General features: G+C 33.1%; 99 protein-coding genes, 3 tRNA genes, 1 other RNA gene and 2 pseudogenes. 49 read left to right on the top strand and 56 right to left on the bottom strand.

The window, feature by feature from the left end; all coding sequences use genetic code 11:
• Positions 1-6: 6 nt before the first annotated feature.
• The 6 genes from ACM55F_RS02230 to ACM55F_RS02255 form a co-directional block, all read right to left on the bottom strand.
• Entirely contained in the window at positions 7-3,003 is a 2,997-nt protein-coding gene (locus ACM55F_RS02230) for a glycoside hydrolase family 3 N-terminal domain-containing protein (RefSeq protein ID WP_416852082.1), read from the bottom strand.
• 13 nt (positions 3,004-3,016) lie between these two features.
• A complete protein-coding gene (locus ACM55F_RS02235) occupies positions 3,017-3,499 on the bottom strand; it encodes an ABC transporter ATPase (protein WP_091168477.1) in 483 nt (160 codons plus the stop codon).
• A 66-nt stretch (positions 3,500-3,565) separates the two neighbouring features.
• Entirely contained in the window at positions 3,566-4,357 is a 792-nt protein-coding gene (locus tag ACM55F_RS02240) for a (Fe-S)-binding protein (RefSeq protein ID WP_416852083.1), read from the bottom strand.
• A gap of 105 nt (positions 4,358-4,462) precedes the next feature.
• On the bottom strand, positions 4,463-5,794 hold the full coding sequence (locus ACM55F_RS02245) for a 4Fe-4S dicluster domain-containing protein (RefSeq protein ID WP_416852084.1): 1,332 nt from the start codon (positions 5,792-5,794) through the stop codon (positions 4,463-4,465).
• Between the two features lie 13 nt (positions 5,795-5,807).
• A complete protein-coding gene (locus ACM55F_RS02250) occupies positions 5,808-6,764 on the bottom strand; it encodes an MlaD family protein (RefSeq protein ID WP_416852085.1) in 957 nt (318 codons plus the stop codon).
• Positions 6,765-6,814: 50 nt separating this feature from the next.
• Positions 6,815-7,981 carry an N-acetylmuramoyl-L-alanine amidase family protein gene (locus ACM55F_RS02255; RefSeq protein ID WP_416852086.1) on the bottom strand — a complete coding sequence of 389 codons (1,167 nt, stop codon included), beginning with the start codon at positions 7,979-7,981 and terminating at the stop codon, positions 6,815-6,817.
• Positions 7,982-8,064: 83 nt separating this feature from the next.
• On the opposite strand from ACM55F_RS02255, the gene ACM55F_RS02260 reads away from it, so the two are divergent.
• Together ACM55F_RS02260 and ACM55F_RS02265 are read left to right on the top strand one after the other, a co-directional pair.
• Positions 8,065-10,812: a putative LPS assembly protein LptD gene (locus ACM55F_RS02260; protein WP_416852087.1), complete on the top strand. Its 2,748-nt coding sequence runs from the start codon at positions 8,065-8,067 to the stop codon at positions 10,810-10,812.
• A 102-nt stretch (positions 10,813-10,914) separates the two neighbouring features.
• Positions 10,915-11,295 carry a RidA family protein gene (locus ACM55F_RS02265; RefSeq protein ID WP_416852088.1) on the top strand — a complete coding sequence of 127 codons (381 nt, stop codon included), beginning with the start codon at positions 10,915-10,917 and terminating at the stop codon, positions 11,293-11,295.
• On the opposite strand, the gene ACM55F_RS02270 is transcribed toward ACM55F_RS02265, so the two are convergent.
• The 5 genes from ACM55F_RS02270 to ACM55F_RS02290 all read right to left on the bottom strand — a co-directional run bounded on the left by ACM55F_RS02270 (position 11,276) and on the right by ACM55F_RS02290 (position 19,513).
• Positions 11,276-11,650, bottom strand: coding sequence for a methylglyoxal synthase (locus ACM55F_RS02270; RefSeq protein WP_416852089.1), 375 nt, complete (start codon positions 11,648-11,650; stop codon positions 11,276-11,278). The two genes, ACM55F_RS02265 and ACM55F_RS02270, sit on opposite strands and share 20 nt — an antisense overlap.
• 5 nt (positions 11,651-11,655) lie before the next feature.
• A complete protein-coding gene (locus ACM55F_RS02275; protein WP_416852090.1) occupies positions 11,656-12,507 on the bottom strand; it encodes an N-acetylglucosamine kinase in 852 nt (283 codons plus the stop codon).
• A gap of 144 nt (positions 12,508-12,651) precedes the next feature.
• Complete coding sequence (gene gap / locus ACM55F_RS02280) at positions 12,652-13,656, bottom strand: type I glyceraldehyde-3-phosphate dehydrogenase (RefSeq protein WP_416852091.1); 1,005 nt, start codon at positions 13,654-13,656, stop codon at positions 12,652-12,654.
• Positions 13,657-13,730: 74 nt separating this feature from the next.
• Entirely contained in the window at positions 13,731-14,717 is a 987-nt protein-coding gene (gene pfkA / locus ACM55F_RS02285) for a 6-phosphofructokinase (RefSeq protein ID WP_416852092.1), read from the bottom strand.
• A 368-nt stretch (positions 14,718-15,085) separates the two neighbouring features.
• Positions 15,086-19,513, bottom strand: a complete 4,428-nt coding sequence (locus tag ACM55F_RS02290; RefSeq protein ID WP_416852414.1) for a translocation/assembly module TamB domain-containing protein — start codon at positions 19,511-19,513, stop codon at positions 15,086-15,088.
• A 212-nt stretch (positions 19,514-19,725) separates the two neighbouring features.
• Here ACM55F_RS02290 and tsaD point away from each other — a divergent pair, with 212 nt between their 5' ends.
• From tsaD to ACM55F_RS02335, 9 genes are all read left to right on the top strand, one after another.
• Positions 19,726-20,748, top strand: a complete 1,023-nt coding sequence (gene tsaD, locus ACM55F_RS02295) for a tRNA (adenosine(37)-N6)-threonylcarbamoyltransferase complex transferase subunit TsaD (RefSeq protein WP_416852093.1) — start codon at positions 19,726-19,728, stop codon at positions 20,746-20,748.
• A gap of 3 nt (positions 20,749-20,751) precedes the next feature.
• A complete protein-coding gene (locus tag ACM55F_RS02300) occupies positions 20,752-21,459 on the top strand; it encodes a 16S rRNA (uracil(1498)-N(3))-methyltransferase (protein WP_416852094.1) in 708 nt (235 codons plus the stop codon).
• A 26-nt stretch (positions 21,460-21,485) separates the two neighbouring features.
• Entirely contained in the window at positions 21,486-22,124 is a 639-nt protein-coding gene (locus ACM55F_RS02305) for a DUF4159 domain-containing protein (RefSeq protein WP_416852095.1), read from the top strand.
• Positions 22,125-22,351: 227 nt separating this feature from the next.
• Positions 22,352-22,630, top strand: a complete 279-nt coding sequence (locus tag ACM55F_RS02310) for a TrmH family RNA methyltransferase (protein WP_416852415.1) — start codon at positions 22,352-22,354, stop codon at positions 22,628-22,630.
• 155 nt (positions 22,631-22,785) lie between these two features.
• A complete protein-coding gene (locus ACM55F_RS02315; protein WP_416852096.1) occupies positions 22,786-23,736 on the top strand; it encodes a zinc metalloprotease in 951 nt (316 codons plus the stop codon).
• 217 nt (positions 23,737-23,953) lie between these two features.
• Positions 23,954-24,904 (top strand): zinc metalloprotease, encoded by a 951-nt coding sequence (locus ACM55F_RS02320; protein WP_416852097.1) that lies wholly within the window; start codon positions 23,954-23,956, stop codon positions 24,902-24,904.
• Between the two features lie 74 nt (positions 24,905-24,978).
• Positions 24,979-26,070 carry an AI-2E family transporter gene (locus tag ACM55F_RS02325; protein WP_416852098.1) on the top strand — a complete coding sequence of 364 codons (1,092 nt, stop codon included), beginning with the start codon at positions 24,979-24,981 and terminating at the stop codon, positions 26,068-26,070.
• Positions 26,071-26,072: 2 nt separating this feature from the next.
• Entirely contained in the window at positions 26,073-27,254 is a 1,182-nt protein-coding gene (locus ACM55F_RS02330) for a class I SAM-dependent methyltransferase (RefSeq protein ID WP_416852099.1), read from the top strand.
• 2 nt (positions 27,255-27,256) lie between these two features.
• Positions 27,257-27,826, top strand: coding sequence for a hypothetical protein (locus tag ACM55F_RS02335; protein ID WP_416852100.1), 570 nt, complete (start codon positions 27,257-27,259; stop codon positions 27,824-27,826).
• On the opposite strand, the gene ACM55F_RS02340 is transcribed toward ACM55F_RS02335, so the two are convergent.
• From ACM55F_RS02340 to ACM55F_RS02370, 7 genes and pseudogenes are all read right to left on the bottom strand, one after another.
• The gene (locus ACM55F_RS02340) at positions 27,823-28,482 is read right to left on the bottom strand and encodes a M15 family metallopeptidase (RefSeq protein ID WP_416852101.1); all 660 of its coding nucleotides are present in this window, start codon (positions 28,480-28,482) and stop codon (positions 27,823-27,825) included. The two genes, ACM55F_RS02335 and ACM55F_RS02340, sit on opposite strands and share 4 nt — an antisense overlap.
• A 305-nt stretch (positions 28,483-28,787) precedes the next feature.
• Positions 28,788-29,627 carry an MBL fold metallo-hydrolase gene (locus tag ACM55F_RS02345; protein WP_416852102.1) on the bottom strand — a complete coding sequence of 280 codons (840 nt, stop codon included), beginning with the start codon at positions 29,625-29,627 and terminating at the stop codon, positions 28,788-28,790.
• 206 nt (positions 29,628-29,833) lie between these two features.
• The gene (locus ACM55F_RS02350; RefSeq protein WP_416852103.1) at positions 29,834-30,970 is read right to left on the bottom strand and encodes an LLM class flavin-dependent oxidoreductase; all 1,137 of its coding nucleotides are present in this window, start codon (positions 30,968-30,970) and stop codon (positions 29,834-29,836) included.
• Between the two features lie 241 nt (positions 30,971-31,211).
• Entirely contained in the window at positions 31,212-32,084 is an 873-nt protein-coding gene (locus ACM55F_RS02355) for an AraC family transcriptional regulator (protein WP_416852104.1), read from the bottom strand.
• Between the two features lie 243 nt (positions 32,085-32,327).
• Positions 32,328-32,449, bottom strand: a pseudogene (locus ACM55F_RS02360) (rod shape-determining protein); the annotation flags it as partial.
• Between the two features lie 108 nt (positions 32,450-32,557).
• Complete coding sequence (locus tag ACM55F_RS02365; RefSeq protein WP_416852105.1) at positions 32,558-32,947, bottom strand: nuclear transport factor 2 family protein; 390 nt, start codon at positions 32,945-32,947, stop codon at positions 32,558-32,560.
• Positions 32,948-33,043: 96 nt separating this feature from the next.
• Complete coding sequence (locus ACM55F_RS02370; RefSeq protein WP_416852106.1) at positions 33,044-33,421, bottom strand: nuclear transport factor 2 family protein; 378 nt, start codon at positions 33,419-33,421, stop codon at positions 33,044-33,046.
• 113 nt (positions 33,422-33,534) lie between these two features.
• Between ACM55F_RS02370 and ACM55F_RS02375 the strand changes: the two genes are divergently transcribed.
• A complete protein-coding gene (locus ACM55F_RS02375) occupies positions 33,535-33,867 on the top strand; it encodes a winged helix-turn-helix transcriptional regulator (protein WP_416852107.1) in 333 nt (110 codons plus the stop codon).
• A 254-nt stretch (positions 33,868-34,121) separates the two neighbouring features.
• On the opposite strand, the gene ACM55F_RS02380 is transcribed toward ACM55F_RS02375, so the two are convergent.
• The 3 genes from ACM55F_RS02380 to ACM55F_RS02390 form a co-directional block, all read right to left on the bottom strand.
• Positions 34,122-34,195, bottom strand: a tRNA-Arg gene (locus tag ACM55F_RS02380).
• Positions 34,196-34,217: 22 nt separating this feature from the next.
• A tRNA-Pro gene (locus ACM55F_RS02385) sits at positions 34,218-34,292 on the bottom strand.
• 18 nt (positions 34,293-34,310) lie between these two features.
• A tRNA-Ser gene (locus tag ACM55F_RS02390) sits at positions 34,311-34,394 on the bottom strand.
• A gap of 229 nt (positions 34,395-34,623) precedes the next feature.
• Here ACM55F_RS02390 and ACM55F_RS02395 point away from each other — a divergent pair.
• Together ACM55F_RS02395 and ACM55F_RS02400 are read left to right on the top strand one after the other, a co-directional pair.
• Positions 34,624-35,802, top strand: a complete 1,179-nt coding sequence (locus tag ACM55F_RS02395) for an acetyl-CoA C-acyltransferase (RefSeq protein ID WP_416852108.1) — start codon at positions 34,624-34,626, stop codon at positions 35,800-35,802.
• Between the two features lie 71 nt (positions 35,803-35,873).
• Positions 35,874-36,635 carry a C40 family peptidase gene (locus tag ACM55F_RS02400; RefSeq protein ID WP_416852109.1) on the top strand — a complete coding sequence of 254 codons (762 nt, stop codon included), beginning with the start codon at positions 35,874-35,876 and terminating at the stop codon, positions 36,633-36,635.
• A gap of 56 nt (positions 36,636-36,691) precedes the next feature.
• Here ACM55F_RS02400 and ACM55F_RS02405 read toward each other — a convergent pair whose 3' ends face one another.
• Together ACM55F_RS02405 and gyrA are read right to left on the bottom strand one after the other, a co-directional pair.
• Positions 36,692-37,960: a tetratricopeptide repeat protein gene (locus tag ACM55F_RS02405; RefSeq protein WP_416852110.1), complete on the bottom strand. Its 1,269-nt coding sequence runs from the start codon at positions 37,958-37,960 to the stop codon at positions 36,692-36,694.
• Positions 37,961-38,009: 49 nt separating this feature from the next.
• Entirely contained in the window at positions 38,010-40,634 is a 2,625-nt protein-coding gene (gyrA, locus tag ACM55F_RS02410; RefSeq protein WP_416852111.1) for a DNA gyrase subunit A, read from the bottom strand.
• A 256-nt stretch (positions 40,635-40,890) separates the two neighbouring features.
• Between gyrA and ACM55F_RS02415 the strand changes: the two genes are divergently transcribed.
• From ACM55F_RS02415 to ACM55F_RS02450, 8 genes are all read left to right on the top strand, one after another.
• Positions 40,891-43,437 carry an ATP-dependent Clp protease ATP-binding subunit gene (locus ACM55F_RS02415; RefSeq protein WP_416852112.1) on the top strand — a complete coding sequence of 849 codons (2,547 nt, stop codon included), beginning with the start codon at positions 40,891-40,893 and terminating at the stop codon, positions 43,435-43,437.
• 137 nt (positions 43,438-43,574) lie between these two features.
• Positions 43,575-44,945, top strand: coding sequence for a 30S ribosomal protein S6--L-glutamate ligase (gene rimK / locus ACM55F_RS02420; protein ID WP_416837657.1), 1,371 nt, complete (start codon positions 43,575-43,577; stop codon positions 44,943-44,945).
• A 64-nt stretch (positions 44,946-45,009) separates the two neighbouring features.
• Positions 45,010-45,525, top strand: a complete 516-nt coding sequence (locus ACM55F_RS02425) for a DUF421 domain-containing protein (protein WP_416852113.1) — start codon at positions 45,010-45,012, stop codon at positions 45,523-45,525.
• Positions 45,526-45,579: 54 nt separating this feature from the next.
• Entirely contained in the window at positions 45,580-46,176 is a 597-nt protein-coding gene (locus ACM55F_RS02430; protein WP_416852416.1) for a Crp/Fnr family transcriptional regulator, read from the top strand.
• Between the two features lie 89 nt (positions 46,177-46,265).
• Complete coding sequence (locus tag ACM55F_RS02435; protein WP_416852114.1) at positions 46,266-47,144, top strand: pirin family protein; 879 nt, start codon at positions 46,266-46,268, stop codon at positions 47,142-47,144.
• 224 nt (positions 47,145-47,368) lie between these two features.
• A complete protein-coding gene (locus tag ACM55F_RS02440; protein WP_416852115.1) occupies positions 47,369-48,250 on the top strand; it encodes a pirin family protein in 882 nt (293 codons plus the stop codon).
• 5 nt (positions 48,251-48,255) lie between these two features.
• Positions 48,256-48,648: an OsmC family protein gene (locus tag ACM55F_RS02445; RefSeq protein ID WP_416852116.1), complete on the top strand. Its 393-nt coding sequence runs from the start codon at positions 48,256-48,258 to the stop codon at positions 48,646-48,648.
• A 5-nt stretch (positions 48,649-48,653) separates the two neighbouring features.
• Positions 48,654-48,935 carry a GNAT family N-acetyltransferase gene (locus ACM55F_RS02450; protein ID WP_416837652.1) on the top strand — a complete coding sequence of 94 codons (282 nt, stop codon included), beginning with the start codon at positions 48,654-48,656 and terminating at the stop codon, positions 48,933-48,935.
• A gap of 79 nt (positions 48,936-49,014) precedes the next feature.
• Here ACM55F_RS02450 and ACM55F_RS02455 read toward each other — a convergent pair whose 3' ends face one another.
• The 3 genes from ACM55F_RS02455 to hutH are packed head-to-tail and all read right to left on the bottom strand — an operon-like array spanning position 49,015 to position 52,538.
• Positions 49,015-50,298 carry an inorganic phosphate transporter gene (locus tag ACM55F_RS02455; RefSeq protein WP_416852117.1) on the bottom strand — a complete coding sequence of 428 codons (1,284 nt, stop codon included), beginning with the start codon at positions 50,296-50,298 and terminating at the stop codon, positions 49,015-49,017.
• A gap of 31 nt (positions 50,299-50,329) precedes the next feature.
• Positions 50,330-50,974, bottom strand: coding sequence for a DUF47 domain-containing protein (locus ACM55F_RS02460; protein WP_416852118.1), 645 nt, complete (start codon positions 50,972-50,974; stop codon positions 50,330-50,332).
• A 49-nt stretch (positions 50,975-51,023) separates the two neighbouring features.
• Complete coding sequence (hutH, locus tag ACM55F_RS02465; RefSeq protein WP_416852119.1) at positions 51,024-52,538, bottom strand: histidine ammonia-lyase; 1,515 nt, start codon at positions 52,536-52,538, stop codon at positions 51,024-51,026.
• Between the two features lie 653 nt (positions 52,539-53,191).
• On the opposite strand from hutH, the gene thrA reads away from it, so the two are divergent.
• From thrA to thrC, 3 genes are all read left to right on the top strand, one after another.
• Positions 53,192-55,639, top strand: a complete 2,448-nt coding sequence (gene thrA / locus ACM55F_RS02470; protein ID WP_416852120.1) for a bifunctional aspartate kinase/homoserine dehydrogenase I — start codon at positions 53,192-53,194, stop codon at positions 55,637-55,639.
• Between the two features lie 91 nt (positions 55,640-55,730).
• Positions 55,731-56,657, top strand: a complete 927-nt coding sequence (locus ACM55F_RS02475) for a homoserine kinase (protein WP_416852121.1) — start codon at positions 55,731-55,733, stop codon at positions 56,655-56,657.
• A 122-nt stretch (positions 56,658-56,779) separates the two neighbouring features.
• The gene (thrC, locus tag ACM55F_RS02480; RefSeq protein ID WP_416852122.1) at positions 56,780-58,069 is read left to right on the top strand and encodes a threonine synthase; all 1,290 of its coding nucleotides are present in this window, start codon (positions 56,780-56,782) and stop codon (positions 58,067-58,069) included.
• Positions 58,070-58,271: 202 nt separating this feature from the next.
• On the opposite strand, the pseudogene ACM55F_RS02485 reads toward thrC, so the two are convergent.
• Positions 58,272-58,684: pseudogene (locus tag ACM55F_RS02485) on the bottom strand (DUF1348 family protein).
• 707 nt (positions 58,685-59,391) lie between these two features.
• Between ACM55F_RS02485 and ACM55F_RS02490 the strand changes: the two are divergent.
• On the top strand, positions 59,392-59,622 hold the full coding sequence (locus tag ACM55F_RS02490; protein WP_416852123.1) for a hypothetical protein: 231 nt from the start codon (positions 59,392-59,394) through the stop codon (positions 59,620-59,622).
• Positions 59,623-59,955: 333 nt separating this feature from the next.
• Positions 59,956-61,149 carry a hypothetical protein gene (locus ACM55F_RS02495; protein ID WP_416852124.1) on the top strand — a complete coding sequence of 398 codons (1,194 nt, stop codon included), beginning with the start codon at positions 59,956-59,958 and terminating at the stop codon, positions 61,147-61,149.
• Positions 61,150-61,324: 175 nt separating this feature from the next.
• On the opposite strand, the gene ACM55F_RS02500 is transcribed toward ACM55F_RS02495, so the two are convergent.
• Positions 61,325-61,864, bottom strand: a complete 540-nt coding sequence (locus ACM55F_RS02500; RefSeq protein ID WP_416852125.1) for a lipid-binding SYLF domain-containing protein — start codon at positions 61,862-61,864, stop codon at positions 61,325-61,327.
• 220 nt (positions 61,865-62,084) lie between these two features.
• Here ACM55F_RS02500 and ACM55F_RS02505 point away from each other — a divergent pair, with 220 nt between their 5' ends.
• The 3 genes from ACM55F_RS02505 (at position 62,085) to ACM55F_RS02515 (ending at position 64,587) form a co-directional block, all read left to right on the top strand.
• Positions 62,085-62,594, top strand: a complete 510-nt coding sequence (locus ACM55F_RS02505) for a GNAT family N-acetyltransferase (RefSeq protein ID WP_416852126.1) — start codon at positions 62,085-62,087, stop codon at positions 62,592-62,594.
• A 62-nt stretch (positions 62,595-62,656) separates the two neighbouring features.
• Positions 62,657-63,160: an SRPBCC family protein gene (locus tag ACM55F_RS02510; RefSeq protein WP_416852127.1), complete on the top strand. Its 504-nt coding sequence runs from the start codon at positions 62,657-62,659 to the stop codon at positions 63,158-63,160.
• Between the two features lie 236 nt (positions 63,161-63,396).
• Positions 63,397-64,587: a BaiN/RdsA family NAD(P)/FAD-dependent oxidoreductase gene (locus ACM55F_RS02515; protein ID WP_416852128.1), complete on the top strand. Its 1,191-nt coding sequence runs from the start codon at positions 63,397-63,399 to the stop codon at positions 64,585-64,587.
• A gap of 486 nt (positions 64,588-65,073) precedes the next feature.
• Here the strand turns inward: ACM55F_RS02515 and ACM55F_RS02520 are convergent, their stop codons facing one another.
• The 5 genes from ACM55F_RS02520 to nadC form a co-directional block, all read right to left on the bottom strand.
• The gene (locus tag ACM55F_RS02520) at positions 65,074-65,457 is read right to left on the bottom strand and encodes a DUF3037 domain-containing protein (protein WP_416852129.1); all 384 of its coding nucleotides are present in this window, start codon (positions 65,455-65,457) and stop codon (positions 65,074-65,076) included.
• A complete protein-coding gene (locus ACM55F_RS02525; RefSeq protein ID WP_416852130.1) occupies positions 65,435-66,229 on the bottom strand; it encodes a HipA family kinase in 795 nt (264 codons plus the stop codon). Before ACM55F_RS02525 ends, ACM55F_RS02520 begins: the two co-directional genes overlap by 23 nt.
• Before the next feature lie 73 nt (positions 66,230-66,302).
• Positions 66,303-67,160 carry an NAD(P)H-hydrate dehydratase gene (locus tag ACM55F_RS02530; protein ID WP_416852131.1) on the bottom strand — a complete coding sequence of 286 codons (858 nt, stop codon included), beginning with the start codon at positions 67,158-67,160 and terminating at the stop codon, positions 66,303-66,305.
• Positions 67,161-67,503: 343 nt separating this feature from the next.
• Complete coding sequence (locus ACM55F_RS02535) at positions 67,504-68,415, bottom strand: YihY/virulence factor BrkB family protein (RefSeq protein WP_416852132.1); 912 nt, start codon at positions 68,413-68,415, stop codon at positions 67,504-67,506.
• The gene (nadC, locus tag ACM55F_RS02540; RefSeq protein ID WP_416852133.1) at positions 68,412-69,269 is read right to left on the bottom strand and encodes a carboxylating nicotinate-nucleotide diphosphorylase; all 858 of its coding nucleotides are present in this window, start codon (positions 69,267-69,269) and stop codon (positions 68,412-68,414) included. The genes ACM55F_RS02535 and nadC overlap by 4 nt, the downstream gene beginning before the upstream one ends.
• Before the next feature lie 337 nt (positions 69,270-69,606).
• Here nadC and ACM55F_RS02545 point away from each other — a divergent pair, with 337 nt between their 5' ends.
• From ACM55F_RS02545 to ACM55F_RS02560, 4 genes are all read left to right on the top strand, one after another.
• The gene (locus ACM55F_RS02545; protein ID WP_416852134.1) at positions 69,607-70,077 is read left to right on the top strand and encodes a hypothetical protein; all 471 of its coding nucleotides are present in this window, start codon (positions 69,607-69,609) and stop codon (positions 70,075-70,077) included.
• 61 nt (positions 70,078-70,138) lie between these two features.
• Positions 70,139-70,609 (top strand): SRPBCC family protein, encoded by a 471-nt coding sequence (locus tag ACM55F_RS02550; protein ID WP_416852135.1) that lies wholly within the window; start codon positions 70,139-70,141, stop codon positions 70,607-70,609.
• Between the two features lie 154 nt (positions 70,610-70,763).
• Positions 70,764-71,237 carry a 23S rRNA (pseudouridine(1915)-N(3))-methyltransferase RlmH gene (gene rlmH / locus ACM55F_RS02555; RefSeq protein ID WP_416852136.1) on the top strand — a complete coding sequence of 158 codons (474 nt, stop codon included), beginning with the start codon at positions 70,764-70,766 and terminating at the stop codon, positions 71,235-71,237.
• 385 nt (positions 71,238-71,622) lie between these two features.
• A complete protein-coding gene (locus ACM55F_RS02560) occupies positions 71,623-72,117 on the top strand; it encodes a CHRD domain-containing protein (RefSeq protein ID WP_416852137.1) in 495 nt (164 codons plus the stop codon).
• Between the two features lie 162 nt (positions 72,118-72,279).
• Here the strand turns inward: ACM55F_RS02560 and ACM55F_RS02565 are convergent, their stop codons facing one another.
• On the bottom strand, positions 72,280-72,912 hold the full coding sequence (locus ACM55F_RS02565) for a hypothetical protein (RefSeq protein WP_416852138.1): 633 nt from the start codon (positions 72,910-72,912) through the stop codon (positions 72,280-72,282).
• Positions 72,913-72,914: 2 nt separating this feature from the next.
• A complete protein-coding gene (folP, locus tag ACM55F_RS02570; protein WP_416852139.1) occupies positions 72,915-73,739 on the bottom strand; it encodes a dihydropteroate synthase in 825 nt (274 codons plus the stop codon).
• Positions 73,740-73,865: 126 nt separating this feature from the next.
• Here folP and ACM55F_RS02575 point away from each other — a divergent pair, with 126 nt between their 5' ends.
• The 8 genes from ACM55F_RS02575 (at position 73,866) to ACM55F_RS02610 (ending at position 80,534) form a co-directional block, all read left to right on the top strand.
• Positions 73,866-74,408, top strand: a complete 543-nt coding sequence (locus tag ACM55F_RS02575) for a DUF1599 domain-containing protein (protein WP_416852140.1) — start codon at positions 73,866-73,868, stop codon at positions 74,406-74,408.
• A gap of 10 nt (positions 74,409-74,418) precedes the next feature.
• Positions 74,419-75,519 carry a BT_3928 family protein gene (locus ACM55F_RS02580; RefSeq protein ID WP_416852141.1) on the top strand — a complete coding sequence of 367 codons (1,101 nt, stop codon included), beginning with the start codon at positions 74,419-74,421 and terminating at the stop codon, positions 75,517-75,519.
• 378 nt (positions 75,520-75,897) lie between these two features.
• Positions 75,898-76,392 (top strand): TlpA family protein disulfide reductase, encoded by a 495-nt coding sequence (locus ACM55F_RS02585; RefSeq protein ID WP_416852142.1) that lies wholly within the window; start codon positions 75,898-75,900, stop codon positions 76,390-76,392.
• A 53-nt stretch (positions 76,393-76,445) separates the two neighbouring features.
• Positions 76,446-77,198: a triose-phosphate isomerase gene (tpiA, locus tag ACM55F_RS02590; RefSeq protein WP_416852143.1), complete on the top strand. Its 753-nt coding sequence runs from the start codon at positions 76,446-76,448 to the stop codon at positions 77,196-77,198.
• Between the two features lie 105 nt (positions 77,199-77,303).
• Positions 77,304-78,164: a 50S ribosomal protein L11 methyltransferase gene (gene prmA / locus ACM55F_RS02595; protein ID WP_416852144.1), complete on the top strand. Its 861-nt coding sequence runs from the start codon at positions 77,304-77,306 to the stop codon at positions 78,162-78,164.
• Between the two features lie 46 nt (positions 78,165-78,210).
• On the top strand, positions 78,211-78,486 hold the full coding sequence (locus ACM55F_RS02600) for an ATP-dependent Clp protease adaptor ClpS (protein WP_416852145.1): 276 nt from the start codon (positions 78,211-78,213) through the stop codon (positions 78,484-78,486).
• A 95-nt stretch (positions 78,487-78,581) separates the two neighbouring features.
• Positions 78,582-79,847 carry a sterol desaturase family protein gene (locus ACM55F_RS02605; RefSeq protein ID WP_416852146.1) on the top strand — a complete coding sequence of 422 codons (1,266 nt, stop codon included), beginning with the start codon at positions 78,582-78,584 and terminating at the stop codon, positions 79,845-79,847.
• A 15-nt stretch (positions 79,848-79,862) separates the two neighbouring features.
• A complete protein-coding gene (locus tag ACM55F_RS02610) occupies positions 79,863-80,534 on the top strand; it encodes a lysoplasmalogenase (RefSeq protein WP_416852147.1) in 672 nt (223 codons plus the stop codon).
• Positions 80,535-80,578: 44 nt separating this feature from the next.
• On the opposite strand, the gene ACM55F_RS02615 is transcribed toward ACM55F_RS02610, so the two are convergent.
• Complete coding sequence (locus ACM55F_RS02615) at positions 80,579-80,992, bottom strand: DUF6691 family protein (protein WP_416852148.1); 414 nt, start codon at positions 80,990-80,992, stop codon at positions 80,579-80,581.
• Positions 80,993-80,995: 3 nt separating this feature from the next.
• Positions 80,996-81,553, bottom strand: a complete 558-nt coding sequence (locus ACM55F_RS02620) for a YeeE/YedE family protein (protein WP_416852149.1) — start codon at positions 81,551-81,553, stop codon at positions 80,996-80,998.
• Positions 81,554-81,756: 203 nt separating this feature from the next.
• Between ACM55F_RS02620 and ACM55F_RS02625 the strand changes: the two genes are divergently transcribed.
• The 3 genes from ACM55F_RS02625 (at position 81,757) to ACM55F_RS02635 (ending at position 84,580) form a co-directional block, all read left to right on the top strand.
• Positions 81,757-82,209, top strand: coding sequence for a 2-dehydro-3-deoxyphosphooctonate aldolase (locus ACM55F_RS02625; protein WP_416852150.1), 453 nt, complete (start codon positions 81,757-81,759; stop codon positions 82,207-82,209).
• Between the two features lie 200 nt (positions 82,210-82,409).
• The gene (gene kdsA, locus ACM55F_RS02630; protein ID WP_416852151.1) at positions 82,410-83,228 is read left to right on the top strand and encodes a 3-deoxy-8-phosphooctulonate synthase; all 819 of its coding nucleotides are present in this window, start codon (positions 82,410-82,412) and stop codon (positions 83,226-83,228) included.
• 260 nt (positions 83,229-83,488) lie between these two features.
• On the top strand, positions 83,489-84,580 hold the full coding sequence (locus ACM55F_RS02635; RefSeq protein WP_416852152.1) for a PAS domain-containing sensor histidine kinase: 1,092 nt from the start codon (positions 83,489-83,491) through the stop codon (positions 84,578-84,580).
• A gap of 76 nt (positions 84,581-84,656) precedes the next feature.
• On the opposite strand, the gene ACM55F_RS02640 is transcribed toward ACM55F_RS02635, so the two are convergent.
• The 13 genes from ACM55F_RS02640 to ACM55F_RS02700 all read right to left on the bottom strand — a co-directional run bounded on the left by ACM55F_RS02640 (position 84,657) and on the right by ACM55F_RS02700 (position 105,264).
• The gene (locus tag ACM55F_RS02640) at positions 84,657-86,051 is read right to left on the bottom strand and encodes a M28 family peptidase (RefSeq protein ID WP_416852153.1); all 1,395 of its coding nucleotides are present in this window, start codon (positions 86,049-86,051) and stop codon (positions 84,657-84,659) included.
• A 220-nt stretch (positions 86,052-86,271) separates the two neighbouring features.
• The gene (gene bglX, locus ACM55F_RS02645) at positions 86,272-88,572 is read right to left on the bottom strand and encodes a beta-glucosidase BglX (protein WP_416852154.1); all 2,301 of its coding nucleotides are present in this window, start codon (positions 88,570-88,572) and stop codon (positions 86,272-86,274) included.
• A complete protein-coding gene (locus tag ACM55F_RS02650) occupies positions 88,562-88,960 on the bottom strand; it encodes a carboxylesterase family protein (RefSeq protein ID WP_416852155.1) in 399 nt (132 codons plus the stop codon). Before ACM55F_RS02650 ends, bglX begins: the two co-directional genes overlap by 11 nt.
• Positions 88,926-89,276 (bottom strand): hypothetical protein, encoded by a 351-nt coding sequence (locus tag ACM55F_RS02655; RefSeq protein WP_416852156.1) that lies wholly within the window; start codon positions 89,274-89,276, stop codon positions 88,926-88,928. Before ACM55F_RS02655 ends, ACM55F_RS02650 begins: the two co-directional genes overlap by 35 nt.
• A gap of 13 nt (positions 89,277-89,289) precedes the next feature.
• Complete coding sequence (locus ACM55F_RS02660; RefSeq protein ID WP_416852157.1) at positions 89,290-90,675, bottom strand: glucoamylase family protein; 1,386 nt, start codon at positions 90,673-90,675, stop codon at positions 89,290-89,292.
• A 73-nt stretch (positions 90,676-90,748) separates the two neighbouring features.
• Complete coding sequence (locus ACM55F_RS02665) at positions 90,749-91,651, bottom strand: LamG domain-containing protein (protein WP_416852158.1); 903 nt, start codon at positions 91,649-91,651, stop codon at positions 90,749-90,751.
• A gap of 18 nt (positions 91,652-91,669) precedes the next feature.
• Positions 91,670-93,124 (bottom strand): RagB/SusD family nutrient uptake outer membrane protein, encoded by a 1,455-nt coding sequence (locus ACM55F_RS02670; protein ID WP_416852159.1) that lies wholly within the window; start codon positions 93,122-93,124, stop codon positions 91,670-91,672.
• Between the two features lie 4 nt (positions 93,125-93,128).
• A complete protein-coding gene (locus ACM55F_RS02675) occupies positions 93,129-96,122 on the bottom strand; it encodes a SusC/RagA family TonB-linked outer membrane protein (protein WP_416852160.1) in 2,994 nt (997 codons plus the stop codon).
• A gap of 242 nt (positions 96,123-96,364) precedes the next feature.
• A complete protein-coding gene (locus tag ACM55F_RS02680; protein ID WP_416852161.1) occupies positions 96,365-99,115 on the bottom strand; it encodes a helix-turn-helix and ligand-binding sensor domain-containing protein in 2,751 nt (916 codons plus the stop codon).
• A 98-nt stretch (positions 99,116-99,213) separates the two neighbouring features.
• Positions 99,214-100,413, bottom strand: a complete 1,200-nt coding sequence (locus ACM55F_RS02685) for an acetate/propionate family kinase (protein ID WP_416852162.1) — start codon at positions 100,411-100,413, stop codon at positions 99,214-99,216.
• A 199-nt stretch (positions 100,414-100,612) separates the two neighbouring features.
• On the bottom strand, positions 100,613-102,706 hold the full coding sequence (gene pta, locus ACM55F_RS02690) for a phosphate acetyltransferase (RefSeq protein WP_416852163.1): 2,094 nt from the start codon (positions 102,704-102,706) through the stop codon (positions 100,613-100,615).
• A 49-nt stretch (positions 102,707-102,755) separates the two neighbouring features.
• Positions 102,756-103,826: a magnesium/cobalt transporter CorA gene (gene corA, locus ACM55F_RS02695; protein ID WP_416852164.1), complete on the bottom strand. Its 1,071-nt coding sequence runs from the start codon at positions 103,824-103,826 to the stop codon at positions 102,756-102,758.
• A gap of 235 nt (positions 103,827-104,061) precedes the next feature.
• A complete protein-coding gene (locus ACM55F_RS02700) occupies positions 104,062-105,264 on the bottom strand; it encodes an NAD(P)-dependent oxidoreductase (protein ID WP_416852165.1) in 1,203 nt (400 codons plus the stop codon).
• Positions 105,265-105,502: 238 nt separating this feature from the next.
• Between ACM55F_RS02700 and ACM55F_RS02705 the strand changes: the two genes are divergently transcribed.
• Positions 105,503-106,708: a serine hydrolase domain-containing protein gene (locus ACM55F_RS02705; protein ID WP_416852166.1), complete on the top strand. Its 1,206-nt coding sequence runs from the start codon at positions 105,503-105,505 to the stop codon at positions 106,706-106,708.
• 110 nt (positions 106,709-106,818) lie between these two features.
• Positions 106,819-107,215: a transfer-messenger RNA gene (ssrA, locus tag ACM55F_RS02710) on the top strand.
• A 465-nt stretch (positions 107,216-107,680) separates the two neighbouring features.
• Here the strand turns inward: ssrA and ACM55F_RS02715 are convergent.
• The 5 genes from ACM55F_RS02715 to ACM55F_RS02735 form a co-directional block, all read right to left on the bottom strand.
• Positions 107,681-108,604 (bottom strand): HipA domain-containing protein, encoded by a 924-nt coding sequence (locus tag ACM55F_RS02715; RefSeq protein WP_416852167.1) that lies wholly within the window; start codon positions 108,602-108,604, stop codon positions 107,681-107,683.
• Complete coding sequence (locus tag ACM55F_RS02720) at positions 108,597-108,911, bottom strand: HipA N-terminal domain-containing protein (protein ID WP_416852168.1); 315 nt, start codon at positions 108,909-108,911, stop codon at positions 108,597-108,599. The genes ACM55F_RS02715 and ACM55F_RS02720 overlap by 8 nt, the downstream gene beginning before the upstream one ends.
• 2 nt (positions 108,912-108,913) lie before the next feature.
• The gene (locus tag ACM55F_RS02725; protein ID WP_416852169.1) at positions 108,914-109,123 is read right to left on the bottom strand and encodes a helix-turn-helix domain-containing protein; all 210 of its coding nucleotides are present in this window, start codon (positions 109,121-109,123) and stop codon (positions 108,914-108,916) included.
• Positions 109,124-110,352: 1,229 nt separating this feature from the next.
• A complete protein-coding gene (locus ACM55F_RS02730; RefSeq protein ID WP_416852170.1) occupies positions 110,353-112,362 on the bottom strand; it encodes an ATP-binding protein in 2,010 nt (669 codons plus the stop codon).
• 137 nt (positions 112,363-112,499) lie between these two features.
• On the bottom strand, positions 112,500-112,739 hold the full coding sequence (locus ACM55F_RS02735; RefSeq protein WP_416852171.1) for a hypothetical protein: 240 nt from the start codon (positions 112,737-112,739) through the stop codon (positions 112,500-112,502).
• Positions 112,740-112,851: 112 nt separating this feature from the next.
• Here ACM55F_RS02735 and ACM55F_RS02740 point away from each other — a divergent pair, with 112 nt between their 5' ends.
• Positions 112,852-113,526, top strand: a complete 675-nt coding sequence (locus ACM55F_RS02740) for a response regulator (RefSeq protein WP_416852172.1) — start codon at positions 112,852-112,854, stop codon at positions 113,524-113,526.
• A 231-nt stretch (positions 113,527-113,757) separates the two neighbouring features.
• Complete coding sequence (locus tag ACM55F_RS02745; RefSeq protein ID WP_416852173.1) at positions 113,758-113,934, top strand: histone H1; 177 nt, start codon at positions 113,758-113,760, stop codon at positions 113,932-113,934.
• Between the two features lie 200 nt (positions 113,935-114,134).
• Here ACM55F_RS02745 and ACM55F_RS02750 read toward each other — a convergent pair whose 3' ends face one another.
• Positions 114,135-115,301, bottom strand: a complete 1,167-nt coding sequence (locus ACM55F_RS02750; RefSeq protein ID WP_416852174.1) for an acyl-CoA dehydrogenase family protein — start codon at positions 115,299-115,301, stop codon at positions 114,135-114,137.
• Between the last annotated feature and the right edge of the window lie 42 nt (positions 115,302-115,343).

Consider the following 115,343-nt stretch of genomic DNA (forward strand, 5'->3'; position numbering starts at 1 on the left):
GTTAGCTTAGTTTATAATCGCTTCATAAATCACCTTTTGGATATCTTCCCGAATATTTTCTTTGGATAATCTGTTTTCAGCTGCAATTGGAAAAGTTCTGTTGGATAAAAATACATAGACAATTTGCGTTTCGGGATCAGCCCAAGCCATCGTTCCTGTGTAACCAGTATGGCCAAAACTGGTCATCGAAGCACAACCACACGTAGGTCCTTCAGTACCCAATTGTGGTTTATCAAAACCAACGCCTCTCCTATTTCCTGCCGCACAAAAATAACAGGTATTAAAATCTTCAAATGTCTTTTCAGAAAAATACTGCTGATTGCCATAATTCCCTTTTTGCAGATAAAGCTCCATTATTTTAGCCACATCCATTGCATTCGAAAAAACACCTGCGTGACCGGAAACTCCGCCTTCTAAAGCTGATGACAAATCATTAACATATCCTTGTAAAAGCTGATGACGGAAATACGTATCTGTTTCTGTTGGTGGAATTCTGTTTTTATCAAACTTAGCCAATGGATTAAAACTGGAATTATTCATTCCGAGTGAACGATAAAAATTCTCTTGAATTAAAACATCTAGTGTTTTACCCGTTGTTTTTTCTAAATAATCCTTCAAAATCATAAAAGTAAGATCGCTGTATTTGTATTCTTTTTTCAATGAGAGCTTACTATTAACAATCATTTTCATAATGGTGTCACTAAAATTATTTCTTATAAAAAGACTATCTGCCAATCGTTTAGAAAACTGTTCTTCGGATACTTTTCTAAAATAAATTTCCGAAGGAAATTTTGACTTATCCATTGTTGCTTTATAAAATGGAATTCCTGCGGCAAGTCCTGCGTAATGAGACAATAAATCCTTAAAATTAATATTCGCTTTATTGGAATCTTTAAAAATGGGAGACATTGTTCCTAATGTAGTTTCCAGATTTATTTTTTGCTGATCGTATTGCAACATCACATTGGGCAACGTAGCCAGAATTTTTGTCAACGATGCAACATCATAAATATCTGAATCTTGAACTTTAATCGTTTTATCATAAGTATGGTGTCCGAATGATTTTTGATAAATAACTTTTCCTTTTCTGGCTACCAAAACTTGAATTCCAGGCGTCATTCTGCCATTAATCGCTTTATTGGCAATGGCATCAATTTTTGATAAAATTTCAGTATTCATTCCCACATTTTCAGGAGTTGTAAATCCTAAGCGATTTAACTTTTCAGTTGCTAAACCATCATTTATTTTAAAGCTTGTATTGATAGAAACCGGTAATTTTCCTTTGGCTTCAATAGCTCCAAAAATTAGTTCTGCAGAAACTATTTGAGCAATCGCACTGTTTTGATAGGAAACAACCAATCCTTCGAAATCATCAAAATTTGTAATGGGTAATAACGAGTATGGTTTTGCAAAAACATCCAGAATTACATTATTGTTTTTAGCTAAAAAATTGATCTTAAACAATTCATTAGATTTTAAATCATCGTTTCTAAAAGCTACATCTGATTTGTGATATCCAATGATTACAGTTGTAAACGGTTGCAATTTCACTTGTAAACTGTCCAAATTAGCATCTGCAACTACAGTTACTTCAGCGTATTTTTTCAAAGTCGAAACAAAAGCATCATTACTGTCATCTCCTATTTTTACATAGGCTATTTTTTGTTTGTCCAAATTTTTAATTGGTAAAACTGCTGCTGTATTTTTTAGAATAGTAATTGCATTTTCATACAACTCATATTGTAAAGCATCATTTTCGGATGAATTTAAATCGTTGTATAAATTATCTGTTGCAATGGGTTTGAAACTATTCAAGCCGGCTTTGTATTTAAACTTTAGAATTTTCTTTACAGAAAAAGCCAATCGTTCATCAGTAAATAAATTTAGGGAATACGCTAGCTTAAATTTCTCAATAGCAGCGGGAACATCTTCAGGAAATAACAATACATCATTTCCAGCCATAAAAGCTTCAAAGTTGATTTCGCTTGGTAATTTAAAGTTACTTACACTTTTCATATTCAAAGCATCAGTAAAAATAAGCCCTTTGAATCCCAATTCTTTTTGAAGAATATCAGTTACTACATTATAAGAAATCGAAGAAGGATAATTCGGTCTTGATTCTAAACTGGGAACGTTTAAATGCGCCACCATAACAGAAGAAAGTCCTTCATGAAACATTTTTTTATAGGGATAAAACTCAACGTCCGATAATCTTTCTTTAGAAAAATTAATAGTTGGTAAGCCTTTATGAGAATCTGTTTCAGTATCGCCATGACCTGGAAAATGCTTTCCGGTAGAAAAAATTCCTTGACTCTGAACACCTTTCATTAAAGCAATGGCACGTTCAGTAACTTTGAATTTATCTTCGCCAAAAGAGCGAAAACCTATAATAGGATTTCTGGGATTCGTGTTGATATCGAGAACTGGAGCAAAGTTAAATTGCAAACCCAATCGCTTGCTTTGTTCTCCCATTTTAACACCAACTTTCTCCAATAATTTCATGTCTTGGATGGCTCCAAGTGTCATATTCCAAGGATACCGATACGTAGAATCAAGACGCATACTCAATCCCCATTCGGCATCACTACCAATAAACAAAGGGATTTTTGACTTCGATTGAAAACGGTTGGTTAATTTAACTTGACGAACAGGACCGCCTTGAAAGAAAATCAATCCTCCTATTTTGCTTTCCTGTATCAGTTTATCAATAGCGTTGAAGTGTACGGTATCTTTATTAGAATAAGCGGCAACCATAAATAATTGCCCAAATTTTTCCTCTAAAGGCATTGTATTGTAAACACTATCAACCCATTTATTCCCTTCGGAAGATAATTCAAAAAGCGTGGAAGTATTACTTGCAGCTATGCTGTCCAAATTTTCTGTTTTGGACGGAACGTTGGTTACAATTACTTTATTCTTATTAATTTTTGTCCCAACACAACTTGAAGCTACAAAGAAAATTAAGACATAAAATAAAACAATTTTGATGCCTATTTTTCTCATTGAACTGTTTTGTTTAAAAAAAGCGACTATGCCAGCTATCGATGGCCGGAACTTCCCAAGATTCATTATATTCTTCTATATTATTAACTAAATTATTGAAAACTATAGTGTTTTCAGTAACAGCTTTGTCTTTTACCATTTTCTTGAAATCAATCAAAGGCTTGTGGGCAATATGCTCTCCAAGTTTGAAAGTGACATTCATTTTATCCAATAAATCAACAGTATATTTTTGTTCTAAACTTTGAATAAATTCTACAGAAGAATCGATAGAACAACCCGTTGCTGCTTGTACATCCTGATTTACGGCAATAATGATAAATCGGTTGTATTTTAATTGATACGATGATTCTAAACTGGTACCGTGAGCTGCCCAACCTTCAAGAAAGGATTGCAAGGCAATTTCTATTTCAGAAAACTCGGCATCCGAAAATTTTCTGTTTGATTGATAAATCCAGATTTTAGATTCTTCGGGTAAATTTTCAAATGGAACAAACATCTTAATTATGAGTTATGAGTTATGAATTTTGATTTAGAAAATCAAAGTTCGTAATTTTTAATTGATTTATAAATCTTGTGCGTTAGCAATCAATTCCGCAATATCCATTACTTTTACTTCGCCTTCCTTTTCTTTGTTTTTAATACCATCAGTCATCATGGTGTTACAAAAAGGACAACCCGCAGCAATTATTTCTGGTTTTGTTTCTAATGCATCTTCAGTTCTTTCGATATTCACTTCCTTGTTTCCAGGTTCTGCATCTTTAAACATTTGGGCACCACCGGCACCACAACATAAACCGTTGGCTTTGGAACGCTTCATTTCTACTAATTCAGCATCCAATTTAAGAATCAAATCTCTTGGCGCTTCATACACATTATTGGCTCTTCCTAAATAGCAAGGGTCATGAAAAGTAATTCGTTTTCCTTTAAATTGTCCTCCTTCAATGGTTAATCTTCCGTCGTCTAACAACGATTTCAAAAACTCAGTATGATGAACAACTTCATATTTTCCGCCTAATTCCGGATATTCGTTTTTTAGCGTATTAAAACAATGTGGACAAGCAGTAACAATTTTTTTTGCTTCGTATGCATTCAAAACCTCGATATTCATCATGGCTTGCATTTGAAACAAAAACTCATTTCCGGCTCTTTTTGCAGGATCACCAGTACAACTTTCTTCAGTACCTAATACGGCAAAAGAAACATTGGCACGATTTAAAATTCGAACAAATGCCTTCGTTATTTTCTTTGCTCTATCGTCAAAACTTCCAGCACAACCCACCCAAAATAAAACTTCTGGTTGTTTCCCTTGAGCTAACATTTCGGCCATAGTTGGCACTATTAAATTCTCTGACATACTATTTTGTTGATTCGGTTATTCGTTGATTTGATTATTCGAGTAAGCGGAAATTTGTTATTTCATTTTATTAAATAAAACTTAAACAAATAACCAATTAAATAATTATTCATTCTTCCAATTCAATCGATCTTGCTGATTGTATTGCCATGGCGCACCGTTATTCTCTATATTAGTCATCATAGCATTAATTGGCATTGGTGCAGCACTTTGTTCCATTACTAAATAGCGTCTCATATCCATGATAATTGAAAGCGGACTAATATTTACAGGACATTCCTCAACACAAGCATTACAAGATGTACAAGCCCAAAGCTCTTCCGGTGTAATATAATCGTTCAATAATGTTTTGTTATCCGGAATAAAAACACCTTTATTGGCATCAATATTTCTTCCTACTTCTTCCATTCGATCTCTGGTATCCATCATGATTTTACGTGGAGACAATTTTTTCCCTGTTATATTCGCAGGACAAGATGAAGTACAACGACCACATTCAGTACACGTATAAGCATTCAATAACTGAACCCAATTTAAATCCTGAACATCACTGGCTCCAAATTTACCTGGAACCGCATTTTCATCCACTGGAGGTGCTGCAAATGGATCAGCATTAGGATCCATCATTAGTTTTACTTCCTTAGTAACAGACTCTAAATTATCAAATTGTCCTTGAGGATTTAGATTCGCAAAATACGTATTTGGAAACGCCAACAAAATGTGTAGATGCTTAGAAAAATAAAGATAGTTCATGAAAATCAAAATCCCAGTAATATGCAACCACCAGAATATTTCGGAAAGAAGCATCACTAATTCATTAGACATTCCATTAAATAATGGTTCAATAAATTGACTTATTGGAAATGAACCTGCTTTAATAAAATGAGAAAAACCTCCAGGCACATTCTGTAAATGCAAATCAGAAGCATTCATTAATAAAAACAATGTCATTAAAACTACTTCAAAATACAAGATATAATTAGCATCGTTTTTAGGTGCTCCGTTCAAATCTGGATTAGCAAATCGTTTTAGTTTGATGATATTTCTTCTTATCCAAAAAGAAACAACTGCAACTAAAACTAAAAGGGCCAAAATTTCGAAAGAAGCAATCAATACATCATACGTAGTTCCTAAAAAAGCAAAAACACGATGCGTCCCAAAAAGTCCGTCAATAATAATTTCTAGTAATTCTATGTTTATAATTACAAAACCTACATAGACTATAATATGCAATGCTCCAGCAATAGGTCTTTTCACCATTTTAGATTGACCAAGAGCTATCATGGACATATTAGTCCATCTTGCTTTGGAATTATCTGAACGATTTAAATCAGTTCCAAGGTTTATATTTCTAATTATTTTTTTTACGTTAGTATAAAAATAACCAAAACCAATTACCAAAAGAATGGCAAATAAAATATTGTCTAAATAGCTCATAATTGCTAATTTTTTACTTAGGGATAGAATCGTTTACAGGACCAACATAAGGTTTGTTTTTCTTTCCAAACAAAGAAACATTTACATATCTAGTTGGGTAAAGTCTAACATCTTGTAATAATAATTCTAATTCTTTTGTGGAACTTTTAATATTTTGGTAGAAAGCTTCATCGTTCAATAATTTGCCCATAGAGCCTTTCCCAGATTCCAAACCGCTCATAATACCATCGACTCTAGCTAAAGTTGCATTTAGATTTTTAACTGTTTTTCCTAAATCAGCTTTATTCAGCGAATCAGATATTTTAGAAAAATTTCCGGATATTTTATTAAAATTAGTAACAACTCCATTTATTTGAGTTTTGTTAGCATCTAATAAAGTATTAACGCTTAAAGAAGCTTTATGAAATTGTTCGATAGTCTTGCTCAATTCCGCTAATGTAAGCTTTAAATCCTGCTGTCCTTTTTGGTCTAAAACATTATTTAATCCTGAAATTAATTTTTCAGTACTTCCCAATAATTTTTCTAATTTTTCCTGAAGTGGAGCTAATTGATCTCCTACTTTATCTGTCAGTCCTAATTTTACTCCGCCTTGTAATTTTTGACCATCAACAGCTAAGGTTTTATCTTCAAAATTAGGAATAATTGCAATTTGTTTTCCTCCTATAAATCCTGGCTCATAAATAGAAGCCGTACTCGATTTAGAAATTGGAAAATCAGTTTTTAATTGTAATTCAACTAATAAAACACCTGTGTTTTCATCTATTGTAATACTGTTTACTTTACCTATAACCAAACCGTTTAAAGTTACAGGAGCCGATGCAGCTAATCCTTCCACACTTTTATATTCAACATAAAATGTTTTGTAATTGGTAAAAAGGTCTCTTCCTTTCAAAAAACTATAGCCCCAAATGAATAATAAAATAGATGCAATGACTAATATAGCAGTTTTAATTTCTCTCGTTATTTTCAAAATGTAATTTTTTTTGCAAAATTAATGTAAAATATTTTAACTTGTTATTATTATTTAAGTGCTTCTTGGATACTAATTTTTTCTCCATTTTTAAATGCAATTAAAAAAGCCGAATCATATCCTTTTTCTTTTGCTTCCTGTAATTGCTTTTTTGCCTCATCATAATCTGGAGTTTCACCATACATATATTTATAAACTCTGTTATCATATGCTACAGAAATATTTTTCAATCCTTTAAAATTTTTAGGCGCTAATTCAACTTTTCTAACACTGGCAGAAAGTTGCACTTTGAATAAAGCAGAAGAATTGTCTGTGCTTTTAATTGTTTTTTTAACTTCCGAAGAATTTAAATTTACTTTAGGCTTTATCGGTGATGAAGTGTCTTTTATTGGTTTCTCAATAATTTTCTGAGATGGTTTCTCGTCAAAAATCTCTGTTTCTCCATTTCCATAATAATCTCTTTTATAACTTATAATAGCGTCTGCAATTGCTTTAGCTATTTCATTTTGACCTTCCTCAGAATTTAAAGTATTTCCCTCAATAGAATTAGAAATAAATCCCATTTCTATCAATACCCTTGGCATATAAGCTTTGTGAAGTACCATAAAAGGAGCTTGTTTAACTCCACCGCCTCTAATTTTTTTACCTAAATCCGCAAACTCTTCTTCCACTTTACTTGCCAGCGAAATACTATTATCTAAATATTCCTCTTGCATCAAGGTCATTCCAATCATAGTTTCTGGAGAGTTCGGATCAAAACCTTCGTATTTTTGTTTGTAATCTTTTTCCAAAGTAATTACAGAGTTCTCTTTTTTCGCGGCTTCAAGGTTAGAAGCAACTTTATTCATACCCATAACATAAGTTTCGGTGCCATCAGCTGCAGTGTTTCTATTTGCATTACAGTGAATTGACACAAAAATAGTAGCATCTGATCTATTGGCGATATTTGCCCTTTCAATTAAATCAATAAATACGTCCGTTTTTCGGGTATAGGTAACGCTAATTTTAGGAGTAGCCTCCAATATTTTCCCTACTTTTAAAACTACAGCCAGAGCAATATTCTTTTCAACACGACCTTCATATACAGCACCAAAATCATGAGCACCATGTCCCGCATCTAAGGTTACTCTAAATATATTGGATTGACTATAGGTGGTAAAAGGAACTGTCGCGAGAAGGAGAAAAAATATTATTTTAATTTTATATGTGATATGCATAAATCTAAAAGTTAATTTTAATTAAAACACTAAGGTTATAAATTCTTTATTTGATTATTTTTGACAAAAAATTATATGTAAGTTTGACATCTCAAAAAACAGGCCATAATTTTACAAAAATAGCATTTAAACCTTTGCATACAAACTTATTTAATATCGTTTTATTATCAATTTTCCTAACAATAGGATCTGCTAAATTATATTCACAAGATATAATAAAAAAAACAACAGCTATACCCACTAAAGCACAAACAGATACCACCAAAATCGTTACTGGGAATCCTGAAAATTCAATTACAGATTTAAAAATAGAAACAGATTCGATAAAAAAAGACACTGTCAAACCAAAAAAAGCATTTCTTGACGGTAAAGTAAAATATAGGGCTGAAAACTATGCCAAAATTGATCAAAAGAAAAAACTTATTACTTTATATGATAAAGCGGAACTTTATTATCAAGATGTTGAATTAAAATCAGGGATAATCGTCATGGACTATGAAAAGAACGAAGTCTATGCTGGTCGAATAAAAGACTCCACAGGAGCATACACGCAATACCCCAATTTCAAACAAGGTGCCAATGTTGTAGAACCGGATTCCATTCGTTTTAATTTTAAAACTAAAAAAGCCTTGATTTGGAATTCAAGATCAGATCAAGGAGAATTTAAAATAAAAGCAGCTATTACCAAAAAAGAAAACGATTCGGTCTATTTTCTAAAAAAAGCACGGTTCACCACATCAAAAGATGTGGATAATCCAGAATATTATTTTCAAACCAATAAAGTTAAATTTATTCCAGGTAAAAAAGTAGTTACCGGCTTAACCCATATGGTTATTGCTAACGTACCGACTCCAGTGGCTTTGCCTTTTGCTTTTTTTCCAATGAGTAAAGAGACCAGCGTCTCTGGATTGATTTTACCTAGTTACAATGATTCTAATACAAGAGGTTTTTCTTTACAAAATGGAGGTTATTATTTTGCCCTTAGTGATAATTATGATTTAACCGTTTTAGGTGATTATTACACTAACGGAAGTTATGGAATGCGTTTTGAATCTAGTTATGCGGAACGCTATAAATATCGAGGTAATTTGAATGTACGTTTTGAGAATTTAATTACCAGTGAAAGAGGCTATCCTGATTATTCAAAACAAAAAATTTACAATATACAATGGTCTCATTCCAAAGATTCAAAATCGAACCCAAACTCGAGTTTTTCTGCTTCGGTAAATCTTGGAAGCAGTAAATATTTTAAGCAATCTATAAATCAAGCTAATATAGGTTCGAATCTTAATAATACATTAAGCTCATCCATCTCCTACAGCAAAACATTCAATTCAGTGCCACAGGTTAGAATGTCATTGACTGCAACACATTCTCAAAATACACAAACTGAAGAGATCAATATGACTTTACCAACACTGCAAGTAAGTGTGGATAGGTTGTATCCTTTCGTTGGAAAAGATGGCGTTAAAAAAGGGTTCTTTAAAAATATCAATCTACAATATAATTTAAGCGGTAAAAACAGCATTATAACCACTGATTCTTTATTCTTTAAGCCTGAAATGTTTAGGAATGCAAAAACAGGTATTGAACACACTATCCCATTAAGTACAAATTTTAAATTATTTAAATATTTCAGTGCTTCCTCCTCTTTTAATTATAAAGAAGTTTGGTACACAAAAACTATCAATAGAAGCTATGATGATGAGCAAAGCAAAGTAGTCGATAATATTGTAAATGGATTTGATGCTTTTAGAACGTATTCTTTTTCATCAAGTTTAGGAACTACTATATATGGTACATTTAATTTTGGAGCCAATAAAAAAATAAAATCTATTCGACACGTCATGCGACCATCAGTTTCGTATGGTTATACTCCAAGTTTTGAGAAATATTATGACACCTATGCCTCAGATGCAACTGGAACTATGATAAAACAATACTCTCGATTTGAAGGTGGAATTTTTGGAGCTCCAGGTATATCAAACTCAAATAATTTAGGTTTTGATTTAAGCAATACTTTTGAAGCTAAAGTAACTGATAAAGACAGTACTAAGGTTGAACCAAAAAAAATAATGTTATTAAACAACTTAAATCTTTCAACCAGTTATAATCTTAACGCTGACGGGGTAACTTCCCTAGCGTTTTCACCTGTTAGAGTCAGTGGAGGAACACAACTTTTTGCCAACAAAATGAATGTAAATTTTGGTGCCACCTTAGATCCATATGCAATTGATAATTCAGGCACGAGAATTAATGTTTTTAATATCGATAATGGTGGAAGTCTTTTTAGAATGACTAGTGCAAATATGACCTTAAATTATGCCATATCGAGCAAAGAAAAAGACAAAGTCAAGAAAGACAAAAACGTTCAAAGCGAAAGAAATGGTGGTCGGGAAGATGATTTATTCGGAACAAATACAGACTTAAGCGATAATAGAAGAAGCCAATTTGACGAAAGTGAAGAAGAAGGTGAAGATGCCATTTCAGAATTTTTCAGTGCAAAACTGCCATGGGATATGACTTTTGCCTATTCCCTGACTTATGGAAACAACAATAGAGAAAAAAAAATTATAGGGAATTCCATAATGATTTCTGCTAATGCAGATATAACTCCTAAATGGAAAGCAGGTGTATCCACAGGTTATGATTTTGTACAAAAAGGAGTTACATTCACCCAGCTTCGTTTCGAAAGAGATTTATTGAGTTGGAGAATGGATTTCAATTGGACACCGTTTGGAACAAATGCCAACTGGGGATTCTTCATTGGGATAAAATCTGGGGTATTAAGTGACATAAAATTTGACAAACGAAGTAGTACCAATAGGTAATTACATTTAGTTAACCAACCGAGTAAACTAAACATTCTGCACTTCATTCTATTTAACGGAAATAATTTAAGAGGACTAAAACAATTTAATACATCCATTTTTATGAAAAAGATAATTTTTACAGAAAACGCACCTGCTCCAATTGGCCCATACAATCAGGCTGTTCTTAAAGGAAATACGCTTTATACTTCCGGTCAAATTGCAATAAATCCAGCTAACAGAGAATTAGTTACCACTACAATTGAAGCCGAAACAGAACAAGTGATGCAAAACATGAAAGCAGTTTTAGATGCTGCTGGAATGACATTTGAAAACGTAGTAAAAACTACAATATTCATAATGAATATGAATGATTTTGGAAAAATAAATACTATTTATGGTTCTTATTTTAACGAAAAAACCGCTCCAGCTCGTGAAACGGTTCAAGTGGCTTGTTTGCCAAAAAATGTAAATGTAGAAATTTCTATGATTGCAATGCTATAGCATTTAGCAGTAATTGTGCCGTTGCCTCATTTGTAGCCAATGGCACATTATGTACATCACAAACACGAATTAGCATATTAATATCAGCTTCATGAGGATGACTTGATAATGGATCTTTAAAAAAGAAAACCATTTGAGTTTTACCTTCTGCAACTCTGGCTGCAATTTGAGCATCACCTCCCAAAGGACCTGAAAGCATTTTGGTTACTTTGAAACCAGAATTTTCGGCTTTACCTCCAGTTGTTCCTGTTGCAATCAATTTTATTTTTTCCTCTTGTAAAATCACTTTGTTTTTTTCTAAAAACTGAACCAAGTCCGTTTTTTTGCCATCATGCGCAATAATTGCAATCTCCATAAAAATTATTTATTAGCAATATGATACGCAATAAGCCCATCAATTGGTCTTCTTAGTACGTTACCTAATTTTAATTCATATTTATCAAAAGTCTCCTGCAATTCATCTTTCAAATAAAATGCAATAGAACCTACAAAGTGAACAGGTACTTCTTTACAATTATCATATTGTTTAATATAATTTTTGACAAAAGACTTCATCCCTTTGAATATAATTTTTCTACAAAACTCCGTATCTTTATGTTGAATTAAGAACTTAGCAAATGTTGCTAAATAAGCATTTGGATTCGGTTCTTTATATAATTTGCTTTTAACAGAGTCTGGGTCTAAATCGTACTCTTTTTCAAATTCTACTGCCAATTCTTTTGGCATTTTATTGAAATAATACTTTCTGATTAATTCTTTTCCAAAAACATTACCGCTACAATCATCCATAACGATATACCCCAATGATTGTACTTTTTGGTGTAATTCTTTCCCATCAAAATAGCTACAGTTAGATCCGGTTCCTAATATACTAACAATAGCTTTTTCGCCTTTAGGCGTTGTAGCATAAACTGCAGCATAAGTATCCTCCTCAACTACAATAATTGCGTTAGGAAAATAGTTTTGAAAAATTTGTGAAAGTGAAATTTTCATTCTATCGGTTCCACAACCTGCACCATAGAAAAATAAATGAGTGGCCTCTTTTTTATTTTGTAAAATATCAAAACGATCATTCAGACGTTCAATAATTTCATCTCCATCTAGAATTTCTGGATTCAACCCTAATGTTTGTGTTGTAAACAATACTTTTCCATCGTCATCTATCGCAATCCAATCGGCTTTGGTAGAACCACTATCAACTAATAATCTCATTTTTTTTTGGTTTTTTTGGTTTTTTTGTATTTCGTTTTTTTTCTTATTTAAAATGTATGCTGTAAAAAAATTCCATTTTAAAAAAGTAAACAAAAAATAAAATCCCGTTAAATATAATATAACGGGATTTGTAAATATAAAGAATTATTTTAAACCTGCAATATGTACAGATAAATCAATTAATTTGCTAGAATAACCATACTCATTATCATACCAAGAGATGATTTTGAAGAAAGTAGAGTTCAATCCAATTCCAGCATTAGCATCAATGATAGATGTTCTTGAATCAGAAACGAAATCTTGAGAAACAACTAAATCTTCAGTATATCCTAAGATACCTTTCATTGTAGTTTCAGAAGCATTTTTCAATACAGCCATAATTTCTTCGTAAGTAGTTTCTTTTTCAACTTTTACAGTTAAATCAACTACAGAAACATCAGTTGTAGGAACACGCATTGACATACCTGTTAATTTTCCGTTCAATGAAGGAATAACTTTCCCTACTGCTTTAGCAGCACCTGTAGAAGATGGGATGATGTTACATGAAGCAGCACGTCCACCTCTCCAGTCTTTTCTAGAAGGACCATCAGTAGTCATTTGAGTTGAAGTTGTTGCGTGAACTGTAGTCATTAAAGCTTCAACAATTCCAAAGTTATCATTAATAACTTTAGCTAATGGAGCTAAACAGTTAGTAGTACAAGACGCATTAGAAACAACTGTATCGGTTGCTAAAGCTTTATCATGGTTTACTCCCATTACAAACATTGGAGCATCAGCAGAAGGAGCAGAAATAATTACTTTTTTAGCACCACCTTTGATATGCTCGCTTGCAGTTTCAATAGTTGTAAAGAAACCTGTACATTCAGCAACTATATCAACATCAACTTCATTCCATTTTAAATCTGCAGGATTTCTTTCAGCAGTAATACGAATGTTTTTTCCGTTTACAAAAAGCTTTCCGTCAATAACTTCAACAGTTCCATTAAAACGACCGTGAACTGAATCATATTTTAATAAGTAAGCTAAATGATCTACATCTAATAAATCGTTGATAGCTACAACTTCTACATTATCTCTGTTGAAAGATTCTCTGAATACAATTCTTCCAATTCTTCCAAATCCGTTTATTCCTAATTTTACTTTTGACATTTTACTTTAATTTTTGTTTGTATTTATTTAACTTATATAAAGTCTAATTTCCTCACAATAAACTTTAACCACTTCTATGTTGACATTATATCTGAAACTCTTAATAGCTCTCTATCAATTTCCGTTTTACCTTTTATAGCTTGTTCTAATGGTGTCAAGGCAACTTTATCACTTTGTAAGCCAACCATATAATTTGATTTGCCTTCTAATAATGATTCAACCGCTTTCACTCCTAATCTACTAGCCAATACTCTATCGAAACATGATGGTGAACCACCACGTTGCATATGACCAAGAACAGAAACTCTCACATCATATTCAGGTAAATTAGCTTCAACATAATCTTTCAATTCGAATACGTTTTTACCAATTTTATCTCCTTCAGCGATAACAACTATACTGGATGATTTTCCAGAAGCTTTACTTTTTTGCAATGATTCTAACAATCTTTCCAATCCTAAATCCTCTTCTGGAATTAGAATCTCTTCAGCTCCAGCACCAATTCCTGCATTCAAAGCAATATGACCAGCATCTCTTCCCATTACCTCTACAAAGAATAAACGGTTATGAGAACTTGCAGTATCTCTAATTTTATCAATTACATCAACTACCGTATTTAATGCGGTATCATATCCTAAAGTATGGCTTGTACCAAAAATATCATTATCAATAGTACCTGGAATTCCCATAACTGGAAATCCAAATTCAGTATTAAATATCAACCCTCCGGTAAAGGTTCCGTCACCTCCAATTACAACTAAGGCATCAATTCCAGCTTTTACAAGATTTTCATGTGCTTTCTTTCTGCCTTCAGGAGTTCTGAATTCTGTAGAACGAGCCGATTTTAAAATCGTCCCTCCTTTATTTACAATGTTGTTTACACTTCGAGGTCCCATTTCTTTGAAGTCACCTTCAATCATTCCTTGATACCCTCTGTATATACCTATGCATTCTATATTATGATAAGCACATGTTCGAACAACTGAGCGTATTGCTGCATTCATTCCTGGTGAATCTCCACCAGAGGTTAGAACACCAACCTTTTTTATTGTTTTTGGCATTATTTAAGTATTAAAGTGTAAAATTAGCAAACATTCAGCACTTTTAAAGCTGCATTTTTTATAAATTAGCAAAGCACCCTAAATTCAAACGTTTTCGTTAATAAGTTTTTAAAAAACCAAAATAAAACCTATTTTATTTAACAAAATTAAAAAAAAATCAATTATTATTTGATAATTAACAATTAATTAGTCTTTTATTCTCGTATTAGAGATTAGCTTAAAATAACTATAACTATCAAGAAATACACTATTTAGTTAAAGTGTTATCGTAATTGATTCAAGAAAATTACAAATAATCGTAAGTATTTATAAAGCAACACTTATGTATCTTCGTTATAATTTAGACTTTTAAAGCCAGACAAAAGGTATTAATCCTCTTTAGGAATTACAGCTTCCTGATTTGCTTTTTGTTTTTTTGTAGTTGGTTTTTTAGATTTCATAAAATTAATATAATCCGGAGATAAATTAGAATCTTGATCTTCAGCTGCTGATTCCGTCTGAATTTCAAGTTGATGTTTCTTAAATATTTTATTTACTAATTCTTTAAAAGTATCAAAATCTACTTCGTAAGAAACCCCTAAACCTTGTGTATATCCTATTCCCTGCCCTATGTAATTAATATCATTTTCTTTATTAAAAAGACGTAAATTCATTGTTCCATCTTCGTTAACTCTATAAAGCACTTCTAAATCGCCTACAATTGCGGATTCATTTATTCCTCCAAAAGGAACCCCAACTTTACCATTAATTGTAATCCTTTCATTAATTTTTGAGGAAATAGTTGCCACGAATCTTCCATCAGTTTCTCTTCCTATTCTTTTATCTGCAGAAACAAAATTGATTCCTACTTTGAATTTTTCATTATCCGTTTGAATTATCCCCCCTAATAAGCTTGTTGCAGTTTCAAATAAACTTGCCGAAAAATCAGATTGATTTACCCCTTCAGGACTTAAAAAACCACCCGAAGATAATAAATACAATGCCTGAGTTTGCCTAACATCCTTATCATTTAACTTGTATTGAATTTCTGATTTCAAAACATTACTCACTGTTGGGAATTCTATATTAAAATCAGGTTCGGGACTTGTTAAATCACCACGAAGACCTATAATTACTTCGACAGGAACTTTAGTGTTAAAGGAAGAATTTTCTAATAATACTGCAGGATTTGCTATTGTTTTATACACAGCCTCCAAGTTTAATTGTGCTTTCATAGGATTCCCTTCCCAAGAAATTGACCCTCCTTTTTTGACAGCAAACTTTTTATCAATAAGTCCACCGTATTTAAAGTTATACGTTCCTTCATAAGCCTGGAAATCGCCCCACATATTAAACTTACCCAATGTGTTTATCTTAAATAATAAGGAACCAAAACCTTTCCCTTTCATTCCGTGTCCCGTATTCCTATCTAAAATAACTTCCACTTCAGCATCCGGTGTAATATCAAAATCAAACTCTAATTCAAGTCCGCTATAATTTCTGGTACTCTCAAAAATCCCTTTTTCGATATTGTACTTTTCTTTAGCGGTCACAAAATGAATAAATTTATTATCACTTACACTTTCGGCATTATTAATCGGAATTTTAATTGCAGTTCCTTTTTCTGATTTCGCATCAACTTTAATAAATAAAGAGTTCGTTGGACCCTTTATAGTTGCCGTTCCGTCTATAAAAGCGGTACCATAATAAGCAGCATCATCGCTGTCTTTTGTATCTAAAGCTAAAAGTCTTTTCGAATTAATAGTTAAATCTAATTTCCAATCAGAAAAATTATTATGTTCGACACTTCCATTCAAAGTTCCCTTGGTTCCGTATTTTGTATCTGTTAAGGTATTATTTCTAAACAAAAACTTTTCATCAGCCAAATCAATAATTGTTTTATCTTTTAATTCATAATCCGTATTCAAATAAGGAACAGTCAATCCTGCATTGTCTACAAAAAGACGCCCATTGATTTCTGGTTTTTTAAGATTTCCCTGAATTACCGAATTACCGGATACCGATCCCCTAATATTTGATAAAACCTCTCCTCCCAGTGAACTCAACGTCCCCAAATTAAACTTTTCGAATTTTAGTTTTAAATCTAAAATTGTTTCCTTATTTACGATTTCAAAAGTTCCATTGGCATTGAAAGATTCTAAATTTTCATTTTCAATATTAGAATTTATTGTAAATTTCCTGAAGCTTTCATCTCCTTCGATATTAAAATTCAAAATACCTAAATCTGTATTGTTTACATTCAACTGATCAATTACAATGGAAGAAGTTGGCTGATAAACATTTTTATCTTGTTTATAATTTACTTCCCCATTAATATTTCCTTTAAAAACAAATTTGTCGTTATCAGGTGTAATTTTGTTTAGATCAACATCTTTAAAACTCAGTTTTAAATCTTTATAGGAAGAACCGTTTAAGTCGCCCATTAGTGAAATTTCCTGATCTTCGTGGGACAATATGATATTATCAATATTGAAATTTTTAAATTCCTTATCAAAAACAATCTGATTATCAGGTGTTTCTTTTGCATTCAAAAACCATAGATAATCCTTAAACTTAACTTCGGATTTACTAATTCCAACAACGTTTTTATTGGCTGCATTTATGGTGTGATATAAATTTAAATTATAATAATCTTCCCCATTTGTACCTCCTTTAAATTCAGAACGAAAGAATAATGTATCTTTCATAGTTACATTTATCAAGCTAAAATCCCTAATTTTATAATATTTAGTTTTTATGCTATCCAACTCTATATAAGCATTATAAAGTGGATTTTTATTATCGACTGAAATTCTGATATTATCAAAAGTATTATCTGACGCACTAATTTTTGGCGAATTAAAATTGAGCTTAAATTCCTGATTATCCGAGTTTATACTTCCTTTCACAATCGTATTAGACCCTATTGAAATTTCCGGATAAAATATTTCGATGATTTTATTATAAATCGTAAAATCAAACTTCAGAAACTGTCCTTTTTTTACCTTATTTGGTTTGTAATTTGTATAAAGACTCCCCAAAGAATTTGTCACTAAATTTTTCAACTGATTGAATTCATATCTACCCACAATTTCACCCTGAACAATATCGGGAGAATTCACAGTTATTGTTCTAATTCTACTCTGGTCGAAACTGGAAATTACGGTAAAATCATCAAAATTATAAGTTCCCTTTACATTTTGATAAGAGGTTTTATTGATGTAAACATTTCCCTGAAAATTTTCTATAGTATTCCCTGAAGCCTGAACCACAACATCCCCTTTAAAAACAGATACCGAATCTTTTACTAACTTTAATTTAGATAAATCTGCATTTTCAACATTAATATGAAAATCATATCGACTGTCTTTTTTACTTAAATCCAATAAACCATCGAAAGTCATACTCAAATTGGGGTCATTTATAGAAACCTGACCTTTGTAATTAGGCAATTTGAAAGTACCATTTACAACAACATTTGTGTAAGTATAATTTTTATAATCTATTTTTGAAACATCACCTTTAATAGCGGTATCCAAATATTTTTGTTTAAACCCTTTTCCATCAACATCAATATTCAAAGTTACCCTTCCAAGATCTTTTTGTTCGAATAAAGTTCCAATATCAAAATTGTCTAAAATTACATTTCCTATATAAGAAGCCTTGTCAATTACATCTATATTTTGTATTTCTAAGTTAGAAGTCACTTTCCCCAATGCAGTAATCATAGAAAAATCAGCTTGAACTGCAGTAGTGGAAAAACTTGAGGTTCCTGATGCTGAAAATCTACCCAGTTTTTTTAAAGAAGTTGGTAATTTATTTCCTAAAATATTAGGCAGTATGACTATCAAATCCTCGTAACTTGAGGTTAACTTATCAAATTTAGCATACATGGAGAATTTTTGACCTTTTTTGGCAAACAGATTTTTAAAATTGATATTCCCGTTTATTTGTGTCTTCCTGTCATCAACCAATTCTAAATTACTAAATTTTAAATCATTAAGAGTTCCTTTAATACTTGACTTAGTGTAAAAATGTTGGTTTTTACCTAATTCCTTATAAAAATAGCGAATATCATTTGAAGATATGGAAGCCGAATTCAACTTGATATCAAACTGTACTTTATCGGTAAAATCAGAGAAATCTTCAATTTTATAATTTAATACAACAGTCCCATTTAATGTCGATTCCCTTGTTAACAAATCAAGCTTTTCCAGTTTTATATTCTTTTTTGAATAGCTGAATTTTGAGCTTAAATTTTTCACATACAAACCGCGAAAATCTAAAAATGACATCTTGTTTATGTTGGTAGTCACATCCGGGCCGTATATTTGGAAATCACTTACTGAGGCGTTAAGCTTAGTAAAATCAAGATCTTTTGGATTATCCCGATTATCATCTGTCAAAATAAAATGTCCGTCGTAAATTTGCAGCTTATTGGCTTTCAGCAAAAACTTCTTAGCTGATGGTTTGCCTGTTTCAAATGCAATAATAAATTTGTCTAAGTTGGATTCTTTCTCATTTTTATAAGTTCTCAAATTAAAAAGTAATCCATGCAAATCCAAATCATCAAAAATTAAATCGCCATCTAATAATTTTTTTCCTTCTAAAATTGTAGTTTTTATTCTATCGGCAAAAATAAGCGTATCTTTATGATGGTCACTTATTAATACTTTTTTGAATTTTACTCCTCCAAAAACAGATACCGCAACTCCATCTATAGCAATATTGGTTCCAAAATCTTTATTTATGCTACGAACAAAATATTGAGCAATTTTTGTTTGAACATAAGGCGTGGAAAGTGCTATACCAAGCACCAATAAAAGTAAGATAAGTCCAAGTAGAGAACGAAATACTATTTTTTTAAACTTTTTGATACTTATTTATTTGTTTAATTTTTTATAAAAATTTTATTTTGCTTTTGGAAACAACGGCAGCTTTAATAAAAATTCTTTAATTTTGCCCTTTTATGTAAAAAAACATTTTTTACATAGGATTGTCAAATATAATTCAAAATTTGTGCCTTTTTATGCAAAATCCCGAGGTTTTTATTCTTGCTATCGAAAGTTCTTGCGATGATACTGCAGCAGCTGTTTTACAAAAGGACAAAGTATTGTCAAACATAGTAGCTAATCAACTGATTCACAATCAATATGGAGGTGTAGTTCCTGAACTTGCCTCTCGTGCACACCAACAAAATATAGTACCTGTTATTGACGCAGCTCTTCGAAAAGCAAATATACAAAAAGAACAGTTGTCAGCAATTGCTTTTACTCAAGGTCCTGGACTGATGGGTTCCCTTTTAGTAGGAAGTTCATTTGCCAAATCATTAGCTTTAGCTTTGAAAATTCCTTTGATTGCCGTGAATCATATGCATGCCCATATTTTAGCTCATTTTATTCATGAAGAAGGATTTGAAAAGCCTACCTTTCCCTTTTTAGCTTTAACCATAAGTGGCGGACATACCCAGATTGTGAGAGTGAATGATTTTTTTGATCTGGAAATTATAGGAGAAACTACTGATGATGCTGTTGGAGAAGCTTTTGACAAAAGCGCAAAAATACTTGGACTTCCTTATCCAGGTGGACCTTTGATAGATAAATATGCTCAATTAGGGAATCCTAAAGCTTTTGCTTTTACAAAACCAAAAGTTCCTGGATTAGACTTTAGTTTTTCTGGTTTAAAAACTGCTATTTTATATTTTATTCAAAAGAAAAAATTAGAGCATCCAAATTTTGTTGACGAAAACCTAAATGATATTTGTGCCTCTATTCAATACACCATTATTGAGATTCTAATGGATAAGTTGAAATTAGCCGTAAAGGAAACGGGAATAAAGCAAATAGCAATTGGCGGAGGAGTTTCGGCCAATTCAGGAATAAGAAACGCTATGGCGCAAGCCGAAAATAAATATGGATGGAAAACATTTGTTCCTAAATTTGAGTACACCACGGATAATGCTGCAATGATTGGAATTGTAGGTTACCAAAAATTTTTAACCGGAAATTTTGAAACTTCAGCTGTTGTTTCTAAAGCAAGAATACAATTCTAAATTATGCAATTATTTTACAATCCAACTATTAACGATACTACTGAGAACTTTTCTTTTGACAAAGAAGAAAGCAAACACATCATTAAAGTATTACGTAAAAAAGATAGTGATATTTTATATGTTACCAATGGTTTAGGGTATTTATTCAAAACTGAAATCACTTTAGCTTCTGACAATAAATGTACCGTGAAAATCATTTCTTTCGAAAAGTCGGCACCTTCAAAATTCCATTTGCATTTAGCGGTTGCACCGACTAAAATGAATGATCGTTTTGAATGGTTTTTAGAGAAAGCTACTGAAATTGGCATTCATGAAATCACTCCTATTATTTGCGATCGTTCCGAACGAAAAGTGATTAATAACGAAAGATTTGATAAAATTTTATTGACTGCTATGAAGCAATCGAATATATTGTTTCTGCCAAAATTGAACGATGCGATATCTTTCAAAGAGTTTATTAAACAAGAGCGGGAAGGTTTAAATTTTATAGCCCATTGTGAGGAAACCAATAAAAAAACTTTGAAATCAGCATTAGAGGCAAATAAAAATGTTACCCTATTAATTGGACCGGAAGGAGATTTTACAGAAAAAGAAATCGAATTAGCACTTGATAGCAAATATGTTCCGGTTTCTTTAGGCAATACAAGATTACGTACAGAAACTGCCGCCCTTGTTGCGTGTCATAGCGTTGTTTTTGTTAATGAAGAGTAAGAATTAATGATTCTGAATTTATAGTTATGAAAAAAATATATTATTTATTGCTATTAATTTCTGTTGCTTCATTTTCACAGGAAATTGCATTATTAAAGTATAGCGGTGGCGGTGATTGGTATGCCAATCCTACTTCGTTACCTAATTTAATCAAATACTGTAACGCAAATATAAATACCAAAATAAAGCTCAAGCCTGGAACTGTCGAGCCAGGAAGTCCCGATTTACTTTCCTATCCACTGGTTCATATGACTGGTCATGGGAATGTTGTTTTTAGCGATACTGACGTGATTAATCTCAAGAATTATTTGTTGGCTGGTGGTTTTTTGCATATTGATGATAATTATGGGATGAATCAATACATCAGAAAAGAAATAAAGAAAATATTTCCAAATAATGATTTGATAGAAATCCCCGCCAATCATGTTGTTTTTCAAAAACCATATCTTTTCCCTAATGGATTACCAAAAATACACGAACATGACGGCAAACGCCCACAAGCTTTTGGAATATTTATCCAAAACAAATTAGTGCTTCTTTACACTTTCGAATGTGATTTAGGTGATGGATGGGAAGACCCTGAAGTTAATAATGATCCAATTGATGTTCGAGAAAAAGCTCTAAAAATGGGTGCTAATATCATTAATTATATCTTTAATAATTAATCTGAATCCGTGCAATTAGAACATAAAGAGATCCCTTTTGAGAGAAAGACATTTCCCATTACATTAGTATGTGATAATATTTACTTCAAACAGAATATCGGTTCACTCTTTATAATAAAAGAAGCATTTGGTATTAAAGAAATCATCTTCTCGAAAAAATTCCTCTCAATCCAAGAAAAACAAATAAAAATTCCCGAAGTACTCCTCTTCATGTACCCTATTCCGTAATTGATGAAACCAATAATTTAAATGATTATTTACTTGAAAGTAATTATGAAATCATCCCATTGGAAATTACCAATACAAGTAAACCGCTCAAAGAAATAGATTTTCTATCTTCAAAAAAAGTAGCTTTAGTAATAGGCAGCGAAATAAACGGCATTTGTAATGAAATTTTCACAATCTCAAATCAGACGGTCCATATTAACATGTTTGAAGAAAACAGTAGTATGAATGTCGTGCAAGCTGCAAGTATTGCTTTGTATGAACTCACAAATAGAAAGTAATCTTCAAAAAAAATCTTATAAAAATTCAAGCACTACAACGATATAGTTGGTTGTTAAATTTTTTTTCAAAAAATTTTTTTTATTGAATAAATTGTTATAAAATTGCAAGATTATTAACCCAAATCATTATTTTATAACAAAAACCAATTATTATTATGAAAAAAATTCTTTTAACTGCAACAGCATTTTTGATGCTATTCTCATGCCAAAATGACCAATCGGAATCAACAGATTCTGCAACCAATGCAATTGCACAACGTGGATGTGCATCTCAAGAAGTACTTGAAGCGCAATTAAAAGCTGATCCTACATTAGCGTTAAGAATGAACCAAATTGAAGCTTTTACAGAAAAAGCAATGTTAACTGGTCGTTTAGTAAACGGTAAAATCGAAATTCCAGTTGTAGTAAATGTATTGTACAAAACTGCTGCAGAAAATATATCTAACGCTCAAATACAATCTCAAATTGATGTATTAAATCAAGATTTCAATGCTACTAATTCAGATTTTAGTACTACTCCTGCTTTATTCTCTGGAGTTGCTGCAAATGTGGGTATCACGTTTGTTTTAGAAACAGTTAACAGAAAATCTACTACTAAAACATCTTGGGGTACCAGAGATGCGATGAAAAAAACAAAACAAGGAGGTTTAGATCCTACTTCGCCAACTACAAAATTGAACATGTGGGCTTGTACTATAGGTGGAGGAATTTTAGGTTACGCACAATTTCCTGGAGGAAGTACTGCTACTGATGGAGTTGTAATTGATTCAAAATATTTTGGATTATCAGGTTCAGGAGCCTATCCTTACAATTTAGGAAGAACTGCAACTCACGAAGTGGGTCACTGGATGAACTTACGTCATATCTGGGGTGATGCAACTTGTGGAAGTGATTTAGTTACTGACACACCCACGCACAACACAGCTAACTACGGTGTTCCAGCTTATCCGCATTATAGCACTTGTACTGGAACTCCAGTAGAAATGACTATGAACTACATGGACTACACAGATGATAGAGGAATGTATATGTTCTCTGAAGGTCAAAAAACCAGAATGGGTGCTATTTTCGTTTCAGGCGGAGCAAGAGCAGGTTTCGGAATATAATTTTTTTTTAGTTTTTAGAATTCAAAACTCGCTACTTGTTAGCGGGTTTTTTTTTGAATAGTTTAAATTAATTTAACTTTTACAAAAACTCATCCCAGCGTTTTACTATTGTAGTATTGAATATTATACTAAACCATTAATATATCACAAATATTAATCGTAAATTGCTTGTTATTTACTTAACAAACAGCTGTTTAAATTCTTAAAAATTACTATTATGAAAAAAAATATTTTAATTGCAGCAGTATTTTTAATGCTTTTTTCATGTCAAAATGACCAGACCGAGTCAACAAGTCCAGCTAAAGATGGGATTACCCTACGTTCTTGTGCTTCTCAAGAAGTACTTGAAGCGCAATTGAAAGCTGACCCTACATTAGCTTTAAGGAGGAACCAAATTGAAGCCTTCACACAAAAAGCAATGCTAACTGGTCGTTTTGTAAACGGTAAAATTGTAATTCCGGTTGTAGTGAATGTATTATACAAAACTACAGCTGAAGATATTTCTGAGGCTCAAATACAAACTCAAATTGATGTTTTAAATCAAGATTTTAACGCCACAAACTCCGATTTCAATACCATACCTACTTTGTTCTCAGGAGTTGCTGCAGATGTTGGAATTACATTTATATTAGAAGACATAATTAGAAAAAAGACATCTAAAACATCTTGGGGAACCCGAGACGCCATGAAAAAAACAAAACAAGGCGGTATAAGTCCAACTTCACCAAGTACAACGTTAAATATTTGGGCTTGTACTATAGGCGGTGGAATTTTGGGTTATGCACAATTTCCTGGCGGACCATTAGCAACTGACGGAATAGTTGTAGATTCTAAATATTTTGGTTTGTCAAGTTCGGCAAGCTATCCATACAATTTAGGAAGAACTGCAACTCATGAAGTAGGTCACTGGATGAATTTACGTCATATTTGGGGTGATGCTATTTGTGGTAGTGATTTGGTTTCTGACACACCAACACACAACACTGCCAATTATGGTGTTCCTGTTTATCCGCATTACAGCACTTGCACTGGAACTCCTGTTGAAATGACTATGAACTACATGGATTACACAGATGATAGAGGAATGTATATGTTTACTAACGGTCAAAAATCAAGAATTAATGCTATTTTCATGACAGGCGGAGCAAGAGCCGGTTTTGGAATATAATTTTTTAGATTTTCGAATTGAAAACTCGCTACTTATTAGCGAGTTTTTTTATCTTTATAACCTAAAATAAAGACATGATTACATCAAAAACCATTTCTAATGGTATTCTTCGAGCACTATTAACAATCGTTGTTAGCGGTTTAATTCTGTTCTTTTTTTATCAAATTCAATCCGTACTGATTTATCTTATTGTATCTTTTATACTTACATTGATTGGAAATCCTATTTTGGATTTTTTCAAAAAGCGATTAAAATTCAATCACATTTTTGCAACAATAACAACTCTGTTTATTTTCATATTAATCATATTTGGTTTCATAATGATGTTTATTCCTTTAATTTTATCCCAAGGACAAAACTTATCGCTTCTTAACACATCGGCAATCGAAAATAATATAGTCCAATTGATAAATCAAATTTCTGTATTCTTAGAAAGCCATCATATTGATTCCGCACAAGTACTAAAAGAGGCCAACATTACTTCGAAAATAAATTTCAATATCATCCCTAATTTTTTAAATGCAATCCTTGGCACACTCAGTAGTTTTGGAATAGGATTAGGTGCAGTACTATTTATTACTTTTTTCTTTCTAAAAGATCGATTAAAATTTATACTAGGAGCAAAAAAATTAATTCCGGACAGTCATGAAGACCAAATTTTGAACTCTTTAGAAAAAATAAACTACTTATTGTCTCGTTATTTCATTGGATTATTACTTCAACTATTTATAGTATTCTTGTTATATCTGATTGTTTTAGTGATTTTTGGAGTTCCAAATGCGCTTGTCATTGCCTTTTTATGTGCGGTCTTAAATATTATTCCCTATATTGGTCCGCTAATCGCATCCATTCTAGCTGCAATTTTAACAATGCTGAGCAATCTAGGAAACGATTTTCAATCTGAAATTTTACCTACTACAATTTATGTATTAATCGGTTTTTGGATTGTTCAAGTGATTGATAATAATTTATCACAACCAATTATTTTTTCCAAAAGTGTAAGCTCACATCCTTTAGAAATATTTCTGGTCATCTTGATTGCAGGTTTCCTTTTTGGGATATTAGGAATGATTGTGGCAGTTCCTTTATATACTATAATTAAAGTAATGGGCAAAGAATTCTTCCCAGAGAACAAAATTATTATACTATTAACTAAAGATATTTAATTTTGGATTTAATGATTCTAGATCCCGAAATTCAACAATTTATCAATGCTAATATTGGTAAAAGCATCTCTAAATTAGCACTCCAAAAAAATCCGTTTCAAGATGTAGACTGGATTTCTATTTTGAACCAAATTGAAGCAAAGACAAAAGCAAAAGACAAATTGCCTAATTGGTTTACAGCTAAAAATATCATTTACCCAAGTAAAATCTCAATAGAACAAACTTCATCCGAAAAAACGGCTTCCTATAAAGCCTCAATTGTTTCAGGCGAATGTCTAATTGATTTAACAGGAGGTTTTGGAGTGGACGATTATTATTTTGCAAAAAAAATAAAAAATGTTGTCCATTGCGAAATCAATCCAGAATTATCAAACATTGTAAAGCACAATTTTGAACAATTGAATGTTCCAAATATTATTTGCCATGCCGGAGATAGTTTAGTAACCTTAATTTCTTTAAATAAAAAATGGGACTGGATTTATATTGATCCTTCCAGAAGAAATGATATGAAAGGAAAGGTATTTATGCTCAAAGATTGTTTGCCTAATGTTCCTGAAAATCTAGATTTATACTTTGAAAATTCGAATGCTGTTCTAATAAAAACAGCTCCTCTACTCGATATTTCGGCTGGATTATTGGAATTACAAAATGTTAAAACGATTCATATCGTAGCTCTAGAAAATGAAGTAAAAGAACTATTATGGGAATTACATAAAGGCTATTCTGGAAATATAACTATAAAAACAGTAAATCTTTTAAAAGACAAGAACGAAACATTCGACTTCGTTTTGGACGACCAGACTAAATTGCCGGTTTTTGGTTTCCCTCAAAAATATTTGTACGAGCCCAATAGCGCCATAATGAAATCAGGTGGATTTGATGAAGTGAGCTCATTTTATAACCTAAACAAACTACACAAACATTCCCATTTATATACTTCCGAAAATTTAATTCCCTTTCCTGGACGCGTTTTTGAAATTAAAAATGCAATTCCTTACAGTAAAACGGAAATGAAAACATATTTAGAAAATACTCAAGCCAATATTACTACCCGAAATTTTCCTGATAGTGTGGATAGTATTCGAAAAAAATGGAAAATAAAAGACGGCGGAAATGTATATTGTTTTTTTACAACTGATGAAAATAATCACAAAATAGTTTTAATTTGCACCAAAATAAAATAAAAATGAAATCTATAATTACCAGTCTACTATTCTTATTCAGCCTTAGCTTATTTGCTCAAAAAACATGTGACTATAGCGTAAACGTTACTGATTCTATAGGAACATACAAAGCAACAAAGGAATACATGATTAGCGAGAAAAATTTTGCTGGGAATTCCAGTTATATTTTCTATTCCTTAGCATTAACAGATGGTTTGCCAACATTGAATGTACAATTGATTCAAAAAAGCAAAGGATTTATGAAAGCGAATTGCTTTGATAAAAATTCAAAATTATTTTTACAGTTAAACAATGGAAAAATAATAACATTGCTTCACATAAATCAGGAGAATTGCGGCACTATGATTCGGGACGATAAAGGTTTTGATAACAGGCTAATATCCGGTTCCTTTATGTTTATGAAAGATAGTTTTGAAGATTTAAAAAATTCTCCTGTATCCATGATGAGAATTAAATATTTAACGGATACTGAAGATTATGTTCTTAAAAAAGAATTTAAATCGGAGTTAAACAATGAGATCTATCAACCTGAAACGTATTTCATTAACAACCTGCATTGCGTAGAAAACTAATCGCAATCCCATTTTGTATTAGAAATTTTATCATTCAAACCCGATTTTAAATTGTAATGCCACCATTCCGAATCAAAAGAATTAAAACCCTTTTGGATCATTATTTTTTTAAGTAATTTCCTGTTTCGTTTGATTTTTTCAGATACGTTTAGATAATTATGACTGGCTTCGATTCCAAAATAATCGAAATAAGTTCCCATATCCAGTTCTTTTCCATTATTATCGACTAAAGTAATATCTACCGCCCCTCCTCTATTATGAATGGAACCTTTAGCGGGATTCGCTACATATTCTGGGTTAGAAACAATTTTCCACATTTTTTTCTGAATATCTAAAGGACGGTAGCAATCAAAAATTTTGATTCTGTATCCTTTTTCAATGAATTTTTTATTAGCTTCGACAAGTCCCTTTACGGTTTTTAAACGTAAAAAACATTCCGCGCAATCATAGACTTTTGCTTTTAGAAAATTATCAGGAGTTGCATACTTCATATCATACACAAAATCTTGGCTGTACTCTTTTAAATTTACAAATGTAGTATCACTAATAATTGGACCATTTTTATCTTCAGTAACAGTAATAGCCGATTGCGATTTACAGGAAACAATCCAAAAAAGAGAACAAAAGATTAACAATGATTTGAAGTGGCAAGTCATAAATACTATTTTTTATAAAAATAAGATAAATTAAGGATTTAGAATAGATATAAAAACAAAAAAACCAATACTAATAAAAGTATCGGTTTAAGTGAACTTTACGGCACAAAATTCGAACCTTCTATTAGAAGATTTGAAACTCTTAGCCGACTCTTTTGAGGATTTTTTATGATATAAAGATACCGAAACAAAGCATTCTAGTATAATAATAAAAATTACATGTAGAGATTTTTTTCTTCGCAAAAATTCAACCTATATTTGAGAAAAAAAACATTTGGCGGTAATATAGATAAAAGAGGAGAAATTTAATGTAAAAGTGTGATTACTTCTCCATCCTCTGGAATTAACAATTTGTCTATACCGATCTTCACTTCGGCAGCTTTCTTTTTCAAAGAAGCTCTTGTTGTGAAGCAATGATCCAAAGCATCCATATGGACTGCAATCACTTTTGCTTTTCCACTCTCCCCTATCAAAGTCATTGTTTGCGCTTCTTCCATCAGAATCGACGTATTTTCATAGCCTTTAATAACTGCTCCCCCTGAATTAACCACAATATAGTCAGGCTTAAACTTTTTGATAGTCTTTTTAACATCCTCTGTCCAGATAGCGTCTCCAACTATATATACGGTCGGGTGGTTTTTTGCCTGTAATACAAATCCAGAGGTCTCGCCCATCTTCTTTAAAACCTCTCCTGTTCCATGTTGTCCTTCAATTCTACTGATAGTTATACCGTTCCATACCTTCTGATCTTCTAAAACAGTAGCATTGACAAAACCTTCTTTTTTAAAGAAATCTTTATCTGCAGGCTGCATTATCAATTCTATGGATTTATCAAGAGTTTTGCTTGCAGGTTGGTCAAAATGGTCTTCATGTGTATGCGTCACAATGACTAGATCAACACCTTTAACAATTTCTTCTTTAGGCATTTTTAATTCAACCGTAGGATTTTTTTGAATTCCAGCCCAAGAATCAATCGCTCCTTTTGGTGATAACATTGGATCAAGCAAGATCTTTTTTCCTCCATACTCTATAAGCAATGTTGCATTTCTAACTAACTGGATAGTTAGTTTTTTGTTTGAATTGATTTGTCCGAACGATAAGGCAGTTGACAACATAAGCGCCACTACCAAAATTACTTTTTTCATAAATTTTCTGTTTATTTTATTAATCTCCTATTCTTCTTCATTAAGAATCTTGGAACAATAAGAACGCTGCAAAGGTCTGAACAACGAATTGTTTTTAAGGTATCAAAAACGTACTTTTTGATACCATTCTGATAAACTAGGTCTAATCTCGACTCTTTAATATCTTTCCTTTTTTCTAGATTGAACTAATGAATTATATCAATAGATTAAATTTCGTTCAACTTCATATTAGGCATGTTGTAAGCATCTGCTATCAATTTTGCCGAATGCAATATGCCTTCGGGAGAATGCCCCAAGTTGGCAATCATCAGTTCACCTGCATCTGAAACTTTCTGAAATTCATTCAACCTGCTTACAACTTGATCTGCAGTTCCATATATCATTTTTTCATGCCAGCTTTCCAATACAAACTTTTCCGAGTGATCGTAACTATAGTCCTTCAATTCTTCCGGAGATGGAATAACATAAGTTTGTCCTTTCATCATCCGAAGCATACTGTGTGCAATGGCATGCGTTTGGATTTTTGCCTCCTCTGCAGTATCTGCTGCAAATACAGAGAAGCATGCTATAGTATGTGGTTTATCAAGAACCTTTGACGGTTTGAAATTCTTTTTATACAAATCAAATGCCAATAGCATATTCTCTGGAGCCAACTGTGCGGCAAAGGCAAAAGGCAATCCCAATTTTCCTGCCAATTGTGCAGAATATCCTGAAGAACCTAGTAACCATACCGATGGGCTGTCAAAAGATCGGGCGATACCGTTTTCACGATCTTGTCCTGGCCCTGGAACGGCGAATACCCTATTCTTAAAAGGATGTCCATCAGGAAAATCATCTTCAAGAAAATGCAATAGTTCTGTCAGCAAATCTGGAAAATCCTCAGCTCCTAAATTGTTACCACGAAGTGCTGATGCCGTAAGTCCATTGGTTCCAGGAGCACGTCCTATTCCTAAATCTATACGTCCTAAAGCCATTGCTTGAAGCATACCGAACTGTTCGGCAACTACCAAGGGTGGAAAGTTAGGTAACATCATACCGCCAGATCCCAATCGTATATTTTTTGTTTCGCCAATAAGTCTAGAAAGTAACATAGCGGGTGACGAAGTAGAAACAGCAGGCATACCATGGTGTTCGGCTACCCAATAACGAGCAAATCCACGTTGGTCAGCAAATTTTGCCAAGGCAATACTGTTAGCAACAGCTGCTGCAGCAGAATACCCTTTTCCGGTTGTAGCAACATCCAGAATAGACAAAGGTACCGGAGCATTTCCTTGTTTTATAAGTGATTGAAAAGAAGCTTGTTTATTATTTGAGTTATCTGTATTTATAACTTTATTTTTCATAACCTATTGATTTTAAATTATTTTACAAAATTACTTCGGTAATACAGAAAATAAGATACCAAAAAATAGTTATAAAGTACCTTTTTGATAATCGAGACCAAACCTACTAGCTAAAGAATTAGCTTTTCTCTCTGAAAAAAGTTAAAGAAAATCTTAGATTTAAATATAGTTGCAGATCAAATGATGAAGTAAACTAGCTGTAAAATTTCTTATCACATTCTGACTAAAACTTGTATAAATGCTAAGAAAATATACCCTTTTGATAATCTGAAATAAACTTGCTGCTGGTTATTCCTGTCTGGGTTTTAAAAAAACGCATCATGTGTCCGGGTTCCGAAAAATGAAGATCATAGGCTATCTCAGCAATAGTCTTTCCGGAATGTATCAGGTCATTTTTTATTTCAAATAATAGTCGTTGTTTTAATAGTTCGGTAGCGGTAATATTAAACTGTTTTTTCACACAAGTATTAATTGTAATTCTACTCACATTTAACAAATCAGCGTAATAGTCTATTCGTTGCTTATCCCTGATATGCATTTCCAATAATTGTTTGAACTGGTAAGCATAGTTATTCTCAGCCCTTTCAATTGGAAGATGGTTTTTCTCGGCATAAACTCTGTTTAACTTCAAAAGGAGGTAGTACGTTAGGGAGCGTATCATATGAATACTATCCTTTCTACTATCTACAAGTTCAGATTTGATTTCCATAAGCTGGTCAAGTGCTTTTTGAAGTTCGTCTTTTTCAACAGTAATGTTTAAGGGGTAATTCAATTGATAGAAATAAAGAAGCCGATAGGTAAAGAATTTATCTGAGAAAAAATCGTTTAGAAAATTTTCCTGAAAAACCAAAACAGTAAAGTCCAGCCCCTCTTTATCCAATATCCATTGTCTTTTTTGAAAAGGTGAAATAAAAATAATTGTATTGTCACAAATATTGATTTTCTGCTGATTTAAAATCAAAGATCCCTTTGCGTTTTTAAAAAGCAAAATTTCAAAAAAATCAGTGTTATAACTATCACGCTCCAAGTATCTTTCACTTAGCGCATCTCCGTGCAATACATTGAGAAGCATTTCAACACCACATTCACTTTTATGAAATTTGACTGTTTTCATTTTATTTATTTTATATCTAAATCATTAAATCGTTTCTGTAATTTCCTCTATCTGGATGTCTCCAAATATTATAATTAAAGTAAATTTACAATTTGATTTGTAACTGACTTATAAAAACAAAAATGAGCAGTAATAAATTACAGCCCATTTTATAAAAAAGTAATTTATTGTATATGCTCCGTTACGAAATCAAGTATTCGTCGGTTGATACAATCTTGGCGTAAAAGAATTCCAATGCAGCTAAAAACCAACCCTGACCTCCTTAGGCTTCCCGGTAAGCAGATCCCTTCCACGAACCGTTATATCATCAAGAGCATCCTCAAGTTCTTCCGTGCAGCGCCAACATTAATTTTTATTCTCTCAGCATATCTAGTTGTGAAACTATGGTAAGTAAAAAGAGAATCCTTAGGGACGCTCTCAAATTTTTAGACGGAAAAACTAATAAATGTTTCCGATATAATTATAGCTTATAATTATTTTCCCCAGAACTCGTCTTCAATATCTTGGTCTTCTGAAAATAACCAAACCTGTAAAATTTTGCTGTCTATCACTTCGAACAAATCATTACCATTCATTTCTATAGTTTTGTCACCACTTTTTGCACTAAATCTTACAGGGCTAGAAACAAATCTTCCATTAGCCATTAGTGGACTTGTTGGCTTGACAACTAATGACCCTTGTGTTGCACCCATCATATCTGACAACATTTTGCCAATAGCTTCAAGACCACTTTGTGTTCCTGAAAACTTGTTATTTCCCGGTTGATGCCATTTTGCGTTTGTGCTGAAATACGAAAATGCTGTTGGAATGTCTCCTTTTCCGAGTGCTATTGAATAAGCCTCTACTACTTCTTTTACTGTCATTTTTTTTACTGTTTGTTTATTTATTAAGAACCATTTGTTTTTTATGCATAAGGAATTATACTGCTTCAATACTAAATTTTAACTTTCAAGTTTTATTTAGAACATCAAATTATTATTTGCACGATTCTCCGGCATCTGCATCATAGCATCCCAGTGCTCGACTAACCTGCTATTCTCTACACGATAAATATCTATAAATCTCCATTCCTTTCCTGCCATTTCATAACGTGAATGAAGGATAACTACATCAGCATCCACAATAACATGCTTAAACTCAATTTTTTGCTTCTCTACTCCTTGTGAGACAAGCCTTTGTATAAGTGCTTTTACTCCCTCGGGGCCATCAGCTAACGTTGGATTGTGTTGTACGAAATCTTTACTTATATAATCATCTACGGCAGTAATATCTAAATCGCCAAAAATTCTTTGATAAGCTATGGTTACTATTTGCTTGTTTTTTTCTTCTTGTGCCATAATACTAACTTATTTAATTATTTGTTGTACAAAGTAACGACATTACTTACTTTTGCACAAGTACCTACAAATAAGTATGGTACTTACATAATAGTTAGAATAATTGATTATCAATGAAAAACAATCAAAAAAAAAATTTTACCTCTGACGAAAATTGTCCAGTTAGAAAATCTTTAGGGCTACTTAGTGGCAAATGGAGGTTGTTAATTTTGTTTCAAATAAACAACAGAATAATTCGATATGGAGAATTAAAAAGAGCCATTCCAGGTATTAGCGAAAAAATGTTAATTCAGGAATTAAATTTTTTGGTTGAAAACAAATTAGTTTCAAAAAAAGCATATCCGGAAATTCCACCAAGAGTGGAATATAGCTTAACAAAACTTGGATTGAAGACATTACCAATTGCTGATACATTAGCATCATTTGGATTAGAAAATTTGACATAAAAATGCCTAGCGCTAGCAAAGTTTGCAAAATGCTCTGTACTATACCAAGTATGCCCCTTCAACTTATAGTGGAAAATAAAATGGGAGGTGGAATTTCTAAGTAGGATACTTGTTTGAAATTATTTTGATGGAGGGAGTATTCTAAAAAAAAGACTACTATTTAACACCTTAAATATTATGCAAATGATATTTTATAAAAAAAAACAAATGGCATAAAACAAAAATAACTCACTGATTATCAGTGAGTTATTTAGTGAAGGCAGAAGGATTCGAACCTTCGACCGCCTGCTTAGAAGGCAGGTGCTCTATCCAGCTGAGCTATGCCTCCATTGCTCATGTAAAAAATCTAGTCGGGGTGGCAGGATTCGAACCTGCGGCCTCCTGCTCCCAAAGCAGGCGCGATAACCGAGCTACGCTACACCCCGAAGTGCAAAATTATTAAGCGGAGGGACAGGGACTCGAACCCTGGCACCGATTGCTCGATGACAGTTTAGCAAACTGCTCCATTACCACTCTGGCACCCCTCCAAGCTCAAAGAAACGTGTCCTGTTTTGCGGTTGCAAATTTAAGACATCTTTAGACTTCTCACAACTATTTAGGTGCTTTTTTTTAATATTTTTTATCGTTTTTACAAAAACACTTCACAATCAAACATATAGAATGAAAATAAATTTAAAAAAAGATAATGCCATAATCTAAATTTGAAATTGTTTAAAAAAGATTAAATTTGCTTCATAAACCAACATTTTATAAGTTATGAACAAAAGAGTTGTTATCGTTTCTGCCGTTAGGACACCTATCGGAAGTTTTATGGGGGGATTATCTACAGTTACTGCTCCAAGATTAGGTGCAGTTGCTATAAAAGGTGCTTTGGACAAAATAAAATTAGATCCAAATTTAGTTGATGAAGTATTTATGGGCAATGTAGTTCAGGCTGGTGTAGGACAAGCTCCTGCTCGTCAGGCAGCGCTATTTGCTGGCTTACCAAATACCGTTGCTTGCACCACAATAAATAAAGTTTGTGCTTCTGGAATGAAAGCTGTTATGTTGGGTGCGCAAGCAATTCAATGCGGTGATGCCGAAATTGTAGTTGCTGGTGGAATGGAAAACATGAGTTTAATTCCACATTATATGCATTTGAGAAACGGAACTAAATTTGGTCCCGCAACCATGATTGACGGAATGCAGAAAGATGGACTGACTGACGCATACGATAACAGCGCTATGGGAGTCTGTGCTGACTTATGTGCTTCAGAATATGGTTTTACTCGTGAAGATCAAGATAACTTCGCAATTCAATCGTATGAACGTAGCGCAAAAGCATGGGATTCTGGAAAATTTGACAATGAAGTTGTTCCCGTTCCCGTTCCACAAAGAAAAGGAGATCCTATTATAGTTTCTAAAGACGAAGAATACACTAATGTAAAATTAGATAAAATACCATCATTAAACCCTGTTTTCACCAAAGACGGAACCGTAACCGCAGCCAATGCATCAACTATAAATGATGGCGCAGCAGCAGTAATATTAATGAGTGAAGAAAAAGCAATCGCTTTAGGCTTAAAACCGCTAGCCTACATTAATGGGTATGCCGATGCAGCACAAGAACCAAAATGGTTCACAACTACACCATCTAAAGCAATTCCTAAAGCTTTAGAAAAAGCAGGAATAGCAATTGACGATGTTGATTATTTTGAATTCAATGAAGCTTTTGCCGTTGTAGGTTTAGCTAATTCTAAAATTCTTGGACTAGATGACAGCAAAGTAAATATAAACGGTGGCGCTGTATCTCTAGGACATCCATTAGGTTGTTCCGGAGTAAGAATCATTGTTACATTAATAAATGTTTTAGAACAAAATAACGGTAAAATTGGCGCTGCTGCAATTTGTAATGGTGGTGGTGGCGCTTCGGCAATTGTTATCGAAAGAGCCTAAATAATTATAAGTTATGGATTATGAGTTTCAAAACTTATAATCCATAATTCTTAACTCATAAACTAACCTGAATGTTCGGAATTTGTAATCTAGCCATAATCCCACTTCGCTTTGAACCCAGTGACAGAAGCGAAATCGTTTCTCAAGTTTTATTTGGTGAACATTTTGAAATTTTAGAACAATTAAAACAATGGTCTCGAATCAGAATGCAATATGATGATTATGAAGGCTGGGTAGATTCTAAACAATACCAACTGATTTCCGAATCCAGTTTTAACCAACTGTCTGAAGACGCAATCATTTTGAATGCTGATTTAATAGAATACATTACAGCGCCAAACAATCTATTAATCCCAATTCCATTAGGCTCATCGATTTCTTTTTTAAACTATAATGAAATCAACACTTCAAATTTTGATTTTGAGGGAACTAAAATCAGTGGCATCAAACCCAAAGAAGGTTTGATTAATACTTCTTTTTTATATCAGAATGCTCCTTACCTTTGGGGTGGAAAAACACCTTTTGGTATTGATTGTTCTGGTTTTACACAAATGGTTTATAAACTCAACGGATATAAATTATTACGCGATGCCTCACAACAAGCAACCCAAGGAGAGCCTTTGAGTTTTATCGAAGAAAGTGAACCTGGTGATTTAGCCTTTTTTGATAATGAAGAAGGTAACATTATACATGTAGGAATTATTATGGAAGACAACTACATTATCCACGCCAGCGGAAAAGTACGAATTGATAGATTAGATCATCTAGGAATTTATAATGCCGAAATAAACAAACACACTCACAAACTTCGAGTGATTAAAAAAATTATATAAAAAAAACCTATCTCGAATTAATTCTTGATAGGTTTTTTTATATTCTAAAATGAGTATTACATTTTTGCTTTCAATGCTTTTTTCTTTTCAGTCATTTCTAATGCTCCATAAACATTTAACAAAGTAGCTTTAACTTCATTATTTGATGGATCTAACTCACTAGCTTTTTCTAAATACGGTAAAGCATCCATAAATACAGCTTCTCTTTGTTTTTTAAGAACCAAATAACGCTTATTATCTTTCTCTGAATTTCCTAATTTACTTATTTCTTCAAAAAGTTTTTTGTCAGCATCCAGTTTTAAAATTGCTAAATTAAGGTAGGCATTTACATAATCTGGTTTTATTTCAATGGCTCTCTTATAATATTTCTCAGCTTCAACGGTGTTATTAGCTGTTGTACTTATCACTCCTAAATTAAAAATTAAATCCGCATCGTTAGGATTTTTTTCTAATACTTCAGAGATTAATTTTTTATAAGTAACATAATCTTTAGTTTCTAAATACAAATTAGCTTCTGTCAGAATCAATGAAGTGTCATCAGGGTTTGCAACCCTAGCCTCAGCTATAGCTTTTTTAGCTTCTTCAGTTTTTCCATTTTGAACTAAAATTAAAGCCATATTTTTATATATTTCTCCTCTTTTGGAAGGAATAGCTTCAGTTCTTGGTTTTTCATGAGTTCCCAGTTTCACCATTCTGTCTCTTTCTTGAGCTGTAGCATAAACATCCTCTTCACCAGACAATTTATTCACTGCAAAATAACTCGTTCCTTTTCCAGAATAATTTAAGTTTTTCAACTCATCGTATAACTTAAGCGCAGTATCATATTCTTTAGCATTCACATAAGTAGAAGCTGCATAATACAAATTAATAGTGTCTTTTTTATCTAACGAATAAGCATCATATAATTTCTTAGCGCTATCTAAATGCTTGTCAATTTTAGAATCTGCAATCGCACTGTTGATTAATTTAAATTTTATTTGGGTAATTGAAGTAGCAGCCTGGGTAGAATATTTAACTTTTCCAGATGCTTTTTCAACAGCAATTAAATCTTGGTATGCTTTTGCAGCAAGTGAAAGATTTTCACTAGTTCCAATATTTTTATTCGCTAAGTCTAACAGAGCATTTCCTTTTACAAAGAAAAATTGTGCTTTTTCAGCATCTGTGGCATTTGCAATTAAAGATTCAGCACCTTGCAAAATTGTTGCAGCTTCTTGAGAATTTCCGCCTTTCATTGCCTTTTCGGCAGCTTTAATTTGATCTTTTTGAGCAAAAGTAGCTACTGATATCAATAATGCTGATGCAAGTATTACATATTTACTTTTCATAATATTCTTGGTTTTTGTTTAATAATTATTCTTTTTTACATTTTTATTTTTAAGCTTCATCATCAGAATCTTCGTCTTCGGAATCATCTTCAGAATCTTCGTCCTCTTCAGACTCATCCTCATCATCGTCTTCTTCTGTCCCTTCGTCTTCAAGTACTTCTAAAACTGGCTTAACTCTTTCAATAGCCTCTGTTTCAATAATATTACCTTCTTCATCAACAACAACTTCAGCCACATCGTCTTTCATAACTTTCGTAACTGCTGCAATAGAATCGTTTCCTTTAATATTAATCAACTTCACTCCTTGCGTAGCACGCCCCATAACCCTTAAATCTTCGACAGCCATTCTGATAGTCAATCCAGATTTGTTGATAATCATTAAATCATCAGCATCAGTAACAGCATTTATCGAAATCAGTTTACCTGTTTTCTCGGTAATATTTAAGGTTTTAACACCTTTACCACCACGGTTTGTAATTCTGTATTCGTCAAGACTAGAACGTTTTCCGTATCCGTTTTCAGCAACAACTAAAATTTCGCTGCTCATATCATTTACAGTAACCATGCCAATAACTTCATCAGTATCATCTTTAAGCGTAATTCCACGAACTCCAGAAGCTGTTCTTCCCATTGGACGGGTTTTAGTTTCTTCAAAACGAACTAATTTACCAGATTTTACAGCCAAAATAATTTGACTTTCTCCATTGGTTAATTTTGCTTCTAATAATTCATCGCCTTCCTTGATAGTAATTGCAGCAACACCATTAACTCTGGGTTTAGAATATTTCTCTAAAGATGTTTTCTTAACCTGACCTTTTTTAGTCACCATAATAAGGTTATGGCTGTTGATATACTCTTTATCTTTTAAATCTTGGGTACAGATAAATGCTTTTACTTTATCGTCGCTTTCAATATTTACCAAGTTTTGGATTGCTCTACCTTTAGCAGTTTTACTTCCTTCTGGTATTTCATAAACACGCATCCAGAAACATTTTCCTTTTTGGGTAAAGAACATCATATATTGGTGATTCGTTGCCACAAACATGTGTTCTAAGAAATCTTGATCTCTTGTTCCGGCACTTTTTTGACCAACTCCTCCTCTATTCTGAGTTTTGTATTCCGTAAGATTAGTACGTTTAATATAACCTGCATGAGAAATCGTAATTACCACATTTTCATCGGCAATTAAATCTTCGATACTCACATCTCCTCCTGAATATTCGATTACAGAACGACGTTCATCTCCATATTTATCACGAATTTCAGTTAGCTCTTCTTTAATCAAGGCTATTCTCAAGTTTACATCCGCTAATAAAGCTTTTAAATGCTCGATTAACTTCATGATTTCATCGTATTCTGTTCTTAACTTATCTTGTTCCAGACCTGTTAATTGTCGCAAACGCATTTCTACAATGGCACGAGATTGAATATCTGATAAATTGAACCTTTCGATTAATTTCTCTCTTGCTTCTTCGGTACTTTTTGAAGCTTTGATTAAAGCAATCACTTCATCAATATTATCCGAAGCGATAATCAAACCCTCTAATATATGCGCTCTTGCTTCCGCTTTTTTCAATTCAAATTGCGTTCTACGAGTCACCACATCATGACGGTGTTCAATAAAATAATGAATCAAATCTTTCAGATTCAACATTTGCGGACGCCCTTTTACAATTGCAATATTGTTTACACTAAAAGAAGATTGTAATTGCGTAAACTTATAAAGTGTATTCAAAACCACGTTTGGTGTCGCATCACGTTTTAAAATATAAACGATACGCATCCCGTTTCTATCCGATTCATCTCGGATATTTGCAATTCCATCAATTTTTTTGTCATTAACCAAATCAGCCGTACGCTTGATCATATCGGCTTTATTGACTTGATAAGGAATTTCGGTAACGATAATACATTCTCTTCCGTCTACTTCTTCAAAACCTACTTTAGCACGCATTACAATACGCCCTCTACCCGTTTTGAATGCTTCACGAACACCTTCATACCCATATATTATTCCACCAGTAGGAAAATCTGGGGCTTTGATATGTGTCATCAACTCGTCAATCTCAATATCATTATTATCCATATAAGCCAATGTACCATTGATCACCTCCGTTAAGTTGTGAGGCGGCATATTGGTAGCCATACCTACTGCGATTCCTGTTGCCCCATTTATTAATAAGGTAGGAACACGAGTTGGCATAACTGTTGGCTCTTGTAGTGTATCATCAAAATTTAATTTAAAATCAACCGTTTCTTTATCGATATCCGCCAAGATTTCTTCCGAAATCCTACGCATTCTAGCCTCTGTATAACGCATAGCTGCAGGGCTATCGCCATCAACAGAACCAAAGTTACCCTGACCGTCAATCAATAAATAACGCATACTCCATTCTTGTGCCATACGAACCATGGCATCATAAACAGAGGTATCACCGTGTGGGTGATACTTTCCAAGAACCTCCCCGACAATTCTTGCAGACTTTTTATGGGCAGATCTGGAGTTAACCCCTAAATCATGCATTCCAAATAATACTCTTCGATGTACTGGTTTCAAGCCATCTCTAACATCTGGAAGCGCTCTGGATACAATTACAGACATCGAATAATCGATGTAAGCAGTTTTCATTTCATCTTCAATGTTAATAGGAATTAACTTTTCTCCTTCAGACATAAGTTGTTATATTAAAAAATTATATTAGTTTCAAAACGTGCCAATATACGCCTTTTTGAAATTCTTGAACCTATTTTAACCTGCTTATTTCAATGATTTATTAACAAATTTCGCTTTGGTTTTGGTTGATAAAATAAGTGGCTTTTTGCCTGTATTCCCCATATTTTTTTGTCTATTAGCTGACAGTACTTGTTAAGGGAATGATTTTTGTTTTTCAATTACTAATTCACTAAATTTACGATATCAAATATATATTATGGATGATAATTTTTCACCAAGAGTAAAAGATGTTATTACCTATAGCAAAGAAGAAGCTTTGCGATTGGGTCATGACTTTATAGGAACTGAACACTTGATGCTGGGTATTTTAAGAGATGGAAATGGAAAAGCAATTCAAATACTGAATAACCTATCTGTCGACTTAGACCACTTACGACGGAAAGTAGAAATCCTAAGCCCCGCAAGTCCAAGCGTAGACGTTAATGTTGAAAAGAAAAACTTACACTTGACACGCCAGGCAGAACGAGCGTTGAAAACCACTTTTCTTGAAGCAAAAGTATTTCATAGTTCGTCCATCAGTACAGCACATTTATTGTTATGTATTTTAAGAAATGAAAACGATCCAACAACCAAGCTACTAAATAAACTTAAAATTGATTACGATGTAGCTAAAGAACAATATTTAAATATGACTCCAAGCGAAGAAGAATTTTTAGAAAACTTGCCAAGAAACGAATCATACAATGACGATTCAGGACAAGATGACAGTCTTAAAGAAGGTACTTTTAACAATCCTGCCAACAAATCAAATAAGAAATCTAAAACTCCAGTTTTGGATAATTTTGGTAGAGATTTGACTGAAATGGCCGAAGAAGGAAAGTTAGATCCTGTTGTAGGACGTGAAAAAGAAATCGAACGTGTTTCTCAAATTTTGAGCCGTCGCAAAAAGAATAATCCACTACTTATAGGGGAACCTGGAGTGGGTAAATCAGCTATTGCCGAAGGATTAGCTTTGCGAATTATTCAAAAGAAAGTATCACGAATCCTTTTCAACAAACGCGTTGTAACATTAGATTTGGCGAGCCTTGTCGCTGGGACAAAATACCGTGGACAGTTTGAAGAGCGTATGAAAGCTGTTATGAACGAATTAGAAAAGAATGATGATATTATTCTTTTTATAGATGAAATTCATACCATTGTTGGTGCTGGTGGTGCAACAGGTTCATTAGATGCGTCTAACATGTTCAAACCTGCATTAGCAAGAGGCGAAATTCAATGTATTGGAGCAACAACTCTAGACGAATACCGTCAATATATTGAGAAAGATGGCGCATTAGAAAGACGTTTTCAAAAAATAATTGTGGAACCAACATCTGTTGCGGAAACTATTACTATTTTGAATAATATAAAAAATAAATATGAAGACCATCACAACGTTACTTATACACAAGAAGCAATTGAAGCTTGTGTGAAATTAACGGACAGATATATGTCGGAACGCTTCTTACCGGACAAAGCTATTGACGCCTTAGACGAAGCTGGTTCAAGAGTTCACATTACCAATATTGAAGTTCCAAAACAGATTTTAGACTTGGAACGTCAATTAGAAGATGTTCGTGAATTGAAAAATGTCGTTGTTAAAAAACAAAAATACGAAGAGGCCGCAAAGCTTCGTGATGACGAAAAAAAGATTGAAAAAGACTTGGCAATTGCTCAGGAACAATGGGAAGAAGACGCTAAAAACAATCGAATTGAAGTTACCGAAGATAATGTTGCCGATGTAGTTTCTATGATGACTGGAATTCCAGTAAATCGTATTGCACAAACTGAAAGCAATAAACTAGCTAAACTACCAGAACTAATTGAAGGAAAGGTTATTGGACAAAAAGAAGCTGTAATGAAAATTGCTCGTTCCATCCAAAGAAATCGTGCTGGATTGAAAGATCCAAATCGACCAATTGGTTCGTTTATCTTCTTAGGACAAACTGGTGTTGGTAAAACACAATTGGCAAAAGTATTGGCAAAAGAATTATTCGATTCAGAAGATGCACTCATTCGTATTGACATGAGTGAATACATGGAGAAATTTGCAATCTCTCGTTTGGTTGGTGCGCCTCCGGGATACGTAGGTTACGAAGAAGGCGGACAATTAACAGAAAAAGTAAGAAGAAAACCATATTGTGTTGTCTTATTAGATGAGATCGAAAAAGCGCATCCTGATGTTTTCAATATGTTATTACAAGTGCTGGACGATGGTTATTTAACGGATAGTTTAGGCCGAAAAATTGACTTCAAAAACACTATAATCATCATGACTTCCAATGTTGGAGCAAGACAATTAAAAGATTTTGGTCAAGGAGTTGGTTTTGGTACCGCCGCTAAAGTAGCTCAAGCCGATGATAATTCGAAAAGTATCATTGAAAACGCATTGAAAAAAACTTTTGCCCCTGAATTCCTAAATAGAATTGATGACGTAATTGTGTTCAATGCTTTAGAAAAACATGATATTGATTTGATTATCGAAATCGAATTGAAAAAATTATATGCTCGTGTTGCAGAATTAGGGTATCAATTAAATCTTTCTGATAAAGCCAAAGCTTTTATCGCTGATAAAGGATTTGATAGACAATTTGGCGCAAGACCATTGAAAAGAGCGATTCAGAAATATGTTGAAGATGCACTTGCTGAAGAAATTATTACTTCAAAAATTGCATCAGGAGACGAAATTTTCATGGATATTGAAGACGGAGCACAAGAATTGACCGTACAAGTTCATAAAGCTGGCGAACCAACGAATCCATAAATTCTTCTGGAATTGCACAAAATAAACCCGTTACGTTTTTATAACATAACGGGTTTATTCTTTATACAAATTCAACATTTTTTGAAAACAAATATTTACATTTGGTTTTTAAAAAATAGGTTAAATAAAATCAATTTATGTCTCAAAATAAAGTTATCCTAGGTAGCGAAGAATGGTGTTCATTTCCTGAATTAGGAATTCCAACAATTAAAGCACGTGTTGATTCAGGCGCAAAAACATCCGCTTTACACGCTATAAACATTGCCCCTTTTATCAAGAATGAAGCAAACTGGGTAAAGTTTGACATCAATCCGATTCAAAATAATCTAAAAACGGTAATTCATTGTGAAGCGCCTTTAGTGGATAAACGTTTTGTTAAAAGTTCCAGCGGATTTAGAGAACAACGGTATGTGATACAAACCAACTTAAAAATTGGCGATTCAATGTGGCCAATAGAAATGACATTAACCAATCGAGATTCCATGGGTTTTAGAATGCTTTTAGGTCGGGAGGCCATGAGCGGAAGGGTTCTTGTAGACCCGGAACAGAAATATCTTTTAGGACAACCCACCTCAGATAGCTTGAAAGAACTATATAAAAATTCTGAAAAAGCCAGTTCAGGTCTGCGCATTGGCCTTTTAGCCAGTAACCCAGAATTATACAGCAACAAACGTATTATGGAGGCGGGTGAAATGCGTGGTCACGAAATGCATTTTTTGAATATCAAAGAATGTTATATGAAGCTGGATGCAAAAACACCGGAAATTCATTACCGTGGAGGGAAAATATTAAATCAATTTGATGCTATTATTCCAAGAATTAGACCTAGCATCACCTTTTATGGCTGTGCTTTAACGAGACAGTTTGAAGCCTTGAATGTGTTTTGTTTAAATTCTTCAAACGCAATTACCCAATCACGCGATAAATTATATTCCTTACAATTACTCTTACATAGTGGAATTGACATACCTACAACAGGATTTGCAAATTCACCTTTGGATACGGACGATTTGATAAAAATGGTTGGAGGCTCTCCCTTAATTGTTAAATTACTCGAAGGAACACAAGGCAAAGGTGTTGTATTAGCAGAAACAAAAAAAGCAGCAGAAAGTGTTATTAATGCTTTCAAAAGCCTAAATGCCAATATATTAGTTCAGGAATTTATCAAAGAAGCCAACGGTAAAGACATTCGTTGTTTTGTAATTGACGGAAAAGTAGTTGCTGCTATTCAACGGGAAGCAATGCCAGGTGAATTCAGGGCTAACATCCATCTTGGAGGAACAGCTTCAGTCATAAAAGTGACAAGTGAAGAAAAACGTATTGCGATAAAAGCCGCAAAAGCGATGGATTTGAAAGTAGCCGGAGTTGATATTATTCGTTCTTCAAAAGGTCCATTATTATTGGAAGTAAATTCATCTCCAGGATTGGAAGGAATCGAAGGAGCTACCAATAAAGACATCGCGGGGGAAATGATAAAAGCCATTGAGAAAAATTTCAAACTGAAATAACAATCTGTCGTTATCTAAAAATCTCAATTAGTCAATCAAACATAAACTTTAAACTTAAAAAAGCATGAATCCATATCTTGATATTATCATTCGCAGTGCTGCCGTTTATTTTTTCATGGTTATTGCTTTGAGACTTTTTGGAAAAAAAGAATTATCCCAACTCAATACTGCCGATGTCATTTTAATATTATTGATAAGCAACTCTGTTCAAAACGCAATGGTTGGGAATAACACGTCACTTTATGGTGGTATGGCTGCGGCAACTGTACTTTTTACTATTAATTTCATCTTGAAGAAATTGATGTTTAAGTACCCGAAATTTAGTGATTTTATGCAGGAAAAACCAGAAATATTAATTCATGATGGAAATCTGGATTTTAAAGCATTAAGCAAATTAAACATTTCTTCTGATGAATTAAAAGAAGCGATGCGGGAACATGGAATCGAGTTTTTTAAAGACGTAAAACTAGCTATGCTTGAGATTGATGGCAACATCAGTATTATATCCGGTAATGAAAATTTAAAACAAACCCATTACAAACGAAAACGCATCCATAAAAATTTGAGTGGAATAAACTAGATATAAACCAACTCAAAAATATTTTTACAAGAATATCTCTGCAATCCTGAAATAATTATGCTTGATTCATTCAAAACATACTTTCAATCCAAAAACAATCTAACGGACGAACAATTCCTTTCTATTACCGGAACGTTGCAATCCAAAAAAGTAGAAAAAGGAACTATCCTTCTCCATCAGGGAGCTATTTGTCAGCACTCCTTTTTTGTTTCTAAAGGATTATTGCGTTCCTATACCATTGACGAAACTGGAAAGGAACACATCATTCAATTTGCATCGGAGAATTGGATTATTTCGGACAGAAGCAGTTCTTATTTTAACGAACCTTCTGAATTATTTATTGATGCTATTGAAGAAACGGAAATTGTTTTTATCGATAAAAATTTCATCGATGCCGCAGCCGAAATTAGTATTTCTTTTCGACAACAGGACAATATTGCTTTGCACAATCACATTCGGCAACTTCAAAAACGAGTAAATCTCTTATTGGGAGCAACAGCTGAACAACGGTATTTAGATTTTATAACTATTTACCCAAGTCTTACTTTACGCATTCCACAATGGATGATTGCTTCGTATTTAGGAATTACGCCCGAAACCCTAAGTAGAGTTCGCAAAGAATTAGCCAAAAGAAATTTCAAACCCTATTAATTCATACAAATTCATTTCTTATCCTACATCAATGCATCTGGTTTTAATCTATAGTAAATTTGTACTATAATTTAAAATAAGATAGCGAAATGAAAACAAAAAATATTGAATTAGTATTGGCTCCACCTACACCTCACATGGTTGGTGACGGATTTAGAGTGCATAATTTTATTCCGAGTGGTCATAATTTAGACATGAAAAGAATGAGTCCATTTATTATGATGGATTATAATTCTAAATTCTACTTCCCGCCAACAGATCAACCTAGAGGCGTTAGTGTCCATCCACATAGAGGTTTTGAAACCGTTACTATAGCTTATAAGGGAAAAGTAGCGCATCACGACAGTTCAGGAAACAGCGGTGTCATTGGCGAAGGTGATGTACAATGGATGACTGCAGCTTCAGGAATTTTACATAAAGAATACCACGAAGAAGAGTTCAGTAAAAATGGTGGTGATTTTCAAATGGTGCAACTTTGGGTCAACCTTCCTGCAAAGGATAAAATGTCAACACCAAAATACCAAGGAATTACCAATGACCAAATCAACAAATTCGAACTTCCTGAAAATGGCGGCGTGATTGAAGTTATAGCGGGACATTACGAAAATGTAAAAGGTACCGCTTCGACTTTCACTCCTGTTCATTTACTAAATGCCAAATTGAATAAAGGAGCAAAAGCATCCTTCAATTTCCCTGCAAATTACAACACTGGTTTATTAGTAATTGAAGGAAGCATAAAAGTTAATGATGTTGAAAATGTTCCAGCCAACCATTTTGCACTGTTTCAAAACGATGGTGAAACATTTACCATTGAAGCAACTGAAAATACAATCGTTTTAATATTAAGCGGCGAACCTATCAATGAACCAATTGCAGCGCACGGTCCGTTTGTGATGAACACCCAAGCCGAAATTATGCAAGCATTCAACGATGTGAATATGGGAAAATTCGGTTATTTGGAAGAATAATTTCCTTGTATTTATTCAAGTTTCAGTTTTAACTACTAAGTTAATAAATACTGACACAAAGACGCAAGGAAAATAAGTTTCACAAAGTATAATAGTTTAATTTAATACCATAAAATTAAAAAGATTAAGACTTAGTGCCTTTGTGTCTTCGTTGCAAAAAATAAAGATATTTGTAGTATACCAGTAGTCACATTTTCTTAAATTTATTGTTTAAAACATAAAAAATGTCAAATATAAAATTAATAATAGAAGAACGTCCGAGCAATATTGGCAACTTTATGGTTGGGCGATTGCTTCCCTTTCGAGAAAAAAGAATGGTTGGACCATTTGCATTCATCGATCACATGGGACCAACCTGCATGAGCGATTATGAAAATTTAGATGTTCCGCCACATCCGCATATTGGGCTTTCTACTTTGACCTATTTGTTTGAAGGGAGCATTATGCACAAAGACAGCTTGGGAACTGAAATGGAAATCAAACCCGGACAAATCAATTGGATGACTGCAGGAAAAGGGATTGTCCATTCTGAACGAACACCTGAGTATTTGCGTAGTTCTAATAAAATGTTACATGGACTTCAAATTTGGGTGGCTTTACCGAAAGAGTTGGAAGAAATGGAACCTTCTTTTTTCCACGTACCCGAAAATGAAATTCCAGAATGGAAAGCTGACAATATTGCTTTCAAACTTATAGCCGGAGAAGTGCTTGGCAAAAAATCACCTGTTCCAGTTTACAGTCCGCTTTATCTTTTAGAACTAAAAAGTACCAAGCGTCAAACGGTAACTATTGGCAAAGACTTATTTGGCGAAAGCGCTTTATACATTTTAGAAGGCAGTATCGAAAGTGAAGGTAATGTTTTTGGGCCAAAGCAAATTTTGATTGCCAAAGACAGTAAACTCTGCACCTTTGATATGGCAGAAAACACAACCATTTATATTTTTGGAGGAGAACCTTTTCCCGAAGAACGGATTATTTATTGGAATTTTGTCGCTTCAACCAAAGAACTGATTGAAAAGGCAAAAGAGAAATGGTTGGCACAAACTTTTGATAAAGTTCCAGGCGAAAGCGAATTTGTTCCACTTCCGGAGCAAAAGAAAAAATAGCAATTATGATTAAAATAAAAGCGCACATTGGCACAGAACTTTATAAAACAGAAATTGAATCCGCCAATAATAAAATCATTTCAGATGAGCCTGAAAGTGCTGGAGGAAAAGATTTAGGCTTTGCGCCAAAAGAATTACTGGCTTCCTCATTAGCAGCTTGCACTTGCATCACGTTACGCATGTATGCAAACCGAAAAGGATGGGATTTAACAGATATAAAAGTTGAAGTCACTTTTGAAAAAGATGCAACGGAAAATAAATCGAAAATAATGCGCAACATTCAATTATTAGGGAACTTAGACAATGCACAAAGAGCACGATTATTAAACATTGCCGATAGATGTCCAATGCACCAAATATTAACTAATCCTATCGAAATTACAACCGAATTAAATTAAAAATTATGATAATTGAACAAATAAACGAAATTAAAAAAGGCTATTTTAGAGCATCAGACAACGAAATAGAAGCAGGAAGAATGACCTATACTTGGGCTGGAAGCGATAAATTCATCATTGACCATACCGAAGTAAATGATGAATTTGCAGGACAAAGCGTGGGCAAAAAACTGGTAATGGAAGCAGTGCAATATGCAAGGTTGAATAATCTTAAAATCTTGCCTTTATGTCCTTTCGCAAAAAGCGTATTTGACAAAACGGAAGAAATACAGGATCTTTTATTTTAAAAAATTGAAAATTGAAAAGACATAAAAAAAACCATTCTCAGTAAGAATGGTTTTTTTATATGAATTTTAAAATCTAAAATTATAAAAACAAACTAAGGAAATAGTAAATTAAAGCTGCTAAAATAGCCGAAATAGGAATAGTTAATACCCATGCCCAAACTAAACTTACTGTCACTCCCCAACGAACTGCAGAAACACGTTTTGTTAAACCAACTCCAATAATAGAACCAGTAATAGTATGTGTTGTACTTACAGGAATTTTTAAATGTTCTGTAAAATACAAGGTTAGAGCTCCTGCTGTTTCAGCAGCAACACCTTCAAAAGAAGTTACTTTGGTAATTTTAGAACCCATTGTTTTTACAATTTTCCAACCACCACTTAAAGTTCCCGCTGCAATAGCAGAATAACAGGCTAAAGGAATCCATGCCGGCATTTTAAACGTTCCGTCTTCTTTAGGAAGCACCACGTCTAACCAACTTGGTAAACTTTCCTGCGCCACTCCACTAGTATGAATATAAACCGCAACTGCGGCGGCTATAATACCCATTACTTTTTGGGAATCATTTCCACCATGCCCTAAACTAAAGGCCGCGGAAGATAATAATTGCATCTTTTTTAACCATTCTGTTGCCTGACTAAGGTTTAAACTACTAAAAATCAAACAAAAGAAACTAACAGACAAAACAATGAATGCCACTAAAAACCATTTGATATTATGTGCTTCAAATACAACACTCCAAAAAGGAGAATCGAAACGAGGTTTTTCAATCTGATCATAATATAACATTTGGCTTTCAACAAACCAGATAGTCAATGCTATAAGAGATAGGGTAAATAATTTTGGATAAATGCTTTTTTTGGAAGAACTCAAAAGCCAAATGGATATTAAATAGGAAATCAAAGCGCCTAATAACGGTGCCAAAATAATGAAAGCAACAATTATTAAAACACCTGAAGGCATTCCGCCATCTTTCCCTTCCTTATACCATGATACAACTTCAAAACCAGCATGTGCAATTGCTGCTCCAGCAAATCCACCAATTAAAGTATGAGATGAACTCGAAGGTATTCCAAGCCACCAGGTCAACAAATTCCAACAAATAGCAGCAATTATACCAGCGAGAATTACAACCAGATTGATGTCCATTGTATTCGCGGTTTTAGCAACTGTATCAGCAACTCCAAAACCAAAAACCCAATAGGCCAAAAAATTAAAAAAAGCAGCCCAAAGTACCGCTTGAAAAGGCGTCAAAACTTTTGTGGCAACAACGGTAGCTATAGCATTTGCCGCATCATGAAAACCATTGATGTAATCAAAAATTAAAGCCAGAACTATAATAACTATTAGTAAAGTAAATTCCATAAAATATTATTTCAGAATAAAACTGATTGAATTAAGAATGCTTTACAGCGATTGATTCTAAAACACTTGCCACACTCTTACATTTATCAGTTGCCGATTCTAAAACTGACAATACCTCTTTATATTTGATAATGTTTTTTACATCGGTTTCATTTTCAAATATTTCGAATACTGCTTTATTATAAACAGTATCGGATTTATTTTCCAACTTGCTGATTCGTGCGCAAGCATCCGTAATATTCTTTATTTTCTTGAAATTTCTTAATTCTTTAACCGCTACATCAATATTTTGACACGCTTCAAGATTTATTTCTGTCAATTTTCTGATTGATTTTGTAATCTTATCTACCTGATACAATCTCATTCTGCTGGCAGCTCCGTGAAGATTATCGGCAACATTATCAATTGAAGTAATCAAGGAGTGAATGTCTTCTCTATCAAAAGGAGTGATAAAGTTTCTACTCAATTCCAAATTTGTCTGACGTGTAATGTCTTCTCCTTTTTGCTCCAAAGCATCAATTTTTTGAAAAAGAACTTCTCTTTCTTTCAAAGGAAGGTTCACTGCTTCGTGTAAATTTGAAGCTAATTCAATTAAATTACTGGATGCTTCTTCAAAAAGAGGAAAGAATTTTTTGTCTTTTGGAACTAAAAACTGGAAAATACTATTTATTGACATTTTATTGGATTTTTGAACTGCAAAATTAGCTCATTATTTTAAGATAATGTTAAGCTATCGTTAACAAATCATCTTCTATTTGAAAACTATTCAAAAAAGAAACCGTTTTTTCAATGTCATAATGCAAAATTCGATCTTCTTTTACCAAAGGAACTCCCTCACGATATGCATTTAAAAACATTTCGATAAAATCACTGGATTGCAATGGTCTTCTATATTCTATGGCTTGTGAGGCATTCATCAATTCTATCGCTAAAATTCGCTCCAGATTATCCATAACTCGTAAGGCTTTTGTAGCGCCGTTTGCCCCCATACTTACATGATCTTCCTGTCCGTTACTAGACACAATACTATCAATACTAGAAGGTGTTGCGAGTTGCTTGTTCTGACTTGCAATACTGGCAGCTGTATATTGTGGAATCATTAAACCTGAATTCAATCCAGGATTATCTACTAAAAATGCCGGAAGATTTCGCAAACCTGAAATTAATTGATAGGTTCTTCGCTCCGAAATACTTCCTAATTCCGCCAAAGCAATTGCCATAAAATCCAATGCCAACGCTAATGGTTGACCATGAAAATTACCTCCAGAAATGATTTGGTCACTTTCTATAAATATATTAGGATTATCCGTCACCGAATTGATTTCCGTTTTAAACACTTTCTTTACATAATCAAAAGCATCCTTTGAAGCACCGTGAACTTGTGGCATGCATCTAAAAGAATACGGATCTTGAACATGCGTTTTTTCTTGCTCAATGATTTCGCTTCCTTCCAGAAAACCTTTTATACGATTAGCCGTTACAATTTGCCCTTTGTGAGGACGAATAAAATGAATCAACTCATGAAAAGGTTCGATCCTGCCATCAAATCCTTCAAGAGAAATAGTTCCTATCAAATCCGCTAAATAAGAAAATTTATTCGCTTTCATCAAAATATGTGCGCCATAAGCACTCATAAACTGAGTACCGTTCAATAAAGCCAAACCTTCTTTGGATTGCAAAACAATCGGTTCCCAATTAAAACGCTTCAAAACTTCACTGGAATGCACTTTTTTACCTTCAAAATTCACATCACCTTCACCTAATAAAGGCAAAGACAGATGTGCCAATGGAGCTAAATCACCCGAAGCGCCTAGCGAACCTTGCGTATAAATTACAGGTAAAATATCATTATTATAAAATGCAATCAAGCGCTCCACTGTTTGCAATTGAATTCCGGAATGACCATAACTCAACGATTGAATTTTAAGCAACAACATCAATTTAACAACTTCATTCGGAACTTCCTCACCTGTTCCGCAAGAATGTGATTTCACTAGATTTTCTTGCAATTTCGATAAGTTTTCATTCGAAATTTTCACATTACAAAGCGAACCAAAACCAGTATTAATTCCATAGATAGGTGCTGAATGCGTGGCCATTTTTTTATCCAAATAATCCCTGCATTTCTGGATATTTATTTTTGCCTCGTCTGATAATGCTATTGTTTTTTGATGCGCGATAATCTCGTTTAAAACCTCTAATGAAAGTACTTCAGTGCTTATATAATGTGTGTTTTCCATTCCAATTGTATTTAAGTGCCCAAAATTGAATAAATCAATATTAAAAAGCAACATTTTTTAACAATAATTCAAAATTCATACCATAAAAAAACCAAATAATAGATTTCATGCAAATTATCCTATATTCAAAGTTCATTGAAATTCTTAATTTAGAATACTGGTTAGATTTATACTATGAACTAATTTATTGGCATAAAATTAAAGAAATTCAGATCGTATTGAATACAAATAGGAATGAATTTAGAATTTAAGTTTAATCAAAAGCGAGCTGCAACAACTCAACAACGTTATAAAATCGCGACAATTATAAGAATCGCATCAACTAAAAGGATATTCATTGAAAAATATTTATTTTTAATCCAAATGCGATTGAATTTTTAAAATATTCGCAAAAACTGAATTTAATGTTTTGGTTTTTATAAAAAACTGTACTTTTGGGGTATCAAAATGGTAAACAACAGATCAACATATCAATCTTCGATAACAACTCAAAACTGGGTTGCAATTTCTGTTACATTTACTGCTACAACAACTACAACTACCCCTTAGGGGTATTCATTTTACATATAATCCTATTTATTATACTTTTTCCTGAAAGGAGAAAGATTTTGGATGTATAAAAAACATTGCATTTTTAAAATAAAACATATACAATGAAAGTATTAAAATTTGGCGGAACTTCGGTTGCCAATGCACAAAATATAAAACTGGTACTAGATATCGTCATCAATAAAGCAAAAGAAGAAAAATTAGTAGTAGTGGTTTCTGCTTTTAGTAAAGTTACTGACATGCTTCAGCTTGCTTCCCAAAAAGCGGCTGCCGGAGATGAAAGTTTCAAAGATATTCTTGCCGAAATAGAGAAAAAACATTTAGATGCCTTAAAAGAATTTATTCCTGTAAGTGAACAAAGCAGTCTGTTAAGCCATATAAAAAGAATTGTAAATCATCTTGAAACGTTACTGGACGGTTGTTTTCTTTTGGGGGAATTATCCGCCAGAACTTCTGACACTATTTTAAGCTTTGGTGAATTATTGTCTTCTTACATAATCTCTGAAGCATTAAAACAAAATCTGAAAAACAGCGGTTATAAAGACAGCCGCGAATTAATAAAAACGGATAATCATTTCGGAAAAGCTACCGTAAATTTTGAAGTTTCAAATCAACTAATTGCTGATTTCTTTGCTTCGAATGAAAATCAAGCGGTTGTAATGCCCGGATTTATTGCAGCATCACTTGATGGCATCAACACTACTTTAGGTCGTGGTGGTTCCGATTATACTGCCGCAATTATCGCTGGAGCAGTGAATGCATCTGATTTGGAAATTTGGACCGACGTAAACGGAATGTTTACTGCCAATCCAAAAATTGTAAAACAAGCACAACCTATTGCCTTCATCTCCTATCAGGAAGCGATGGAGTTATCGCATTTTGGTGCCAAAGTTCTATATCCGCCAACGATTCAACCGGTATTGAGAAAGAATATTCCAATTCATATCAAAAATACTTTTGAACCGGAAGCCGAAGGAACTTATATTTCAAATCAGGAAATGGCTCACACTAATCCTGTAAAAGGAATTAGCCATATCGACAATATTACTTTGATTACACTTGAAGGACCAGGAATGATTGGTGTTACGGGTTCGTCAAAAAGGCTTTTTGAAGTATTATCGCAGGAAAGCATCAATGTAATTTTCATTACTCAAGCTTCATCGGAGCATTCAATCTGTATTGGAATTTTAAATTCGGATGCTGATATTGCTGAAGAAGCCATCAATAAAGCTTTTGAAATTGAGATTTTACAAAACAAAATTGATCCGTGTATCGTTGAGAAAAACCTTTGCATTATTGCTCTGGTTGGCGAAAACATGAAAAATCACCAAGGTTTAAGCGGACGAATGTTTAGCACTTTGGGTAAAAATAACGTAAACATCCGAGCGATTGCTCAAGGTGCTTCCGAAAGAAATATTTCGGCGGTTATCAACGAAAGAGATGTAAAGAAAGCATTGAATACATTACACGAAAACTTTTTTGAAGAAAACACCAAACAATTAAACCTGTTTGTAATGGGCGTTGGAAATGTGGGTGAGAAATTCATCGAACAAATTCACCAACAAAAGAAATTCCTAAAAGACAATCTGAAAATAAACCTACGCGTTATCGCTTTGTCAAATTCACGAAAAATGTATTTTGATGAAGACGGAATCTCTTTAAAAGAATGGCAGTTCTTATTAGAAACTGGAGAACCTGCTGACAAAGAAAAATTCATTTCGAATGTAAAAGAACTCAATTTACGCAACAGTATTTTTGTTGATATTACTGCCAACGAAAGCGTATCAAAAACCTACGAACAATATTTAAAACGCAATATTGCCGTAGTAACTTGTAATAAAATTGCCTGTGCTTCTGAGTATGACAATTATAAAAAACTAAAAAAACTATCCAGACAATTCAACGCTCCTTTTCTATTTGAAACCAACGTTGGAGCTGGATTACCAATTATTGATACCGTAAAAAACTTGATTGCCTCAGGTGATAAAGTGAATAAAATTCAGGCTGTTTTATCAGGAAGTTTGAACTTTATTTTTAATAATTTTGATGAAAATAATACTTTTCATGATGTTGTTAAAGAAGCTGGCGTACAAGGATTTACAGAACCGGACCCTAAGATTGATTTAAGCGGAATTGACGTTGCCAGAAAGATATTAATCCTGATCAGAGAAAGTGGTTATAAAATGGAAATTGACGAGATTGCCAACGAATCTTTTATGCCTGCTGAATGTCTCGAAACAACTTCAAATGAAGCGTTTTTTGAATCTTTACTGAAACACGCCTCTCATTTTGAAACTATTTATAAGGAAGCGTTGAGCAAAGAATCTCGTTTGAAATATGTAGCGCAATTCGAAAACGGAAAAGCAAATGTTGGATTGCGATTCATTCCTAAAGACCATCCTTTTTACAATCTGGAAGGAAAAGACAATATTGTATTGTTTTTCACTGACCGTTATGTAGACCAACCTTTATTAATAAAAGGTGCCGGTGCCGGAGCTGCAGTTACCGCTTCAGGAATATTTGCTGATGTAATCAGAATTGGAAACGTTTAATTAGTGGTCAGTGTTCAGTCGCAGTTTTCAATTTGAAAATGGATAAAAAACATTGTGTCTTTGTGCCTTAGTGGCAAAAAAAATAAAAACTATGAATGAAATAAAAATATTTTGCCCCGCCACAATCGCCAATCTATCCTGTGGATTTGATGTCCTTGGGCTTTGTTTAGAAACTGCGGGTGACGAAATGATTATTCGAAAATCAGACATAAAAGGGATTCGTATCACTAAAATTGTGGGTGCCGACTTGCCTTTGGAAACCGAAAAAAATGTTGCTGGAGTATCTGCTTTGGCGATGTTGGAAGCCATTGAAACGGAATTTGGATTTGAGATCGAAATCTACAAACACATCAAAGCCGGAAGCGGAATTGGCAGTAGTGCCGCAAGTTCAGCCGGTGCTGTTTTTGGCATCAATGAATTATTGGGACGTCCGTTTACCCGAAAAGAACTGGTTTTATTCGCTATGCAAGGTGAAAAATTAGCCAGTGGAAACGCTCATGCCGATAACGTTGCTCCTGCCCTTTTGGGTGGCTTTACGTTGGTAAGAAGTTCGAATCCTTTAGACATTATCAAAATAGAAAGTCCTTCCGAATTGTACGCCACTGTGGTTCATCCTCAAATTGAGTTGAAAACATCTGATGCACGTTCCGTATTGAAACAAACCGTTTCCTTGAAAAGTGCTATTACGCAATGGGGAAATGTGGGCGGATTAGTAGCTGGATTGTACACTAAAGATTACGATTTAATCGGACGTTCGTTACATGATGAAATCGTCGAACCATTGCGAAGTGTCTTGATTCCAGGGTTCGATTTAATCAAGCAAACTGCTTTAGAAAACGGAGCTTTAGGTTCCGGAATATCAGGTTCAGGTCCTTCAATTTTTGCTTTAAGCAAAGGAAAGGAAACCGCTGATAAAATCGCCAAAGCCATGAGCGCTGTATACGATGCAATGAATTTACCGTATGAAATTCACGTTTCTAAAGTGAATGATGAAGGAATGAAAATAATAGCCCCCTAGCCCCCTGAAGGGGGAATAAAAAAATAGTGATTTTAAAATTACAATAACACATACTGAATCCAGTTTCGTCTCCCTTCCCTTTGGGGAGGGTTGGGGTGGGGATTCTAAAATTAGTATACATAATGAAATATTACAGTTTAAACCATAACGCACCCAAAGTTTCTTTTCAAGAAGCCGTAATACAAGGATTAGCAACAGATAAAGGATTGTATTTTCCGGAAACTATTACCCCTTTATCCCCTGCTTTTTTTGAAACTATTGAAAATTTAAGCAACGAGGAAATTGCTTTTGAAGCGATTCAACAATTTGTAGGTGACGAAATCCCGGAAGCCACTTTAAAACAAATCATTGCCGAAACTTTGTGTTTTGATTTCCCTGTGGTTGAAGTAGAAAAAGGTATTTACTCCCTTGAATTGTTTCATGGTCCAACGATGGCTTTCAAGGACGTAGGCGCGCGTTTCATGTCGCGTTGTTTGGGTTACTTTAATAAAGACAACAAAGACAGTAAAAACACCGTTCTTGTAGCTACTTCCGGTGATACCGGTGGTGCTGTAGCGAGTGGTTTCCTTGGCGTAAAAGGTGTGGAAGTGATTATCCTGTATCCATCCGGAAAAGTGAGCGATATTCAGGAAAGACAACTGACAACTTTAGGACAGAATATTAAAGCGCTTGAAGTAGACGGCGTTTTTGATGATTGTCAGGATATGGTCAAAAAAGCGTTCTTGGATGAAAGTTTAAAACATAAAAACTTGACTTCAGCGAATTCTATAAATATTGCACGCTGGTTGCCACAAATGTTTTATTTCTTCTTTGCCTATAAAGCATTAAAAAAACAAAACAAACCATTAGTTTTCTCTTGTCCAAGTGGGAATTTTGGAAATATTTGTGCAGGTATCATCGCCAAAAAAATGGGCTTGCCTATTGAACATTTTGTAGCGGCTACGAATGTGAATGATACGGTTCCACGATTTTTAGAAAAAGGAATTTACGATCCAAAACCTTCGATAGCGACGATTTCGAATGCGATGGATGTTGGGAATCCAAGTAATTTTATCCGAATTCAGGAAATGTACCACAATGATTTAGAACAATTCAAAAAAGATTTTTCTTCGTTTACTTTCAATGATGAGGAAACTATTGCAGCGATGAAAACCATTTATAATACTGACGGTTACATCGCAGAACCTCACGGAGCAGTTGGCTATTTAGGATTGAAAAAAGAATTACAAAACCACCCGAATGCGATTGGTATTTTCTTAGAAACCGCACACCCGATTAAGTTTTTGGACACCGTAGAACCAACATTAAACGTAAAACTGCCAATTCCTACTCAAATTGAAAGCGTATTAGGAAAGGAAAAAGTGAGTACAAAAATTAAAACGTACGAGGAATTGAAAGCGTTTTTAGGATAGTCTTTTAAAATGTATTTTAAAACACAAACCGACTGAGAAGTGATTTTTAGTCGGTTTTTTTGTGGGAATTAGTTACAAATAATTCAGCCGATACAGGTGATAAAAAGGACTATTATCTTCAAAAGCAAATAGTTTGAGAGCCAGATTTCTTTTTTGGAATTGCTTAAAATATGTACATTTCATGAGTCATAAATAAGGTGTATTATCTAAACTTTCTATCTTTTTCTTCAATAGCCAAATCATTAATACTGGCAAGCGTTTGCGCATCAAACCGTTCTCGTCAAACTCCCAGTTTTCGTTTACGTAAGCTCTAAATCATTGTGCTTCGGTGTTGTGGTATTCATCCTCAAAACGAACGGCCATTCGGTTTTCACGAAAACCCCAAAGCTCTTTTTTGAGTTTGTAATCCAACTCTTTTTTCCATTTGTGTTTCAAAAATTCCTTAACCGCTTCCCTACCGTTGATGAACTCGGTTCGGTTGCACTATTCGGTGTCTATGGTATACGCTAATGCAATTCGTTCCGGGTTTTTGCTGTTCCAGGCATCTTCGGCCAGTTGTACTTTTTGCAAAGCAGTTTCCATGTCAAATGGCGGAAGGGACAGTTTCTGTTCCATAAATTTATTTTTAAGGATTACTATCGTTCTTGATTTCTACAATAACAAAATTATCAGATAATGACAGAACAATAATGGAGAATATACGCAAAGGCTTTGACAATTTTCTCTAATGCTATTTGTATTTTCTTAGAAACTGCCTATCTGATAAAATTTTCGATACCGTAGAACCAACATTAAACGTAAAACTGCCAATTCCTACACAAATTGAAAGTGTTTTAAGAAAGGAAAGAGTGAGCGTAAAAAATTAAAAGTTATGAGGAATTGAAAGCGTTTTTGGGATAGTTTACTTTTCCAAATTCAAGTATGCCTTTTTAAATAAATTTCTAGTTAGATAAAATTATCGATTTTTTGTTTAATGGGTTTATTATTCAAAAATAATTGTAAAAACACTTTTTCAAAGTAATAAATGTATTTTGTCAAATTTTTGTGAAGTAATAAAAAAATAATCACTCAAAATTAAAGCTTTTCCATTATTTTAAATTTATTTTAAAATACCGTTTACGGCAAATCGTAAAATTGTGTCAAAAAAAGTAGTTTAGGTTTATATTTAACTTCAATTACTATTCTTGAAAATAGCTTGTGTTTAAACCCCAATTATTCAAACAAAGCCCAACAAAGTTTAAAAATTAAAAGCTAAATTTGAAATCAATTAGAAAAGATTGATTTCAACAATCTTATAAAGCTTAACAATTAATCATTAAACTATGGCTCAATTTAGAAAACCATTCAAAGAATTATTTTTAAAAGAAATTAATAGTTATAAAGTTATTCGACGATCTGTACGAATAGGTGAAACACTTTATACAATAGATAGATTATCTATAGACAATCAATTATTTGATTCTCTTTATGAAAAAGATTTAGGAGGAGAATATATAAACGATATTTATTGTGTTACTTGTTTTTTTGAAGGCGAAAATATTGTCGCCATTTAAAAATTCACAAGTTATTTTACTATCAAATTAATAACAAAGAAGGAATTATTTTTTTCATAAAATTGGATATGCCATAAATTAAATTTAAAAAATTTGATAATAATAAAATGGATTTAGAAATTTTTAAAAAGAGTTTATTGAAGATTTAGTGTTTTAGAATAGCCATTATATATTATTTTTTTAGTACCAATACCACTGAACTAGTAAGAAATTAGAAATAACTAATAACCAATTTTGAAAAATCGCTAAGATTAGCAAAACTTACTTTTCAATTATTAGATGATATAGAAATTTAATAAAAGAAAATAATGATTTAATGAAAAAATAATTAATATGATTTATAAAGTTCCTAAGGAATTCTCAAAAGGATTTGAGAATCATACTAAATTACCATACCAAAAAAACATCAATTATACGGAATCTGATTACGAATTAATCACTTTAAAAATTGAAGAAATATTTGGATATGAGGTAATTCATAAAAAATATTATGAACCTATCCTTACTCACTCAAAAGATTATTTAAGAGTTTTTGATAAATATGGAGAAATAATAACAAATAAATATGGAGGTGATTTATATAGTGGTTATTTACTTGATGGTATTTTAACATATGACGAATATTACAAAAGATTTGTAATATTTCAATTTAGGGAGAATTTTGTTCATCGTGATAGTAGTTTTCACATTATTGATGGAATAAGTTGGTTTAGTAGTCATTATAAATCTTTAGGTATACATTATAATAATGAATTTATTAAAAATTCAAAAGAAGGTGATATTAATACAGAATTAACGAAATTAATAGTTATTTTCAAGAATTCTCAAAGTTCCCAATTAATGAAATATTTTGATTCATTTAAAAACCATAATAAAATTGTTGAATTATGGAAACTAACAGAAATTGATAATGAAACAACAATTATTGAAGACATTAATGTAGATTATAAAGAAGTAAAATGGTTTAATAACGAGATGTCTGAATATGATTTTTTTAAATTATTTCATTTAGATAAAAAAAACATTAATAAATACGAAATATTTAAAGAGTATTTAAAATTTAACTTTAATGATATTATAATTTCTTTGAGAGTAGAGGAATCTAAAGTAGATGAATTTATTTCCACTTCATATGGAGATTATGATAACGAGGAATATAACTTTATCTATAAAAACTCTAATTATAAAATTGATCGAACTCAATCAATACCCTTTTTAAAAAAATATTTAAACGACTTTGTTGATCATTATAATAATTTATTTTTAGGACAAAGAGATAAATTAGAATATGAAAATTATCTAAAATATTTAAAATTTTCTATAAATGTAAAATTTGAGTGGTGGGATTTTGACTCAAATAATAAAATGTTAGATTCAATTTTATTTAACTTTTCTTTCAATAATAATGAAATTAAAATTAAAAATATTTTTAATAATTTAACAATAAATAATGAAACATCTTATTTAGATATAAAGAATTTTATTGACCAATTATTAAATTCTTTTTTTGAAACTAAAAAACAATAAGTTATATGCGGGAATGTTTTCCGTGCTCCTCGCACGTGACCCGATTGCTCGAATATACATAATTTCCCCCGCTCGTGACAACTAACAAAAGGAAATAAGATATTATGATTCTGTAATAGGCACGAGCGGGACGCTCGCGTTAGCAAAGTTGTAGCTTACATTTATAAAAAGAATGTTACATTTTATTAAACTTAAACTTCTGTCCACCAATCGAAGCCTCATACATGAGTCCGCCTTTCTGCATAGTGAATACCATGACGCCTTCTGTGTATTTCACGTTTGCAGAGGCGCCTTCAGTTACGGCCACTGCAGAAGCTTGAGCAGAAAACTCGAATCGGCTCTGTTTAAACCGTTCCAATTCATTTTTTGTCTCAAAAAATATTACCTCCCGATACGCTTGTCCGCCTGCCTGAAATCCTATGCTCAATTGCGATAACTTTGCCATACCTACCATTTTGCTATGTTCATAGACAACCCCGTTGCCAGCCGCTCCTCCAATGCCGAGCCCTGCTTTGCCTACATTGGGAAAGATGACATAGCCAGACGCTTTTTCAAAAAGCCCTTTCATCAGCGGATCACTTTTAATGAACTCCGCTTTTGCTGTTTTGCTGTCAGCAATAATTTTATTCTTTTTAGCGGTCGATTGTCCCAATATAGGGGTTATGTTTAGTACACAAGCCATCACTATTACCCAAATAATATTTAAATTTTTCATAATTATAGCTATTAAATTGTTGTAACTTTTCTCTATCCAAAGATAAAAAAAAATCTTCATATTAAATATAAAATACTGATTGTCAGTAAAATAAATTTATTTCAAATGTATTTAACGTACTTTTGAAAAGTAAATGATTTTTGGACGAAATTCAATAATGCAATCCTTTTTTCTACCTTTGAGAAACACAAAAACAATAACCCAAGAATATATAGTACGCATGATTACAAAAGCAACAGTAGCAGACGTTTTTGCATTAAGTAGATTAATCAATTCAGCCTATCGCGGGGAATCCTCTAAAAAAGGATGGACCACTGAAGCCAACTTATTAGAAGGCCTCCGAACCACTAAAGAAGAACTGACTGAAACCATTCAGAACACTAAAAATACCATTCTAAAATTTACAGAGAATGAACAGATTATAGGTTGTGTATTGTTGATGGAGAAAGAGCAGCAATTGTATTTAGGAATGCTAACGGTTTCTCCTGAATTACAAAATAGCGGTGTTGGGAAAAAATTATTGCAACAGGCTGAAATTCATGCTTCGGGATTGGGTTTGCCCAAAATTGTAATGACGGTGATTTCTGTTCGGGAGGAATTGATTGCATGGTACAAACGCAATGGTTATGCAGACACAGGAGCAAGAGAACCTTTTCCGGCTAGTGACGTTCATATTCCAATTGCAAACCAAGCTTTGGAGTTTATTGTTTTAGAGAAAAAAATGGAGTAATTTCATAATCCATTTCACGTAAATGGTTAACTGGCTATAAAAAACATTAAATCGAAATAAATATGGAAAATAATAGCAAAACACTAGTTGTAAAAGATTTAAAAGAAAAATCAATTCTTGTATCCAGAACATTTAATGCTCCACTTGAAAAAGTTTGGCGTGCCTATACCGAAAGTGAATTATTGGAACAATGGTGGGCGCCGCAACCTTGGAAAGCAGAAACCAAGACAATGAATTTTTCAGTTGGCAGTTATTGGTTGTACGCCATGGTGAGTCCTGAAAATGAAAAACATTGGGGACGAATGGACTATACTGCAATAACACCATATATAAGCTTTGAAATCAAAGATAGTTTTTGTGATGAAGAGGGAAATATAAACCCTTCCTTGCCGGTTTCTGTAGGAACTATTGCTTTTGCCAAGACAAATTCTGGCACTTTAGTTGAATTCAAGATGTTTTATTCCAGTGAAAAAGAAGTACAAACCATGATTGAAATGGGCTTTGAGCAAAGCATTACAGCTTGTCTCGAGCAATTGGAAAGTTTATTTCAAGAAAATAAAATATAATAATTATCGCTTGGATATTGACAATACCTCTCGATTCAAGGGTTTCCGCGTAAGGGATTGCGGCGGCATCCTTTATTTTTTTTCTTTAAAAAAATAAAGATAAAGCCAAAAGCCCGACCCCAAAGCTTCAGATATATAAAATTGAACCGGGATTTTCTGCTTTGGGGTTACGCCCAAATTATAATATAAAAATCCATATCAGGTTTAATCGGTAAAACAAACCGTATTTTTGCAGCGTGAAGAAATCAGTTTCAATTATTGGAGGAGGACCTGCAGCACTTTTGCTCGCTGCATTACTGGATTGCAAGAAATTTAACGTTACCATCTACGAGAAAAACAAAACACTGGGAAGAAAATTTCTGGTGGCCGGAAAAGGAGGATTTAACCTCACCCATTCGGAACCAATTGAAGAACTCATTGCGCGGTATACACCATCCCATTTTCTAGAAAAAGCACTCCTTAATTTTGACAATCACGATTTCCGAAATTGGATTGACACCATTGGTATTCCAACCTACATAGGCAGTAGCAAACGGGTGTATCCTGAAAGTGGCATTAAACCTATAACAGTGCTCAACGCAATCCTAAAAGTTCTCGATAAACAAGCCGTTTCCATACAATACGAACACAACTGGATGGGTTGGACTAACGACGATACCCCCGTTTTCAATACTGACATAGAAATAAAATCTGATTATACCATTTTTGCCTTGGGTGGAGGCAGTTGGAAAGTAACCGGATCTGATGGCACATGGCTTGATTTATTCAAAACACAAGGTATAGCTGTCGTTCCGTTTCAATCTTCTAATTGTGCGTATCGTATTCACTGGCCAGAAGATTTCATTATGGAACATGAAGGCAGTCCGCTTAAAAACATTTCTATTAGCTGTTTGAATAAAACTCAAAAAGGCGAAGCGGTAATCACGCGTTTCGGTTTAGAAGGCAATGCGATTTATGCGCTCAGTCCACAAATTAGGGCACAGCTTGAAAGTCAACAAAAGGCCACTATTTTCCTGGACCTAAAACCAGCATTAAGTTATGATGATTTGCATCAAAAGATTAAAAAATCGACCTTAAAAAAGACGAGCGAAAAATTACAAAAAGAGGTTAAATTGAGTCTTGCGCAGATTGGGCTTTTGAAAAAATACCTGTCAAAAGAAACCTACCTGAATCCGGAGTTATTGGCACAAAACATCAAAAAATTGCGTATAGAAATAATAGGTTCTTCCCTATTGAACGATGCGATATCCACAACTGGAGGTGTTCAATTGAATGCCGTGGATGAAAACTTCCAATTGACAAAGATGAAACATCACTATTGTATTGGCGAAATGCTGGACTGGGATGCACCCACAGGTGGCTATCTTCTTCAAGCTTGCTTTAGTATGGGTATGCATCTTGCGCGCCATCTGAATAGTATTCCTTGATTTTTTTTGAAGATTATAGTATCTGGATACAATGAGTATTTGTAAATATTCAGTAACCGCTACTATTTATTGAATTTTTGTCACAAAGTCACTAAGGCTCTAAGATTTTTAGATTTGTTGAAGAATCCCTATTTTGTAATTCCTAGTAATTCCTGTTTCTTAGTGCCTTAGCGGCAACATAGTATTAAGGGTCGTATACCATTAATCTTTGAATATACTGCAATACTGTTGTTTCAATTGCCGTTGACTTTAGTCAACGGAATTGAGGTTTAATGTGTAATTGGCTTTAGCCAAAATAATTATACAATTTTGGCTAAAGCCAATAAATGTAGCCTCTAAAAAACCTTTGGCTAAAGCCAAAGGCAATTGAACTCAAAAGAATAAATTCTGTTTATAACGGTAATTTTAATGATTAAATGGTATTAGTTGTTTTGGATTAAACCCAAATAGTTACGAGTATTTTTATCGAAACACAATAAATTCAATTTACAATACCATTTCCTCAAACAAGCGTTGTGCTGTTTGTTCCAAATCATCACACAATCCTGGATGCGGTCTTGAAGTTTGAATCGCCGAACTGCGAAGAGCGGTCAACCAACGAAAACGGGACGGAATATCAAATTGCGCTATTGGCCCACCCGATTTTTCCCCATGCCCCACTTTCTCGAATGCCTGCAAATTTAAATGCAATTGTTCCAAATCTAAATCGGCTGAAAACAATTGAAGTTTAGCTTCGTTAAACGAACAGATCACTTTTATAAACTTGGCTTTTTTACAAAACAGAATAATACCCACATTGAGGAATTCTTCGCGTTCTACCCTTGGTACAACCCGGATTACGGCATACTCATATAAGTGTTTCTCTTGCATTTTGGGCTTCATTTATAAAAATTTCGGAATGGTTTAAGCGTATGGATAAAAACTGGAAATAAACTTTCCGAAGCGCTTCGGGAGTTTCATCCGTATCTTCCCACTGCAGCCACTCCGTTGGAATAAGATTGACAATTGATTGCAACACTTCGTCAGTTAGTATTTTTTTGAATATCACGTCTGTTTCTTTCAATAATGAAGCCTGTGGCAACAATACATGGTCTTTTATTAGTGCAAAAGGACTTTGTGCATGCGTTTTCCAATTGGTCCACGAATGATGAAAATAAAGACTTGCACCATGATCAATCAGCCATAATTCCTTGTGCCAAATCAGCATGTTGGTATTTCTGAAGGTTCGGTCTACATTGGTGATAAAAGCGTCCAGCCAGACAATTTGGGAAGCTAATTTTGCATCAACCACCGTCACAACAGGATCAAAATTAATAGCTCCCGATAGATAATGCAAAGCCAAATTAAGTCCTTGACTGCCTTGAAGCAAATCCTGAATTTCTTCGTCGCCTTCTGAACGACCAAAAGCTTCATCGAGATTTGCATAAACGAGTTCCGGCATTTTTAGGTTTAAAACACGGGCTATTTCACCGCCAATTAATTCGGCGATTAAGGCTTTTACGCCATGTCCGGCACCTTTGAATTTCAATACATATTTAAAATCATCATCGGCTTCAGCGAGTGCAGGTAAAGAACCACCCTCACGCAACGGAGTGATGTATCGCGTAACATTTACGGTTCTAAGATGGGGTATTTTTTCCATAATCGAATTGGATAAAGCTATTTTGCTTACGTACAAACTTACAAATAACTGGGATAAAATTCATTTATAAGCTCTATTTACTCAAATTTTCCAGACTCAAAAACGCCTTCCCAATATTCGAAATAACATCTGAAGCGATAAAGGACTGAAAACCTGTTTCGGGTAGTGCGATATCAGCGGTTAGTCCGTGCAGATAAACGCCAAGTATCGCAGCACTAATTGGTTCATAGGATTGTGCCAATAAACTGGTAATCATTCCTGTCAAAACATCTCCGGTTCCTGCCGTGGCCAAAGCTGCATTTCCGGTGGTGTTTTCGTAGATTGTATCTCCATCGATGATTCGGGTTGGTGCTCCTTTCATCACAATAATCAGGTTATACTGTTTAGAAAAAGCAATTGTTTTTTCTAGTTTTTCAGCATCCGAATTCCATTTTCCTATGAGTCTTTCCAGTTCTTTTGGATGTGGTGTGATGATAGTTTTGGGCTGTAATAAAGGAAGCCATTCTTTGTTTTTGGATAGAATATTCAACGCATCCGCATCGATTACTAAAGGGATTTTATTTGTTTGTAGCAATTTATAAACGGCTTGTTGCGTTTCTATTTCCAGACCTAAACCCGGTCCTATTCCAATGGCTTGTGGTTTGATATTGAAAATGATATTGGAGATGAATTTTTCCTGATTATCCGTTATAACCATGACTTCTGGAATGGCGATTTGAAGGATATCGTAGCCGCATTTTGGTATAAAAACAGTGACTAATCCGCAACCAGTTTTCAAGCAAGCCTTTGAAGACAAACTGACCGCTCCTATTTTTCCATAACTTCCACCAATGATTAAAGCGTGCCCTTGAATACCTTTATGAGTATGCTTATCGATGGATTTGTATCGTTTCAAGATTTCTTTTTGGTCAATGTAAATGGGATTAGTCATAGAAATTTGTTTGTTTAAAATTACAAATTTAAAAGCTCGTGCAGCAATTCAGTAAGTTACTTTTTTGCCGCTAAGACACAAAGGCGCTAAGTTTTTTTGTCGTTGAACAAAATTATCTGTTTTGGTAATAAAACAAAAAGCAACTATTTCCATTTGCAGAAAATGTTATCTTGGATTCTAAATTTCCTAGCCCTGATTACTTCACTTAGCTTCTATTTTTATAAGAGTTCAGTGAACTTCGTTTGAAATGGCATCCTTTGCTTGCTTTCTTTAAGCAAGCAAAGATAAAGTGTAAAGCAGGACACGAGCGAAGCGAACTGACGAAGTAAATAGCTCCTAAAAACTAGGCTTCTTTTTTCGCTTTTAACTTATTCACTGAAGCATTCAATTCAAAACCCAGCAGTAATATCATACAGTTAATCCAAATGTAAAACATCAAGATTAATAAGGTTCCTATAGAGCCATATAATTCATTGTATTTTGAGAATCGGATTACCCAAATCCCAAAAGCATAAGAATCTAAAAGCACTAATATGGTAGTAAATACGGAACCTATAGAGATAAAAGCCCTGTTTTTATCGTGTTTAGTACCAAACTTGAAGAGTATGGAAGTTGTCACTAAAATCATTAAAATCACAAATGCATATCGCCCTAAAACAATCAATTCAATATGGTCACTCAATATCGTCTTTTGAATAAAGACCTCAAAAACAATTATTATCGCCACGGTAACGATTAATAACACTGACAATAATAATGACATAGCCAGAGCAACTATGTATTGGTGTATAAATCCTCTTTTGATGAGGACATGACGCGAGGATTCAAAGCCTCCTAAAATTCCATTTAATCCATTTGCCATCAGAAAAATAGACAATATAAATCCTGAAGACAATAAACCGGAATCACTATTATTGAGAATATCATTGATGATTTTATATATGGCATCATACGTGTTTGGCGGTACTCCTTCTTTTACAAATAGAAGAAAATCATCTTGAAAATCTTCAATAGGAATGTAAGGAATAAGATTTAATATGAACAGCGCAAAAGGAAATAATGCCATGAAAAAACTGAATGCAATAGCACTTGCATGATAGGTCAAGGCACTTTCGACAATTCCTAATCCATATAACTCCAATAAATCGTACAGCGACAATCCCTGTAGCCATGGGAGTTTTATCGTTTTCAATCCGCGGGCAAGATTCCGTAATATTGGAATTTTTTCTATTCTTTCTTCTATTTCCTTACTCATATTGCTTTTAAGCTCAAATCCATGTTATAAACGGAATGCGTTAAGGCTCCAGACGAAATATAATTCACACCACATTCGGCGTAAAGACGAATGGTATTTTCGTTGATATTACCAGAAGATTCCGTTTGGCATTTGTCTCCTATCAAAGCTACTGCTTTTCGGGTATCTTCATAATTGAAATTGTCTATTAGAATTCTGTAAACACCTTCGCTCTCCAAAATTTCTTTGATTTCATCCAAGTTCCTGGCTTCGACAATGATTTTCAGATCCAGATTATTTTCTTTGAGATAGGCTTTGGTTTTGGCTATTGCCAAAGTAATTCCGCCGGCAAAATCGTTGTGATTATCCTTGAGCATAATCATATCATACAAAGCAAAACGATGGTTTTCGCCTCCGCCAATTTTTACTGCCCATTTCTCACAAGCTCTGAAACCAGGTGTCGTTTTGCGAGTGTCGAGTATTTTAGTTTTCGTTCCTTCTAAAAGGCAAACATATTCTTTCGTTTTCGTAGCGATTGCGGACATTCTTTGCATCGAATTCAAAACTACCCGTTCCGATTTCAAAATGGATTGTGAACTTCCAGAAACATGAAAAACAACATCTCCTTTTTTTACCGGAGTTCCGTCCTCAATAAAAGTTTCTATTTGCAAATTCGTATCTACATACTGAAAAACCATTTTGGCAAAAGCCACACCGGCAATAATACCATCTTCTTTTACAAGCAACTTCGCTTTTCCGATTGCCGTTGCAGGAATACAGGCCAAAGAACTATAATCTCCAGGACCTACATCTTCTCTTATGGCGTTTTCAATTAATATATGTAACTCGTTTTCGAACTGTGCTTCGCTAATCATTTTTATAGGAAATTTATGGAATGCTAAAGTAAGATTTATTTCGTGGATTTGAAAATATGTTAGCTCGGTTCTTTAGAAAAGAAGCAAACGAATCTATTTTTAATAAAGTATTACAAAGCTATAAAAAACGAAGTTGTCATGGAATTCCCTGATACGAAACCAAGACCCGCAATAATTCACACTAAAAAATCGTTTCTTAACAAGTGCAAAAGAGGAAACCAGTAAGACGTACTATTCTGAATTTAGAGAGTAAAGTCCCTAAAATCAATCCTTTTATTTAGGGCCGTATTATTAAAAATCCTATATTTGATTTCAGTAACCACAAAAAACACTGTTTATGAAATCTTTTTTAAGCCTACTTTTTGTATCCTCAATACTATTGACTTCTTGTAAAAAAGAACTCGAACCACAACGAAGCACTACTCCAACAAACGTAGTTCCCTTTACAGAAGTTGGAAAGCAAATGCTGAATGAAACTAAAATTTCCTCTCAAGCACTACAAGACCCCAATATTGCCACTCAAAACAAGGCATTGGCAACACCAGCTACTGTTGCCAAAGGAATGAATCCAGCGCACGGTCAACCTGGTCATCGTTGTGATATCGCTGTTGGTGCACCATTAAATTCTCCAGTAGCCACAGCTAAAAGTACTCCAACGATTCAGCAACAAAACCAACCAGTTAGTGCCACACCCGCAACTTCTGTTCCAACAGTGACAATGCCCACTCCTGAAGGAATGAACCCTCCACACGGTCAAACAAACCACCGATGTGATATTGCAGTTGGTGCTCCATTGCCTAAGTCATAATTTTAGGATAGCGTATGTTTATGAACAAGAACTGGCACGAATACTTTTGAAAATCAAAATTATGACTACAGAAACAAAATACTATGCAAAAGCTGAAATGCTAATTAGAAACCCCATTGAAAGTGTCTTTGAGGCATTTATAAATCCAGAAATTACGACTAAATTTTGGTTTACTAAGAGTTCCGGAAAACTTGAAGAAGGAAAGGAAACAGAATGGACTTGGGAAATGTACAATCATTCTGTTTCGGTTAGGACCAAAATCATAGAACAGAATAAAAAAATCACAATTGAATGGGGAAACCATGATGAAATTTCAATAGTGGAATGGACATTTAAAAATTTAGGAGAAGCTGGAACTTTTGTAAGTATTATTAATAGTGGATTTCAGGGAGAAACAGAAAAACTTATCTCACAAATACGAGATTCAACTGAAGGATTTACATTAGTTTTAGCAGGCTTAAAAGCCTATTTGGAATACAATATTCAGCTAAATTTAGTTCCAGACAGATTTCCAAAAGAACTTAATGAATAAATTAATTAGTACAAAGAACTATTACTGCTGCTAACTTCCTAAAAGTTAAAGAACAAATCCATCAAAGATTCTAAAAAACAATTTTAAATGGCTTTTTTTTGTTAATCAAATACCGAGTCATTTTTCTATCTTTGCGCCTCTGAAATTCCATAAAATGAACATTAAATTGATTGCTATTGGTAAAACCGATAACAAAGCCTTACAATCCTTAATAGACGATTATACCAAGCGCTTGTCATTTTACATCAAGTTTGATCTGGATATTATTCCTGATATCAAGAATGTGAAAAACTTATCTGAAAGTCAACAGAAAGAAAAAGAAGGCGAATTGATTTTGGCAAAAATAACGCCAACAGACCAACTCATTTTATTGGATGAAAATGGAAAAAACTTTTCCAGCGTCGATTTTTCAGCCGAATTGCAAAAGAAAATGAACTCAGGCGTTAAAACCTTAGTTTTCGTAATTGGTGGTCCTTATGGCTTTTCGGAAACGGTTTATGCCAAAGCGCAAGGAAAAATATCATTGTCTTTAATGACTTTTTCGCACCAAATGGTACGGTTGTTTTTTATCGAACAATTATATCGTGGATTTACAATTTTGAGAAATGAGCCCTATCATCATCAATAATTAGTTTGCAGTGTCCAGTCGCAGTTTTCAGTTCAAAAACTTCACATTCTAATCAACATTTAGAAAAATCTATTTCCATTTTTATAAAAAATAATTTGTAAAAATTTGTATCAAGGTGAATTTATACCACAATTTCACAACTTTCATTTTTTATTTGCTATTGTACCCGCTAACGACTCCAATTAGATAATCATTAGAACACAAAATACAACTATCTAAAAATCAATATTTTAATAATAAATTAACTTATTTAAAATATAAAATCCCGAAATTTATTATTATTTTAAGTCTAGGCTACTTACACTCACTTCTTGATCCAATCAGGGACATGCGACTTGTTAAAAGTAGCGATTACATTTTTTTTAACCTTTTAAATATTTTTATCATGAAACTCTTAATTAGGTTTTTAGCAATTTCAATTATTTTATTGGGTCTATTTTCCTGCGATGGGGATGGCTACTCAAGCGATCCTACTCCAACTCCAACCCTTATATATTTTAAAGCTACCTTAACTGGCCCAGTTGCAGGGCGGATTGGCAATACTTCGGCAATAAATGAGGCACTACTTACGTACAATGATGACACAAATACTTTCAAAATTATAGTGGAACACAATGTTGCAGGAGCTACTGCCGCCCATATACATACAACTGACCCAGTAATCCTCCCAGCCACTAATAACATTGTTATTCCTTTTCCAAGTGCTGTCTCTCCAATAAACTATAGTGGTACTTTGGACACAAATCAGGAAATTGCCCTCAAAGCCGAAAAATATTATGTAAACATACACAATCAAGCATATCCGGGGCCGTTGTCGGCAGCACTTAGCGGAGTGCTCCGCAAACAGACATCAGGAGGAGGAGGCTATCCTTCGTATTAAACAATAAACTTATATCTTTTTGTACCGTTTCATCAGTAAAGCCTTTCTTTCCCAAAAAGTAAAGAAAGGCTTTTGCGCTTGTCCTAATTCCCTGCCCCCTATTTAAGTCGTTTAGAAAGTCCCAAACGTTGTCAATTCCAAAAAGCGTCGCTTTTTTTTGGGTCAGTAAACAAACTCTTCGTTGCCAACATTAAATTCCGACATTGAAAATTTTAAACTTTGTATCAAAATCTCATACTGCAAATAGCTTCCAAAAGACAACTCTTTTGCAAAGCAAAATACATATTTATTAGACTTGTCGCTTGGTAATGTATTCAGATAATCTTGAAATTTTTCCTTTTTTACAATTACATTATTAACCTGAACTTCGTTATTTTTCATAAAAAAGACAACTATTTCTGACTTCGGTTTTTCCAGTTTGTAATACACGTTTGTAAAAGGAATAAAAGCTAAGTTTTTACCAATGGTATCCGCATAGGAGTAATAATTTTGAGCCTTTTCATTCTTGTGCACTTTTTCAGTGCGCTTTTTATCCTGCAATTTCATGATTTCCGGAATTACAATTCGCAAAGGCAAACGTTTGTCAATATTGAGAATCCAATTGGTAGAAATAATACTGTTTTTTCTGTTTACTTCTGCCAAAGTATCTTTCCCTTTCGTTCTAAAAAAAAAATAAATTGGTGAAAGATCATCTACATTTTTGACAATCGTTGTATTTGCTTTTGGCAATAATAGGTCTTCTTTATTACCACAGGAAAGAAAAGTAAAAAGAACAATCAGACTAAAATATTTCATGCTTATAGATTGATTTTATTAAATAGCGTAACGCATTCCATTGCTTCTTTCACATCATGAACACGAAGGATTTTTGCACCTTTGGTTAATGCCAAAGTATTTAAAACTGTGGTTCCGTTCAACGCTTTTTCCACATTGGTATTCAGTGATTTATAAATCATTGATTTTCTGGAAATTCCAATAAGAAGTGGCAGTTCAAGCATTTTAAATAATTCCATTTTTTGAAAAACTTCATAATTCTGTTCTATTGTTTTGGCAAAGCCAAAGCCTGGATCAATAATTAAATCATTGATTCCAAAACTTCTTGCTTTGGCAATTAATTCCGAAAAGTAAAACAACATTTCTTTTACAATATCCTCATAATTCGTGAGCTTTTGCATCGTTTGTGGATTTCCTCGCATGTGCATCATGATGTAAGGAACATTGTATTTTGCAATTATTCCAAACATTTTATCATCCAGATTTCCAGCAGCAATATCATTGATTATGGCAGCGCCGTTTTCGATACTCGCTTTCGCCACTTCACTTCTAAAAGTATCAATAGACAGAATAGTTTCCGGAAAATGTTTTAAAATCAAATCAATAGCAGGAACAATTCTCGAAATTTCCTCTTGTTCAGAGACAAATTCGGCACTAGGCTTACTGGAATATGCGCCTAAATCAATGAATGTAGCGCCATCTATTAGCATTTTTTCAACTTGAGAAAGTATTTCATTTTCGTTTTTATACTTTCCACCATCAAAAAAAGAGTTGGGTGTAACGTTCAAAATTCCCATTACCTTGGGAGTTGATAGGTCTATAAGTTGTCCTTTGCAGTTAATCATCATTATTTTTTAGTTTACGGTCTCAGTTTTCTGTTTAAAACCTTTTACATTAAACATTATTTATCCTTCAATCTTCATTCAAAAAAAAATGCTATTTTTGAAGAAATTTTAGACAAATATACATCAATAATGAAGAATACTTCAAAGGAATATGATACCGTGATTGCGATTTGTCGCTCGCTGTTTATCAACAAAATGAAAGATTACGGATGCGCATGGCGTATTTTAAGATTGCCTTCGTTGACAGACCAAATCTACATTAAAGCCCAAAGAATACGAAGTTTACAAGAAAACGAAGTCCGTAAAATTGATGAAGATGAAACGGGTGAATTCATCGGAATTATCAATTATTCCATTATGGCATTGATTCAATTGGAATTAGGCGTTGCTGACCAACCTGATTTAGATCTCGAAAAAGCAACCGAATTATACGATGCTAAAGTTAAATTAACCAAAGAGTTAATGGAAGACAAAAATCATGATTATGGTGAAGCTTGGCGCGACATGCGCGTTAGTTCGTTAACGGATTTGATTTTGCAAAAACTACTTCGTGTAAAACAAATTGAAGATAATAAAGGTAAAACTTTGGTTTCTGAAGGTATTGATGCAAATTATCAGGATATGATTAATTATTCGGTTTTCGCATTGATTTTAATGGGTTTTGGTAAATAAAAATAAAACTATGAAAAATATAATTACACAATTTTCTAGAATTTTCGTTGGAATACTATTTATCATTTCGGGATTAATCAAACTAAATGACCCAATTGGGTTTTCTTATAAATTAGCTGAATATTTTAGTGAGCCGGTTTTCAATATGCCCTTTTTTGTTCCATTTGCATTGGGAATCGCTTTGTTTCTAGTGATTCTTGAAGTGGTTTTGGGCATTATGCTACTTATTGGATACAAAACAAAATTCACAATTTGGAGTTTACTGGTTTTGATTGTATTATTCACTTTCCTTACCTTTTATTCCGCTTATTATAATGTGGTAAAAGATTGCGGTTGCTTTGGAGACGCTTTGAAACTTACACCGTGGCAGTCCTTCACTAAAGACATTGTTCTGTTATTCTTCATTCTAATATTGTTTTTCAACAAAAAACTGGTTCAACCGTTGTTTAGCAATAATGTTCAAAACATAATTATTTATGCTAGCGTGATTTTGGGTTCGTTTATGGGAGTTTGGGTTTTAAACCATTTACCATTAATCGATTTCAGACCGTTCAAGGTGGGAAATAATATCCAAAAAGGAATGAGAATTCCTGATAATGCACCAAAAAGCGTAGTAGAAATGGTTTTCATTTATAAAGTAAATGGCGTTGACAAGGAATTTACCGAGAAGGATTTAATGGCTCTTCCTGAAGGAGCAACTTTTGTGGATCGAAAAGACAAAGTAATTATAGAAGGTTATATCCCTCCTATCCATGATTTTACTATGGAAAAAGATGGCTCCGATTATAAAGAAGAATTGTTAGAAGAACCAAAATTAGTCATGATTGTGGCTTATGATTTGGTGAATTCAGATCAAAGTGGCTTGGACAAAATGGAAAAATTAAATAAAGAAGCTAAAGCAAAAGGCTATAAAGTGATTGGTATGACAGCTTCTTCACCAAAGGAAATTGAGAAATCAAAAAAACAATTCGGAATGACATTCGATTTCTATTTTTGCGATGCCATCACTTTAAAAACAATTGAAAGAGCCAACCCAAGTATTGTAATCCTTGAAAAAGGAACGATAAAGCAAAAGTTGCATCATAATGATCTTGCAGATTTGAAGCTATAAAAAAATTTAAAGGTTTAAAGTTACATGAAATCCATAATTTTAAACCTTTAATAATTTTACACATCCACACTTTTTTTCCTAAAATAGATTCACAATAAAGAGATCTTTTACTATCATTATTAGGGGAACTACGACCCTATTTAGTAGTGCATTTTTGTCGAAATATGCTTAAAAAAGCACTAAATTGGTTTGTTTTATAAGCTGAAATTTCAATTTAATTAAACAAACACTCCACTTAACGCTTAACTATTACGATTTCACTACTTTTAACATTACAAAAAAATCATTTTTTGTGACATAATCGCTGAGAATTCAAAATTCTCTAATCTATATTCCCTAATCAAATTGTTTGTTTAACTTTGTTCCAAATTATAAAAAATGAAAAAAATATTCGTTTTATTCATTGCTTTCGTTACATTTTCTTGTACACAAGCTCAAAAAACGGCATTTTCAAAAGAAGCATTATCAGAAACATTGTTATCAGCTGATGGAAGCCAAGTTGTTTTTAAGAATATTTTAAAAAAATACAAAGGTAAAACTCTAGTGATAGAAGTTTGGGCCTCTTGGTGTGGCGATTGTGTAAAAGCGATGCCGAAAATCAAAGAATTACAGGTTAATAATCCAGATGTGGCTTATGTATTTATTTCTATGGACAAAACAGCCGATAAATGGAAAATCGGTATTGAAAAACACGAAATGAAAGGAGAACACTTCATGGCAAATGACCAGATGAAAGGTGTTTTTGCAAAAGCGATTGACCTGGATTGGATTCCAAGATATATAATTATAGACAAAACCGGCAAAATTGTTTTATATCGTGCGATAGAAACTGATTTTGACCTCATAAATGAAACTTTAAAAAAATTGAAATAATTTAGGACTATATAATTTCAAAACAAACTTCTAACTAAAATAAAAACAACAAAATGAGAAAGAAAATCGTAGCAGGAAACTGGAAAATGCATAAAAACGCAGAACAAACTGAAGATTTATTAAACGAATTAATAGCAAAAATACCAACTGAAACTAAAGCACAAGTAATTGTTGCTCCAACTTTTGTTAACTTGGCTTCTGCTGTTGATCATTTAGAGTTTACTAATATTAACGTAGCTGCTCAAAATGTACATCAGGCAGAAAGTGGTGCTTTTACAGGTGAAATTTCGGCTGATATGCTTAAAAGTGTAGGTGTGAATACTGTAATTCTTGGACATTCAGAGCGTAGAGCTATTTTTAATGAAACAGATGCTTTGATTGCGAGTAAAGTTAATACCGCTTTGGAACATGATATGACTGTTATTTTCTGTTTTGGTGAAGAATTAAAAGACCGCCAATCTAAAAATCATTTTAATGTTGTTGAAAATCAATTGCGTGATGGTTTGTTTCATATTGAAGCTAAGGACTGGGTAAATGTTGTTTTGGCATACGAGCCAGTTTGGGCAATTGGAACTGGAGAAACAGCTTCTCCGGAACAAGCACAGGAAATGCATGAATTCATCAGAGAAACAGTTCGTAAAGCTTTTGGAAGCGACATCGCTGAAGATGTTTCAATTCTTTATGGAGGAAGCGTAAAACCAGAAAATGCAAAAGAAATTTTCTCTAAACCAGATGTAGACGGAGGTCTTATTGGTGGAGCTGCACTAAAAGCAGATGATTTTGTTGCTATTGTGAGCGCAATATAATTTTTTACATAAAATTTAAAAAAAGGTTTGATATTTTATCAAGCCTTTTTTTGTTTTAATTCTTCAATAAAAAGAGATAATACTACCTTTGCAAAAAAAATAAACATGTCAAACATTTATATCGGATATCATTTTACCATAGAACCAAAAGACTCGAGCGATAGCGAACAAGCGAAGCAATTAGGTTCAGAAATATTAATTGCCCAATTAGGAGAAAAAGCATTTGAAAGTTTTACTGAAACCGAAACGGGTATTTCTGCTTTTGTTCAAAAGGATTTATGGGATGAAATGATTCTTGAAGACATTCAAATTTTACGATCAGAGGAATTCAAAATTGACTACACTTTCGAAGAAATAGAACAAGTGAATTGGAATGAAGAATGGGAAAAGAATTTTGAACCAATCGATGTAGATGGTAACTGTCACGTACGTGCTCCTTTTCATCCAAAAACGGATGCCGAATTTGACATTATAATTGAACCAAAAATGAGTTTTGGAACGGGTCATCACGAGACTACTCACATGATGATTCAACATTTATTGGAAATAGATGTTACTGGTTTAAAAACGCTTGATATGGGATGCGGAACCGCAATTTTAGCTATTCTTGCTGAAATGAAAGGTGCTCAACCAATCGATGCAATTGATATTGACAATTGGTGCTATTTAAATTCTATCGAAAACGGGGAACGCAATAATTGTGAACATATTACAGTTTATGAAGGTGATGCTGCTTTGTTGAAAAACAAAAAATATGATTTAATAATCGCAAACATCAATAGAAATATTTTGTTGAACGATATGCAAAGTTATGTAGATTGTTTGAATCCAAAAGGAACCTTACTCTTAAGTGGTTTCTATGAAGAAGACATCCCATTTATTGATGCTTCTTGTACGGAGAAAGGATTAACTTATGTTAAAAAGTTCCAAAAAAATAATTGGGTTTCTTTAAAATACGTAAATTAGAGTTATATTATTTTCATTGATAATACAAGTACAAAAAACCTACAAAATGAGTACTAAAGAAAAAGTAAGAGAAAGAGTCAGTGTAAAAGAAATTATATCAATAGATAACGAAATTATTGTCTATAATGACGATGTAAATACTTTTGACCATGTTATAGAAACTTTAATACGTGTTTGTAATCATACTCCTGAGCAAGCAGAGCAATGCTCATTGATTGTACATTACAACGGAAAATGTACCGTAAAAACAGGTCCTTATGACAAGCTAAAACCACAGTGTACCCAACTATTGGAAGCTGGATTAAGTGCTGAAATTATATAGCCGTATTTAAATCAAATAGCCTCTTGTAGAATTATTACAAATAATTCAAAAAATATATACTTTTATTATATATTTGAACAATACATTAGGCTTTTATGATAGAATACGGTAAAATTTTAGTTTTTGTAATGCCCATTTTTTTATTATTAATTATAATAGAAAAAATATATGGCCATTATAAAGGAGAAGATACATCTCCTAATATGGATTCTGTTTCGAGCATAAGCTCAGGAATGGTCAACTCTGTTAAGGATGTTTTAGGACTTAGTATTACACTTATTTCTTATGACTGGATTGCTTCAAAAATTGCAATTTTCCATTTAGAGACTACTACAGTTGCCTACATCATTGGTTTCATAGCAATCGATTTTTATGGGTATTGGAGCCATCGCTTTTCGCATCAAATCAATTTTTTATGGAATAAACACGCTATTCATCACAGTAGTGAAGAATTTAATTTAGCTTGTGCTTTACGCCAACCTATATCCAGTTTTGTCAATTTATTTACTTTTTTACTGATTCCTGCGGCTCTTTTAGGAGTTCCCTCAAAAGTGATTGCAGTTACACTTCCTATTCATTTATTTCTTCAATTTTGGTATCATACCAAACACATTAAAAAAATTGGCTTTCTGGAAAACATACTTGTTTCCCCTTCTCACCATCGGGTGCATCATGCCATCAATCCAGAATATATGGATAAAAACCATTCTCAGATATTTATAATTTGGGATAAGTTATTTGGGACATTTCAAGAAGAATTAGAAACAGTTCCGCCAGTTTTTGGGATTACAAGACCTGCACAAACCTGGAATCCCATTCGTATTAATTTCCAACATCTTTGGTTAATGATAAAAGATGCCTGGCGCGCTGAAAATTGGAAAGACAAAATTGCCATTTGGTTTAAACCAACAGGATGGCGCCCAGAAAATTTTGAAGAAAAATATCCAGTTCACAAGATTAAGGATGTTTATGCTTTTGAAAAATACGGCACCAAACATTCGAGAAAATTAATGATTTGGTCCATAGCTCAAGCTGTTATTACATTGCTATTTATAAGCTACTTATACAACTTTATTGCTGTAATAGGTTTACCCAATGTATTTGTTTATGGAGCATTTATTTTTGTAACAGTCTATAGTTACACTGAATTAATGGATGCTCGAAAAATTTCAATCTTTTGGGAAATCCTACGATTTACATTTGGGATAGCCATTATTACTTATTTTGGTGACTGGTTTTCAATGAATCAACTTTTCCCTTACGCAAATTATATTATTATTGGATATCTTACGTTATCCTTAATAGTTACAGTCTACTTTGTAAGTATAAATTTTGAAAGAGAAAAAGTAGTTCTAGCATAATCCTAAAAATAATTCATGAAAAGTACCTTATCATTCAAAGCCTATATTGGAATTAGTTTCATTTATCTTTTATTAATTATTTTAGGAAAAGAAGACATTGCCTGGTTTATAAAACCTTTTTTAATTCCCTTTCTTATATTGGCAGTTTATTTTTGTGGAGACTTTCCGTCAAAAAGATTTCTTTCGATAGCCTTGACTTTTTCTTGGATGGGAGATGTAGTTTTAATGTTCGCTGACAAAGCAGAAATCTATTTTATTGTTGGGTTGGTAGCATTTTTGATTTCACATATTACTTATATCATTTTATTCAGCAAGCAATTAAGAATAAATTCGTCCAGAAACAATGCCGTTTTCTGGGTCGGCATCACAGCTATTATTGTATATTTAATATTGATGTTTTTACTGTTATTACCCACTTTAGGCGATTTAAAAATCCCGGTTTTAGTCTATGCAATAGTATTGTCAACAATGCTATTATTTGCATTTAAAGGATATTTAAAATGGAGTAAACCTGCTGGGACTTATATCGTATTAGGTGCCTCAATTTTTGTAATCTCAGACAGTATTCTGGCATTCAATAAATTTTATGAACCTATTCTGTTTAGTTCTTTTCTGATAATGGTAACATACCTAATAGCACAATACTTAATTGTAGTTGGAATTTTGAAATTAAACAGAAAAAAATAGTATTCCTTTTATAAAAAATGCTATTTAAATTTTAATTAAGGGGATTAATGAGGCAATTTATCCTTTAACAATCCGTAAATAAAGGTACCTAACAATGCTCCCAAAAGTACCAAGAGCACACTCCAGAAACCAGCACCAAGTAAAATAAATATAGGGCCTGGGCAAGAACCTACAAGGGCCCAACCTAATCCAAAAAATAATCCGCCAATCCAATAACGAGAAGAACCTTTTTCTTTATCCAGAATTTCTATTGCTTGTCCTTTTATATCCTTCAAATTATTTCTTTTTATAATTTGAATGCCAATAACTCCTGTCAAAATAGCCACAGCAATAATTCCATACATGTGAAAGGACTGAAATTGAAACATTTCATAAATACGATACCAGGAAACTGCTTCTGATTTAGTTAGCACAATTCCGAAAACAAATCCAACGATTAAATATTTTAATACATTCATATCTTAAAAAATTAATGGTAATAAAAAATGGGCCATAATCAATCCTCCAACAAAAAATCCTATAACAGCTTTTAGCGATGGGAGTTGCAGATTACTTAAACCCGAAATAGCATGCCCTGAAGTACAGCCACCGGCATAACGCGAACCAAAACCTATTAAAATCCCTCCTATAACCAGAATAAAAATACTTTTGGGTGATTGCCAAATTTGTGTGCCAAAAAGTGCATCTGGCATTAGTTTTCCGTTTGGAGCATCAATCCCCAATTGTGCTAACTGTGCAATGGTTTTTGGATTAATAGTGACATTTGAGGCATCGCTCATAAAATGAACTGCAACAAAACCACCCAACATAGCACCTAATACAACCACTAAATTCCAACGTTGTGCTTTCCAATCGAAATCAAAAAAACGTACTTTTTTTCCTATTCCAGTCATAGAACATAGCGAACGCAAATTTGAAGACATACCAAAAGTCTTTCCAAAATAGATTAAACAAAGCATAATCATGCCTATCAAAAATCCGGAAACATACCAAGACCATGTTTGAAAAATTAAACTCATATTAAATTCATTTTTTTGTAAAAATAAGGATTCTACTTTTTAAAAAAAGTACAATTAAGGCACAATTGTTGTTCAAAGTAACAAAACCATTTAAAGTTCTGATTATATTTGTATTTTCAAAGTTGGTTTGCACCAAAATAGTACTTAAAATAATATAATAATTTAAAAAATGCCTGTTGTAAGGGAGTAAAAAACCATAAATCATGAAAAAAACAGTTCTTTTTATTGCTTTACTAATAGCCTGTGCTTCTTGTGTAAGCACCAAATCTACTTTAAAAAATGTAGATAACAATGCACCAAATCTAAGAGTTACAGATCAAAATATTTTTGTGATAACAGAATACAGTAAAGACAAAAAATATGGTTATGACCAAGACTACCCCATTAACATATTTTATAGAAATACGGCAAACGAAACGGTTAATCAGGAGCGTTTTTTGAATGCATTGGCTGGACCAAAAGGTGAAAAAATCACCTATACAAAATTAGAAAGTTGCTGTCCATTTCCAACAAAAAACACTGATTTAGGCGCAGGTTTTCTAGATGTATATGAACTAAAATGGGAAGGTCAAAAAAAACAAGTAAAACTCTATTTAAACATTTACGAAAAAGGAATTTTAATGGTACCCGTTGGTCTTACTTTAAAAAAGAATTAAATATACACACGACTCTCTTAGCCCTGATAACAGTGAAAATCCTTTTCTTTTTGCTGCCAAAAAAGAAAAGGATTTTCACAAAGTTTTATTTTTATTAGAGTTAAGTAAATTTTTATTTGTAACGGATAGCAGGAAATAGCTTCAAAAAAATACTAAATCATAATTTCTAATTACCTTTGTACTTTCAAAAAAATATATTTATGAACATACAACATATTCCACAAATCAAACATACTGAAAGTGGTAACTTCTTTCTACTTGCAGGGCCTTGTGCCATTGAAGGGGAAGAAATGGCAATGCGCATTGCCGAAAAATTAATTGGCATTACAGATAAACTGGAAATACCATTTGTATTTAAAGGTTCTTTTAAGAAAGCCAACCGCTCTAGAATTGACAGTTTTTCAGGGATTGGAGACGAAAAAGCATTGAAAATCCTTAGAAAAGTATCTGAAACTTTTGGAGTTCCTACAGTAACTGACATTCATACCAATGAAGATGCGGAAATGGCTGCTCAATATGTAGATGTACTTCAAATTCCCGCTTTTTTGGTTCGTCAAACTGATTTAGTCGTGGCTGCTGCCAATACTGGAAAAGTTGTAAACCTGAAAAAAGGACAATTCATGAGTCCGGAAAGTATGAAGCATGCCGTACAAAAAGTTTTGGATTGTAACAACCAAAACGTAATGGTTACAGATCGCGGAACCATGTTTGGCTACCAAGACATGATTGTGGATTTTAGAGGAATCCCTACGATGCAACAATATGCAACTACCGTTCTTGACGTTACGCATTCATTACAACAACCCAACCAAACTGCCGGAGTAACTGGCGGAAGACCAGATATGATTGAAACTATTGCCAAAGCTGGAATCGCAGTAGGTGTCGATGGGATTTTTATAGAAACTCATTTTGATCCCGCTAATGCAAAAAGTGATGGGGCAAATATGTTACATTTAGACTATTTTGAAGGTTTAATGACGAAATTAGTTGCTATAAGAAAAACGATAAACCAGTTTTAAATTTAGTTGCAAAAGTGTTTTGAATCCTTTTTAAGGTCAAATAAAATATATGGGAGGCTGTCATTTTTGACAGCCTCTTTTTGTTTGAGCTTTTTTATTTGAATGATGGGATATCTTATTTTAATTACAAATTTGTTTATACGAGTGCTTGTTATAAATAATTATTAGCTAAATTTGATATTATGCTTTCTTATAAAATCAAACAATTTATAAATTTTGTATTTGTCCAAAATTCGAATAACAGATAACTTTTAAACTCAATGACTATAAAAAAAGGAAATCCTGATTCAGATGGAACTTATCACTTCGATAATTTTTTTAATATCTCAGCTGATTTTATTTGTATTGCAGGATTTGATGGCTATTTCAAGAGAATAAATCCCGCTGTTTCAAAATTATTAGGTTATTCAGATGAAGAATTGTATGCTAAACCCATCAGTAGTTTTGTTTATACACCAGACCTTAAAATTACTATAGAAACTAGAGAACAAGTATATAAAAACAAACCGCTTTTAAATTTTGAAAATCGATATTTAACCAAAACTGGTGAGATTGTATGGTTGTCTTGGACCTCAATGCCTGTTGAAAGTGAAAAATTAGTTTATGCTATTGCCAAAAACATTACACATAAAAAAAAAATTGAAGAGGAACGAAACTTGCTTATTGCAAATTTGACAAAAATCAATAAAGACCTCAAACATTTATCCTACACTACTTCACATGATTTAAAATCTCCCGTGAATAATTTGTTATCCGTATTCAGTTTGATTGATGTTTCAAAAATCAATGATCCGGAAACAATTGAATTTATATCTATACTAAAATCAACAACCGAAAGCTTAGGACTTACTTTAAAAAATGCTGTAGATGAATTAATTCAAAAAGATGAATTAAATGCCCCAATTGAAGAATTAAGCTTAAATGATTCGTTAAACGAGGTGCTACTTTCTATAAATTCTTTAATAGAAAATTCAAAAATTAATGTTGCTATCAATTTTTCAGAGCTTGCTAACGTTAATTTCAATAAAGAATATCTAAAAAGTATATTTCTTAACTTATTAACTAATTCAATTAAATATTCTAAACCTGACACTTTGCCATCAGTTTCTATATATTCTAAAAAAGTAAACGGCATTAGTCAATTAATTTATTCTGATAATGGACTTGGTTTTGATATGGAAAAAGTTAAAGATAAAATTTTTGGATTGCATCAAAAATTTCATAACCACATTGACAGTAATGGAATAGGTCTTTACTTAATTTACAATCACATTACCAATTTAGGTGGCCGTATTGAAGTGGAAAGTAAAATTAATGAAGGTGCAAAATTCACGATTTCTTTTAAAAATTGAGAATTTCACACCTTCTTTTATATGCTTATATTTATTCTTAAATTTTAGATTTAGATACCAAAATATTTTCTATCCCTTATTGATTTTCTTTACGTTTTTCGATTCCGTTTTGGTCTATCAAATACATAAGTGAAGCCATAGTTGCAGCTCCTAATTCTAATTCTCTTTTATTGATGGCATCAAAAGTATCATTTGCAGCATGATGATAATCAAAATAGCGTTGTGAATCTGGTTGCAATCCAACCTTTACGATATGATTTGATTTTAACGGACCAATGTCAACACCAGAATGTCCTTTTACAAATTTGTGAACTAAATAAGGTTCGAATAAAGTTGCCCAACTACTGATTTTATTGAAATTCGCTTCATCAGCATCAATTGAAAAACCTCTTGGTGAAAAACCTCCTGAATCACTTTCTAAAGCAAAAATATGGTTTTCATTGTTTTTATTGGATTGTTCCTGATATTCTTTTCCGCCGCGAACACCGTTTTCTTCGTTCATGAACAATACCACACGAAGCGTATTATTAGGTTTATACCCTATGTTTTTAAAGATATTCAATACTTCCATACTTTGTACACATCCAGCGCCATCGTCATGAGATCCGTCCCCTAAATCCCAAGAATCAAGATGTCCTCCAACGACCATTATTTTTTCAGGATGTTCAGAACCTGTCATTTCACCGACAACATTATAAGACAAAACATCATCAAATGCCTGACAGGATTGTTTTAAATAAAATTGCGCATTGGGTTTTTCTTTTAAACTTTTACTTAAAAGTTCAGCCCCATTTGTACTAATCGCAGCAGCCGGAATTCGTTGTTCTTTTGAAATTTCTCCATAATTGGTTGCACCGGTATGTGGAAAATCATCCAATCGCAAATTCATCGATCTTACAATTACGGCTAATGCACCCAGTTTCCCGGCTTCTTTTGCGCCTGAGGATCTTTGGTCGACACAACTGCCGTACGCTTTGAAAGTTTCTATGAATTCAGGATTCATAGGTCTATTAAAGAAAATGATTTTTCCTTTTACTTTTTCTTCCCCCAATGCTATTAATTCTTCTAAACTGTTTACTTCAGTTATAGTCGCTTGTAATCCTTTTTTTGGAGTGGCAACTGAGCCGCCCAGCGCACATATTGGGAAAGTGATTTTTTGTTTTCCAAATTGTAAATAAGCGATTTCTTTTTCGCCCCGAACCCATTTTGGAACCATCACTTCCTGAAGATATACTTTATCTAATCCGAGCGTTTCCAATTGCGCTTTGGCATACAAAACCGCTTTTTCTGCTCCGGTTGAACCCGATAATCGAGAGCCAATTTTATTGGATAAATGGTCCAGCCAGGGATAACATTTAGCATTGGTCAAGGAAGATTTATAAATTTCCTTTACCATTTGTTCTTCTATAGTTTGTGCAAAAAGAACAATTCCGTTAAGGAATAGTGCAACACATAAAATTGATTTTCTCATAATTTAATACGGTGATGGTTTGAATTTTTCGGTTTCAATAGGAATGGCAATTTCGTAATTCTTAACGAATATTTGATGCCACATTCAAAAAAAAATCCTGCAGGTTATTTTTTTTGAATTGATAAAAGTCAATAAACACAGTTGCTCATTGTATTGCTTTTATAAAAAAAACCCTTCGATATAAATACCGAAGGGTAATCACTAAATAAACAAACCAAATTTATTTAATCAACTCCAAACTAACTTTCTTCTCTGTGTTTGAATCTGTGCCAACAAAAACTTGAAAAGCACCAGGTTCAGCAATAAATTGTAAATCAGAATTATAAAACTTCAATTCTTCTATGGAAATTTCAAAAGTTACTGTTTTCTTTTCTCCTTTTGCAACAGCAATTTTTTGAAATCCTTTCAACTCTTTTAAAGGCCTTGTAACGGAACCTACTACATCTCTTATATATAATTGAACTACTTCTTTACCATCAAAATTTCCTGTATTTGTAACGTCAACGGTAACGTTTACTTTTTCGTTGAAATTCATTTTATCCGATGAAATTTTCAAGTTCGAATAATCAAAAGTGGTGTAACTCAAACCAAAACCAAAAGGAAATAAAGGCTCATTTCTTTCGTCAATATAATTCGATCTGAATTTTTCGAATTTCCCTTCTTTGTTTGCAAGTGGTCTTCCTGTATTTTTTTGATTGTAATAAATAGGCACTTGTCCTACGCTTCTTGGGAATGTCGTCGTTAATTTTCCGGAAGGATTTTCATTTCCAAACAAAACGTCAGCAATAGCACTTCCAGCTTCACTTCCTGCAAACCAAGTATTCAATATTGCTGGAACAGTTTCATTTTCCTGAACTAAAACCAATGGACGGCCTGTAAATAAAACCAAAACAACCGGTTTTCCTGTTTTCAATAATGCTTGCAATAAGTCTTTTTGTGCTTGTGGAATCTCTAAATTAGTTCGGCTGCTGCTTTCTCCGGACATTTCTGCTGATTCCCCTAAAGCTGCTACAATTACATCCGATTGATTCGCTATTTTCAAGGCTTCTGCCAATAATTCTTCGGTAGTTCTGCTATCGCGGTGCAGTGTTTTTCCAAACATGGTCGCTTTTTCTTCGAAAGCTGCATCATAATCCAGATTACTACCTTTGGCGTAAAGCACTTTAGTAGCATCACCGGCAACTTCCTTGATTCCTGCTATTAATGAAATGGATTTATCCATATTAGTAGCCACACTCCAAGTACCAGCCATATTTTCTTTGGCATCAGCCAATGGTCCAATAACAGCCACTGTCCCAGACTTTTTAAGAGGAAGCAGCTGATTGTTATTTTTTAATAAAACCAAAGACTGTGCTGAAATAGCTCTTGCTTCAGCTCTGTGACTTTTAGTAAAAACTTCTGTTTTAGCTCTTTTTTCATCACAATATTTATACGGGTCATGGAACAATCCCAAATCATATTTGGCATTCAAAATAAGACGAGCCGCATTATCTATTTGTTCGATGCTTACTTTTCCTTCCTCCAATGATTTCTTTAAAGTCGTAAGGAAACCTTCACCCACCATATCCATTTCAATTCCGGCATTTAATGCCAAAGCAGATACGGTTTGCAAATCACCCATTCCATGATCAACCATTTCGTTTATACCTGTAAAATCGGTAACAACAAAACCGTTAAAGCCCCATTGTTTTCTCAACACATCAGTCATTAACCATTTGTTTCCAGTTGCAGGAATTCCATCAATTTCATTGAAAGACGCCATAACCGAACCAACACCAGCGTCAATAGCAGCTTTGTATGGAGGAAAATAATCATTGTACATTTTTATTCTGCTCATATCAACCGTGTTATAATCACGTCCTGCTTCTGGTGCACCATACAAAGCAAAATGTTTCACACACGATAAAATGGTATTGCTCTTTGATAAATCATTTTGTTGATACCCATTGACCATTGCTTTTGCAATTTCACTTCCCAAAAACGGATCTTCACCCGAACCTTCAGAAACTCTTCCCCAACGTGGATCACGAGAAATATCAACCATAGGCGAAAATGTCCAGTTGATTCCATCGGCACTGGCTTCCTGAGCAGCAATTTGAGCACTACGTTCAATCAGTTTCATGTCCCAAGTACAAGACAATCCAAGCGGAATAGGAAAGGTAGTTTCATACCCGTGAATAACATCCATTCCAAAAAGTAATGGAATTTTCAATCGGCTTTTTTCGACAGCAATCTTCTGTACTTCTTTTATTTTCTGAACTGATTTGATGTTGAATAAACCGCCAACTTTACCCTCTTCGATATTTTTGGCCACATTAGAGCTACTGGCAGCACCAGTTGTAATATCACCCGAAGTGGGTAAATTCAATTGACCAATTTTTTCTTCCAAAGTCATTTTAGAAAGTAACTCTGCTACGAATTCAGTTTTGGGTTTAATTTTAACTGCCTTTTTAGTTGTCTTTTTTTGGCTGTAGCCAAAAAGTGAAAAGCCAATAAGGAGTATAATAAGTTTAATTTTCATTTTGTCTGTTTTTTATTTGTTTGAACATCCAATCATAAATTTCTTGGTTGTCATATACTTTTGTCCAACTATCGTGATTTGCATCATCAAAAATCGTTAGTGTAACATTAGTATTACAGGTTTTTAATTTTTTATACATCGCAATCGAATACTCTACATTCACGACATCATCGAGTAAACCATGAAAAATTCGAGTTGGAATGTCTTTGATTTTACAGTTTTCTATCATTGGAATTCTATCCACATATCCTGCAATAGGTACTAAAGCCGCAAAGGTTTCTGGATGTGTAAAAGCTAGATTCCAAGCGCCCCATGCTCCCATACTAAGACCTGTGAGATAAATTCTACTGCTGTCAATGTTGTTCTCTTTTTGAATTTTTAAAATCAAACGATAACACTACTTCTTCATTCCAATATTCATTCTCCGGACATTGCGGTGCCAAAACATAAGCATCTAATTTGTGACTTTTCAAATACTTGAATGGTCCATGCGCTTTTACTTTTTCGATATCAGTTCCTTTTTCACCAGAACCATGAAGAAAAACAATCAGCGGCTTTTTTTCTTTAGTATTTTTTGGAATGTGTAAAGCAAAAGTTAATTCGCGTTTTTGTACGATTTCGGTTTTTATTGTACCAATTACATCACTTTGTGCAAGAGAAACAATGGAAAATAATAACGTGACTATTGCTAATTTACATTTCATCTAAGAATTAGTTTTAAAATCCATATTGAGTGGACGAAAAACCTAATGTTTTTAACCCCACTTTTACTTCAGGTGCTTGCATAAATAATTTCCAAATCAATCCCGTACGATGATTTTCAATCATAGGAACAATTGTTCCTTGATCAATAGCTAAATAGCGTGGCGTTACCCAATTATAATGAGGCGAAAAGGCATCATAAGGTCCTGCAACTCCAACTAAAGAGCTCTTTTTTTCATCATATAAATAATGTAAAAATTTCATGCTTTCCGCAGGTGTAAAAGGAAAAGAGGACAAAGCTGCCGTTGGCGAAATTACTCCTGTATCATTCAACGGTTGGTGGGCTGTATATCCTGTAGTACCATCCGAATTTCTGGTATAACTAGCTGTAAGTCCCCAACATTTATCAGAATAACCTATCCATTGTTTTGGATTAGCTATGCAATATTGGTTAATGATTTTAGAATGATTTTGTGTCACTGTCCAATAATTTGCATACGCATCCGTTAATCCTCGAGGATCCATTCCCAAATAGGAATATTGTGCCCAAAACAAAGGCCCTACATTTCCTACAACACCGTTATAATTAAAAATTACCGGTATTCCATATTGAGAACTTCCGTTTGTAATTGCACCGTTACGAGCCCAAGCTTGATGATACGCTGCTGCCGGAATTGGATGTGTTGGAGATGCAGCACCCATAACATAGGTAATCAAACATTCGTTATAACCTTCTAATTTAAAATTCATTTCCCAACCATAGTTAGGAGACCAGTGCCAATACATGGCATTTTCTCCTTTTGTATACCAATCCCACTCTACGCCTTTCCACAAATTATCTGCTTTGGCTGCAAGCGCTTTTTCAGCAGTGTTTCCGTTTTTAAAATATTCTCTAACGGTTAGCAACCCTTGACATAAAAAAGAAGTTTCAACGATATCTCCACCATTATCTTTTGTTCCAAAAGGGATTACTTTTCCTGTCGTCCCATTTATCCAATGAGGCCATGCACCATGGAAACGTTCTGCATTTTCCAAAAAAGTCATTGCTGTTGTAAGACGGGAAACTGCTTCGGCTCTTGGTACAAAACCTCGTTCCACACCTACAATAAGTGTCATTAAACCAAAGCCTGAACCTCCAGTTGTAATAATATTAGCTTCAAAACTGGGATCTTCAGTAAGGTAACGTTCCCGTGCCAATTTTGAATTGGTTTCGGCATATTCCCAAAAATATTTGATAGCATCTTTTTGAACTTGATCCATCGCTTCGGTATCCGTTAAGGGAACAGTTGGTACTGTTGGACTCGTTGGTAATGGAGTTCCACCACCTTTTCCTTCTGGAGATGAAGATGAACAAGAAATAAAAAGATTTAAAAAAATTAGTCCGTATAAGTACTTTTTCATTTTTATAAAATAAAAGTATTAATAATTGAAAAAACACCTAGTTTATAGAAAACTAGGTGTGCAAGAGAGCTTTTTATCGGTTGTCTTTTTCTAATTTATATAAAGCAACAACTTCATTATCAGAAAGAGCAGCATTATATATTCTGAACTCATCCATCATGCCTGTATAATTCAACATCCAACCTTCTGGAGCATTCCAAGGTGCACCTAAATGTTGTTGAAATCCACCAATAATGAATTTTGAAACATTTGAATTAGCAAGTTCACCATAACCAACTCCACCAGCAAGAGGATCGCTCGCATATCGCTTAGCTATTGAAGCAGGCAAATCAAGCTTTTGTCCATCAACATACATACTGTAAGTAGAACTAGCTCCACTATAAGTCCATACAACATGTTTCCATTTTCCAAACATATTCGTTAAAACATTTGTACCTCCATGCTCAATAAACTGACCTGACCAAGCAATACTAGGCATTACATCTTTTTGAAGATGGTTTTTCATTAACATAGTTGTTGCTGGACCTGTTCCTTCAATCATTGAGAAAATATTGCCCCAAAAATCTGTTGTTTTTGGTAACATAAATAATGATTGCGCTCCTCCTGTATGTGGATTCGTATTGATCCACATAGAAACTGTAATGCTTTTTATGTCTACCAAAGAACTAGTTACTGTACTATAAGCGATAAAAGAACTTGAAGAACCTTTATATGCTTCTCCTTTGATTCCAGTTCCATAAGTCACATTTGTTCCAACTCCTCCAGTTATTCCATTTTTTGAATCTGTAATATTTCCATCAAAACTCAATTTAGAAACCAAATTTGCAGCTGCTATATCATCCGAGTTTTCATAACCGCCAATTGACTCATAAGGAATTGGACTGTTTACTTTATCTATACTATCCTCATTACAGCTTACAAAAAATTGAGAAGCCAGAACAGAAGCAAATAAGAAAATATATTTATTTTTTTTCATTTTTACTGTTTTTAAAAATTAATAACCAAGATTCTGTATCGACAATCCATTTGCTTGTGTAATGAATGATTGTGGCAATGGAAACACTTCATGTTTACCGGTAACAAACGTTTTTCCATCAATAGCAAAGGCTGCAGCAGCTTGACCTGTACGAACTAAATCAAAGAATCTATCATGCTCAAATGCCATTTCCACTCTTCTTTCTTTCCAGATTGCAGTTCTAACATCGCCTTGAGAAACAGCAGTTGTGTTCCCTAATCCAGCTCTTGTTCTGATTTGGTTCAACAAAGGAATCGCAGCTGTGGTTTGATTCAATTCATTTAACGCCTCGGCTTTCATTAATAACACCTCAGCATATCTCAAATATTTGATGTTCACATCGGTTTCCCAACCATCTGTAAAAGCAGATGAATACGCTTTATAATTGTACCTCGGATTTTCAACAGTCAATGGTACTACTCTACCGTCGTATAATGTAGTTCCTGCAAAAATGATTGTTGCATTTTTTCTGACATCACCTGCTTCATAAGCATTTACTAAACTTTGAGATGGTGTGTTGAAACCCCAACCCCAACCTCCGGCACCACGAGCACCTTGTGTATTAGAATATCCAGAAATTCCTTTGGCTGGCACAGAACCTGTACCTTGTATTTCAAAAATAGATTCAGCATCATTCTCTCCTGCCAATTTATACATAGAAGCATAATCTGAAACAATAGCATATCCTGTAACCAAGTTACAGTTGTCTACTACTTTCTGCCAGTTTTTTTGGTATAAATTTATTTTTGCCAATAAAGCGTAGGCAGCTCCTTTTGAAGCTCTTCCTTTTTCAGAAGCAGCATATTCTGATTTGTTTGGCAATGCCGCAATAGCATCATTCAAATCACTTTCGATATAAGCATATACTTCGGCACTTGATTTACGCGTTAATTGCATAATTCTGTCTTCTTCTGAAGAAGGATTTGGCAAATGATCGATAATTGGAACACCACCATAGGTTTTCACCAAAGTGAAATACATAAAAGCTCTCAAAAACTTAGCTTCTCCCAATAATCTTGCTCGTAAAGCAGGATCTGCTTTATCTAATTGCGGGATAATACTTAATGCTTGATTACATCTGTTAATTCCTTCGTAATTAGCTGCAAAAATCTCACTTGTAGATGGCGTTGAAGCATTATAGGTTAAGGCATCCATTAAATCTTTATCGGAACCTGTATCTCCAGGAGACGATCCTTTGTCAGCATCATCAGAAGCAATACTTGACAACCCAATCCAAGAAAATGAAGTCATGTTCCAATCTAAAAACTTACTGTAGATTGCTGTTACAAAAGTGGCTGCTCCTGCATCATTATTGAATAATTCAATGTCTTTTGTAGAAATAGATTCGGTTTGATCTGCATCTAAATAGTCATTTGTACATCCCGAGAAAAAGTATGCGGATAGCGCAAAAATTGATATATATATCTTTTTCATTGTATTAAAATTTTAAATTAGCACCAATAACAACTGATCTTAATGTTGGGTATGCATCCAACTCAATACCTTGTGTTCCATAAGGATCTCCATTACCATTTAGTTCCGGAGAGAAACCTGAGAATTTTTGAGTTATAAATGGATTTATAGCATTTACATATATTCTGCAAGAATTTAAAAATTCTCCTTTCAAAGGAATTTTATATCCTAAAGTAATATTGTTGATTCTAAAGAAATCCCCAGATTCTAAATAATAAGTAGATGCTACGGGAACTTGGTTAAACGGACCAGGATTTGAAGCAGTTGTATTGTTTACTGTCCAAAAATCTGTTGCCAGTGAATCTTCGATATTTTCTCCTGTAAAACGTTGTGCTTTTTTACCATTGTACACTTTAGCACCAGAAGTACCGTATCCGTCCACTGAGAAATCAAAGTTTTTATAGTTCATCCCTAAAGTAACACCATATGTTGAATTTGGTAAAATAGAACCAACATATTTTTTATCTGCATTCGCATCTAAAGCATCTTGAGTCACTTTGGCACCTGCTGCGGTATAGTACAACATTTTCCCATTTGTAGCATCAAAACCAGCATATTCATACATATAGAAACTACCTAATGATTTCCCTACAGAAGTGTTGTCTAATAATTTTGTCCATTGTCCATTTCCTAAATCTCCACCTGTAATTGGCGCAAGCGTAGCATCTTTCAAACCTGTCAATTCATTTTTGTTGTTAGAAAAATTTCCCCCAACCCAGTAACTTAAATTATCGGTTAATTTATCGTCCCAACGCAAAGCAATCTCATATCCTTTATTAGACACTTCTCCAACATGTGCCGGTGAAGAATTGCTTATTCCTGAAGTCATGTAAGGTTTTGTGTTTAAAATAACATTTGTTGTATTTTTTTCATAAACATCAAAAGATCCTTTTAATCTCTTATTCAATAATTCAAAATCTAAACCTAATGAAGTTTCTTCGGTAATTTCCCAAGAAAGACTTGGATCTACTTGAGAATTGACTGTAGTTCCTTCATTTAATATTGAACCTCCTAAATAACTGGTAAGTCCTGAGGTATAAGCCTGATTGTTAAGTGGTACAGTTTGATTTCCTAATCTACCCCAACCTCCTCTTAATTTCAATAAGTCTATTCCTGTTGCATTAGCCATAAATTCTTCTTTGGTAATAACCCATCCTAAACCAAAGGCTGGAAAAGTTCCCCAACGATAATCTTTAGCAAAATTAGATGAACCATCACGTCTGATTGTTCCTGTAACTAAGTATCGGTCCATTAATTTGTATTGAAAACGACCAAAGTATGAAGCCAATCTGGTTTCATTAAATACTTCATCTCTATAACTGATTACATTAGCTACATTATCAACACCTGATAATGACCAATAATTAGAATTTGCATTGACATTCTTTCTTCTTATCGTCAATTTTTCTCTTGCTCCTTTAACTGATGTTTCGATACCTGCAGTTAGTTCAACATCATGAATTTCATTAAATACCTTATTGTAGGTTAAATAATTTGATAAGTTCCAATTAAAATATTGCTCTCTTCCTTTAGTCAACTCATTAATATTCGTTGGTAAAGTATTTTCTGGACTTGGATCTCCAGCAATATCAATAGTTCTTGTATCTTCAAAATTATATTGCTTCCAAGAATAATATTCCCCGTTAAACTGTGAGGTGAATTTTAATGATTTTAAAATATCGTAATCTAATTTTAAACCTCCTTGTAAACTTATGCTACGTTGTTCTTCATCATAAAAGTCTAATTGTGCTACAGGATTTCCAACATTGTTAAAAGAAGAACCTGTTGTTCCTGCAAAACCATCGTTCCCAACAAAAGAGACACCATATTGTCCATTTGGAAAACGAACCGGAACGATCGGAGATTGTTTGTAAGCGTTAGTAAAAGCGCTTAATGGTTTTGGTGTTGAATTTGCTGAACCAAAACTGAAATTTTGATTTAAAGTCAGTTTTTTAGAAATTTTGAATTCGTTATTGCTTCTAAAAGTAGTACGACTGTAATCCAATCCGTTAAGAATTGCTTTCTCTTGATAATTTCCTAAACTGAAGAAGTATTTAATATTCTCCGTTGCTCCAGAAACTGAAACGTTATTTTGAGTATATGAACCTGTTCTGGTAATGGCATCAAACCAATCTGTGTTAACAGGTTGATCCTGTGAAAAAGTTGTGGTTTGCAAAGCAGAATTCGAATAATGTGAGTACTTATTACTTCCTGCCATTTTTACTTTTTTCAAAGGCGCTCTAAAACCTGCAAAACTTTCAAATTCTACAGAAACCTTGTCTCCTTTACCTTTTTTAGTCGTAATAATAATTACACCATTGGCAGCTCTGGTTCCATAAATTGCTAATGCAGATGCATCTTTCAAAATTTCGTACGAAGTAATATCATTCGTATTAATGTTATTGATATTCTCCGTAGGCATACCATCTACAATATATAAAGGGGTTCTTCCTCCTAAAGCGGTACCCAAACCTCTAATAATAACTGAAGGAGTACTTCCCGGTAAGTCTGAAGAAATTACCTGAACACCTGCCGCTTTACCTTGTATGGCTTGCGAAGCATTCAAAACTTTGGTTTTAGATATCTCCTCTGCTTTTAATGAAGTAATTGCTGTAGTGTTATCAATCTTTTTTCTGGTTCCGTAACCAATGATAACCACTTCTTTTAATTCAGTGTCTTTGGATTCTTGTAATTTTATGCTCATCGGTGCTGCTGTTGCAGGAACTGATAAAGCATCAAAACCTACCATGCTAATTTTTAATACTTCGCCAACTTTGGCATTGATATTAAAATTACCGTCAAAATCAGTATCAGTTGAAGTTTTAGAATCAGCCGCAACTATCATAGCTCCCGGAATCCCAATTCCATCCTTATCCAATACTTTTCCCTTAATTACTTGTCCAGACATGTATGCTGGAAGTAGAATGAGTGCTAAAAAGCTAAAAATAAAATTTCTCATATATTAATAATTTGTTAAAGTTAGTAGGGCCAAATTAGATAATTACAACGTTATAGTACGCATAATGGAGTTACTACATGAATACATCAAAATAGTAAAAAACGATTATAAATCTATGTATCACTGTGGATAAGAGCGGTTATAAGATACTACACTACATCTACATGATGTAGTAATGATGTGTTGTAATTCCGTAATAAATACACTGAAATACTATATTATCTATAAAAAACAAAGCTTATTTATACAGTTAATAAAAATTTAGAGAGATTTTCGTCCTGAACGAGGTTTAATTTCTTTCTTAAACGATAGCGATGGAGTTCTACGCCTCTAAAAGAAATATTCATCATGGGTGCAATTTCTTTGGACGAAAGATTCATTTTTAAGTAAATACAAAGCTTAATATCCTTCGAAGTCAGGTTCGGATATTTTTTTGAAAGGTTAATTATAAATTCATTGTGGATTTGATTCAAATTTGTTTCAAACGTTTCCCATTCATGTTTGTTAACGGCATTGATTTTTATGGCTTTTTTGATTTCACTTTTTAGTTTATTAAAATCCATATCTGAATCCAGAATACTTTGAATATTTTCAATCATTTCACTTTGTTTCGCAATCGAAAGTGATTTACCTGCAACTTCTGAAGATTTAGATTGCAATTCCAATTCTAAAATATGTTTTTCATATTCTTGAATATTCAATTCGTTTTCGGCCTTTAATTCCATCTCCAGAATTTTCTTTTGATGTTTTAACTCTTCGTCACGCATCTCCAGCTTCTGTATGTATCGCATTTTATTCCATTTGTAATACAGATACAGAATACCTCCAATCACAACTAGGTACAATAAAATCATCCAAAGAGAAAAATACCATGGTTTAGCTACAACAAATTGAAAGTTGGAAATTTTATCATAATTCAGTCCATCATGAAGATAAACGGTAATCTCATTGGAACCACTATTCAAATTATTCAAAACAATCAAACCTTCATTCACAGGAATAAATTCTTTGGTTCCATTGATTTTATAAAATAAATTAGGTCTTGTTGCTCCAAAAACACCCGATATTGCATGTATACGAAGCTCTGAATTGTATGGAATCTTTGATTTATTTTCAACCAAACCATCATTAACAAAGGCTTCAACACTTATATTCGATTCTTTCTTGTTTGCATATTTTAATTGTAACGAAATAAAACCATCATCCAGATTTAACAGATAATTGTCTTTGTTTTTGAATACTTTTAAATTGTCGTTAATGATTTTTCCTTTGTAATATTTCTCTTGAATAATAGTGCGGATAAATTTATTATCATGGGCATAAATATGATACAAAAGCCCTTCTTGCAGCATCAGAAAGTGATTTTCATCAATAGAAACGATGTTTGATACATTTTTAAAATTGGTATTAAACAATTCATTTTCTTCTAATTGATTGGTGATTGAATTATAGGTATACCAAGATTTATTAATCAAAAAAAGGATTTCATTTCTAAACTCAAATATTTTCACTCCAAAATCATTACTTATTTTACTGTGTTGGGTAACATTCTTGATATCAGTTGTTTCGTATGCATCATTATACAAAATTCGATACAAGCCTCTATTATTATCCGCAGCCCATATTTCATTTTTCCTGTTTTGCGCAACATATTTTATAGGTTTCAATATCCCTTTTACAACTATCTTTTGATTCAAATCATTACTATCATTATAAATGATTACACCACTGTATGTTGCTTGCAAATAGGAATTATTTATACTGCTTTTTGCTAAATTCCAACCTCCATTTATTGTACTTAATTTATAAAACAATCCATTCTCGTAAACAAAAGTCCCTTCGTTGTGACCTATGAGGTATTTGTTATTTATTTTACTGATGTTCCAGGCTTGTCCTTGTGTATTGGGAATTAACGAAAGTAGCTTGTCTTCATATTTAAAAACGCCATGATTCGAAGCCATTAAATAACCTTTTGAAGTACTTGCCACAGAATAAACGGAACCTAAAATCCCTGAATTATCGTAAAAAATAGAAATAGGAGAATTAACCTCGATATGAGCAATTCCGTTGTCTAAGCCCAACCATAAATCATTCTCTTTGTCCAAGCCAATACTCAAAATTGAATTGTTCATCAATACGTTATTTCGATTGATGTTTTTATACGAACCAGAATTCAAATCAAAAATATAAACACCTTTATTAGCTGTTCCTATGATTAATTTATTGTTTTTAATGAATTTGGCAACATTGATATTTGCCGCTTTCAAAATGGCATTTAATGGGTTTTCCCAAATACTCAGAATACCATTTTCTTCAACATAAATCCCGTTTTTTTTAGTAAAAAAATACGTTTTATTTTGGTATTTTTCAATAGCATGAATGACGTTATTCTCTAAAATAGACCAACCTTGAATCTTTTCAAACTTGGAATTCTTCATTTTATAAATTCCTTTTTCTACTGAAGCAACTAACAATTCATTGCCAACCGGGAAGCAATAAGAAACCAGAAAATCAAACTTACTTTCTTTAATTACTTTTCCATCATACATGAAAAGTCCATTAAAGGACTGAAAGTAGATTTTATTATTAAATTTAAATATCTTCCAAATCTCTTCATTATCATTGTCATCAAAAACTTTGGTTTTATTGAAATTGGAAATAGAAACGTAAAGCATCTTTCCTTGTTTTCGGAACCAATACCCGAATTCTTTATAAGAACCGGTATAAATGCGGTCACCGTCAACCATTACGGAGCGAATAATCGTTTTGTTAGGCAAACTGTATTTCTCCCATTTTACGCCATCATACCGCAATAAATAATAATTATTGGCAAAATACATGGCATTATCATTTCCTTGTGCAACACTCCAAATCTGATTATCCCCTTGATAATTTGATTTGCTGTAATTCTCTACAAAGGGAAGTAACTCCTGTGAATAAAGTTGAAATGAGATTAAATAGAGTAGGATTATTGTTGTAATTCTTGCTTTCAAAATGTGGTATTTTATATCCAAATATAATTAGATTTCTCAAATAAAAGGCATAAAAAAAACCTCTGTTTATAGAAGCTTTTTTCAAGTTGGTTGTTTTCCTAATTCGTCAGTAATTCAAATACCTGATTGGCAATTTCGATTTCTTCATTGGTAGGAATAACCAATATTTTAGTCTTGGAATCTGGCGTGTTGATTTCTCGAATTTCTTTCGAACGAATTTCATTTTTGGATGCATCCAATTCTATTCCGAAATAATCCATATCCGTACACACTAATTTTCGGATGTAGGACGAATTTTCTCCAATTCCAGCCGTAAAAATAATGGCATCAAGTCCATTTAAAACGGCGGTATACGAACCAATATATTTCTTTATCCGATACGCATTCATGGCCAAAGCCAATTGGCAATCCGCATTTCCGTTCTCCGCATTGGCTTCAATATCTCTTAAATCGCTGTAACCGGTAAGCCCCAGCATTCCGCTTTGTTTTTGCAACATAGTATTCACCGCTTCAAGCGAATAACCCAACGAATTTACCAGATAAAAAATCACGGATTGATCCACATCTCCACTTCGGGTTCCCATAATCAATCCGTTCATTGGACCAAAACCCAACGTATGATCGATACTTTTTCCATCTTTTATAGCTGTCATACTGCAACCGTTTCCTAAATGTATCGTAATAATTTTAGAACCTTTATTCTTAGAATTTTGCTTCAAATAATGAATTGCATTTTCCGAAACATATTTATGACTTGTTCCATGAAAACCATAAACACGAATTTTATTCTCCGTCAAAAGGTAATTTGGCACTGCATATTTGTGTGCCACAACAGGAATCGTTTGATGGAATGCCGTGTCAAAAACAGCCACTTGTTGTGCTGAATTAAAAATTTCCTCGGCAACATTTATTCCTTCTAAATTCGCTGGATTATGTAAAGGTGCTAAATCAAAAAGTTGTCTGATTTTATCTTTTACTTCATTGGTAATGATTACCGTATTCGAAAAAGCGCTTCCGCCATGCACCACACGATGCCCGACAGCTTCAATCTCATCCGTACTTTTAATTACTCCCACTTTTTCATCCATCAGTAATTTGGCAATTTTTTCCAAACCAATTTTATGGTTCGCAATAGGCAACGTTTCTTCTAATTTAGTGTTATTGGTTACATAAGTTAGATTTGAAGTTTCCAGTCCTATTCTGTCAATCATCCCCGAACAAATGACCTCATTTGCCGGCATGTTGATCAATTGGTATTTTATGGAGGAACTTCCTGAGTTTATTATTACTATTTTCATAATTTATTTTATTTAATCAAACCTTTTTTGCCACGAAGACCCTAAGGCGCAAATTTTAAATAATCTGATAAATGTTATTAAACGATCAGATTAATTTCTTATCCTTTATAAACCTATTTTCTTTGTGTCTTTGAGACTTTTCGGCAAAATATTATTATTTTCCTTAGCAGTTAAAACGTGACGTAAAAGTTATAATTTCTTATAATCCTTGTGCTTGAATCGCCGTAATCACGACTGTATTTATAATATCATCTACCGTACAACCACGGCTTAAATCATTTACAGGTTTGTTCAATCCTTGTAACATAGGTCCAATTGCTAATGCGCCAGTTTCTCTTTGGACCGCTTTATAGGTATTATTTCCTGTGTTTAAATCTGGAAAAATCAAAACACTGGCTTGTCCTGCCACTTCAGAATCGGGCATTTTACTTTTCCCAACCTCCATATCAACAGCTGCATCATATTGTATCGGTCCTTCAATTTTTAAATCGGGACGTTTTTTTCTCACTATTTCAGTTGCGGTTCTCACTTTATCTACTTCATCTCCTTTACCGGATGAACCGGATGAATACGAAAGCATAGCGATTTTCGGTTCAATTCCAAAAGCTAAACTGGAATCCGCTGAGGAAATCGCAATTTCTGCCAATTGCTCTGCAGTGGGATTTGGATTGATGGCACAATCTCCAAAAACAGAAACCCGGTCTTCTAAACACATGAAAAATATCGATGAAACCACAGAGGAATTGGGTTTTGTTTTAATGAATTGTAAAGCAGGTAAAATAGTATGTTGCGTAGTATGTGCCGCTCCTGAAACCATTCCATCTGCGTGCCCTTTATACACCATCATGGTTCCAAAATACGAGACATCTTCCATTAAATCCTTAGCCATTCCTATGGTTACATTTTTTGCTTTTCGCAACTCATAATAGGTATTTACATAATCATCATAATGCTCGGATTCTATCGGATTAATGATTTTTATTTTAGAAAAATCGAAAGGAAGTCCCAACTCCGCAACTTTACTTTCAATTTGTTTTTTGTTTCCAATAATCGAAATATCAACCACATCCATTGTCAATAATCGCGAAGCCGCAATAATAATTCTTTCATCATTCCCTTCCGGTAAAACAATGTGTTTTCTATGCTTTCTGGCTCTTTTTACTAAGTTGTATTGGAACATTTTTGGTGTCATTCCCTCCGCTTCAAAAGTAATTAGCTTTTGTGCCAAATTATCTAAGTCAACATATTTTTCGAAAGTATTTATGGAAGTTTCAATTTTTTGTTTGTTATTGGCGTAAATTTTTGATTTAATGGAACCTATTTTATTGGTAATGTAATACGTCCCCTCCTCTACAGCAAAAATGGGAACAATTGGAGAAAGTCCTTCTATTAATTTTAAAATACTAACTTCCGGCAATATATTTCCCGTAAGAAGTATACCCGAAATTGTGGGATAATTTACTGATTCATTCGCCTGAAGCGCGCCAAGAATAATATCAGCTCTGTCTCCAGGGGTAATAACCAGGCTATTTTCTTTCAAGTGCAACAAGTAATTACAAAGCTGCATGGCACCCACGCTAAAATTACCTGTCTGGTTGTTTAGATAGGCGGAACCAAATAAAACTTTAGCATCTAATTTGTTTACAATTTCCTGAATTGTGGGATTATTTAAATTAGAAATTAAGGGAATTGAATTCACTAATACACTTTCGGGCAGACTTTTTTTCAAACCAGTAGTTACTAATTCAATATTCTCAGGTTTAACTTTATTTGCAATGACAGCCAAAACCTCTACTTCTTTTATTTTGAATGAATCATACACGAGATACAAACTATCTATTAATTCCTCTAAAGTTTTGCCTACTCCTGATCCCACAATAATAGTTGGAATCCCAAGATTTTTGGCAATCAAAACATTCATATCTAATTCGATAACGGTGCCTTCTCCAGTAAAACTGGTACCTTCAACCAAAACAAAATCGAAACGTTCTTCTAATTTCTTGTATTTTTCAATAATTAAATCCAGGACCTCGCCTATTTTCCCTTTATTCTTCTTTTTGATTAGCTTGCTTTTTGTAATTGCAAAAGCATCTTCAAATGGAATATCCAATCCAAAATGTCCAATTACCGTTTCAATATGGTTGTCAAATCCACCTTCTTCAAAATCTTCTATAATAGGTCTAAAATAACCTACTTTGGCTGTTTTGCCAATAAGCATGCTCATCAACCCCAAAGTTATAATCGACTTACCGCTATTTTGTTCGCTTGTTGCTATATATATGGCCTTATTCATTTTTTGTTTTTTAAATTCAAAATAAATTGTATGTTTTGATTTTTAATTACTAGAACCAACGACGCTTTTTAAAATAAATAATCATTCCAACTACTATTAAAAACATAGCGCCCATAACGGTATGATAGCCATAATGACGTCTGAGTTCCGGCATATATTCAAAATTCATCCCGTAAATCCCCACAATGAAAGTTAACGGAATAAATATCGCAGATACAATGGTCAGAGTTTTCATAATCTCATTCATCTTATGCGTCTGTGCCGAAAAAAAGAAATTAGACGCACTTTCCAAAGAACCCATATCAGATTCAATTTGTTCCAAAAGTTCTAAACTCTTTTGATGCAATCGGGCAAAAAAGCTAAAACTATCTGCTTCCATCGCATTAAATATAGTATCGTCTTTTATACTTTTTATATCATACAACGAATCCCTAAGCGGAATGATAGAACGTTTTAAAAAATTTAAATTATCCCTGTGTTTCTCTATTTTTTCTAAAATTATGGGATCCACACTTTGCTTGGTAAGGTTAATCAATTCCTCAACTTTGTCTTCCTCGTTCTCTAAAGTGATGTAGAAATTTTCCATGATGGCATCCAGAAGGATGTACAACAAATAATCCGCTTTCTTGGTTCTGACAATTCCTGAATGCGTTCGAATGCGTTCTCGAATATGGGTAAAAAAGTCACTTCGTTTTTCCTGAAAAGAAATTAAAATCCCATCTTTTAACAAAAAACTAATTTGTTCTACACTTATATTATCTGAGTGTTCCGCAGGCAACAGTGATTTTATGTTAAAAAATAGAAAATCATGAGACTCTTCCAGTTTTGTTCTTCGGGTGGTATTCAAAATATCAGCCAACATAAAATTATCGATTTTAAAATAATCTCCAATCGATTTTAACCACTCTACATTATTTAAACCGTGTATATTAATCCAATTTGTTTTTTGTTTATCAATATGTTTATCTAAATCCGAAACCTTAAAATCCTCGTATTCGGTAAGATTTAAATCATCATAAACAAACAACTGCATCTCCGATTCCTTACTTTTATGAATACCAGTATATTCTAAATTATAGGGTTGCATTTTCTTTCCTTTCTTGTACTTAATTTTTCTCATCCCAACTAATTATATGTAGTAATATTACAAAAAACTTTTATCAATGAATGGGTACTTTGGTAATTTGGCATTCATAAAAATGAATAGGCTCCTATTAAATTATTTTATTTTGAAAAACAAAGGTATAGAGAAATAATAATCCGTTTCATGAGATTAATCATATTTCATTTATAAAATTTCACAAAAAAACCGAGCTATCACTAACTCGGTTTATTAATTTCAAAAATTATATTCTTTATTTTTCATCAACATAATCCTGTAAATAGCTGAATCTTGGAGTCAATTTTCCTTTTTCGGTTATTTTAGCTCTTTGCAAAATTCCGTCTTTATCTCCATTGAAAAACGCAGGAATTACATGTTCCATAAACATTTCTCCAAAACCTTCACTCGCATCTTTTGGCAATTCACATGGTAAATTATCAACTGCCATTACAACAATTGCAGCGGGATGAAAGATATCTACTTCTTTATTTTCACTGGGTAAATACCCATATAAAGGTTCTGCAATTGTTGATGATCTTAACGTAGAGGCAATTGGACCATTCACATCACAAGAAATATCAGCAACGATCTTAATTTTACAATCTTTGGACTGAAGCATTTCACGCATCAGAATTACTGGAGCTTCATTGGCATGAAAATGTCCTGTAATGTATATGTCAGAAACTTTAGTAAATCGTTCAAAATCGGATACGTACTCTTGTGGATTAGTATAAAAATCAGTAAAGTCCAGTACTTGTCCATCTTTGCGTTTATTGTAATCCAAAACATCGATTTGAGTATAAACGGGTTGTGAATAGTTTTTTGTCAAATAATTTTCGACGGAAACTTCCTTTACTTTTATAGCATCAAGAACTTCTTTTGCTCCATTGCCCACTTTTCCGCTTCCCGTTATCACAAATTTTAAAGGCGGCAATACTAGCCTCTTTAAATGAGTAATTAGTGCCTCTTTACCAGAAAGTGTTTCTGCTTTTGGCAATTTGAACAATTCAAATTTTATTCCAAAAGCGCGAATACTGTTATAAACCCCTACAATTCCAGCGTATCTTCCAAAACCAATTAACCTACGATTATGAGAATCAACTATGGTTTCATGATCGTATAAATCAATATTTTTTTCGAGTATCGCTTGCAACAATTTTCTGTTGTAAGGCTGTTTTTTTATGGTATGCGAGAAGAAGAAATATGCTTTATTAGGAATTAAATCTTCCACAGGAACTTCTTTAACACCAAATAAAACATCACAATCACTGATATCATTTGCAACTTCAATCCCCAGATTTTTATATTCCTCATTTGTGAAAATTCGAATATCGGAACTTTCCACTTTTATAAAAACTCCCTGATAAAGCTGTTTTAATCTTGCTAATTCATTTGGTGAAAAAACAACTCTTCTGTCTGGTAGGTTTTTTCTTTCTTTTATAATTCCGAATTTCATTTTTTATTTTTTTATATTGATTTAATATAACTTAATTAACATTAATTGTTACAAATATAACAATTTTAAATAAATTGGCTTTCTTTTTTAAATAAATTTACAAGATACAAGCCATTAAAAGCTGATGTCCAAAATGATACCAAACAGCATTTGTAAAACGTTGATAAAATAGTGTTAAGGTTTCGGAAAAAAGAAGAATCAAAAGGGATTGATTCTATATATTTGTCATTCTAGCATTATGAAAATGAAATTTATAAAAAAAGCAAATATACTACAAATACTCACCTTGATAATCGTTTTGAGTTCTTGTACCAAAGAGAAAAAGAAAATAGAATTAAGTGATGCCCAACTCCCTAAGAGTACATTGCCTAAAATGAAACCTTTAAGAAATGATCTTCCTAAACTAACGGCTGAATACATCAATACAAAAAAAAGGGATATCGACTCTTTTTACAATAAAAATTGGCCAAATAATAGTGCAAACGGTAGCTTTCTAGTAGCTAAAAACGGACAAATTATTTATGAAAAATATGAAGGCTACTCTAATTTTAGAAATAAAACATTAATTACTAAATCTACACCACTACATATTGCATCAGTGAGTAAAGTCATTACTGCAACGGCTATTTTAAAATTGATAAATGCCAAAAGAGTTCATTTAGATCAAAAAGTAAATACCATCTTGAAAGAGTTTCCTTATCCTGATGTTACTATCAAAACATTGTTAAATCACAGAAGCGGAATGCGTAATTATGCCTATTTTACAGATCGAGACAAATCGATTTGGGACAGACACAACATACTTACCAATCAAGATGTCCTTACTATTATGGCAACTAAGGACATTGGTTTAGAATTCAAAACCGATATGCGTTTTAGTTATTGTAATACAAATTATGCCATGTTGGCATTAATAATTGAAAAAATAACAAAACTCCCTTACAAAGATGCCATGAAACAAATCATCTTTGAGCCACTTGGGATGAAAAATACTTATGTTTTTGATTATGAAAGAGATAAAGACACAGCAGTTACCTCTTATAAAGGAAATAAAGTGGAGATAGGCAAGGATTATTTAGATGCGGTTTATGGTGATAAAAATATCTATTCCACACCACGGGATTTATTGAAATTTGACAGAGCCAGAAATAGTTCTTCTTTTTTAACACCAAAGCTGCAAAGTCAAGTATATAAAGGATATAGTAATGAACGTAAAGGGACTAAAAATTATGGTCTTGGTATTCGAATGGTCAATTGGGATACAGGACAAAATTTTTATTTTCACAACGGTTGGTGGCATGGCAATACGTCATCCTACATCACCTTAAGAAAAGAAGGTGTAACTATCATTGCACTATCCAATAAATTTACACGAAAAACATACGATGTTAGGAAATTAGCTGTTTTATTTGGTGATTATCCGTTCAAATTAAAAGACGAATAAAAAAAGGAATGATTTTTGTAATAGAGTTGAGAGTTTAGCAATATTAATTCAAGTTTAAAATTGTACATTTGCAAACTCAAAATTCATATTTTGAATTTTGAAATAAAAAAGGGGTCGACTGGTTTTGACAGCAAGTCGAATTGATAAGTAAGCACGTCGAGCATTGAGACCTTGCTCGTAAATATAAGATCTTACACTTTTACACGGCGAAAATAACTACGCTTTAGCTGCATAATCCGAATTATAGTACGATTAAGCCACGTTCCTATCAGATAGGAAAGCTGGATTCTCCTTGAAAGCCTTGGTTTGTGGCGGTCAATTTAGGGGAACCGTAAAAATAAACCTAGATTTCCATAAGCTTCGGGTGGATTTCGAAATTAAGAAGATAAGTATCGTGTGGCTGTTTCTGGCCTAGCACAATATCGAAAACCTAATCAGGAAATAAACGTGTAGAAAGCTTTTTAGTTGCTTGTTTGGACCCGAGTTCGATTCTCGGCGACTCCACTTTAAAAAAATCGTAATAAGCTATAAATTAAGCTTTTACGGTTTTTTTATTTTATGTTTTCCCGATATCTTCCCGGCAAAAGAAATTAAAACTTAGTCACAATAGAATACAATCCTTTATTTTGTTTTTAGCTTGCAAATTCCATTTTTGATATTGGGTAGCATTTCGCAAAAAACGTCATTATATGGCTTCGCAAACCCTTTTTTAATCATTATTTCATTTAATGGAAAAACCGGTCAAATTGACCACCTAATTTTAGGACAAACTTATATTACGAACTATTGACTTTTTTATGTTGTTAGAACTATACATTTATAAAAAAAGGAATTACGGTAAACAAAATAAAAGTCAAGAATAAAATTAAAAAAGCACTTAAATTCAATTGTAACATAAATATTAATATAATAATCATGATCAATAACTTAACAATTTTTAATTTTACGAGAAACCATAAAACAAAATAATTATTAAAATCTCCTAATCCTACTATCCATTAACTTCAAATACTTTTCTTTCATGGCATCTGATAAAAAAGATATCTCTACTAAATGTGTCCATTTAGATAGACTTTTATTCATATCAGATAAAATAGTGTCAATTGTTTTATCATTAAGTCCTAATCTTTCTTTTGCATAATATTCTATCAATTCCGTTGATTTGAAATTGCTTTTTTTACCTTTCAAAGAAAGAGCGAATTCCTCCTGGGGATTTTTAATGGAAATCGAAGAATTTAAAAAATCATAAACTGGAGTCAAAGTTGTTTTTCCAGCTTTTGTAATTACCGAAAAGTTCTTTAAGTGCATATCTTCATTGCCTGTTATGAAACAGAATAAAACTCGTTTAAAAAAATCTGCTTTTGCTATAGCAGGAAAGGTGCAGTACTCATCAATTACTTTGACCAACTTTTCCATTGTATAATCATACTTGGTATCTCTTGAATTTCCTGTTAATTGCGCAAAATCCTCTGTAGCATATTTTTTCCCCTTACTGTACCTGTCAAATCGTTTTATAAAATAAGAAAGACTACCGTCCTTTGAATAAATCAATCCATGAAGAGGCACATCAAGTCCATACACTTTTGCCATCTTCATAGTTACATCTTCATTTTCTGGTAGTTCAGGAAAAATATCATTTTGAGGTTTAATAATATAATTACCAAATTGATCAACAATTTCAAATTGTTGATTCACAACAGAAATAACAGCACTTAATTTTGGTTGCACACCTTGAATAGACAATTTCTTAGCACGATTAACAGCTTCTTGTCTTTGCTCAGCTGCCGTAAATGGCAAGTCATTTAATGCAGTAAGTTTAGGAGCAATCATTCGAAGTCCTTTTTCACTGTATTTTTCAGCACCACATAATTCATACGTTATTGGACATCTATTCATCTTTCCATTCTTTTACAGTTACTGCTCCTACTAGATCATTTCCTGTTACAATAAGTTGTGAGAAATAATCTTTTTTGTCAATTTTAGCAATTTTCAAAAGTCCCTCAAGCATGATACCTTCAGGTAACAATCCTTCAAAGAATGACGGAAATTCAGCAAATGAATATTCTCGGTTAGTTATAGGCATAGTCAATGAAACTGCTTCTCCATCATAATTTTCATCATAAGTAAATTGATAACCTCCAGTAGTATTCTCACTCAATACTCCTGCTCTTTTATCGTGAACAAATATTATTGCTTTTCTCATAATTATTTATTTATTGGGCTTTTAAACTGGATTTCAATGTTCAATACTTTTAGAACAACTAAAAGATTATTCCAGCTAACCGTTCCTTTATTTTTTTCAATATCAAAAAGGGTAGTCTTCCCTACTCCAGCTAGATTAGCCAATTCTAACTGTGTCAGTCCAGCTTGCTTGCGATGCTCTTTTATGAAGAGACCTAAATTAAAATCATTCATTTTTTACCGTTTAAGCAGTAAAAATAAGTAAATATACTTTACAGCACAAGTGTTTTTAAAAAGAAACATTATTTTTTACCGTCATAGCAGTAATTAATACATAAATTATAATAAATTGGCTTAAACAAGAGAAATAAACGTCATTTTACTGTTATGACGGTAATTTAAAAGAATCTATTTTTTGTTGCTACTGCCCTTCAATTCTATAAAATAGAACGCTTCAAATAATCTATAATAATTTTTATCTCCATAAAGTGTTCGACTATTATTAAGATTTCAACTATCAAACTCACACGCCTCCTTTAACCATAACTTATTACCGTTAATAAATCTTAAATTATTAAAAACCGTTAAAATACTTAGTTAAACATTTTTACCTTAAAAAATAATTATCAAAAAAAATAATTAAAATACTAAGGATCAATAAATTAAATCATAATTTTAAACTGTCAAAAAAAGTTAAGATTGGTATTAAGTGTTCGATTGAAATCCCGGCTACTTCGACAAAAGGGAAGGTGTCAAACATCTTCCCTTTTTTAATTACAATAGTAAATAAATTGATTACGATTTTTAAATTTAACAGCTAGACACTATTTCAACCAATATTTGCTTAAAAAAAATCAATAGTCGGCGATGCGATTCAAATTTTATTACTTGAGATATATTTTTTGACTTTTATGTAACTAAGTAAAAAAACGATCAAATTGATCACCACTTTCCAATTGAAATGGAACGCCCAATTTTATGGTAAAATTAAGCACTAAAAACCATTGAATTTTTCATATTGTTAGGACCATACATTCGTTAAAAAAACGGACTATGGTAGACAAGATAACAGACATGGGTAAAATTAGAAAAACAATTAAATCGCAATAATAAACAAGTACTTATGCATTTATAAAAAAAATATTTCTTTATTTGAATTTCTAGATTAAGTTTTGAAGCAATTAAAGAAAATTGAGGTGGTCATTTTGCTCCGAAATCAGGTGGTCTCTTTAAATTGGAAATTGGTACTAATATCCTTGGAATTTGCACTAAGAGAAGCAACAAAAAATGGTCAATACTTATTCGAAATTAGGGAATTGTTTTAAACCAATTTACCCTTATATTTGAAAAAAGGATCCGATTATAAAACTTACACACTTTAAGGAATAGTGTCGAATAAAACGTGAAATATTGTAAATCAATCCTCAGCAAAAACCAACTTCAATTTCACTTTTTTTGAAGAATCAATAGGATAGTGTCTGAAGATTAAATACAATTTCAATTTTTGTTCCTTCTCCAATTTTTGAATCAATTTTAAATTGACCTTTTAAAGAATGTACTCTTTCTTTCATATTGCTTAATCCAATACCGTTATTTTTAATTTTCATATCAAACCCATCTCCGTTATCACTAATGGTCAGGTGTAAAAGATAGTTATCCTTTCTCTGAATTAGTACATCACAATTTTTTGCATTTGCATATTTACTAATATTTAAAATTGCCTCCTGAATTATACGGTATAAATTTATCTTATAAATATTTTCAATAGTTGTCCATTCAAACATTCCATCATTCAAATATTTAAACTTGGTATTAGTATACTCTTTTTGATTTTCTATCAAACTTGACAATAATATATTAAAGTCATTACCCTCAATAAAAGAGCCCCGCTTTAAGTCATGGGCTATCATTCTAATCTCACTCTCAATATTTTGTAGCTCCGAAATATATACTTTCCTTTTTTCAATTGTTTTCTCATCCATGATAGAATTAAAGAAACCTAAATTCATTCGAACACCATAAATTTTATTCATTACTCCATCGTGCAATTCTTTTGCTATTCTGGCCTTCTCATTCTCTTTTGCAATATCTATTTTTTTATTTTGCTCTGTTAATAGTTTGTAAATCTCGTCATTAGCTCTTTGCTGTTTCTTAACAAACTGTAACTCTTTATTTCTATATTTTAAATATCTTAAAACAATTACTACAATAAGTACTAAAACCAACCCAAACGAAAAAATTAAAATATAAAAGTTCTCTTTTGTCAAAATTTTATTTTCATCCTCTATTCTTGAAGTTTCATATTCAATTCTGGCATACTTATTATGAGCATTTTGTTGAACTCGATTAATACTGTCACTTACTTTAATGTATTCATTTGCATAAAAAAAACTATTACTTTTATCTAACTTGGACAGCAATTTTAAGGATGATAAAATTTCATTACTGTTCTTAATTTTAATAGCTAATTGATTTGCTTCTTTTAAACTTTGAACTGATTTTATAGTATCCTTCTGAGTTAAAAAATATTCCCCTATATGTATCTTTTTATACAGAATATCCGACTCAACCCCCATGCTGTCAACAATTCTTAAGGATTCAAAAAACATGGAATCAACATTTCTATAATTCCCGTTTTTCATCTTAGAATAAGCCAAATTACTTAAAACATTAGCATATAATCTGGGTGATTTCTTTTTTAAATCCTCTGAAAGTAAGCTTTGCAATTTTTCAATAGACTTTGAAAACTCCCCTTTTAAATCGTATAAATTGCATATATTAATAACAGAACTGACATTGTAATTATTTATTTCGTCTTTATCTTTACCACTACTTTTCATTTTTTCTAAATCCCGTAGTGCTAAATTATGATACCGTAATGCTTCATCATAATTAACCAATTTTTCCAAACAATTCCCCATTAATGTATTACAAGCATAAATCAAGCGGTAATTGGTAGATTTTTTTAAATACAGTAGTGCTTTAGAAATTTGAACTTCACATTCTACATAATTTCCATCATAAAATAAAACATGGGCTTTATTGAATAACATGCTCCCCATATTATCAAAGTCATGCAGTTTATAATATATTTTTTCTGCCTGTAAATAATAAAAGTAAGCGCTGTCTCTTTTTGAGTTTTGATAACAATCGCCCACATAAAATAAGGCCTTCGGAATTCTGACACTATCGCCAGCCTGCTTTGATAGCTTTAAAGCCTTTAAACTGAAAGATAAAGATTTTTCTAAATTATCAATATTATAATATTCCGTCGCGGCTTTTAAATATACCTCTCTGACAACGGAATCATTTTCTTTGGATTTTAATAAATCACCTAGAGAATCTAAGTATTTCTCTTTTTCATTTTTTTTTAAACCATCTAAATAACTTTTATCAAATATAATAGTTTTGTTTTTTGCAGAGACATCTGAATGCTTCTTTTGGCATGAAAAAAAAAAAGGTATTAGAAGCAAACAGATTGTTTTTGTAAGGGTACTCAAAATGTAATTATTATTTTATAATATCAAATATAGTATTTTGAAACAAAAGCACCATATGATTTACAAATAAATCATATGGCACTTTTGTTTCAATTAATAATAACTTAATACTATCTTGGAGGTTTTGGATTACTTGGATCACCTTCCTCTTCAATTACAGTTGTTTCTAATTTTACTGTAGTGGAATCAATTCTTTTTGCAGTAATTTCTTGGTTTAAAAGAGACTGGGGTGGACTCTTAAAATCAATCGTTTTTACTGCTTGAACTTCATAACTGTCTTCATCGGTCGAACAGGAATAAGTTAGTAAAGCAACGGAAACAAGTCCCGCTATATACAATTTACTTTTCATAAAAATGTAGGTTAAGTTAAACATCATCTATCACAAAAAAACAACTTTGTCTTCTTTAAATATTACGGTATAACCGTAATATTTAATTAATTTTGTGCGAAATTGAACAAAGATGAATAAGCCCCTTATTATTTTGATAGTTGATGATCACCCAATGACAGTTGACAGCTATAGTAACCTTTTATCTAATAACGACTTTCAAAAAAACACACCAAATTTTGTAAAGAGCTATAATTGTCAAGATGCATACAATCAAATATTTTTTCATCTTAAACAAAATACAAATATTGATTTGGCATTATTAGATATTAGCCTTCCTCCTTATAAAGAGTTTAATATTGAAAATGGTATTGATCTGGCTTCGCTAATAAGAAAAAAATTTACAAATTGTAAAATAGTCCTTCTTACAATGCATAGTGAACCTCTTACTGTAGATAAGATTATTAAAGAGATAAACCCAGAAGGTTTTGTTTCTAAAAGTGATATTAACTTTGAATTATTCCCTATTATTTGTAAAAAAATTATGGGTGGAGATACATTCCGAAGTCCTACAATACTAGAATCTCAGAGAGAATTGTTTAAAAGAAATATAAATTGGGATAAACATGATAGTCAGATTCTAATCTTAATTTCACAAGGAGTTAAAACTGTTAACCTTCCCAACTATATACCTCTTTCTATGAGTGCTATAGAAAAAAGAAAAGCAAATATAAAAGGGCAGCTATTAATGGGAAAAGGCAGCGATAGGGATCTAATAAATAAAGCTAAAAAATTAGGATTATTATAAACTTAAAGCAAACATATAATGCAATTATTCGTTATTGATAACCTTGCTGGGTTTCTACTTTATTTATCAAATATTGTGTATATGCTGCAATAAAATTGTCTTAAATCTTTGAATCTTTAATATTTAGCACACCTCAATCACTCATAAAAAATAACAATAATTTTAACAGCAAATTATTCCTACATAATAATCAAACTTCTATTTTTGCATATTAATCTAAAACGTATTATCATGAAAGATTTATTCGCAAAAATCAACGCCGAAATCGAGACATTCAAAACAGAATCTGAATTACACATCGAAAAAGGAAACAAAGCTGCCGGAACAAGAGCACGTAAATCAACTTTAGATCTGGAGAAACTTTTAAAAGAGTTTAGAAAAGTTTCTGTTGAAGAATCAAAAAAATAAATCTTTTTTCAATTATCAGCCCTTTGGATTTCCCAAAGGGCTTTTTTTATTAAGGCGTATTCAGTTGATAGTATTTCCAATCTCTGAAATGAATTCTTGTACAGTTACTTCATATTTGTATAATTAGAATAGGATTTATTCAATAACCTGTATCATTATTTTAGGACGGCACATTAACACAATTAAAACCAGCAAAAAACTTAAAGATCTTTAAGTAATTTACGCGCAATCACTATTTTCATAATTTCATTTGTTCCGGCATAAATGCGTGCTACACGATTATCGGCATACATGCGGGCAATTGGATAATCCCACATATAGCCATAACCCCCAAATAATTGCAAACATTCATCAACGACTTTTCCACACATCTCCGTTGCCGAATATTTAATCATCGAAGCACTTTCTGCAGTTAATTGATCCTTTGATACTAATTCTATACATCGGTCTAAAAAGGTCTGATGGATTTGCAATTGGGTAGCGCATTCCGCCAGTTTAAATCGGGTGTTTTGAAATCCGGAAATAGGTGTACCAAAAGCGGTTCGTTGTGTAGTATAAGCAATGGTGTTTTCGATTGCTCCTTCAGCAGTACCTACCGCCGTAATCCCAACGGATAAACGCTCACGGGCTAATTCCTGCATCATAATTTTAAATCCTGCTTTTTCGTCTCCAAGCCTGTTCTGCTTTGGAACTTTTACATTATCAAAAAATAACTCTGCGGTATCTTGAGATTTCATTCCAATTTTTTTTAGGGGAATTCCTTTATGGAAACCTTCCATTGCCGATTCTAAAATAAGTAAAGTTACACCCTCCTCCGCTATATTATGATTGGTCTTTACAGCCACTATAACCATATCACACATGAAACCATTGGTAATAAAGGTTTTTTGTCCATTCACCAGATAATAATCTCCTTTATCCTCGGCAGTGGTGCGTAGCGCTTTTAAATCACTCCCGCAACTAGGCTCCGTCATTGCGATAGCAGTAATGATATCACCTTTGGCCATTAGCGGCAAATACTTTTGTTTTTGTATTTCAGTTCCATATTTCAATAAATAAGGAGCTACAATATCAGAATGCAACGAAAAGCCGGGACCAGTTATTCCCTTTTTGGCAAACGCTTCAATAAGCAAAGCATTAAATGTAAAATCCAATCCTCCTCCCCCATATAATTCCGGAATATCCAAACACAACAATCCCAATTCTCCCGCTCGTTTCCATATTTCACGGGATACCATTCCATTTTTCTCCCACTCCTCTAAATGATCCATAATATCATTTGAAATGAATTCCTGAATCATTGCCTGCATCATTTTATGCTCTTCGGAGGCATATATCATTCGCTCAATTAATAAGTTTTGTAGCATTTTTATATATTTTTAGTTTGGACAATGGGTAAAGTCTGTAAC

Source organism: Flavobacterium melibiosi (assembly GCF_048158545.1).
Taxonomy (GTDB): domain Bacteria; phylum Bacteroidota; class Bacteroidia; order Flavobacteriales; family Flavobacteriaceae; genus Flavobacterium; species Flavobacterium melibiosi.

Bases quoted from the DNA above. Each gene is read 5' to 3' on its own strand.
- ACM55F_RS02230 (WP_416852082.1), bottom strand. From the start codon at position 3,003: ATGAGAAAAATAGGCATCAAAATTGTTTTATTTTATGTCTTAATTTTC.
- ACM55F_RS02235 (WP_091168477.1), bottom strand. From the start codon at position 3,499: ATGTTTGTTCCATTTGAAAATTTACCCGAAGAATCTAAAATCTGGATT.
- ACM55F_RS02240 (WP_416852083.1), bottom strand. From the start codon at position 4,357: ATGTCAGAGAATTTAATAGTGCCAACTATGGCCGAAATGTTAGCTCAA.
- ACM55F_RS02245 (WP_416852084.1), bottom strand. From the start codon at position 5,794: ATGAGCTATTTAGACAATATTTTATTTGCCATTCTTTTGGTAATTGGT.
- ACM55F_RS02255 (WP_416852086.1), bottom strand. From the start codon at position 7,981: ATGCATATCACATATAAAATTAAAATAATATTTTTTCTCCTTCTCGCG.
- ACM55F_RS02265 (WP_416852088.1), top strand. From the start codon at position 10,915: ATGAAAAAGATAATTTTTACAGAAAACGCACCTGCTCCAATTGGCCCA.
- ACM55F_RS02270 (WP_416852089.1), bottom strand. From the start codon at position 11,650: ATGGAGATTGCAATTATTGCGCATGATGGCAAAAAAACGGACTTGGTT.
- ACM55F_RS02275 (WP_416852090.1), bottom strand. From the start codon at position 12,507: ATGAGATTATTAGTTGATAGTGGTTCTACCAAAGCCGATTGGATTGCG.
- gap (WP_416852091.1), bottom strand. From the start codon at position 13,656: ATGTCAAAAGTAAAATTAGGAATAAACGGATTTGGAAGAATTGGAAGA.
- pfkA (WP_416852092.1), bottom strand. From the start codon at position 14,717: ATGCCAAAAACAATAAAAAAGGTTGGTGTTCTAACCTCTGGTGGAGAT.
- tsaD (WP_416852093.1), top strand. From the start codon at position 19,726: ATGCAAAATCCCGAGGTTTTTATTCTTGCTATCGAAAGTTCTTGCGAT.
- ACM55F_RS02300 (WP_416852094.1), top strand. From the start codon at position 20,752: ATGCAATTATTTTACAATCCAACTATTAACGATACTACTGAGAACTTT.
- ACM55F_RS02305 (WP_416852095.1), top strand. From the start codon at position 21,486: ATGAAAAAAATATATTATTTATTGCTATTAATTTCTGTTGCTTCATTT.
- ACM55F_RS02315 (WP_416852096.1), top strand. From the start codon at position 22,786: ATGAAAAAAATTCTTTTAACTGCAACAGCATTTTTGATGCTATTCTCA.
- ACM55F_RS02320 (WP_416852097.1), top strand. From the start codon at position 23,954: ATGAAAAAAAATATTTTAATTGCAGCAGTATTTTTAATGCTTTTTTCA.
- ACM55F_RS02325 (WP_416852098.1), top strand. From the start codon at position 24,979: ATGATTACATCAAAAACCATTTCTAATGGTATTCTTCGAGCACTATTA.
- ACM55F_RS02335 (WP_416852100.1), top strand. From the start codon at position 27,257: ATGAAATCTATAATTACCAGTCTACTATTCTTATTCAGCCTTAGCTTA.
- ACM55F_RS02340 (WP_416852101.1), bottom strand. From the start codon at position 28,482: ATGACTTGCCACTTCAAATCATTGTTAATCTTTTGTTCTCTTTTTTGG.
- ACM55F_RS02345 (WP_416852102.1), bottom strand. From the start codon at position 29,627: ATGAAAAAAGTAATTTTGGTAGTGGCGCTTATGTTGTCAACTGCCTTA.
- ACM55F_RS02350 (WP_416852103.1), bottom strand. From the start codon at position 30,970: ATGAAAAATAAAGTTATAAATACAGATAACTCAAATAATAAACAAGCT.
- ACM55F_RS02355 (WP_416852104.1), bottom strand. From the start codon at position 32,084: ATGAAAACAGTCAAATTTCATAAAAGTGAATGTGGTGTTGAAATGCTT.
- ACM55F_RS02365 (WP_416852105.1), bottom strand. From the start codon at position 32,947: ATGACAGTAAAAGAAGTAGTAGAGGCTTATTCAATAGCACTCGGAAAA.
- ACM55F_RS02370 (WP_416852106.1), bottom strand. From the start codon at position 33,421: ATGGCACAAGAAGAAAAAAACAAGCAAATAGTAACCATAGCTTATCAA.
- ACM55F_RS02375 (WP_416852107.1), top strand. From the start codon at position 33,535: ATGAAAAACAATCAAAAAAAAAATTTTACCTCTGACGAAAATTGTCCA.
- ACM55F_RS02395 (WP_416852108.1), top strand. From the start codon at position 34,624: ATGAACAAAAGAGTTGTTATCGTTTCTGCCGTTAGGACACCTATCGGA.
- ACM55F_RS02400 (WP_416852109.1), top strand. From the start codon at position 35,874: ATGTTCGGAATTTGTAATCTAGCCATAATCCCACTTCGCTTTGAACCC.
- ACM55F_RS02405 (WP_416852110.1), bottom strand. From the start codon at position 37,960: ATGAAAAGTAAATATGTAATACTTGCATCAGCATTATTGATATCAGTA.
- gyrA (WP_416852111.1), bottom strand. From the start codon at position 40,634: ATGTCTGAAGGAGAAAAGTTAATTCCTATTAACATTGAAGATGAAATG.
- ACM55F_RS02415 (WP_416852112.1), top strand. From the start codon at position 40,891: ATGGATGATAATTTTTCACCAAGAGTAAAAGATGTTATTACCTATAGC.
- rimK (WP_416837657.1), top strand. From the start codon at position 43,575: ATGTCTCAAAATAAAGTTATCCTAGGTAGCGAAGAATGGTGTTCATTT.
- ACM55F_RS02425 (WP_416852113.1), top strand. From the start codon at position 45,010: ATGAATCCATATCTTGATATTATCATTCGCAGTGCTGCCGTTTATTTT.
- ACM55F_RS02435 (WP_416852114.1), top strand. From the start codon at position 46,266: ATGAAAACAAAAAATATTGAATTAGTATTGGCTCCACCTACACCTCAC.
- ACM55F_RS02440 (WP_416852115.1), top strand. From the start codon at position 47,369: ATGTCAAATATAAAATTAATAATAGAAGAACGTCCGAGCAATATTGGC.
- ACM55F_RS02445 (WP_416852116.1), top strand. From the start codon at position 48,256: ATGATTAAAATAAAAGCGCACATTGGCACAGAACTTTATAAAACAGAA.
- ACM55F_RS02450 (WP_416837652.1), top strand. From the start codon at position 48,654: ATGATAATTGAACAAATAAACGAAATTAAAAAAGGCTATTTTAGAGCA.
- ACM55F_RS02455 (WP_416852117.1), bottom strand. From the start codon at position 50,298: ATGGAATTTACTTTACTAATAGTTATTATAGTTCTGGCTTTAATTTTT.
- ACM55F_RS02460 (WP_416852118.1), bottom strand. From the start codon at position 50,974: ATGTCAATAAATAGTATTTTCCAGTTTTTAGTTCCAAAAGACAAAAAA.
- hutH (WP_416852119.1), bottom strand. From the start codon at position 52,538: ATGGAAAACACACATTATATAAGCACTGAAGTACTTTCATTAGAGGTT.
- thrA (WP_416852120.1), top strand. From the start codon at position 53,192: ATGAAAGTATTAAAATTTGGCGGAACTTCGGTTGCCAATGCACAAAAT.
- ACM55F_RS02475 (WP_416852121.1), top strand. From the start codon at position 55,731: ATGAATGAAATAAAAATATTTTGCCCCGCCACAATCGCCAATCTATCC.
- thrC (WP_416852122.1), top strand. From the start codon at position 56,780: ATGAAATATTACAGTTTAAACCATAACGCACCCAAAGTTTCTTTTCAA.
- ACM55F_RS02490 (WP_416852123.1), top strand. From the start codon at position 59,392: ATGGCTCAATTTAGAAAACCATTCAAAGAATTATTTTTAAAAGAAATT.
- ACM55F_RS02495 (WP_416852124.1), top strand. From the start codon at position 59,956: ATGATTTATAAAGTTCCTAAGGAATTCTCAAAAGGATTTGAGAATCAT.
- ACM55F_RS02500 (WP_416852125.1), bottom strand. From the start codon at position 61,864: ATGAAAAATTTAAATATTATTTGGGTAATAGTGATGGCTTGTGTACTA.
- ACM55F_RS02505 (WP_416852126.1), top strand. From the start codon at position 62,085: ATGATTACAAAAGCAACAGTAGCAGACGTTTTTGCATTAAGTAGATTA.
- ACM55F_RS02510 (WP_416852127.1), top strand. From the start codon at position 62,657: ATGGAAAATAATAGCAAAACACTAGTTGTAAAAGATTTAAAAGAAAAA.
- ACM55F_RS02520 (WP_416852129.1), bottom strand. From the start codon at position 65,457: ATGCAAGAGAAACACTTATATGAGTATGCCGTAATCCGGGTTGTACCA.
- ACM55F_RS02525 (WP_416852130.1), bottom strand. From the start codon at position 66,229: ATGGAAAAAATACCCCATCTTAGAACCGTAAATGTTACGCGATACATC.
- ACM55F_RS02530 (WP_416852131.1), bottom strand. From the start codon at position 67,160: ATGACTAATCCCATTTACATTGACCAAAAAGAAATCTTGAAACGATAC.
- ACM55F_RS02535 (WP_416852132.1), bottom strand. From the start codon at position 68,415: ATGAGTAAGGAAATAGAAGAAAGAATAGAAAAAATTCCAATATTACGG.
- nadC (WP_416852133.1), bottom strand. From the start codon at position 69,269: ATGATTAGCGAAGCACAGTTCGAAAACGAGTTACATATATTAATTGAA.
- ACM55F_RS02545 (WP_416852134.1), top strand. From the start codon at position 69,607: ATGAAATCTTTTTTAAGCCTACTTTTTGTATCCTCAATACTATTGACT.
- ACM55F_RS02550 (WP_416852135.1), top strand. From the start codon at position 70,139: ATGACTACAGAAACAAAATACTATGCAAAAGCTGAAATGCTAATTAGA.
- rlmH (WP_416852136.1), top strand. From the start codon at position 70,764: ATGAACATTAAATTGATTGCTATTGGTAAAACCGATAACAAAGCCTTA.
- ACM55F_RS02560 (WP_416852137.1), top strand. From the start codon at position 71,623: ATGAAACTCTTAATTAGGTTTTTAGCAATTTCAATTATTTTATTGGGT.
- ACM55F_RS02565 (WP_416852138.1), bottom strand. From the start codon at position 72,912: ATGAAATATTTTAGTCTGATTGTTCTTTTTACTTTTCTTTCCTGTGGT.
- folP (WP_416852139.1), bottom strand. From the start codon at position 73,739: ATGATGATTAACTGCAAAGGACAACTTATAGACCTATCAACTCCCAAG.
- ACM55F_RS02575 (WP_416852140.1), top strand. From the start codon at position 73,866: ATGAAGAATACTTCAAAGGAATATGATACCGTGATTGCGATTTGTCGC.
- ACM55F_RS02580 (WP_416852141.1), top strand. From the start codon at position 74,419: ATGAAAAATATAATTACACAATTTTCTAGAATTTTCGTTGGAATACTA.
- ACM55F_RS02585 (WP_416852142.1), top strand. From the start codon at position 75,898: ATGAAAAAAATATTCGTTTTATTCATTGCTTTCGTTACATTTTCTTGT.
- tpiA (WP_416852143.1), top strand. From the start codon at position 76,446: ATGAGAAAGAAAATCGTAGCAGGAAACTGGAAAATGCATAAAAACGCA.
- prmA (WP_416852144.1), top strand. From the start codon at position 77,304: ATGTCAAACATTTATATCGGATATCATTTTACCATAGAACCAAAAGAC.
- ACM55F_RS02600 (WP_416852145.1), top strand. From the start codon at position 78,211: ATGAGTACTAAAGAAAAAGTAAGAGAAAGAGTCAGTGTAAAAGAAATT.
- ACM55F_RS02605 (WP_416852146.1), top strand. From the start codon at position 78,582: ATGATAGAATACGGTAAAATTTTAGTTTTTGTAATGCCCATTTTTTTA.
- ACM55F_RS02610 (WP_416852147.1), top strand. From the start codon at position 79,863: ATGAAAAGTACCTTATCATTCAAAGCCTATATTGGAATTAGTTTCATT.
- ACM55F_RS02615 (WP_416852148.1), bottom strand. From the start codon at position 80,992: ATGAATGTATTAAAATATTTAATCGTTGGATTTGTTTTCGGAATTGTG.
- ACM55F_RS02620 (WP_416852149.1), bottom strand. From the start codon at position 81,553: ATGAGTTTAATTTTTCAAACATGGTCTTGGTATGTTTCCGGATTTTTG.
- ACM55F_RS02625 (WP_416852150.1), top strand. From the start codon at position 81,757: ATGAAAAAAACAGTTCTTTTTATTGCTTTACTAATAGCCTGTGCTTCT.
- kdsA (WP_416852151.1), top strand. From the start codon at position 82,410: ATGAACATACAACATATTCCACAAATCAAACATACTGAAAGTGGTAAC.
- ACM55F_RS02635 (WP_416852152.1), top strand. From the start codon at position 83,489: ATGACTATAAAAAAAGGAAATCCTGATTCAGATGGAACTTATCACTTC.
- ACM55F_RS02640 (WP_416852153.1), bottom strand. From the start codon at position 86,051: ATGAGAAAATCAATTTTATGTGTTGCACTATTCCTTAACGGAATTGTT.
- bglX (WP_416852154.1), bottom strand. From the start codon at position 88,572: ATGAAAATTAAACTTATTATACTCCTTATTGGCTTTTCACTTTTTGGC.
- ACM55F_RS02655 (WP_416852156.1), bottom strand. From the start codon at position 89,276: ATGAAATGTAAATTAGCAATAGTCACGTTATTATTTTCCATTGTTTCT.
- ACM55F_RS02660 (WP_416852157.1), bottom strand. From the start codon at position 90,675: ATGAAAAAGTACTTATACGGACTAATTTTTTTAAATCTTTTTATTTCT.
- ACM55F_RS02665 (WP_416852158.1), bottom strand. From the start codon at position 91,651: ATGAAAAAAAATAAATATATTTTCTTATTTGCTTCTGTTCTGGCTTCT.
- ACM55F_RS02670 (WP_416852159.1), bottom strand. From the start codon at position 93,124: ATGAAAAAGATATATATATCAATTTTTGCGCTATCCGCATACTTTTTC.
- ACM55F_RS02675 (WP_416852160.1), bottom strand. From the start codon at position 96,122: ATGAGAAATTTTATTTTTAGCTTTTTAGCACTCATTCTACTTCCAGCA.
- ACM55F_RS02685 (WP_416852162.1), bottom strand. From the start codon at position 100,413: ATGAAAATAGTAATAATAAACTCAGGAAGTTCCTCCATAAAATACCAA.
- pta (WP_416852163.1), bottom strand. From the start codon at position 102,706: ATGAATAAGGCCATATATATAGCAACAAGCGAACAAAATAGCGGTAAG.
- corA (WP_416852164.1), bottom strand. From the start codon at position 103,826: ATGAGAAAAATTAAGTACAAGAAAGGAAAGAAAATGCAACCCTATAAT.
- ACM55F_RS02700 (WP_416852165.1), bottom strand. From the start codon at position 105,264: ATGAAATTCGGAATTATAAAAGAAAGAAAAAACCTACCAGACAGAAGA.
- ACM55F_RS02705 (WP_416852166.1), top strand. From the start codon at position 105,503: ATGAAAATGAAATTTATAAAAAAAGCAAATATACTACAAATACTCACC.
- ACM55F_RS02715 (WP_416852167.1), bottom strand. From the start codon at position 108,604: ATGAATAGATGTCCAATAACGTATGAATTATGTGGTGCTGAAAAATAC.
- ACM55F_RS02720 (WP_416852168.1), bottom strand. From the start codon at position 108,911: ATGAGAAAAGCAATAATATTTGTTCACGATAAAAGAGCAGGAGTATTG.
- ACM55F_RS02725 (WP_416852169.1), bottom strand. From the start codon at position 109,123: ATGAATGATTTTAATTTAGGTCTCTTCATAAAAGAGCATCGCAAGCAA.
- ACM55F_RS02735 (WP_416852171.1), bottom strand. From the start codon at position 112,739: ATGAAAAGTAAATTGTATATAGCGGGACTTGTTTCCGTTGCTTTACTA.
- ACM55F_RS02740 (WP_416852172.1), top strand. From the start codon at position 112,852: ATGAATAAGCCCCTTATTATTTTGATAGTTGATGATCACCCAATGACA.
- ACM55F_RS02745 (WP_416852173.1), top strand. From the start codon at position 113,758: ATGAAAGATTTATTCGCAAAAATCAACGCCGAAATCGAGACATTCAAA.
- ACM55F_RS02750 (WP_416852174.1), bottom strand. From the start codon at position 115,301: ATGCTACAAAACTTATTAATTGAGCGAATGATATATGCCTCCGAAGAG.